Annotated in this window: 71 protein-coding genes and 1 other annotated feature (1 of these 72 only partly in view); of the genes, 24 read left to right on the forward strand and 47 right to left on the reverse strand. The window is 68.0% G+C overall.

The features are described 5' to 3' along the window. From treA to SCA01S_RS06710, 14 genes are all read right to left on the reverse strand, one after another. Nucleotides 1–176: the beginning of an alpha,alpha-trehalase TreA gene (gene treA, locus SCA01S_RS06645; RefSeq protein ID WP_062784166.1), read on the reverse strand. 1,372 nt of this gene lie to the left of the window's left edge; 176 of the gene's 1,548 nt are visible here — the first part of the coding sequence; it begins with the start codon at nucleotides 174–176; the stop codon falls past the left edge of the window. Continuing rightward, entirely contained in the window at nucleotides 173–1,648 is a 1,476-nt protein-coding gene (locus SCA01S_RS06650; protein ID WP_062784168.1) for a tryptophan halogenase family protein, read from the reverse strand. Before SCA01S_RS06650 ends, treA begins: the two co-directional genes overlap by 4 nt. Then, complete coding sequence (locus SCA01S_RS06655; RefSeq protein ID WP_062784170.1) at nucleotides 1,645–3,663, reverse strand: amino acid adenylation domain-containing protein; 2,019 nt, start codon at nucleotides 3,661–3,663, stop codon at nucleotides 1,645–1,647. The genes SCA01S_RS06650 and SCA01S_RS06655 overlap by 4 nt, the downstream gene beginning before the upstream one ends. A gap of 192 nt (nucleotides 3,664–3,855) precedes the next feature. Further along, the gene (locus SCA01S_RS06660) at nucleotides 3,856–6,690 is read right to left on the reverse strand and encodes a TonB-dependent receptor (protein WP_157088871.1); all 2,835 of its coding nucleotides are present in this window, start codon (nucleotides 6,688–6,690) and stop codon (nucleotides 3,856–3,858) included. A 141-nt stretch (nucleotides 6,691–6,831) separates the two neighbouring features. Then, entirely contained in the window at nucleotides 6,832–7,815 is a 984-nt protein-coding gene (locus tag SCA01S_RS06665; protein ID WP_062784174.1) for a FecR family protein, read from the reverse strand. After that, nucleotides 7,812–8,444, reverse strand: coding sequence for an RNA polymerase sigma factor (locus SCA01S_RS06670; RefSeq protein ID WP_245652473.1), 633 nt, complete (start codon nucleotides 8,442–8,444; stop codon nucleotides 7,812–7,814). The genes SCA01S_RS06665 and SCA01S_RS06670 overlap by 4 nt, the downstream gene beginning before the upstream one ends. Nucleotides 8,445–8,473: 29 nt before the next feature. Next, nucleotides 8,474–10,207, reverse strand: coding sequence for an FAD/NAD(P)-binding protein (locus tag SCA01S_RS06675; protein WP_084390820.1), 1,734 nt, complete (start codon nucleotides 10,205–10,207; stop codon nucleotides 8,474–8,476). 74 nt (nucleotides 10,208–10,281) lie between these two features. Beyond that, nucleotides 10,282–10,878, reverse strand: a complete 597-nt coding sequence (pnuC, locus tag SCA01S_RS06680) for a nicotinamide riboside transporter PnuC (RefSeq protein ID WP_062784178.1) — start codon at nucleotides 10,876–10,878, stop codon at nucleotides 10,282–10,284. Further along, on the reverse strand, nucleotides 10,875–11,984 hold the full coding sequence (locus SCA01S_RS06685; RefSeq protein WP_062784180.1) for a phosphotransferase enzyme family protein: 1,110 nt from the start codon (nucleotides 11,982–11,984) through the stop codon (nucleotides 10,875–10,877). Before SCA01S_RS06685 ends, pnuC begins: the two co-directional genes overlap by 4 nt. Nucleotides 11,985–12,010: 26 nt before the next feature. Further along, a complete protein-coding gene (locus tag SCA01S_RS06690; protein ID WP_245652474.1) occupies nucleotides 12,011–14,347 on the reverse strand; it encodes a TonB-dependent receptor in 2,337 nt (778 codons plus the stop codon). Between the two features lie 101 nt (nucleotides 14,348–14,448). Continuing rightward, a complete protein-coding gene (gene arsB / locus SCA01S_RS06695) occupies nucleotides 14,449–15,477 on the reverse strand; it encodes an ACR3 family arsenite efflux transporter (protein WP_062784182.1) in 1,029 nt (342 codons plus the stop codon). A 3-nt stretch (nucleotides 15,478–15,480) separates the two neighbouring features. Beyond that, entirely contained in the window at nucleotides 15,481–15,909 is a 429-nt protein-coding gene (gene arsC / locus SCA01S_RS06700; RefSeq protein ID WP_022677753.1) for an arsenate reductase (glutaredoxin), read from the reverse strand. A 13-nt stretch (nucleotides 15,910–15,922) separates the two neighbouring features. Beyond that, on the reverse strand, nucleotides 15,923–16,255 hold the full coding sequence (locus SCA01S_RS06705) for an ArsR/SmtB family transcription factor (protein ID WP_022677752.1): 333 nt from the start codon (nucleotides 16,253–16,255) through the stop codon (nucleotides 15,923–15,925). 46 nt (nucleotides 16,256–16,301) lie between these two features. Further along, a complete protein-coding gene (locus SCA01S_RS06710) occupies nucleotides 16,302–17,771 on the reverse strand; it encodes a SulP family inorganic anion transporter (RefSeq protein WP_062784184.1) in 1,470 nt (489 codons plus the stop codon). A gap of 107 nt (nucleotides 17,772–17,878) precedes the next feature. Next, nucleotides 17,879–17,934, reverse strand: a sequence feature (sul1 is cis-regulatory element that is thought to sense ions involved in sulfur or methionine metabolism; They are found in Alphaproteobacteria). Between the two features lie 197 nt (nucleotides 17,935–18,131). Between SCA01S_RS06710 and nfsB the strand changes: the two genes are divergently transcribed. Both nfsB and SCA01S_RS06720 read left to right on the forward strand, forming a co-directional pair. Continuing rightward, nucleotides 18,132–18,788 (forward strand): oxygen-insensitive NAD(P)H nitroreductase, encoded by a 657-nt coding sequence (gene nfsB, locus SCA01S_RS06715; RefSeq protein WP_281191319.1) that lies wholly within the window; start codon nucleotides 18,132–18,134, stop codon nucleotides 18,786–18,788. A 106-nt stretch (nucleotides 18,789–18,894) separates the two neighbouring features. Further along, on the forward strand, nucleotides 18,895–21,912 hold the full coding sequence (locus SCA01S_RS06720; protein ID WP_062784188.1) for a sensor histidine kinase: 3,018 nt from the start codon (nucleotides 18,895–18,897) through the stop codon (nucleotides 21,910–21,912). Here the strand turns inward: SCA01S_RS06720 and pip are convergent. Both pip and SCA01S_RS06730 read right to left on the reverse strand, forming a co-directional pair. Continuing rightward, a complete protein-coding gene (gene pip, locus SCA01S_RS06725; protein ID WP_062784190.1) occupies nucleotides 21,900–22,844 on the reverse strand; it encodes a prolyl aminopeptidase in 945 nt (314 codons plus the stop codon). The two genes, SCA01S_RS06720 and pip, sit on opposite strands and share 13 nt — an antisense overlap. Nucleotides 22,845–22,874: 30 nt before the next feature. Continuing rightward, nucleotides 22,875–24,137 carry a spinster family MFS transporter gene (locus SCA01S_RS06730; protein ID WP_062784192.1) on the reverse strand — a complete coding sequence of 421 codons (1,263 nt, stop codon included), beginning with the start codon at nucleotides 24,135–24,137 and terminating at the stop codon, nucleotides 22,875–22,877. A gap of 109 nt (nucleotides 24,138–24,246) precedes the next feature. Here SCA01S_RS06730 and SCA01S_RS06735 point away from each other — a divergent pair, with 109 nt between their 5' ends. The 4 genes from SCA01S_RS06735 (at nucleotide 24,247) to SCA01S_RS06750 (ending at nucleotide 28,396) form a co-directional block, all read left to right on the forward strand. Further along, nucleotides 24,247–24,942 carry a TetR/AcrR family transcriptional regulator gene (locus SCA01S_RS06735; protein WP_084390822.1) on the forward strand — a complete coding sequence of 232 codons (696 nt, stop codon included), beginning with the start codon at nucleotides 24,247–24,249 and terminating at the stop codon, nucleotides 24,940–24,942. After that, nucleotides 24,939–25,805, forward strand: a complete 867-nt coding sequence (locus tag SCA01S_RS06740) for an alpha/beta fold hydrolase (protein ID WP_062784196.1) — start codon at nucleotides 24,939–24,941, stop codon at nucleotides 25,803–25,805. The genes SCA01S_RS06735 and SCA01S_RS06740 overlap by 4 nt, the downstream gene beginning before the upstream one ends. 84 nt (nucleotides 25,806–25,889) lie before the next feature. Beyond that, the gene (locus SCA01S_RS06745; protein WP_062784198.1) at nucleotides 25,890–27,137 is read left to right on the forward strand and encodes an MFS transporter; all 1,248 of its coding nucleotides are present in this window, start codon (nucleotides 25,890–25,892) and stop codon (nucleotides 27,135–27,137) included. A gap of 8 nt (nucleotides 27,138–27,145) precedes the next feature. Next, entirely contained in the window at nucleotides 27,146–28,396 is a 1,251-nt protein-coding gene (locus SCA01S_RS06750; RefSeq protein ID WP_062784318.1) for an arsenic transporter, read from the forward strand. Nucleotide 28,397: 1 nt separating this feature from the next. Here the strand turns inward: SCA01S_RS06750 and SCA01S_RS06755 are convergent, their stop codons facing one another. From SCA01S_RS06755 to SCA01S_RS06770, 4 genes are all read right to left on the reverse strand, one after another. Beyond that, nucleotides 28,398–29,396 carry an alpha/beta hydrolase gene (locus tag SCA01S_RS06755; protein WP_062784200.1) on the reverse strand — a complete coding sequence of 333 codons (999 nt, stop codon included), beginning with the start codon at nucleotides 29,394–29,396 and terminating at the stop codon, nucleotides 28,398–28,400. 34 nt (nucleotides 29,397–29,430) lie between these two features. Continuing rightward, nucleotides 29,431–31,794 (reverse strand): TonB-dependent receptor, encoded by a 2,364-nt coding sequence (locus tag SCA01S_RS06760; protein WP_062784202.1) that lies wholly within the window; start codon nucleotides 31,792–31,794, stop codon nucleotides 29,431–29,433. 205 nt (nucleotides 31,795–31,999) lie between these two features. Continuing rightward, a complete protein-coding gene (locus tag SCA01S_RS06765; protein WP_062784204.1) occupies nucleotides 32,000–32,989 on the reverse strand; it encodes a LacI family DNA-binding transcriptional regulator in 990 nt (329 codons plus the stop codon). Nucleotides 32,990–33,079: 90 nt separating this feature from the next. Further along, complete coding sequence (locus tag SCA01S_RS06770; RefSeq protein ID WP_245652475.1) at nucleotides 33,080–34,183, reverse strand: alpha/beta hydrolase; 1,104 nt, start codon at nucleotides 34,181–34,183, stop codon at nucleotides 33,080–33,082. Between the two features lie 107 nt (nucleotides 34,184–34,290). Here SCA01S_RS06770 and SCA01S_RS06775 point away from each other — a divergent pair, with 107 nt between their 5' ends. Further along, complete coding sequence (locus SCA01S_RS06775) at nucleotides 34,291–34,815, forward strand: DUF3237 domain-containing protein (protein ID WP_062784206.1); 525 nt, start codon at nucleotides 34,291–34,293, stop codon at nucleotides 34,813–34,815. Here the strand turns inward: SCA01S_RS06775 and SCA01S_RS06780 are convergent, their stop codons facing one another. The 6 genes from SCA01S_RS06780 to SCA01S_RS06805 all read right to left on the reverse strand — a co-directional run bounded on the left by SCA01S_RS06780 (nucleotide 34,816) and on the right by SCA01S_RS06805 (nucleotide 43,911). Further along, on the reverse strand, nucleotides 34,816–36,543 hold the full coding sequence (locus SCA01S_RS06780) for a tannase/feruloyl esterase family alpha/beta hydrolase (RefSeq protein ID WP_218016391.1): 1,728 nt from the start codon (nucleotides 36,541–36,543) through the stop codon (nucleotides 34,816–34,818). It lies immediately after the preceding gene. Between the two features lie 94 nt (nucleotides 36,544–36,637). Next, nucleotides 36,638–38,497, reverse strand: a complete 1,860-nt coding sequence (locus SCA01S_RS06785) for an aspartyl protease family protein (RefSeq protein ID WP_157088872.1) — start codon at nucleotides 38,495–38,497, stop codon at nucleotides 36,638–36,640. A 143-nt stretch (nucleotides 38,498–38,640) separates the two neighbouring features. Next, a complete protein-coding gene (locus tag SCA01S_RS06790) occupies nucleotides 38,641–39,177 on the reverse strand; it encodes a hypothetical protein (RefSeq protein WP_062784208.1) in 537 nt (178 codons plus the stop codon). Between the two features lie 147 nt (nucleotides 39,178–39,324). Next, complete coding sequence (locus SCA01S_RS06795) at nucleotides 39,325–42,378, reverse strand: TonB-dependent receptor domain-containing protein (RefSeq protein ID WP_167542867.1); 3,054 nt, start codon at nucleotides 42,376–42,378, stop codon at nucleotides 39,325–39,327. Continuing rightward, on the reverse strand, nucleotides 42,359–43,309 hold the full coding sequence (locus tag SCA01S_RS06800; RefSeq protein ID WP_062784212.1) for a FecR family protein: 951 nt from the start codon (nucleotides 43,307–43,309) through the stop codon (nucleotides 42,359–42,361). Before SCA01S_RS06800 ends, SCA01S_RS06795 begins: the two co-directional genes overlap by 20 nt. Further along, nucleotides 43,306–43,911, reverse strand: a complete 606-nt coding sequence (locus SCA01S_RS06805) for an RNA polymerase sigma factor (RefSeq protein ID WP_062784214.1) — start codon at nucleotides 43,909–43,911, stop codon at nucleotides 43,306–43,308. Before SCA01S_RS06805 ends, SCA01S_RS06800 begins: the two co-directional genes overlap by 4 nt. Nucleotides 43,912–44,131: 220 nt before the next feature. Here SCA01S_RS06805 and SCA01S_RS06810 point away from each other — a divergent pair, with 220 nt between their 5' ends. The 4 genes from SCA01S_RS06810 (at nucleotide 44,132) to SCA01S_RS06825 (ending at nucleotide 48,966) form a co-directional block, all read left to right on the forward strand. Further along, on the forward strand, nucleotides 44,132–46,954 hold the full coding sequence (locus tag SCA01S_RS06810; protein ID WP_062784216.1) for a TonB-dependent receptor: 2,823 nt from the start codon (nucleotides 44,132–44,134) through the stop codon (nucleotides 46,952–46,954). Between the two features lie 148 nt (nucleotides 46,955–47,102). Continuing rightward, entirely contained in the window at nucleotides 47,103–48,353 is a 1,251-nt protein-coding gene (locus SCA01S_RS06815) for a histidine-type phosphatase (protein WP_062784218.1), read from the forward strand. A gap of 78 nt (nucleotides 48,354–48,431) precedes the next feature. Further along, entirely contained in the window at nucleotides 48,432–48,638 is a 207-nt protein-coding gene (locus SCA01S_RS06820; protein WP_028658256.1) for a hypervirulence associated TUDOR domain-containing protein, read from the forward strand. Nucleotides 48,639–48,642: 4 nt separating this feature from the next. Continuing rightward, complete coding sequence (locus tag SCA01S_RS06825; RefSeq protein ID WP_062784220.1) at nucleotides 48,643–48,966, forward strand: hypothetical protein; 324 nt, start codon at nucleotides 48,643–48,645, stop codon at nucleotides 48,964–48,966. On the opposite strand, the gene SCA01S_RS06830 is transcribed toward SCA01S_RS06825, so the two are convergent. Genes SCA01S_RS06830 through SCA01S_RS06845 form a run of 4 tightly spaced genes read right to left on the reverse strand, consistent with a single transcriptional unit; the run spans nucleotide 48,963 to nucleotide 54,015 of the window. Continuing rightward, nucleotides 48,963–49,376: a hypothetical protein gene (locus SCA01S_RS06830; protein WP_233253881.1), complete on the reverse strand. Its 414-nt coding sequence runs from the start codon at nucleotides 49,374–49,376 to the stop codon at nucleotides 48,963–48,965. The genes SCA01S_RS06825 and SCA01S_RS06830 overlap by 4 nt on opposite strands. Before the next feature lie 6 nt (nucleotides 49,377–49,382). Continuing rightward, nucleotides 49,383–50,300, reverse strand: a complete 918-nt coding sequence (gene iolE, locus SCA01S_RS06835; protein WP_062784224.1) for a myo-inosose-2 dehydratase — start codon at nucleotides 50,298–50,300, stop codon at nucleotides 49,383–49,385. Next, nucleotides 50,297–52,120, reverse strand: a complete 1,824-nt coding sequence (iolD, locus tag SCA01S_RS06840; RefSeq protein ID WP_062784226.1) for a 3D-(3,5/4)-trihydroxycyclohexane-1,2-dione acylhydrolase (decyclizing) — start codon at nucleotides 52,118–52,120, stop codon at nucleotides 50,297–50,299. The genes iolE and iolD overlap by 4 nt, the downstream gene beginning before the upstream one ends. Further along, nucleotides 52,111–54,015 carry a bifunctional 5-dehydro-2-deoxygluconokinase/5-dehydro-2-deoxyphosphogluconate aldolase gene (locus tag SCA01S_RS06845; protein ID WP_062784228.1) on the reverse strand — a complete coding sequence of 635 codons (1,905 nt, stop codon included), beginning with the start codon at nucleotides 54,013–54,015 and terminating at the stop codon, nucleotides 52,111–52,113. Before SCA01S_RS06845 ends, iolD begins: the two co-directional genes overlap by 10 nt. A 157-nt stretch (nucleotides 54,016–54,172) precedes the next feature. Between SCA01S_RS06845 and iolG the strand changes: the two genes are divergently transcribed. Next, nucleotides 54,173–55,156 carry an inositol 2-dehydrogenase gene (gene iolG, locus SCA01S_RS06850; RefSeq protein ID WP_062784326.1) on the forward strand — a complete coding sequence of 328 codons (984 nt, stop codon included), beginning with the start codon at nucleotides 54,173–54,175 and terminating at the stop codon, nucleotides 55,154–55,156. Between the two features lie 12 nt (nucleotides 55,157–55,168). On the opposite strand, the gene SCA01S_RS06855 is transcribed toward iolG, so the two are convergent. The 3 genes from SCA01S_RS06855 to SCA01S_RS06865 form a co-directional block, all read right to left on the reverse strand. Further along, entirely contained in the window at nucleotides 55,169–57,520 is a 2,352-nt protein-coding gene (locus tag SCA01S_RS06855) for a GH92 family glycosyl hydrolase (protein ID WP_218016392.1), read from the reverse strand. Nucleotides 57,521–57,612: 92 nt separating this feature from the next. After that, a complete protein-coding gene (locus SCA01S_RS06860) occupies nucleotides 57,613–60,426 on the reverse strand; it encodes a TonB-dependent receptor (RefSeq protein ID WP_167542868.1) in 2,814 nt (937 codons plus the stop codon). Between the two features lie 156 nt (nucleotides 60,427–60,582). Beyond that, complete coding sequence (locus SCA01S_RS06865) at nucleotides 60,583–61,503, reverse strand: MurR/RpiR family transcriptional regulator (protein WP_054131448.1); 921 nt, start codon at nucleotides 61,501–61,503, stop codon at nucleotides 60,583–60,585. A gap of 114 nt (nucleotides 61,504–61,617) precedes the next feature. Between SCA01S_RS06865 and SCA01S_RS06870 the strand changes: the two genes are divergently transcribed. From SCA01S_RS06870 to SCA01S_RS06890, 5 genes are all read left to right on the forward strand, one after another. Beyond that, the gene (locus tag SCA01S_RS06870) at nucleotides 61,618–63,003 is read left to right on the forward strand and encodes an APC family permease (protein WP_084390824.1); all 1,386 of its coding nucleotides are present in this window, start codon (nucleotides 61,618–61,620) and stop codon (nucleotides 63,001–63,003) included. Then, nucleotides 63,000–63,935, forward strand: a complete 936-nt coding sequence (locus SCA01S_RS06875; protein ID WP_022675485.1) for a carbohydrate kinase family protein — start codon at nucleotides 63,000–63,002, stop codon at nucleotides 63,933–63,935. Before SCA01S_RS06870 ends, SCA01S_RS06875 begins: the two co-directional genes overlap by 4 nt. Beyond that, nucleotides 63,907–65,298 carry a family 4 glycosyl hydrolase gene (locus SCA01S_RS06880; RefSeq protein ID WP_062784236.1) on the forward strand — a complete coding sequence of 464 codons (1,392 nt, stop codon included), beginning with the start codon at nucleotides 63,907–63,909 and terminating at the stop codon, nucleotides 65,296–65,298. The genes SCA01S_RS06875 and SCA01S_RS06880 overlap by 29 nt, the downstream gene beginning before the upstream one ends. Before the next feature lie 3 nt (nucleotides 65,299–65,301). After that, nucleotides 65,302–68,199, forward strand: a complete 2,898-nt coding sequence (locus SCA01S_RS06885; protein ID WP_062784238.1) for a glycoside hydrolase family 2 TIM barrel-domain containing protein — start codon at nucleotides 65,302–65,304, stop codon at nucleotides 68,197–68,199. A 96-nt stretch (nucleotides 68,200–68,295) separates the two neighbouring features. Next, nucleotides 68,296–69,690 (forward strand): FAD/NAD(P)-binding protein, encoded by a 1,395-nt coding sequence (locus tag SCA01S_RS06890; RefSeq protein ID WP_062784240.1) that lies wholly within the window; start codon nucleotides 68,296–68,298, stop codon nucleotides 69,688–69,690. Nucleotides 69,691–69,696: 6 nt separating this feature from the next. Here SCA01S_RS06890 and SCA01S_RS06895 read toward each other — a convergent pair whose 3' ends face one another. Genes SCA01S_RS06895 through SCA01S_RS06915 form a run of 5 tightly spaced genes read right to left on the reverse strand, consistent with a single transcriptional unit; the run spans nucleotide 69,697 to nucleotide 73,648 of the window. Further along, on the reverse strand, nucleotides 69,697–70,506 hold the full coding sequence (locus SCA01S_RS06895) for a copper resistance protein B (protein ID WP_062784242.1): 810 nt from the start codon (nucleotides 70,504–70,506) through the stop codon (nucleotides 69,697–69,699). After that, nucleotides 70,503–72,287, reverse strand: a complete 1,785-nt coding sequence (locus SCA01S_RS06900) for a copper resistance system multicopper oxidase (RefSeq protein ID WP_245652476.1) — start codon at nucleotides 72,285–72,287, stop codon at nucleotides 70,503–70,505. The genes SCA01S_RS06895 and SCA01S_RS06900 overlap by 4 nt, the downstream gene beginning before the upstream one ends. Before the next feature lie 4 nt (nucleotides 72,288–72,291). Further along, nucleotides 72,292–72,870: an RNA polymerase sigma factor gene (locus SCA01S_RS06905; RefSeq protein ID WP_062784246.1), complete on the reverse strand. Its 579-nt coding sequence runs from the start codon at nucleotides 72,868–72,870 to the stop codon at nucleotides 72,292–72,294. A gap of 14 nt (nucleotides 72,871–72,884) precedes the next feature. After that, nucleotides 72,885–73,343 (reverse strand): periplasmic heavy metal sensor, encoded by a 459-nt coding sequence (locus SCA01S_RS06910; protein WP_062784248.1) that lies wholly within the window; start codon nucleotides 73,341–73,343, stop codon nucleotides 72,885–72,887. Next, nucleotides 73,343–73,648 carry a hypothetical protein gene (locus tag SCA01S_RS06915; RefSeq protein ID WP_062784250.1) on the reverse strand — a complete coding sequence of 102 codons (306 nt, stop codon included), beginning with the start codon at nucleotides 73,646–73,648 and terminating at the stop codon, nucleotides 73,343–73,345. Before SCA01S_RS06915 ends, SCA01S_RS06910 begins: the two co-directional genes overlap by 1 nt. Before the next feature lie 232 nt (nucleotides 73,649–73,880). Between SCA01S_RS06915 and SCA01S_RS06920 the strand changes: the two genes are divergently transcribed. Beyond that, nucleotides 73,881–74,186, forward strand: coding sequence for a copper resistance protein CopC (locus tag SCA01S_RS06920; protein ID WP_245652477.1), 306 nt, complete (start codon nucleotides 73,881–73,883; stop codon nucleotides 74,184–74,186). 346 nt (nucleotides 74,187–74,532) lie between these two features. Here SCA01S_RS06920 and SCA01S_RS22115 read toward each other — a convergent pair whose 3' ends face one another. The 5 genes from SCA01S_RS22115 to SCA01S_RS06940 all read right to left on the reverse strand — a co-directional run bounded on the left by SCA01S_RS22115 (nucleotide 74,533) and on the right by SCA01S_RS06940 (nucleotide 80,560). Continuing rightward, on the reverse strand, nucleotides 74,533–74,724 hold the full coding sequence (locus tag SCA01S_RS22115) for a hypothetical protein (protein ID WP_157088875.1): 192 nt from the start codon (nucleotides 74,722–74,724) through the stop codon (nucleotides 74,533–74,535). Between the two features lie 551 nt (nucleotides 74,725–75,275). Beyond that, on the reverse strand, nucleotides 75,276–76,535 hold the full coding sequence (locus tag SCA01S_RS06925; RefSeq protein WP_062784252.1) for a replication initiator protein A: 1,260 nt from the start codon (nucleotides 76,533–76,535) through the stop codon (nucleotides 75,276–75,278). A 283-nt stretch (nucleotides 76,536–76,818) separates the two neighbouring features. Then, nucleotides 76,819–77,997 carry a ParB/RepB/Spo0J family partition protein gene (locus SCA01S_RS06930; RefSeq protein ID WP_062784254.1) on the reverse strand — a complete coding sequence of 393 codons (1,179 nt, stop codon included), beginning with the start codon at nucleotides 77,995–77,997 and terminating at the stop codon, nucleotides 76,819–76,821. Between the two features lie 64 nt (nucleotides 77,998–78,061). Continuing rightward, nucleotides 78,062–79,264: an AAA family ATPase gene (locus SCA01S_RS06935; RefSeq protein WP_028658115.1), complete on the reverse strand. Its 1,203-nt coding sequence runs from the start codon at nucleotides 79,262–79,264 to the stop codon at nucleotides 78,062–78,064. 288 nt (nucleotides 79,265–79,552) lie between these two features. Further along, complete coding sequence (locus tag SCA01S_RS06940) at nucleotides 79,553–80,560, reverse strand: MBL fold metallo-hydrolase (RefSeq protein WP_062784256.1); 1,008 nt, start codon at nucleotides 80,558–80,560, stop codon at nucleotides 79,553–79,555. A gap of 265 nt (nucleotides 80,561–80,825) precedes the next feature. On the opposite strand from SCA01S_RS06940, the gene SCA01S_RS06945 reads away from it, so the two are divergent. Together SCA01S_RS06945 and SCA01S_RS06950 are read left to right on the forward strand one after the other, a co-directional pair. Continuing rightward, nucleotides 80,826–81,524 carry a polyamine aminopropyltransferase gene (locus SCA01S_RS06945; RefSeq protein WP_062784330.1) on the forward strand — a complete coding sequence of 233 codons (699 nt, stop codon included), beginning with the start codon at nucleotides 80,826–80,828 and terminating at the stop codon, nucleotides 81,522–81,524. 145 nt (nucleotides 81,525–81,669) lie between these two features. Beyond that, nucleotides 81,670–83,823, forward strand: a complete 2,154-nt coding sequence (locus SCA01S_RS06950; protein ID WP_084390826.1) for a response regulator — start codon at nucleotides 81,670–81,672, stop codon at nucleotides 83,821–83,823. Between the two features lie 161 nt (nucleotides 83,824–83,984). On the opposite strand, the gene SCA01S_RS06955 is transcribed toward SCA01S_RS06950, so the two are convergent. Continuing rightward, nucleotides 83,985–84,623: a response regulator gene (locus SCA01S_RS06955; RefSeq protein ID WP_062784258.1), complete on the reverse strand. Its 639-nt coding sequence runs from the start codon at nucleotides 84,621–84,623 to the stop codon at nucleotides 83,985–83,987. Then, nucleotides 84,620–86,284 (reverse strand): sensor histidine kinase, encoded by a 1,665-nt coding sequence (locus SCA01S_RS06960; protein ID WP_167542869.1) that lies wholly within the window; start codon nucleotides 86,282–86,284, stop codon nucleotides 84,620–84,622. The genes SCA01S_RS06955 and SCA01S_RS06960 overlap by 4 nt, the downstream gene beginning before the upstream one ends. 179 nt (nucleotides 86,285–86,463) lie before the next feature. On the opposite strand from SCA01S_RS06960, the gene SCA01S_RS06965 reads away from it, so the two are divergent. From SCA01S_RS06965 to SCA01S_RS06975, 3 genes are all read left to right on the forward strand, one after another. Further along, entirely contained in the window at nucleotides 86,464–88,890 is a 2,427-nt protein-coding gene (locus SCA01S_RS06965; RefSeq protein WP_062784334.1) for a TonB-dependent receptor, read from the forward strand. Between the two features lie 153 nt (nucleotides 88,891–89,043). Further along, a complete protein-coding gene (locus tag SCA01S_RS06970) occupies nucleotides 89,044–89,388 on the forward strand; it encodes an ArsR/SmtB family transcription factor (RefSeq protein WP_062784262.1) in 345 nt (114 codons plus the stop codon). 86 nt (nucleotides 89,389–89,474) lie between these two features. After that, complete coding sequence (locus SCA01S_RS06975) at nucleotides 89,475–89,903, forward strand: hypothetical protein (RefSeq protein ID WP_062784264.1); 429 nt, start codon at nucleotides 89,475–89,477, stop codon at nucleotides 89,901–89,903. Nucleotides 89,904–89,905: 2 nt separating this feature from the next. Here SCA01S_RS06975 and SCA01S_RS06980 read toward each other — a convergent pair whose 3' ends face one another. Then, nucleotides 89,906–91,477 (reverse strand): ATP-binding cassette domain-containing protein, encoded by a 1,572-nt coding sequence (locus SCA01S_RS06980; protein WP_062784266.1) that lies wholly within the window; start codon nucleotides 91,475–91,477, stop codon nucleotides 89,906–89,908. After that, entirely contained in the window at nucleotides 91,474–93,051 is a 1,578-nt protein-coding gene (locus SCA01S_RS06985) for an ATP-binding cassette domain-containing protein (protein WP_062784336.1), read from the reverse strand. Before SCA01S_RS06985 ends, SCA01S_RS06980 begins: the two co-directional genes overlap by 4 nt. Before the next feature lie 349 nt (nucleotides 93,052–93,400). Between SCA01S_RS06985 and SCA01S_RS06990 the strand changes: the two genes are divergently transcribed. Next, nucleotides 93,401–93,872 (forward strand): cytochrome ubiquinol oxidase subunit I (locus SCA01S_RS06990; protein WP_174544785.1); only part of this gene is annotated, 472 nt, incomplete at its 3' end.

The following is a 93,872-nucleotide window of genomic DNA, read 5'->3' on the forward strand; positions in this document are numbered from 1 at the left end:
GGTGCCTCGCGCGGGGTGGCATCGGCAAAGGTCTTGCTGTCGGGATAGAGCCGCGCTGCCTGCACCGCTTCGAACAGCGGACCGAACAATACCTGCGGCGGGGGCTGTGGCGAAGGTGCCGCCTGCCCCATCGTGGCCAGTGCTACCAGCGCGAGCGCGAGGGGGCGCAGCCTCATGCCCGGCCCGCCTGCAATTGGGCGAGGCTCTTGGCCACCGCCGCTTTTACGGCATCGAGGTGGCGCAGGTTTTCCGTTTCGCTCATGCTGTCGAGCATCGGATTATGATCGCCCGCGCGCAAGCCCTGCCCGGTCATGACGGCAAACCAGCTGGCATCGCGGAACAGTTCCTCGCCGCGCAGCATCAGGCGCCCGCTCGATGTGAACTGCTCCACCTTGTAGGCCAGGCTTTCGGGCAGGGCCGTCGCCTGGCAGTGCTGCCACAGCGGCTCGTTGCGGCCTTGGGTGAAGTGATAGTGCAGCACGAGAAAATCGCGCACGTCTTCCATTTCCTGGGCAAACACGCGGTTGTATTGTTCGGCCAGCAGCGGCGCGCAGTCCTGGCGCGGAAACAGCGACAGCAGCTTGCCGATCCCGGTCTGGATCAGGTGGATGCTGGTCGATTCCAGGGGTTCGAGGAACCCGCTGGCCAGGCCGATCGCCACGACATTGCCGATCCAGGCGCGGCGGCGGCGGCCAGGGGTAAAGCGGATCAGGCGCGGATCGGCCGTGGGCGTGCCGATCGCGGCGACCAGGCTGTCGCGCGCCGCGTCGGCCGTTTCGAACCGGCTGGAAAAGACATAGCCATTGCCCACGCGGTGTTGCAGCGGAATGCGCCAGCGCCAGCCGGCCACCGCCGCCGTGGCGGTGGTGAACAGCGGCGCGGCCGGATCGGCGGCGGTGGGCGCGGCCCAGGCGCTGTCGCACGGCAGCCAGTGCGACCAGTCTTCAAACCCAGCCGCCATCTGCCCTTCGATCAGCAGGCCACTGAGGCCCGAGCAATCGATGAACAGGTCTGCCGCCACGCGCTCCCCCCGCTCGGTGGTGAGCGCGCGGATAAAGCCGGTCTCGCCATCGCGGTCGATCGCCATCACGCGGCCCTCGTGACGGCGCACGCCGCGCTGTTCGGCCATGCGCCGCAGGAACGCGGCATAGAGGCCGGCATCAAAGTGATAGGCATGGCCCAGCGTCGAGAGCAGCGAGCGCGGATCGCCGCTGCCCCGCGCAAAGACACCGGCCCGCGCCAGTTGCGTGGTCAGCGAAAGCTGCTCGATCTCAACCGCGTGCCCGCCGTTCCACGCGCGGATCAGGCGGTGCGGCAGCATCTGCGCGTCACCCGGCAGGCCATAGGTGCCGAACGGATGGAAATAGGCGCTGCCATCGCCCTGCCAGCCGCGAAATTCGATGCCCAGCTTCCAGGTGGCGCCGGTTGCCTGCATGAACGCCGCTTCGTCCAGGCCGATCAGCTGGTTGAACCAGTGGATCGTCGGGATCGTCGCTTCGCCCACGCCGATCGTACCGATTGCATCGGATTCGATCAGGGCAATGGCCACGCCTTGCGGCGCCAGCGCCTTGGACAGGGCCGCCGCTGTCATCCACCCGGCGGTGCCGCCACCCAGGATGGCGATCGAGGCGATCGGCGCGCCGCTCATCGCGGGCCGCAGCCCGTCATGCCCGGCGCGGGGCGCTTGAGCGCGAGATAGACCGTGCTCCACAGCTGCGCGGCATTGGATTCATCGGCATCGCCGCCGCGCGCGCCAAAGGCCTCCACCTTGTAGCGCCCGCCCGTCACGCTCCATGACCACAGCTCGGAACTCTGCACCGCGCGGCTGGCATCGATCGCCTGCCACAGGGCGCCTTGCGCCCCGCGCACCTTGGCGCAGACCGCGCCGGGCAGATCGGTGCGCGCGGCCTGGCGCGCCAGGCCCGCTGCTGCCAGCGCCTGGTGCCACGACCACACCACCGTGCCGTGATAGGCATTGCGGCCAAAGCGCGCCTGCAACGGCGCCGGGGCCAGCGCCGGATCGGCCACGACCATGCCCGCCCCGGTCATCAGCCCGGCGGGAAAGGGCCGCGCCATGGTATCGGCGGCCAGGGCCACCTGATCGGCATCGGGCTTGCCCATCAACAGGGCAAAGCCTTCATCGGAATGGATGATCGGCACTGGCTGCCCGGCGGCATCGAGCGCAATGGCGTGATAGCGCAGCGGGGCATTGCCCAGCGCGGCCAGCGCGGGGGCCGCCGGCACGCCTTCCTGCCGGGCATAGGCATCGACCTGCACGCGCGCCGTGGCGGCATCCACGCTTTGCAGGAACAGGCGTGGGGCTTCATCGTGCCACACCTGCGCCATGTGCCCCACGCGCGCCAGCATCGCGCGATCATCCGGCGTGGCATAGGGATCGAGCAATCCGGCCTGGGCCATGGCCGCCGCCGCATCGAGCGCGGCCGGCACCAGCACGGCATTCACGTCATAGGGATAACGCCCGCCGCCCAGGCCATCGTTGCTGTCACGCCATTCGCCCGCATCCATGCCGGGTTTGAGCGCGATGAGGTTTTGCCAGCGCGGATCGCGGGCAAAGGCATCGGCCGCCTGCACCAAGTGGCGCAGGTTGCGCATCAACGCCGCGCCCAGCGCGGTATCGCCATCGCGCTCGGCCAGGAACGCGGCGGCCCGCGCCTGGCCGCGTGGATCGTCCACCATGTAAGCGCGCGCCACCGGCGCCAGCAGAAACGCGCTGTCGATCATCGCATAGTTGTAGGTGGGCGCATCGCTTGCGCCCTGCCCGGCGGCAAGATGATCGAGCACGGCAAATTCGCCGATATCTTCCTCGTGCGCGACATTGCCATCGGCCGACAGGCGGGTGAGCACCGAGCGCAGGCCGGTTTCCACCGCAGGGGGCGTCAACACCGGCATGAGCAGCCGCACCGACATCAGCGTATCCCGTCCGAAATAGGTGTTGAACCGCCACGAACCGGCCAGGAATTTCTCATGATAGCTCAGGAATTGCAACGCGCGCCGCGCCGCTGGATCGGCGGCGGCCTGCGGGGTGAGCAGGGTTGGCGCGGTATAGGGCGTGAGCGCGGGATCGCCGCTCAACGCCGTGATCGCCAGGGTGATGCGCCCATCCGGCCCGGCCAGGATCGCGCCATCGGCCACGCGGCCATGGGTTACGGTCAGTGCCAGGCGATAGCCGGCATGCCCATCGAGCCGGTCCCGCTGCCACACCACGCTGTTGCCATCCACGCGCGGCGCCACCAGCACTTGCGCCGGCGCCTTGCCCAGCGCCTGGTAATCGCGCAGCACGCGCACGCTCGACAGCACCGCCTGCTTGAGATCGAGCCGGGGCGTGGTGATCTGTGCAGCCAGGCGCACCCCGCGCAAGGGACGGCCTTGCGCGTCGGCTTCGTGCACCGGCACCGGCGGCGTGGCCAACGTCCAGCGCGCCGGCTGGGCAAGCTTGCTGAACCACAGCCCGGTGCCGCTGTTGCCCGCGGGAAACGCCACGATCAGGCGCGGATCGCTGCCCGACCGCAGCACGACATGCGCCGCGACATCGCCTGCTTGCACGAAGGAATTGAGATTGAGCCCCTCCTCCACCACCGGCGCGGGTGCCGCCCCGGTGAGCAGCAGCAGGGCAAGCGGGGCCAGCACGCGGGTGGGGATCATGGGGTGTCCTTTGAATAGCACAGCAATCGTTCCTCCCATCGTCACCCCGGGCTCGACCCGGGGTCCCGCTTTTTCTTGCTGCGTCACGCCAAGCTCCAAGAAGCGGGACCCCGGATCAAGTCCGGGGTGACGAAGGAGAAGATAGGGTGTGCCGGGGGCCATGGGAGGGCAGCCCCCGGCACGAGGGGGGCTTCAGAACCGGTAGGTCAATGAGGCCAGAGCGTTGCGCCCGGCAATCGCGCGGCCATAGAAATAGCCGTTGACGATCGTCTGCGTCTGGCCTTGGCGCGGGTTGCCTTCGGTAAAGCCCTTGGCGTTGGTCAGGTTGTCGATGCTCACCGCCAGGTTGAGCTGGTCGGTCAGGTTGAGGTTGATGCCGATCGTGAACACGCTGTAGCTGGGCAGCGCCACGCCATTGCCGGCGTCGGCAAAGATCTTGCCCACGTATTTCCAGCGGCCATAGATTTCACCCAGCCCATGGGGCAGCGTGAACGATGGCGTCACCGTCAGCAGCTTCTTGGGCGTGCGTTCGGGCGTGTTGCCTTCGTATTGCGGCTGCGCCGCGCCATCAAAGCGCAGGTTCACCAGGCGCGGCACCTGATACACCCCGGTGGCGGTGATGCTGAAGAACCGCGTCGGCCGCAATTCGGCGTCAAGCTGCACGCCGTTGGTGGTGTTGTCGGCCAGGGCATTGACGGCATTGGCCGGATCGGCCGGATCGATGAACTGGTACGACTGGTTCTTGAACAAGGTGCGGAAGCCGACGATCGAGGCCGACAGGATCGACGTGCGCAGGCGCACCCCGCCTTCGTAAAGCGTCAGGTCGGTCGGGCCATGGGCGCCGCCGGTGTCGGCCCCGTTGGTCTGGAAGCCCTTGGCCCCGCGCAGATAGAGCGAGACATTCGACGTCAGCTCGTAGTTGATCCCGGCGGTATAGGCCCAGTCGCCAAAGCTGGCGGCGACATGGGTATAAGTGCCGTCAAACGTGCTGCCCACGTCGCGCGCCAGGCCGGGCGTGCCGGCCGGCACTGCTTCGTTGACCATAGCGGTGTTGCCGATGTTGGCGGAAATGTGCTGATGCTCATACCGCGCGCCAAAGTCGATGTGCAGCTTGTCGTTGACGGTCAATTCGTCGTTGAAATAGCCCGACAGGCTTTCGACGTGGCTGTTATAGATGCCCTGGCCCCAGTTGCCGTAGCTGAGCATGCCGTTGTTGGTCAGTTGGCCCAGCACCTGGCCGCCCTGGTCCAGCGCCACCACGTCATAGATATGCGAATTGTCGCGCACGTCGTTGATCAGGGTGGCCACGGCCGATTGGTCGTTGCGCTGGCGCACGTCGTAATACATGCCGCCCACGGTCAGCGAGTTCTGGATCGCGTCACCGCGCGCGTCCCAGGTCACGCCGAAATTGCTGCCGAAATCCTTGGTGGCCAGCGTCTGGTGGTTGAGCACGGTCTGCTGCAACAGGCCATTGCCGTTGAGCGCGTTGAGCGTGCCGGTATCCGAGGCGGCGATCACGTTGCCGGTCAGCGTATCGCGAATGCCGAACTGCGTGGTGCCCGGAAACGCCGCCGCGCCGGCCGCCAGGGTGCTGGCAATGGGCGAGGTGCCCGGCGTCAGATAGTTTACCGCCGAGGCGAGGCCCGCCGTGCCCGAGCCGCTGCCCGGGAAGATGCCGTTGAAATCATACTTGCCATCAAGATAGCGCGCACGGGCAAACAGCTTCACGCCATCGGCCACCGGCTTTTCCATATCGATGCGATAGGTCCACGAGGTGGTGTGGATGCCATCCTCGCCGCTGAATGTGCGCAGGCGATTGCCCGTGGCCGAAGCATCGGGCACCGCGATCGAACGGAACGCCTGGCCCAGCACGTTGTCATAGCGCAGGTCGGTGCCCGGCACGCTGCCGATCTTGCCCGAGGCATCGACGGCAAACGGCATGTCGGCGTAATAGGGATCGTGCTCGTCCCGGCGCTGCAGCGTCAGGCGCACAAAGCCATCGTCGTCGAACCGCTTCTCGATCTGGCCCTTCACCTGATAGCTGTTGTAGCGGAACGGCGAATGGCGCTGGCCGCGCTGGCTCCAGTAATAGCCGCTCAGGCTGTAGGCCAGGCCATCGCTGATCGGGCCCGAAAGGTAAGCGTCGGCACGGAAATCGGAATAGGTCGTGCCGGTGGCGCGCACCGCGCCGCCCAGCTTGTCGAAATTGAGCTTGCGCGAGATGAAGTTGATCGTAGCTCCCGCGCCATTGGGGGCCAGCACGCCCGAGGTGCCGCCTTCGACCGCTTCCATGCGATCGACCGACAGATCCTGCTGGAAATAGAAATCCGCGCCGCCGCCGCCATAGAGGATCGGCAGACCATCCTGCTCCAGCGTGATGAACGTCTGCCCGCCGCCGCGCAGGCCGCGCACCGAATAGTTGTTGGAAGCAGGGCCGGCCGTCGCCTCGACAAAGATGCCGGGCACGAGTTCGAGCGTTTCGGCGGTGGAACGCGGCGCCTTGCGCTGCAGTTCGGCCGCATTGGCCAGCGTCACGTTGCTGGATGAGTTGAACTGCGTACGCCGGCCCGAGGTGCTGCCGGTGACCACGATGACATCGGCGGGCGAGGCTTCGACCGGCGCGGGTGCTTCGGCTGCGGTGGGGGCTGGCGCGGGATCGATCGTCTGCGCGGCAGCAGGCGTGGTCATCGGGCGCGGTTCGGGGCGCAGGCGTGGCTGCTGGCCGGACATCCGCGCATCGGGCATGCCCGCATCGGCCAAGACCGCCGTGCGCCCATCGAACGAAACCAGGCGCATGTGGCTCGACGCGGCCAAACGGCGCAGGCCATCGGCCACGGTATAGCGGCCCTTGAGTGGGGCGATGCGGCGGCCCTGCGTGGCCGTGCCCGGCGCCAGGATCTGGATGCCCGCCTGATGGGCAAAGATCACGATGGCGTCCTTGGCCGGCTGGCCGGGAACGTCGAACTGGCGCACCTGTTCATCCGCCTGGGCCGGCGCGGCGGCGATCACCGCCGTGGCGGCGAGCATGGATGACGAAATGCAGAAGCGATGGATCGATCGCAAGGTATCCTCCCCTGAAGGTTTGTCACGCCTTTGCGGCGTTCGGCCCTACAGATGACTGGCCAACGATTTTCCGTCGGCTCGGTCCCAAAAAAATTTCGAATGTATCTATTTCAGGATGCGGATCACGCCGTCGCCGCGTTCCACCCGCCCGCCGACCATCGCCGCGCAGGCCTGGGCAAAGCCATCCATGTCATTGGTCTGGAACGAGCCGACCACGCGCCGGTCGGCCAGTGCCGGGTCCACTTCCAGGCGATCTTCGTGATAGGCGTTGAACCGCTGCGCGGCCTGGGCCAGCGTTACATCATCCAGCACGATCTGCCCTTCGCGCCAGGCCAGTTCCTGCTGCGCGGCATCGGGCGCGATCGCGCTGACCGCCAGGCCCACGCCATCATCGAGCCGCGCGCGCTGCCCGGCCTTGACCAGTTGCGGCTCGCCGCCTTCGCTCCACACTTTCACCGTGCCTTCGGTCACCACCACATCCACGCCAACGCCAGCGCGGCGGACGTTGAACGCAGTGCCCACCGCCTGGACCCGCACGCGGCCGGCGGTGACGGTAAAGGGCCGGTCGGGCGCCTTGGCCACCTGGAACCACGCCTCGCCCTGCGCCAGGTCCACGTCGCGGCGGCGGCGGGTGAACGACACACTCAATTCGCTGCCGCTGTTGACCACGGCCATCGAGCCATCGGCCAGCGGCACACGGCGCATTTCGCCGATGCGGGTGCGGATGCCCGAACCCTGCGGCCACAGTGCCAGCGCGCCCGCGCCGATCAGGCCGCCGGCCACGCCAACCCCGGCCAGCGCCATGGCCTGGCGGCGCGTAGTGCGCCAACCAGGGGCGGGAACTTCTTCCTCTGCTGCAACAGCACTATCATCGCCGCTACCATCACCGCACCCCAGCGCGCGGCAGCGATCGAGCAGGGCCATGCCCGCCTGCGCGCGCAGCAGTGCGCCGCGATGGCGCGGGTCGGCCGCCAGCCAGGCATCGAGCGCGGCGGCTTCCTGCGCGTCGAGTTCGCGATCGAGCGCGGCGGCCCACTGGCAGGCCTGGGCATCGATCGGGTTGGTGACGGGGTCTTCGTGGTCGATCATGGCCGGTCTCCCTGCCGCGCGGGGCGGGCAAACAGCGGGCGCCGCCGCCGGCGCGTGGGCATTTCGGCGCGTTCGCCCTCGGTCAACTGATCCAGCACACGGCGCAGGCCGCGCGCCACTTCGTTTTCGACCACGTTCTCGCTCAGGCCCAGCGACGCAGCGATTTCGCGCTGGGGCAGGCCATCGATCTTGCGCATGCGCACGATACGGCGGCTGCGTTCGGGCAGCGCATCGATCAGGCGCTCCACGCGCTCAAGCGCCATGCGCCCGGCCACGATCCGCTCGGGACTGCATTCCTCGTCCACCGCCCCCTGTTCCAGCACCGCCAGGCCGCTGGCCGCCTCGATCCGCACCACGCGTTCGCGGCGCACCTGTTCCAGCACGATATTGCGCGCGATGCGAAAGAAATAGCGGCGCGGATCATCGATATGGTCGACGCTGGAAAGCCCGGCCAGCCGGCAATAGGATTCCTGGATCACGTCATCGACGTCGATCGCCGGAAAGGCCGTGCGCAGCCACGTGCGCAGCGCGCGCTCATGCGGCAGCACATGGCGGCTGACCCAGCCGATCAGGAACGAAGACATTGCAGGCATCACCACACCGATGCACCGCGCAGGCGTTTCCGTCATCCTACCGCCAAAAATATTTTCGCGATGCGTCAGGCCGTTGGCCGCGCCACCATCAACACGTCGGTGCCCTGATAGATCGGATCGGTGCGATCGAGCCAGGCCAGCGCGGCATGGATATCATCACGCCCGCGCGCGCTGGCCTCGGCCCGGCGGCCCAGTGCCGCGACGCAAGCACGCGCCATGGCCGCGCTTTCGGTCAAGCCCTGGATGAACGGATGGCGATGCAGCAGGAACGGCAGCGACAGCACATGCACGCGCGACAGCGCCGGATCTTCCGGATCGAGTACATGGCCCTGGGCCGGCGCCAGCCCTTCATGCCAGTGGCGGTCTTCGGCCAGGGCCTGCGCGCAGATGTGCAGGCGCAGCGTGGGAAAGGGAAAGTCTTCCAAGCCCAGCGGCGCCTGGCCGCGCGCGTCGATCACTTCGTCAAACCGCTCGACCGCGTCGGCGGCGCCGATCGTCCAGCCACCATCGGCCGCGCGCGCCATGCTGGCATCGCGGCCGATCCGCTGCACGGTCAGCACGCCGGCTTCGTGCAGCGCCAGCAGGCGCGCCACCGACAGGTGCGGCACGGCGGCGTAATTATCAACAAACACGCGTTTCAGCCCACGCGAAAAACGCGCCAGATCAGCCTCGCTCAAGTCGGGCACGATCGTGGCAAAGGCTTCGTGCATGCGCAGGATGGCGTGGCGCCAGGCGATCGTCTGCGCGCGGGCATGGCTGTCGCGCGCCTGGGCCAGGTTGGCGCGGGCATGGACAAAGGGATCGCTGCCCATGCGCGCGGCAAAATGGCGCGTGGCAAAGCTGTCAGCGTCGCACGTCGGCAAGTCGATCGTGCGGGCATAGTCGGGGTCTGCCTCAGCCAGTTCGCGGGCGAACAGGGCAAACGTACGGTCAAGATCGCCATCGGCGCCGTGCACGGTGGCGGCCAGCGCGGCGGGCGTGCAGTGGCGCAGCGGCGGCGCCTGTTCCGGCACCCAGAAATCAGCCTCGGGCAGCAGGCCATGGCGCGACAGGAACGTCACGGCAAAGGGCTGCTCCATCGCATAGCGCAGCGTGCCATCAGCGCGTTCGTGGAATTGCCCGTGGCGCACGGCCAATTCCACCGCCGCGTCGATCGCGCTTAGCGAACTGCCGATCACGGCCACGCGCCGCCCGCACGCGGTGCGGGCGCTCGCCCCGGCCAGCCGCGTGCCGACATCGGGCTTGCCATAGCCGCTGGCCACGATCACCGCGTCGAAATCGGCGGCATGCTGCTGGCCCCGCTGGGTCCAGATCACCCGCGCGCCATCGGGGCGGGCGACGATATCCTGCACTTCGGCATGGCAATACAGCTCTGCCTGACACGGGCCGGCCTCGGGCGCCATCAGGCGGCCCAGCTGGTCGGCATAATAGGCGCCCAGCGCCATGCGCGGGAAAAACGCGCGCGGATCGTGCGCCATCCCGGCCACGCCCAGCGCGGCCTGGCGCCGCGCAGTTTGCCGCATGGCCCAGGCATTGAGCGTTTCACCCACCGGCGGCAGTTCAAAGCCGGCGATATTGGCCAGCAGATGCGCGCCATTGTTGCGCGCATTGAACGGAATGCCCTGCCCCGGTTGGCCGCCCGCCTCCAGCAGCGTGACGCGGCAGGCCGGCCCCTGGCGCTGCAACGCATCCAGCGCATAAACGGCTGTCGGCCCGGCACCGACAATGGCGATGGAAGGGAGGCTGGAAGACGCGGGAAATGGGCCGGATGACGACGGCGCGCAAGGCAGGGGTTGCATGATAGGCGATGAACGGCACGGCCGCCCGATCCGTTCCGCACTGCCCTACGAAATCGTGCTTTCCTTGATATGGGTTACGAGATTGCCATCTCGCCGGGCACGGCGCCCCGCCGCCATTGCCGCCAGCCCAGCACCGCCAGCACCACCAGCGCGGCATAGAGCCCGGCGGTAAGCCACAGACCCTTGAACACGAACATGCCGACATAGACGAGATCGGCCGCGATCCACAAAAGCCAGTTTTCGGCATGGCGCCGCGCTGCCCAGAATTGCGCGACCAGGCTGAAGCTCGACAGCGCGGCATCGATCCACGGCAGCGCGGCATCGGTATAGTGGCTGGTAAACCAGCCGATCGCCACCGCGCCCAGCGCGCCGCAGCCCAGCCCGGCCAGCAGCGCCAGCGGGCGCAGCGGCACCACGTCCACCGCGCCGCTCGCCCCGACGGTCAGCGCGCCAGGACGCCGGCTGCGCGCCCAGGCCACCCAGCCATAGATCATCGCCAGGCCAAACAGCGCCTGCAGCACCATGTCGGCATAGAGCTTCACATCGAGGAACAGCTTGAAATAGAGCCCGCAGGCCAGGATGTTGACCGGCCAGCACACCATCATCCGCCGCGCGGTCAGCCATATCCCCAGCAAGCTGACGGCCACGGCCACCAGTTCCAGCGCGCTCATGCTTGATCCTCTTGCGCAATTGCGGAGAGCAGGGCCTGCCCCTCTGCCCCGGCGAACCACGCGGCATGGCCGATGAAATAGCCCTGCCAGGCCAGCGCGGCATCGCCCGGGCGCTGCACCTGCCCGGCGAAATAGTCCACCTCGGCCAGCGCGAATTCGACATGGGCCAGGGGCAAGAGCCGCGCCAGCAGTGCGCGATCGGCCTGGTCGAGCGGCGCTTCCAAGGCATAGCCCGCCACAAGCGCGCGGGCCTGCGCCATTTCGGCAAGGGGTGCGGTCCCCTCCCCCAGTTCCAGCCAGCGCACCACGCTGCGTTCCAGCGCGATCGCCAGGTCGAGCAGGGCAAAGCCGCGATCTGCCAGCCCGAAATCGAGCACGGCAGCCACCGCGCCGCCGCTCGTCCAGGTCAGGTTCGAGGGGTGCCAGTCGTTGTGTGTCCACAGCGTGGGCCGGGTGCGCAGCGCGCTGGCCACGCCGGGCGCATCATGCAGCGCCAGCACGCCGGCCAGTTCATCCTGCCAAGCGCGCCCTGCCACCCAGCCGACCAAGGCCGGCCGCGCGGTGACATAGGCGCGCGCGGCGGCTTGCGGATCAGCGCTGCCCAGGATCGTCGCGCTGCTCACCAGTGGCTCGGCCGGGCGCGCCGGGGCGGCATGATCGGCGGCGGCGCGGTGCAGGCGGGCCAGCGCAGCACCGGCGGCATGGGCCTGGCGGTCATTGAGAAACGGCGTCCACGAGGGCCGATCGCGATAGAGATCGTCGCCCGGCGCCAGGGGATGGGCTTCCCACACCCACTCACCCGCCGGCAGCACGGTGTGCCCGGCGGCATCGGCCAGCGGGCGCAGCACCGGCTGCCCGCGATCGGCCAGATGGCGCATGAAGGCATGCTCTGCGCCCAGGCCCGCCACGCTGCGCATGGCGCGGTGATGCCGCTTGAGGAACACCGTGCCATGCTCGGTCTGCGCCAGCGCGGCGGCCGAGAACGGGCGCGGGCTGTGCCATTCCAGGCGTCGCAGTTCACCCCCTTGCGGCAGGCGGGCCAGCACCTGCGCCGCTTCAGCCAGGGTGATCGGCGGCCAGGCCGGCGTCTCCAGCGCCGTGCCCATGCCGTGCACGCGGTGTTCGGCCCCGCTCAAAACTGCCGCGCCAGGGTGACCATGAAGGCCCGCCCGCTGCCGATGTAATAGCTGGGCGCCGCGCCCGCGATCAGCGTGCCGCCGGTGCCGATGGTGTCGCGCGCGGCCGGCGTCACCGCCTGCACGCCCGACAGCACATGGGGATTGGTCACGTTGATGGCGTTGAGACGCAGATCGGTGCGCTTGCCGTCGAGCCAGGCGGCCAGGTGTACGCCGATCGACAGGTCGAGCGTGGCATAGCCGGGAATGCGCTCGTCGTTCATGAACGTTGCGAACTGCGGCCCGAGATATTTCATCGCGAAACTGCCGAACAGGTGCGTATCGTCATAGGTGCCGCCCAGCGCAAACTGCCAGGCCGGGCTCGATACCGCGACCTTACCCGCCGTGGGCAGGAAATCGCCACCCGCCGGCAGGTTGTCCTTGATCCGCGCGCGCAGCCACTCGCCCGAGGCATAGAGGCTCATCCCCGCGAGAGGGCGCCAATCGACTTCGGCATCGACGCCCCAGCTTTCCTGCCGCCCGGCATTGAGCGTGGTGTTGACCATTGCGCCGTTGACGTTGGCCATCGTCGCCACCAGGCGGTTGCGGAAGGCATAGTGAAACCCGGTGGCCGAGGCGGACAGATTGCGCCCCTGCCAGCGCCAGCCCAGCTCCTGCGCCAGCGAATATTCGTTCTTCAGCGCGGTGGTGCCGTAGGTGGCAATGCCGCCATAGCCATCATAGGTATCGTAGAGCGTGTATTCGTCGGGCGCGCGGAAGTTGGTGGTAATATTGGCAAAGACCTGCTGCCGATCGGTCAGCCGCACATGCAGCGCTGCGCGCGGCAGCGCGGCAAAGCTATCGAAATGCAGGCGGCCCTGGTTGCCGGGCAGATTGTTGCGCCCGGCGTGGAGCAGGTCCACTCCCTTGAAGCCCAGGTCCAGCGTCACGCGCGGCGACAGGGCCACGCTGTCGGCCAGGAAGAACGCCTTGGCCACGGTGATCGTCTTGGTATCGCCGATCGAGAACAGCCGTCCATCGGCGGTGCGCACGGCGTGTTCGTCGCGCGCCCAGCCATCGACCGGATCGCCATTGGCGCCCAGCGGGGTAAAGCTTTCCACCACGCGGTCGCTGCCATAGTCGATCCACAGCCCGGCCGTCAGCGTGTGGGCGCCGCGCGCCAGGGTCAGCCGCGCGATCTGCCCGGCGCGCATCTGTTCGCCCAGCCAGTTGCCCAGCACGTTGACCGTGCCGCCATTTTCCAGGCCAGCGAGCTTGAGCGGCGCGTCAAGCGCCTGGGTGCCCAGATAAGTACCGGGGTAATAGCCATCGGGCCCGAGCGAGGCGCCATAGGGCGAGTTGCCATAGCCGAACTGGAGATAGCTGGTGGTATCGAGCGTCAGCCCCGTGCCCAGCACCAGATGCACCGGCGCTGCGAAATAGAGGTTGCGGAACGGCTGGCGATAGAGCCGCCAATAGTTGAGATCGCCCTCGCCATAGCTGGCCGACAGGTTGAACCCGCGCCCCTGCGCCTGCCAATCGGCCAGCGTCGGGCTGAGATAGGTGGAATTGCTGGCGTCGTTATAGGAAACCGACAGGCTGGCGGTGTTGCCATTGCCCCATTCGCCGGCGATCTTGGCGTCGATGTGCTGGCGCTTGTCCACGCCCGGCCCGCGCCAGTTGTCGGCGCTGTTGTTGGAATAGGACAGGAACGCGCGCACCGGCGCCTGGCCCAGGTTGCCGCTGTCCACACGCACGAACACGCGGCGTTCGTTGAACGAGCCGAGCGAGGCATCGGCCATCACGCCGAAATCGCGGTGCGGCGCGTCCAAGCTCAAGGCCAGCAACCCGCCCACGGCATTGATCACCGGCGCGGCGATATCGGCCGAGCCCTGGCTCAATTCCACCCGCGCCACATTCTCAGGATCGGCAAACTGCGCCGGATAGGCAAAGTAATAGCCGATGTCGTTCTGCGGCGCGCCTTCCATGGTCACGCCGATGGCATCCTGGCCCAACCCGCGCAGGGTAAGGCTGGACGAGGTGGACAGGCCGAACGGATCGGTGCCGGCGACATTGGCGCCGGGCAGGATGTTGACCAGCTGGAACGCGTTGAACGTGGCGGCCTGCTTTTCGATGAACGCCGCGCCGATCGTGCTGACCGCCTTGGGCGCGTCGGTATCGGGCAGCAGCCCTTCGGGATCGGGATGGCCGATGACGCGGATCGGGCGGGTGCCGTCAGCCGCGCCGGCATCATTGGCCGCAGCGGCATGGGCAGCGACGGCGGCCGTTCCCGCCATCATCGCCAGCGCCATGGCCGCGCCCCGCATGGCCCGCTTGCGCGTCGTGCCGATCATCCCTGTTACACTTTCTTCTGCCTGCAAAGGGGGCGCGCCTACACCCTTATGCGCGGCGGCGAAAGCATGGCCTTTTGGCGGGGGCAAGTTTGCCGCAGGGTTCAGGCCGGCGCCTGTTCGTACCAGCCGCGCGTGACCTTTACCCCGTGCACGATCGACAGCATCACCGGCACTTCCACCAGCACGCCCACCACCGTGGCCAGCGCCGCACCCGATTGCAGCCCGAACAGGGAAATCGCGGCCGCCACTGCCAGTTCGAAAAAGTTTGACGCACCGATCAGCGCCGCCGGCGCCGCCACGCACCAGGCCACCCCCAGGCGGCGCGACAGCCAATAGGCCAGCGCGGCATTGCCATAGACCTGGATCAGGATCGGCACGGCCAACAGCGCGATCACCACCGGCTGCGCCACGATCGCCCGGCCCTGGAAGCCGAACAGCAGCACCAGCATGGCCAGCAACGCGACCAGCGAAACCGGGCCAAGCGCGGCCAGCAGCCTGCCGAGCGCCGGCTGTCCGCCGCGCGCCAGCACAGCCCGTCGCAACACTTGCGCGGCAATCACCGGCACCACGATATAGAGCACGACCGACAGCAGGAGCGTGGCCCAGGGCACCTGCACCGCCGCCACGCCCAGCAGCAGGCCGACCAGCGGCGCGAACAGGAACACCATGATCACGTCGTTGAGCGCCACTTGCGACAGCGTATAGGTCGGCTCCCCATCGCAGAGGTTGGACCACACGAACACCATCGCCGTGCACGGCGCGGCCGCCAGCAGGATCAGCCCGGCGATATAGGATGGCCCCTGCCCGGCCGGCAGCAGCGGCGCGAACAGCCAGCCGATGAACAGCGTGCCCAGCAGCGCCATCGAAAACGGCTTGACCGCCCAGTTGATCAGCAGGGTTACACCCACCCCTTTCCAGTGCTGGCGCACCGCACCCAACGCCGCGAAATCGATCTTGAGCAGCATCGGCACGATCATCAACCAGATCAGCCCTGCCACCACCAGGTTGACCTGTGCCAGCTGCGCGGCGGCAATCGCGGCAAACAGCCCGGGCAAGACCTGGCCCAGCGCCACGCCGGCCACGATGCACAGTGCCACCCACAGCGAGAGATAGCGTTCGAACGTGCCCATGGTTCAGATCACCCGCTGCCCGGCAGCATCGACCACAACCTCGCCATCTTCCTTGGCAAAGGCGCCCAGCTGCGCATGGGGCAGCAGGTCCAGCACCGCTTCGGACGGGCGGCACAGCTTGACCCCCAGCGGCGAAACTACCAGCGGGCGGTTGATAAGGATGGGATGGGCCATCATCGCATCGATCAGGGCGCTGTCATTCAGCGCGGGATTGTCGAGGCCCAGTTCGGCATAGGGCGTGCCCTTTGCACGCAACAGTTCGCGCGGCGTGATGCCGGCGCGGACGATCAGCTGCGCCAGCAGATCGCGCGCCGGCGGCGTCTTGAGGTATTCGACCACGTGCGGCTCGATCCCGGCATTGCGGATCAGCGCCAGCGTATTGCGCGAGGTGCCGCATTCCGGGTTGTGGTAGATGACGATGTCGACGCTCACGCCGCAGATCCTTTCAGCAACAGGGGGATAGCGCGGCGACCAGCGGCGCGCACAGCGCGGCATTGCCCGCGCAGCAATCGGTGACCAGGAACAGCATCACGGCGCGCAGGCCATCAAGGTCTGCCCGATAGACGATCGTGCGCCCTTGCCGTTGTGACTGCACCAGCCCGGCGCGGGCGAGGATGCCCAGATGCGCCGACATGGTGTTTTGCGGCACGCCGAGCAGGCGGGCGATTTCGCCCGCTGCCAGCCCGGCCGGCTCGTGCCGCACCAGCACGCGAAACACGTCCAGCCGCGTGCCCTGCGCCAAGGCACCCAGCGCCGCTATGGCCGAATCACTATCCATATATCCAGATTAATGGATATGTTTCGCGTTGACCAGTCCCGGTGCGCTAGGAAATCGCCGGCGCCAGGCGATCGACCAGGATGGCGCTGGCCTGGTTCAGCCCGATCAGTTCCACCGCGATGCCATGATGGCGCATCTTGGAAACCACGTCTTCCAGCGCGCCCACGGCGGTGACGTCCCACAAGTGGCTGGCGGTCAGGTCGATCCGCACGCGCCTGGCATCATCGCGCAGGTCAAACCGGTCGGCAAAGATATCCGCGCTGGCAAAGAACACCTGGCCCGTCACGACATAGGTGCGGGTATCGCTGGCCGCGTCATAGCTGTCGCGCACTTCCATCATCCGCGTCACCTTGAAGGCAAAGAACACCCCGCTCAACAGCACGCCCACGGCAACACCGGCGGCAAGATCGTGGGTGGCCACGGTCACCAGCACGGTGGCGACCATGACCACGCCCGAAACCTTGGGATGGCGCGCCAGATCGCGGATCGAGCCCCACGAAAACGTGCTGATCGACACCATGATCATGATCGCCACCAGGGCCGCGACCGGCACTTGCGCCACCCACGGGCGCAGCGGCACCATCACGACGAGCAGGAACACCCCGGCAACCAGCGTGGACAGCCGCCCGCGGCCACCATAGCGCACATTGCCCACCGTCTGGCCGATCATGCCGCACCCGGCAATGCCGCCAAACAGCCCGGCGGCAAGATTGGCCAGGCCCAGGCCGGTGCACTCGCGCGCCTTGCTGCTCGATGTTTCAGTCAGATCATCGACCACGCTGGCGGTCATCATCGATTCGAGCAGGCCCACCGCCGCCACCGCCAGGGCATAGGGCATGACGATGCGCAGCGTTTCCCACGCCATCGGCACGCCGGGCCAGGTCAGCGAGGGCAGAGTGGCAGGCAGGCGGCCGAGGTCGGCCACGGTGTGGACCGGCATGGGAAACGCCATGCTGATCGCGGTCAAGGCCACGATGCAGATCAGCGGCGAGGGGATCGCCGTGGTGATGCGCGGCGCCAGATAGATGATCGCCAGGCCAGCCGCGATGAGGGCATAAGTATGCCACGTCACATCGAGCATCTGCGGCACCTGCGCCGAAAAGATCAGGATGGCGAGCGCGTTGACAAAGCCTGTCCGCACCGAACGCGAAACGAAGCGCATCAGCACGTCGAGCTTGAGCAGCCCGAACACGATCTGGAAAACGCCGGCGAGCAGCGTGGCGGCCAGCAGATAGGGCAGGCCGTGGGCATGCACCAACGCTGCTGCAACCAGCGCGACAGAGCCTGCCGCGCCCGAAATCATCGCAGGGCGCCCACCGGCAAAGGCAATGACGATGCCGATCACGAACGAGGCGAACAGCCCCACTTCCGGGTCGATCCCGGCGACGAAGGAAAAGGCGATAACCTCTGGAATAAGCGCAAAGGTGCCGACCATGCCGGCAAGGATGTCGCGCCGGGCGCTGGTGGCGCTGTCCCACCATTCGGCGCGATAGCGCGCAAAACTGCTGTTGTTCATGCTGTAAAAAACCGAGGAGGTCGCAACGGGCGATCAGGCGGCCGATCTGGCGGGCAGCAGGGGCTGCCAACGGCCGGCCACAGGGCTGAAAGCGCCCCGGCGACAAGCATTGTCCGGCGGATTGGCGGCCGGAATAGCCACCCGGGGTTGCACCGGGTCCATGCGATTGGCGCCTCCCTATCGCCGCGCGGCGCCCAGGGCAATGCCCTGCGTGCAGAGAAAAAATCATGGCCCGATCTGATCGGGCCTGCCCCAAAGGCCATGGAATATGCCGTGGGCAATACCCATAACGCGGGCTGACACCCCGCCGGGCGCCCGCTGCCCGGCTGCCCAGCCCCAGGAGAATTTCCCCTGTCCGACATTCTTGCTACCGCCCGCCGTCGCCACACGGCCAAGGCCTATGACCCCACGCGCCGCATCAGCGACGCTGATATCGAAACGCTGGAAAACCTGCTGCGCTTCAGCCCGTCGAGCACCAATCTCCAGCCCTGGCACTTCATCGTGGCCGGCACGGACGAAGGCAAGGAACGCGTGGCCAAGGCCGCGCAGGAACGCTTTGCCTTCAATGCCAAGGCCATCCGCGATGCCTCGCACGTGGTGGTCTTTGCCAGCCTGATCGATGCCAGCGCCGAACACATCGCCCGCATTACCGCCCAGGAAGAGGCTGATGGCCGCTTTGCCGCCGATCCCGAAGGGATGAAGGCGCGCGCCAATGGCGGGCGCATCACCTTTTCGGGCATCCACAAGTTCGACACGCGCGACCAGCAGCACTGGCTGGACAAGCAGGTCTATCTCAATCTCGGGCAGTTCCTGCTGGGCGCGGCCACGCTGGGCATCGATGCCACGCCGATGGAAGGGATCGACACGCGCCTGCTCGACGCTGAATTCGGCCTGCGGGACAAGGGCTTCACCAGCCTGTTCGTGGTCGCGCTGGGCTATGCCGACAAGGATGCCGATTACAACGGCCGCCTGCCCAAGTCGCGCCTGCCGATCGAAACGATCATCACCCGCGTCTGAGTGAGCGGGCGGTAAAAGCCTGCGCGCTGGGGCAAGCCCCGGCGCGCAGGCTTTTACACACACCCTTGCGCAAGCGCCCGCGATTGCCGATGGACGGCGACCGGGCATGACACACACGCAAGGCAAACTTTTCCCCCTCTGGCGCGGCGGCGCCGTGGTGCTGTTCGCGCTCTGCGGCCTGGCAGGCCTGGCGGCGTCCGGCGCGGGCGCCCCGCCAGTGACGGTCCAGCCCCACGCGGCCCAGCAGCCCGCACCGCCACCCGCACCACCGCCGGCCTGGCAGCATCGCAGCTGGACCGCGCGCGATCATGCCCCGCGCTTTGTGCAATCCCTGGCGCAAGACCGGGATGGCTTCCTGTGGGTGGGCAGCGTCGAAGGGCTGTTCCGCTTCGATGGCACCACGTTCGAGGCGGTGCCGCCGCCGCCCGGCCATCCCCGCGCCGCCACCGCCGTCAGCGCACTGGCCGCCGCGCCCGATGGCAGCATCTGGCTGGGCTATGCCGGGCGCGGCGGCGTGGCGGTCTATCGCGACGGGCGCCTGCACGATGCCGGCCGCCCCGGCGATGCCGCCGAAATCACCAGCATCACGATCGGCCCGGATGGCGAGCCGTGGATCGCGGTGGGCGATGGCGAGCACGCGGTCTATCGCCACACCGCCGCCGGTTGGCAGGCGATGATCGCCCCCACGTTCGACACCAACGAGGCCGAACCGCAGTTGCTTTCGCGCCAGGGGGATATGTGGTTCGTCACCTGGGGCGGGCAGCCGTTCCGCTGGCCGATTGGGCCTGGCCCGTTTCGCCCCATGGCGGTGCCGCTCACCGTGTCGGGCGGCGGCGCCATGATGCAGACGCCCGACGATGCGCTCTATCTGATCGATTCCCACGGTCTGCGCCGCGTGCCGGATCGCGGCGCCGCCGCTCGGCTTGTCGTGCCGGGCACCGCGCTGCCATCGGCCAACTTCTATCGCGCCGTAGCCGATCCGTTCGGGCGGATCTGGGCCACCACCGCGATTTCGGGCCTGGTGGCGATCTGGCCGCGCAGTGGCGCGGTGGAGCGGATCGGCGAAGAGCAGGGCCTGACCTCTGATCGCGCATCTCCGATCCTGGCTGATCGCGATGGCAATGTCTGGGTGGGGACAGAGCGCGGGCTTGACCGGTTTTCTCCCTCACCGCTGCGCGTGCTGCCGAATATGGCGCCGCGCGGCGGCAGCGGTCTCCTGGCCACGGCCCAGGGTGGCCGTGTCTATCTTGCCAACGATGCGGCGGTATACCAGATCGATCCCGGCCAGGCGCCGCGCGCGCTGGCCCAGGTGCCACCGTGGGTCATGGGCCTGTGTGCGGGCGCCAATGGCGATGTCTGGGCGATCAGCCCGGATCATGCCCAGGTGGTGGCCGGGCCGCACCGTGGCCAGACGCTTCCCCTGCCCCGGCACGTGCTGGAAGTGAAGGATTGCGCCGCCGATGCCAGTGGCGCGCTGTGGCTTTCGCCCAGCGGCCTGGGGTTGTTGCACCAGGTGGGGGCACGGCTGGAACCGGTGGCGCTCGACCCCCGGCTCGGCCAGCCGCAAAGCCTGGCCTTCGACCGGCAGGGGCGCCTGGTCATGATCCTCGATCGGCGCACCATCGCCCGGCTCGATCATGGCGCGCTCAGCACCTGGGATGGCAGCAAGATCGGGTTCGAGCGGCCCGGCACGCTCAGCGTGCGCGCTGACGATGTGCTGATAGGCGGCACCACCGGCCTGCTGCGCCTGGATGACAAGGGCGTGCAGATCCTCGACGCGCGCGATCATCCCTGGCTGTTCGATACGCGCGGGGTGGTGTCCACCGCCGCTGGCCAGACCTGGCTGATCGGCTATCACGGCCTGTCGCGGGTCAGCACCGCCGCGCTCACCCAAGCCTTTGCCAACCCGATGCGGCCGATCCCGCACGTCACGTTTGATGATGACGATCGCCGCATTGCCCTGCCCCAATCCGGTTCGGGCGAACAGATCGTGCGCGATGGGCAGGATCGCGTCTTTGCCCTCACCCGCCAAGGCGTGCTTGAAGCATTGCCCTGGGCCAATCCCCTGCCCGAAACCCGCTTTTCGCTGTTCGTACGCGCGCTGGGCGCCAATGGCCACGAATGGCCAGCGCGGCCGGGCCTGGCGCTGCCGGTGGGGACGACGCAGGTGACCATCCGCTATGGCGTACTCGATCTCGCCACCCCGGCGCAGCGGCGCTTTCGCGTGCGGCTTGGCGGGCTGGACGATGGCTGGGTGGCCAATGGCACCGCGCAAGACATCTCCTATGCCAACCTGGCGCCCGGCACCTATCGCTTTGACGTGCAGACCACCGACCGCGAGGGCGCCTGGCAGCCGCAGGGCGCCGCGCTGATCTTCACCATTCGCGCGGCATTCTGGCAGACCACCTGGTTTCGCCTCGCCGTCGCCGCGCTGGTGCTGTTCGTGGCCCAGGCGCTCTATCGCCAGCGCACCCGCGTGCTGATCGCGCGCGCCAAGGCCAAGCGCGAGGGGCAGATCGCCGAGCGCGAGCGCATCGCGCGCGAATTGCACGATACCCTGCTGCAAGGGGTGCAGGGCCTGATCCTGCGGTTTCAGGCCGTGGCCGCGCGCGGCGCACTCGATCGCACCACGCGGGCCGAACTCGATGCCGCGCTCGAACGCGGCGATGACGTGGTTGCCGCCGCGCGCGACCGCGTGATCGACTTGCGCTCCCCGGCGCCCGATGCCGTCGATCTGGCGCGCGCGCTGGCGCCGCTATGCAGCGATGGCCATGTGCCGCCCGTGATCCTGCGCTGCAGTGGCAAGCCGCGCACGGTGGCGATCGCCGTGGCCGAGGAGTGCGTGGCGATCGCCCACGAAGCGGTGGCCAATGCCCGCCGCCATGCCCAGGCCCAGACCATAACCATCGCCCTGCATCACGGCCGCCGCATGCTCACCCTGCGGATCAGCGATGATGGCGTCGGCTTTACCGGCGCGATGCAAGGCGCGGCGGGCCATTTCGGCTTGGTCGGCATGCGTGAACGCGCCGCCACGCTGGGCGCGCGGATCGAAATCCGCAACGGCGCCACCGGCGGCGTGGTGGTGCAGTTGCAGGTGCCCGGCCGCCGCGCCTATCGCGCGTAGCGATCGGTGGCGCGGATCAGCTGATCGAGAATACCCGGTTCGGAAAAGGCGTGGCCCGCCCCTTCAACCAGGTGAAACTCCGCCTCGGGCCAGGCCTGGTGCAGCGCCCAGGCATAGTGCGCCGGGCACGGCATGTCATAACGGCCATGCACGATCGTGGCGGGGATATGGCGCAGCCGCTCTGCCCCGGCGAGCAGTTGCCCCGGCTCCAGCCAGCAGCCATGCGTGAAATAGTGGGTTTGGATGCGGGCAAAGGCCAGGGCGAAATGGCCATCATCGTGCTGCGCGCTGTTGGCCGCATCGGGCAGCAGGGTGATCGTCTCGCCTTCATAGAGGCTCCACGCCCGCGCGGCGGCAATGCGCTCTTCCATCGGCCCGCTGGTCAGGCGGCGGTAATAGGCGCCCAGCATGTCGCCGCGTTCCGCAGGCGGGATCGGCGCGACAAAGCGGGCATACTTTTCCGGGAACATCTGCGACACGCCGAACTGATAGAACCAGTCCAGCTCTGCCTGCGAACACAGATAGATGCCGCGCAACACCATCGCGCTGACGCGGTCGACATGCGCCTGGGCATAGGCGAGCGCCAGGGTGGAGCCCCACGAGCCTCCGAACACCAGCCACTGCTGCGCGCCGACCATCTCGCGCAGCCGCTCGATATCGGCCACCAGGTGCCAGGTGGTGTTCGCCTCAAGCCCGGCATGGGGAGTGGAGCGGCCACAGCCGCGCTGGTCGAACAGCAGCACGTCATAGCGCGCCGGGTCGAACAGGCGCCGGTGGGTGGGCGAGATGCCACCGCCCGGCCCGCCATGCAGGAACACCGCCGGCGTCGCGCCGGGCGTGCCGCAGCGTTCATAGGCGATGACATGCCCCTCGCCGGTATCGAGCGTGCCGGTTTCATAGGGTTCGATCGGGGGATAGAGCGTGCGCAACATCGGCCTATGTTGCGCCGTGGCGCGGCAAAATCAATCCACCCATTCCCGCGCCAGATGGCGCGCGCCTGCCAGCATCAGCACGGCCGCGAGCAGGTAGAAGCCCAGGCCGATCTGGATCGCCTGGCGAAGCGCATCGTTGCCGAAATGCGGCGTGAGCAGGTCAGACAGCTTGCCGATGGTCAGCGACCCCAGGCCCACGCCGATCAGGTTGTTGATCAGCAGGAACGCGGCAGAGGCCGTAGCGCGCATCGGTGCGGGCACCAGGTGCTGCACCGCGGTCAGGATCGGGCCGAGCCAGATATAGACCAGCGCCTGGGGCAACAGGAACAGCCAGAACGCCAGCGCGGCGCTGCCGGCATGGAGCCCGGCGACGAACAGCGGCACCCCGGCCAGGAACGCCAGCGCGGGCACACGGGCATAGGCGGCGCGGCTGCGCGTGCCCAGCCAATCGGCCAGCACGCCCCCGGCCATCACCCCGGCAGAGCCGCCCACCAGCAGCAGCAGGCCAAAGAACTGCGAGGTTTCGACCAGGCCCAGGGCAAACGAGCGGCGCATCAGCGAAGGCAGCCAGAACGCCAGGCCATAGCCCATCATCGAACACGATGCCGCGCCCAGCGCCAGCAGCCAGAAACTGCGCTTGCGCGCCAGGATCGCCAGAACCGCGCGCATCGCCGGCGCTTCCCCCGCTTGCGGACGGCGCGGATCGCGCACGGCCCAGGCAAACAGCGGGGTGAATGCCAGGCCGGCCAGGCCCACCGCCAGGAACGCCGCGCGCCAGTTCACCGCCGCCGCGACATAGCCACCCAAGAGGATGCCCGCTGCCGATCCCAGCGGGATGCCCAGCGAATAGATCGCCAGTGCGCGTGCCCGCCGCTGCGGCGGAAAGGTATCGGAAATCAGCGCATAGGATGGCGCTACGCCGCCGGCCTCGCCCACCCCCACCCCCAGCCGGCAGGCAAACATCGCCCAAAAGCCCGAAACCATGCCGCACAGCGCGGTAAACGCGCTCCACACCGCCAGCGAGGCCGCAATCACCCGCGTGCGCCCGCGCCGATCGGCCAGCCAGGCCAGCGGCAGACCCATGGTGGAATAGAGCAGGGCAAAGGCAAAGCCGCCCAGCGCGCCGAGCTGGGTGTCGCTCAGGCCCAGATCGGCCTTGATCGGCCCGGCGAGAATGCCCAGGATCTGCCGATCGATGAAATTGAACGTATAGACCACCAGCAGCATCGCCAGCACGAACGCCGGGCGGCGCAGCAAGGGCAAGCTATCGTGCGATTCTGGCGCAGGTGGCATTCGTCTCTCCCATTGAGCGCGGCGTGGACTTGGCTGTACCTTGCGCTGCCGGCCGGTTCCGGCATACTAGTGAAAAATGAATCACTCTTCAAATTAGAACTGGCTGCTCATGGCTGAAACCCGGACTTCTCCCGCGCCTTCCTCCGCCACGGCGGCACCGCAGCCCGATGCCGCGGCGGCAGCACCAGCGCCCCGCCCGTCCAAGGTGCCCAAGACCGAGCGCGGCCGGCGTACGCTGCGCGCGCTGCTCAATGCGGCGGCCGAAGAGTTTGGCGAAAAGGGCTTTCACGATGCCGCGATCAGCCAGATCACCGCGCGCGCCGGCGTCGCCACCGGCAGCTTCTACGTCTATTTTGACAGCAAGGAAGCGATCTTCCAGGCGCTGGTGCGCGATCTTTCGGGGCAGGTGAAGGATTTCGTCGGCCCCAGCATTGCCGCCGCGCCCAACCAGCTTGCCGCCGAAAGCGCCGGCCAGCTCGCCTATCTGAACTTCGTGCGCCAGCACAAGGAGATCTACCGGATCATCGATGAATCCGAATTCGTCGATCCGGCCGCCTATCGCGAGCACTACACCAATTCGGCCGCGCGCATCGCCGCCCGGCTCGAAGCAGCCGCCCAGCGCGGCGAGATCAGCGCAGGCGACAGCGAAGTGCGCGCCTGGGCGATCATGGGCATGAACGTGTTCCTCGGCCTGCGCTTTGGCGTGTGGGGCGATGAGGCCCCCGAAGCCGTGGTGCAGGAGGCCGGACGCCTGCTCGCCCATGGCCTGTCATCGCCAAGTGCCAGCGGGGAGGAACGCGCGTGACGGGTTCTGCGCCGTTCGCCCTGCGCCAGTGGACATCGCCCGATGGGCTGGCGCTGTCGGGCCGGGATTATGCCGCAGCGCCCGGCCCGGCGCGGCTGCCGGTGGTGTGCCTGCACGGCCTGACGCGCAATTCCCGCGATTTCGAGGCACTCGCCCCGTGGCTCGCCGCGCGGGGGCGCCGGGTGCTGGCGCTCGACATGCGCGGGCGCGGGCTTTCAGCGCGCGATCCGGCGCAGCGCTATGACGTGGACACATATGTGGCCGATGTCTGCGCCCTGCTCGATGGCTTGGGGCTTGCCCGCGCGGTGTTTATCGGCACGTCGATGGGCGGGCTGATCACGGTGGCCCTCGCCACCCACGCCCCCGCCCGCGTCGCGGCCGCCGTCATCAACGATATCGGCCCGGAACTGTCCCCGCGCGGCCTCGCGCGCATTGCCGGCTATGTCGGCAAGGGTGGCGCTATCGCCACGTGGGACGATGCGGCCAAGGCCTGCGCCACGCTCAACGCCGATGTCTTTCCCCACTATCGCGCGGCAGACTGGCTGGCCATGGCCCGCCGCCTGTTCCGCGAGGATGGCAGCGCGATCGTGGCGGATTACGATCCGGCCATCGCCCAGGCCTTTGGCAAGATCGTGGCCGATCCCGATCCCTGGGGCAAATGGCATGCCTTTGCCCAGGATCGCCCGGTCCTGGTGCTGCGCGGCACGGCCACCGATCTGCTGGATGAAGCCGTGGCCCAGGCCATGGTTGCCGGCAAGCCGCAGGCCCGGCTCGCCGCCATTGCCGGCATCGGCCACGCCCCGATGATGGACGAGCCAGACAGCCTCGCCGCGCTGGAAGCCTTTTTCGCCACCCTGCCCTAAGCCGCACCCCATGCCCCCATTGCCAGGGAAACATCCCGCCACGGCAGAGTTCACCAGCCAAAGCGGGTTCAAAGGGTTAAGGGCGTGGGCGCAGCAGCAACGGACAATGCCGATCGGCGGCGCGCAACCCGCGCCCTGCAGGCGCTCAATTTCTTCATGGCTGATATGCAGGCCGGCATCGGCCCGTTCCTCGGCGTGTTCCTGCAGCAGCGCGGCTGGCAGACGGGGCCGATCGGCACGGTGATGACCGCCGGCGGCATTGCCGGCATGGCCATGACCGTGCCGGCCGGCGCCTTTATCGATCACACCGCGCACAAGCGCTGGGTGGTGGTGATCACCGGCATCTGCACCGTGCTTGCCTCGTTCCTGCTCTTGTGGTCGCAGGCGTTCCTGGTTGTCGCCGGCAGCCAGGTCGCCACCGCGATTGCCGGCGCGGCGATCGGCCCGGCCGTGGCGGGGATTACCCTGGGCGTAGTACGGCAACGCGGCTTCAACGCGCAGAACGGCCGCAACCAGGCGTGGAACCATGCCGGCAATCTGGTCGGCGCCGGGCTGTCCGGCTGGCTTGGCTGGCGCTTTGGCATGCCGGCGATCTTCTTTCTGGCGGCAGCGTTCGGCGTCCTGGCGATCACCGCCGTGCTCTCGATCCCCGAACGCGCGATCGATCACCGCGCCGCGCGCGGGCTGGAACCGGAACACCAGGCCACCGCCAATGGCCAGGCCGAGGGCTTTCGTGAACTGCTGTCGAACAAGCCGCTGCTGATCCTCGCCGCCGCGCTCGCCTGCTTTCACCTCGGCAACGGGGCGATGCTGCCGCTTTATGGCATGGCGGTGGTGGGCATGGGCAAGGGCGATCCGGCCATGTTCACCGCCACCACGGTGATGGTGGCCCAGGCGGTGATGATCGTGGCCAGCCTCGCGGCGATGAAGCTGGCGCATCAGCGCGGCTATTGGCTGGTACTGCTGGTGTCGTTCGCGGCGCTGCCACTGCGCGGGCTGCTTGCCGGCGCCTTTATCGAACACTGGGGCGTGTGGCCGGTCCAGGCGCTCGACGGCATTGGCGCGGGCCTGCAGAGCGTGGCGGTGCCGGGCCTGATCGCCTGCCTGCTCGATGGCACGGGCCGCGTCAACGTGGGTCAGGGCGCGGTGATGACCGTGCAGGGCGTGGGCGCCAGCCTCTCTCCCGCGATCGGCGGCTGGCTGGCACAGATGCTGGGCTATCACGCCACGTTCTTCATTCTCGGCGGCTTTGCCCTCGCCAGCCTGGCGCTGTGGATAGGCTTTGCCGGCACACTGCGCCCGGCTTGCGCGGCCGGCGCGGGCCGGCCATGACGGCGTCGATGCCAACTGCAACCGGCGCCATCTGGGCGATAGCCAGCCTTGCCACTGCCGGCGTGATCGCGCGCCCGATGCGCTGGCCCGAATGGATCTGGGCCGCCAGCGGCGCCGCGCTGCTGGTACTGACCGGACTGATGCCCCTGCCCGCCGCCGGCGCCGCCGTGGCCAAGGGGCTCGACGTTTACCTGTTCCTGACCGGCATGATGCTGCTGAGCGAGGCGGCGCGCCAGCACGGCGTGTTTGACTGGGTGGCGGCGGCCGCCGTCAACCACGCCGGCGGATCGCGCGCGCGGCTGTTCACGCTGGTCTATGCCACTGGCGCGGTGGTCACCGTGTTCCTGTCCAACGATGCCACCGCCGTGGTGCTGACCCCGGCGGTCTTTGCCGTGGCGCGCAAGGCGCGGGCAGAGCCTTTGCCGCTGCTGTTTGCCTGCGCGCTGATCGCCAATGCCGCCAGCTTCGTGCTACCCATCTCCAACCCCGCCAACCTCGTGCTCTATGGCGGGCACATGCCGCCGCTGGGGCCTTGGCTGGCGGCCTTTGCCCTGCCCTCGCTGGCCGCGATCGGCGCCACCTATGCCGTGCTGCGCTGGTATTTCCGCCGCGATCTGGCCGGCACTTGCGCTGCCGTGGTGGAGCGGCCCGCCCTGTCGCGCGCGGGCAAGGCGGCGGTGCTGGCCATTGTGCTGACCGCCGGCGTGCTGCTCGCCGCCTCGGCGCTCGATCGCCCGCTGGGCCTGCCAACGGCCGTGGCGGGCCTCGCCTGCGCCATCGGCGTATCGCTGTTCGCGCGGCAATCGCCGTTGGGCCTGGCGCGCCACGTGTCCTGGGGCGTGCTGCCGCTGGTGGCGGGCCTGTTCGTGGTGGTAGAGGCGGTGGACCGCACCGGCGCGATCGGCGCCTTGGCGCGGATGCTGTCGCAGGCCACGGCCCAGCCGGCAACGACGGCGCTGGCCGCCGGCACGGTGCTGGCGTTTGTGTGCAACATCATGAACAACCTGCCCGCCGGGCTGGTCGCGGCCGGTACGGTGGCGCTGGCGCATCCGCCGCGCGTGGTCGTCGATGCCCTGCTGATCGGCGTCGATCTTGGGCCCAACCTGTCGATCACCGGCTCGCTCGCCACGATCCTGTGGCTGCAGGTGATCCGGCGCGAAGGCGAAGACGTGGGCTTTGCCACGTTTTTCAAGCTGGGCCTGATCGCGATGCCGCCTGCCCTCGCCCTCGCGCTGCTGTGCCGGGTGTTCCTGGCCTAGCTTAGCCCAGTTGGCGGTCCAGCCAGCTTGCGGCCAGGTTTGTCCACTGCCCGGCCGGCGCGTTGGCCGGGCCAGTGCCAAAGCCGTGGCCGCCTTCTTCAAAGAAATGCGCCTCCACCGGGCGGTGGGCGGCCTGCATCGCTTCGATGAACAGCGTGCTGTTTTGCCATGGCACGGCCGGATCATCGAACGAATGCGCCAGCATCACCGGCGGCGTCTGCGCGCCAACATGGCGCGCCGGCGATCGCCGCGCGATCAGCGCCGCATCGGGATGATCGCCCAGCAAGCGGCTGCACGAATACGCGTGGGTATAGGGCGGCTCCATCGCGATCACCGGATAGACCAGCACGCCGCAGGCCGGCCGTGCATCCAGACGATCGATCGCATCGCCCGGCGCGAACAAGGCCTCGTCATACCCGGTCAGCAGCGAGGCGGCGAGATGGCCACCAGCGGAAAAGCCGATCGCCGCCACCTGCGCCGGATCAAACCCGTGTGTGCCGGCCAAGGCGCGGATCTGCCGCATCGCGCGCTGGGCATCGGCCAGCGGCACATCGGCGCGCGGGGTCCAGCCTTCGCCGGGCAGGCGATAGACCAGCACGAACACGGTATAGCCCAGCGCGGTAAACCGCGCGGCCACGTCCACCCCTTCGTTGCGCACCGAAACGAAGGTATAGGCGCCGCCCGGAATGACCAGCAGCGCGCGGCCATTGCCGTGTTGCGGACGGAACACGCGCAGTTCCGGCGCGGCCACGTCGGTCACGAACGTGGCGGCCAGATCGGCCGCGCGCGCCACCGGGTGAAAGGTTCCACCCGGCGCCACGCGCCCCTGCCACAGCGGCACGGCCTCTGCCACCTGCCACGCCGGCGGCAGGGCGCTCGCCCCGATCGGGGTTTGCAGCGGCGCGCGCGCATGGCCCGCCGCGGCATCGGCAAACGAACCGGCCATCATGGCGCCCCCCAACAGGCCCAGCATGCCCCGCCGGTTGATTGCATGGTCCATCGCCCTTCCCTTCGCACGTTCGCGCTTTCCAGCGTCAATACTTGAAGCCGATGCGAATGCCATAGGTGCGCGGCGGCGCATAGCTTGCCGTGGTCGAACTCCACACCGGCGTCACCAGCGTGGGAATGCGGCGATCTTCCAGATTGTTGACGAACAGGTTGACATAGGCGTGGCCGCTGGCCTCGTCGAACTGCAGGTTGAGGTCGGTCTTGGTATAGCCATCGATCAGGCCCTGCGCGATGTTCTGCGCCGTGGCATAGCTGTGGGTCTGGTAATAGAAATCCACCGCCGGCGTGATCTTGGCGCCAGAGGCAAATGTGAACGTGTGGCCATAGCTGGCGCGCGCGCTGAACGTCGGGGCATTGGGCAGGCGCTTGCCGGTGTTGTCGGTCGTGGCGGCATTGATTGGCGCATAGCCCAGGAGCGGCGCAAAGATGTTGTACATCGTATCGGCATAGAGCAGCCCATCGGGCGTATTGGCAAAGCTGCGGAACTTGGCGTCCATCAGCGAGATATAGCCCGAGAAGCGATCGGCCGAGGTGGGCCGGAACGTGGTTTCCAGCTCCAGCCCGCGAATGCGCGCCTTGGCGGCATTGGTCGTCACCGCGATCGGCCCCTGCACCGGATCGACGATGATCGTCGAAACCTGCAGGTCGCGATAGTCCATCTGATAGGCGGTAAGGCCCACGAACAGGCGGTTGTTGAGCAGGTTGGCGCGCAGGCCCGCTTCATAGTTGGTCACGGTTTCAGGCGCATACTGGCGGAACGCAGCGGGGTTGGTGCTGGCCTGCAGGCCACCGCCGCGATAGCCGGTCGATACCGAGGCATAGCCGATCACGTCAGGCGTGATGTCGGCATCGAAGCCGACTTTCCAGTTCACCTTGCTGAACTTGGCCGCCGGGCGGTTGCTGTCATCGGTATAGGCGAGGGCAAAGGTCGGGCAGGTGGTGGAGCTGATATTGGCGCGCGTCACCGTGTCGCCCTGGCAGACCAATTGCTGCTCGCGCGAAAACACCTTGTCCCAGGTCGAACGCAGGCCCAGGTTGATGCGCAGGCCCGATACCGGCTTGAGCGTCGCCTGGCCGAACAGCGCCTTGGAACGGCTGCCCGTGCCCGAATAGGTGTTGACCACGTCCACCGCGCTGATCGTGGAAATCTGGTTGCCGGTGCCGGCCACCTTGGCGCCAAAGATGTTGTACACGCTGTTGAACGGTGCCGGCGCGGTGTTGCCGGCGTGCAGCAGGCGCTGGCCCGAGGGCTGCTTGTCTTCCGAGATATAGGCGCCGGCAACCAGCTTGATCGGCCCGCTTTCATAGTTCACGTCCAGTTCGTGCGACCAGGTCTGCATGCGCTGGTTGATGTATTCCTGCGAGAATACGCCGCTGGTTGCGGTCACGCCGTTGTTCTTGAGTTCGGAATAGCCAGCCAGCCAGGTCAGGCTAAGCGCGCCCGATGCGCGCCACACCATCTTCGAGCGCACGTCATAGCTTTTGACCGCCTGGCGATTGTTGGTCACCAGATCGAGGCCGGGATTGACCGCATCGCTCGGCACGATCACGCCCTGGCCAAACGTGCCAGCCTTGAGATCGGCATTGGGGTAATAGGTGTAGTTGCGCAGATAGACCGCCGGCACGGTGCTGTTGTTCTCGCCATAGGCGCCCGAAACGCGCCAGCTCAGGTTGGGCGTGATATCCCACTTGGCAGTGACGCGCACGGCCGAGAGATCGGTCTTGTCAAAGCGGTCGGTCTTGAACTGCGGGCCATAGCCGTCGTTGATCTGATGGAAGGCGGCAATGCGGATGCCGAACGTATCGGCAATCGGCAGGTCGATCGCGGCCTGGGCGCGGATATCGTTGAAGCGGCCATACTGCACGCTGGCGCTGCCACCCAGGTTGCGCCCCGGATCAGCGGTATTGATGTTGACGACGCCGGCCGTGGCATTGCGGCCATAGACCGTGCCCTGCGGCCCGCGCAGCACTTCGATCGAGGCCACGTCGAACACCGCCATGGTCAGCGCGGCGGAAAACGGATTGTAGATGCCGTCGATCTGCGTGGCGACGGTGGAATAGCCGCTGAAGCCGTTGTTGCTGCCGATGCCGCGAATGGCAAAGCCGTTCTGCGACAGCTTGAGCGAAGGCACCGTGGTGGCCAGCTGTTCGCCGGTGGTCAGCCCCTGGCGATCGAGCAGGCCCTGCGCGACGACGCTGACGGCGATCGGCGCCTTGCTGATGCGCTCGCTGCTCTTTTGCGCGGTAACGACGATTTCGGCGGGCGGCGTATCGGCCACTGCCTCGGGCGCGGCCTGCGGGGCGGCTTCCTGCGCCAAGGCGGTGGTGGGCGCCGTCAGGGCCAAAGCCAGGATGCCGGCCGAGCCGAGCAGGATGGTGCGATGGATCATGTGTCTCTCTCCCTGGTTGGATCGGCGCTGCACCGGCCGGGCCGGCGCGTGGTCGTCCGCGATTCGACGCTACGCCTACGCCATCATTTTCGTTTGCGCAATCGATTGCGCATCGATGCGCAAAAATTGCTCTGGCCGCCTTGGCGGGTGTCTCACGCTGTCACGTTGGCCGTCGTCAGGTGGGCTGTCGTCAGGTGGCTTGCGCTCAGGTTGACTGGCGCACCAGCAGGCGCGGCTCGATCCGCACCGAGGGCGCGTCTTCGCCGGCAATGCGCCGCATCAACAGATCGACCATGATCCGCGCCCCTTCGCGCAAGTGCTGGTCGATCGTGGTGAGCGCGGGCACGAGATGCCCGGCGATCGGCAGCCCGTCATAGCCGATCACCTTGATCGTGCCCGGCACGTCACAGCCCATTTCGGCCAGCGCCTTGAGCATGCTGGCGGCCGTCACGTCGGCGCCGGCAACGATGCCGTCGGGCATGCTGTCGAGCGCGCCCAGGTGCTTGGCCAGATCGCGATAGGCGGCATCGGGCTCGAAGTGCGAGGGCAGTTCCACCGGCGGCGGCAGGCCGGCAGCGGCCAGCGCGGCGCGCACCCCGGCCAGGCGCTCGCCAAATTCCACCCCCAGCCCCGGCCCGGCAAAAGCCAGCAGGCGGCACCCCCGCGCGATCAGGTGTTCGGCCGCCATCTGCCCGCCGCGGAAATTGTCCGATCCCACCGCGCAATGGCGCTGCCCTGGCATCTGCCCGCCCCACACCACCATCGGGCGATAGCGGCGGGCCATGCTTTCGATCACATGGTATTGATCCGATTGGCCGATCACCAGAATGCCATCGACCCGGCCGGTGCCGATATAGCGATCCAGCCAGCGCTCATCATCGGGCAGCACGCGCGAGAGTAGCAGGTCATAGCCATGCTCGACCAGGGCATCGGCGAGGAAGCCGATCATCGTGTTGAAGAACGGGTCAGACAGGTGCTGCAACGCATCGTGGCCCATTGGCACCACCACGCCCACCGTCATTGTGCGCTGGGTGCGCAGGTTGCGGGCGATTGCGTTGGGCTGATAGCCCAGCTTTTCCGCCAGGGCGACGATCCGGCTGGTGGTCTCTTCGCTGACCCGGCCCGTCCCGCTCAGCGCGCGGGATGCGGTTGCGGTGGAAACCCCTGCCAGTTCAGCAAATTGCTTGAGATTCATGTGGTCCGTTTCATCGTATCGCCGCTGCCGCCGGCACCATGGCGCGGCGGCTATCCCACGGCAAGGCCATGCCTGTGCCCAGGCGGGCGCCTATCCCGCCGGCTGGCCAAACGCGCGGCGCAAGGCCGCCAGCCGCGCCGCGATCAACCGGCGCGAGGGCGATGCATCGGGCACCACGCGGTCAAACCCGTGATAGGCGCCGGGGATCACCAGCAGTTCGGTCGGCACGCCGGCATCGGTCAGGCGCCGGGCATAAGTGATGTCTTCATCCACGAACAGATCGATCCCGCCCACCGCGATGAACGCCGGCGCCAGGCCGGCCAGGCGCGCGCAGCGGGCCGGCACCCCGGCCGCCGGCACCGCACGCGATCCCGGCGTGGCGCCCAGGAAACTCTCCCAGCCAAAGCGATTGGCCTGCGCGTCCCAGCCCAGCTTGCCGATGCCCGGAGGCGGCATCACCGTGCTGCCGGTGCGATCATCGAGCATGGGATAGGTCAGCACCTGCAAGACCAGCGGCACCTCGCCCCGGTCGCGCGCCTGCATCGCCAGCAGGGCGGCATGGCCGCCGCCGGCGCTTTCGCCCATCACCGCCAGCCGCCGCCGATCGACGCCCAGCGCCTCGGCCTGGTCATGCAGCCAGCGCAGCCCGGCATAGGTTTCCGCCACCGACCGGGTAAACCGTGCCTCGGGCGCCAGGGTGTATTCCACCGAGACGATCACGCAATCGAGCGCGTGGGCAAAATCCTGCAGATAGCCGCGTTCGGCCAGCGCGGAACCGGCGACGAAACCGCCGCCATGGGTGTGCAGGATCGCCGGGCGCGGGCCACCGCTGGCCCGGCTGCCGGCCCCGCTACTGGCATTGATCACCTGCACCGTTACGTCGGGAATGCCTGGACCCACCGCGATCTTGCGCGCTTCCACCGGCACATCGGGGCGTAGCGGCCCGGCCATCGCCGCCCCGCCCCCCCGCAGGATCGGCAGCCGCGCGGTGGTCAACGGGGAAAGCTTGGCCCCCATGGCCAGGACAGTGGCTGCGCCCGCGCGCAGTTCGGGATCGACGCCGGCCAGTGGATCGGCGGCAGCTGCGCTGGCAAAGTCCAGCCCGCCGATGCCCAGGCTGCTCAGGCCCATTCCACCCAGGCCAACCCCCAGCGCCACGCCACCCCGGCGCAAGACCGACCGTCTGTTGATCATCACCTTCTCCCTCGCCGTCGCAGCCATGCCATCTTGCATAAGGCGGCTATTTGCACAATCGTTTACTCAAACGCGCAACAGCGCCATCCTGAAAGGCTCACCACCCGATGTTCGCAGCCTTGTTACCACGCCTTGCCGCCCCGGCGCTGGCCCTTCTCGCCGCGCTACCCGCCGTGGCCCATGCCGATGCGCCCATGGCACCGCCCCCCGTGCTGGAGCCCGCATTCCGCGCCCATGTCCTGTTGGGGGAAAGCCTTGACGTGGGCCAGACGCCGCGCGGCGGGCGCAGCCTGGTGCGCATAACCGGGGGCACGGTCGATGGGCCCATGCTGCACGGCGTGGTGCTGCCTGGCGGGTGGGACTGGCAGTTGCACGGCGCGGGCGGCTGCATCGAACTGCATGCCGACTATATGCTCAAGGCCGCTGATGGGGCCGTGATCAACGTCGTCAACCACGCCAAGGCCTGCCCCGGCCCCCACGGCGAAAAGCCACAGATGGTGGGCATGCCGATGTTCGAGGCGCCGCTCGGCCCGCAAGGCTGGCTCAATAGCGGCGCCTATGTCGCCACGGTCACCGGCGGCAATGACCCGGCCCACCCGGCTGTCGACATCGCCGTCTACAAGGTGCGCTGATCAGCGGCGGGCGGTCTTGGGTGGCATGGCGCAGGCCGTCACGCCGCCCTTGGTCTTGGCCACCAGCGGATAGCGGCACAGCGGCCGCTCCCGCCCGGGCCAGGGCGTGGCCGGGCCGGCCTTGGCCGCCAGCGCTTCGGGCGCCTTACCCTGCTCCACCCAATCGACCAGCGCGCGCAACGCGTCATAGCGATCGGTGGCCGGGCCACCGGCGCAATGCGCCATGCCCGGCACCGGAAACACGCGGGCATAGCTGGCCGCACGCCCGCCACTGTGGCGATCGAGCGCGCGCCACCAGCCCAGCGTATCGTTGAGCGAAAAGACCGGATCTGAGCCGCCATGCGGCACGATCAAGCGGCCGCCGCGCGCCTGGAAGCGATCGAGATCGGGCACATGGGCGCCCACGTCCTGCCAGGCAGAGCGCGGCCAGCCCGGCGCAGTGGCGGTCACCGCCGCGGCATCGCGCGCCGGATCAAACGCCAGTTGCGCCGCCAGGATGGCATCGGGGGCCAGCGGCACATTGCCCGGCGGCGTGGCAAACAGCACCACGCGCGATGGCCCGCCCAGCACAACGTTGAGCGCCGGCACGCGCCCATCGGGGCTGCCGGTCATCCAGATGCGCCAGCCTGGATCGAACCAGCCGGCGTCCCAGCCAAAGCCGGGATAGATCTGCCGCCCGGCGCCATCGCGCACCCCGTCGTGAATCTGCTCCAGCGCGGTGACCTGGGCCGGGCTCAGGCCGGCGGCGCGCAATTGCGGCACGACCAGCGCGCTGGTGCAGCGCGCGCCATCGGCGACGATACCATCCTTGGCACCGTCCAGCCCGTCGCACGCCGCCAGGATCGCCTGGCGTACGCGCGTTCCGTCTTCCACCGAAAAGGCGCGGGCAAGGTTTGCCACGCTGGGCGCGTCGCCGCGCGCGGCCAGCACGCCGCCCATCGCCTTGGTATTCCACGCCTCTGCCAGGGCGGCGCGCGGCAGGGCAAAGCCCGGCGCCGCAGCGACGATGCCGTTGTAGAGATCGGGCTCCTGCTGGGCCAGGACCATGCCTTCCTGCCCGCCCTTGGAACAGCCATAGAAATAGCTGAAGCGCGGATTGCGCCCGTAATAGGCCGCAACCAGCGCCTTGGCCGCCAGGGTTACCGGGCGCAGCGAAGCGCCGCCGTAATCGGCGCGGGCCTGGGGATCATGGGCAAAGGCCACCATGCCGCCGCGCGCGGGATCGGTGTTGGTGGCATTGTCATGCCCTGAATCCTGCGCCAGCACGGCAAAACCCTGGGCAAGCGCCGGCGCCTGGTCCATGCTGACCTTGCCGATCGCATCGCCCACGGTGCCGTTGGTGCCGCCCCCGCCCTGCATCAGGAAGCGCCCGTTCCAATCGCTCGGCAGGCGCAGGCGGAAGCGGATGGCATAGGCCTGGCCATCGACACCACGGCGTTCGTGCATCACGCCTTCGACCTCGCAATGGGCTGGCAGCACGGCCTGGGTGGGCGGCGCGTCGGGTTGGCCCACCAGCGGCACGGCATAGCCGGCCGGGCGCCAGGTTGCCGCAACGATCCGCGTGCCAGCCTCGGGCCAGGCAACATGGCCCGCCTGCGTCAGCGCGGCGCAGCTATCACTGCCCAGTGGCGCCGGCGCAGCCGCGGCGGCATGGGCCAGCGGGGTGAACGCGAAAACCGACATGCCGGCCAGCAAGCCGCCAAGACAACGCAGGGACACGCGCATCATTACCTCTTCCCGCCCGATCGGGGCCTTGTCATATCGTAATGACACATAGCAGTTGATCGGGCCTTTGCAACGCAGTGGCCGCGCCTGTGGCGTCTTATTCGTCCTCGTCCTCTGCCTCGTCCGCGTCACCCGCAGGCGGCTTGGCCGGCGCGGCATGCGGCGCTGGCGGGGCGATCAGGCCATAGGCCCTGTAGCGCCGGTCGATGCGCGGCGCGATGGCGCGGGCGGCGGCCAGATCGGCCGCGCCGCCGGTGGCATCGCCGCTGGCATCGCGTGCCAGCCCGCGCACGAACAGCGCCGCGGCCAGGCGCGGGTTGCTTGCCAGCGCAGTTGTTTCGTCGGCAATGGCGGCGGCATAGGCCTTGCGCCGGTATTGCACCAGGGCGCGGGTATCGAGCATGGCCGGCTGCGGCCCGGCCTTCTTGATCGCCAGATCACTGTCCTTGAGCGCGCGATCGAGATCGGCATTGGCCAAGGCGCGGTTCCAGCTGCGCGCGTTGAGCAGGCTGGGATAGACCGAATCGTCGCGGTGCAGCGCCACCACTGCATCGATCAGTGCCAGCCCGCGATCGGCCGCGCCCAGCCGCTCATAGAGATTGACCACCTGCATCACGTCGAGCGATCCGGGCGGCAGATGCGCCGCCGCCGCATCGGTATCGGCGCGCGCGCCGGCGCGGTCCCCGGTGGCCAGCCGCAATTGTGCGCGCCGGGTCAGGAGGCGGTGATCCTCGGGCCGCATGGCCAGCCCGGCATCAAGATCCTGTCGCGCCAGATCGAGCTTGCCGCTGCGCAGATAGGCATTGGCGCGATGCTCCAGCAGATCGGCCCGCGTCGGCGCCAGGCGCAGCGCCTCGGAAAAATCGGCAACCGCGCCGGCAGTATCGCCGCGATCCATCCGGCCAGAAGCGCGCCCGGCAAATTCGTCCGCCGTCTTGGGATCGGCCGTGGTTTCGGCCTTGCCCATGTTTTCCGCGCGGGTTTCCAGCCGCCCGATTTCGCCATCGGTCGTCGCGGAAAAGATCGGCCCGCCGTTGTAAGTCAGAAACATCAGCCTTTGCGCGCGCGACACTATAATGTGGTGCGACAGCAGAAAGTCGACGCCCAGGATCATGTCGCTCGACCGGTCATCGTCGGCATCGTCGATCACCCGGATCGGGCTGTTGCGGATTTCCTCGCCCCCGATCGAGATGGTTTTGGTGCGCACGATCCAGCTTTCCCGCCGCTTCATGCCGATGCCGCCCATGCGCATCGAATTGACCACATCGGGCGCAGACATATCTATGCCAGCGCGCTCGGCCGCCCGGCGGCCCAGCAGAGTGGTGGGCGCCCCGGTATCGAGCAGGGCGTGCATCGACTGGCCGTTGATCATCACTTCGACGATGATGTGATAATCATGCTCGTCGGTCGGGCGGAACACGCGCGCCTCGCCCACCGACATGCCCTTGCCCCAATAGGCCAGGCTGATCCCGTCGCAGCCGCGCTCCTGGAACAGGTTGACCACGCCCTTGGCAAGATCGAACTCGGTGGTCTGCACGCCCAGCAGGTTGGCGCCGAGGAAGCCATTGCCGGCATCGCTGCCGCCCACCAGGAACTGCACGTTGTGCAGCGTGACGCCCACGATGCCAAAATCACGCACTTGCGCCAGTTCGGGCGTCACCGTGCCGCCGATTCCGGTCATGTAGAACCCCATCGGTAGCGGCTCGGTCCGCAGGCCCAGTTCCACCGCGCGGGCCTTGGGCATGAAGTTGAAGAACGCCCCGCTATCGAGCCAGACGCGCGTGTCCTTGCCGTTGACGGTTACCGGCACGCTGGCGCGGGCGTTTTCCATCACCACCGGCAGCTTGGCGATCAGGCCCACCTTGCACTTGTTCGCGCCCTCGGCATGGGCACCGGGCGCGGCCAGGCCAGACACGGCAACCCACAGCCCTAAGCTGGTCAACAACACCCGATTCATGGTGGCATGCCCCTTGTCCAAGCGACACGCCGTTTGATCACGAATCCCGGCAAGCGGCCAGAGGCAAATAGCGCCGAATCAACTGTTTTTCCGGTTGGATCGAAGCGCGCCCGGCCCGCCCTGGGGCAGGCCGGGCCACCGCATTACGCCCCCGGGGCAGCCGCCTTGGTCGCGGCATCCAGTTCGGCTGCGGTCATCGAGATGAACAGGCCATCCGCACCCAGGCCAAACGCCGTCTTGGGCAAAGCGACCGCACCGGCGCTGCGCGCCACGATCACCTGGTCGCCCTTTACTTCCTTGATCGTGCCGATCGCGCCGCCGGCCTTGCCTTTCACCGGTGCACCGGCAACCATTGCCGCTTCCACGGCCGCGCTCGCCTTCTGGTTGGCGGCGGCCACCTGCTCGTCGATCTGGGCCTTGGTCATGGCGATGATCGGACCGTTAGGCCCAGTGCCGATGGCGCTTTTGGGCAACGTCGCCTTGTTGGTCCCGGTATCGACCACCACGGCATCGCCGGTCATGCTCACGATCTTGCCCACTTCGCCGCCCTGCGGATCGAAGATGGTGCCACCCACGGCCACGGTTGCCGCAGCGTTTGCAGCTGGTGCGGTCTGGGCCTGGGCCAGCGCCGGAACACTGGCCACGGCTGCTGCCGCCACCAGGAAATGGAAAACCTTCACGTGTCGAACTCCCATCTTGCCATAGAGTTAGCGCTTGGCCAGGCAAACCCGGCCTGGTCTCGCAACCGGCCATCACCCGATGTGGTTCCCAAGATCGTGCCGATAATCTTTTTCCTGAAAAGAAAACCGACGCAAATTCGCGTCGTTTCAGAAGCCCGCCGACCAGGTCAAGAGCAGTTGCCGCCCACCCAGGATCGTCTGCGGCACGGCGTCGCTATAGCGGCCGATCGTGGCGCGATAGGCGGTATCATCCAGCGCGTTGCGCAGCGCCAGGCGCAGCGTCTGCCGGCCCCAGTGCCGCGCCATGGCCAGGTCAACCTGGCGCGACGGGCGCACCCAGGTATCGAGCGCGCTGCCCGATAGCGGCGCGGTGCCGGCAAAGGTCGGCACGTCGATCCCGTATTCCTGGATGTAGGCGCCGGTCAGCCGGCAGGCGGCATCGGCAGACCAGAGGCCGTCATCATAATGCAGCCGCAGCAAGAGGTTGCTGGCGGGGGCATATTGCGTGCGCTCCACCCGGTCGAGCGCGGGATTATTGAGGTGCACCGCGCTGTGCAGCAGCGTGAGATCAGCCGCCACGGCCAGATGGCGCAACACGCCAGCCACCAGGTCCAGCGGCACGGCCATGCTCGCCTCCAGCCCCAGAATCGTCGCGGTGCCGCCGTTTTCTGGGCGGATCAGGCGGATCGCGCGGTATTCCATCACGCTGGCCGGATTGTTGAGATCGTTGCCGGTATCATTGAGATAGCGCGCCAGGTGCTTGGCAAAGCCGCCCAACGCCAGGTGCAGCCCGCCCGGCCCCTGCCAGGCCACGCCCAGATCGGCATTGGTGCCGCGCACCGATTTGAGATCGGGGTTGGACAGCTGGATTTCGGTCACCCCCTGGCTGTCGCGCGTGGCGCTGCCACCGCCGGTAAGCTGATAGGGCGATGGCCGCGTCAGGCTGGTCCACAGCGCTGCATCGAACGTCCATTGCCGATCGGGCCGCCAGTGCAGCGTGGCGCTGGGCAAGAGCGCGGCATAGTGGGCCGACAGGTGGTTCCAGCCATAGGCCACGCCATCGGCCGGCACACCATCGTTGCCCGCCAGCCAATAGCGCCCGCTCACGCCAGACCATTCGCCGCGCAGGCCCAGCGACAGGTCAAGCGCGCCCTCCCCCGCATCGCCCTCCCCCGCATCGTCATCCCCGCCCAGGTGCCGCGTCACCATGGCATAAGCGGCCAGGCGGTCTTCGTGCAGAGCATAGGCATTGGCGTTGCTGTCATCGATCGTGCGCGGCTGCACGCTGGCCCGGCCGATCGCACGCAACAGCGCGGCATCGGCAATGGTCGGGATGGCATAATCATAGACCCCGCGCAGCACCGGCCCGATCTGCCCATCGACCAGCCCGCTGTTGCCCAGCGTGGTGCCGGCGGGCAGCGTATCGGCATAGAGGAAATGCGCGGTCTCCCGGCTGCGCCATGATCGCAGCGCCAGGCCGCCAATCTCGGCCTGCCAGCCCGGCGCGGGGCTGGCCTGCACGCGCCAGTCCCCGCCCAGGCGGTGGTCCTGGCTCGTCTCGCTTTCGCGCTCCCCCTGGTTGTGCACCGGAAAGGCGAGTGGATTGGCGACCAGCGCGGCATTGGCCGGGGCGAGCTTGAGCACGGGAAAGCCGCGCACATCCGCCACGTTGACCCCGCCGGAAAGCCGCGTGGTATCCGCGTCCCAGAACGAAATCTCGATATGGTCGGGCCGGTCGGTGCGGCCCAGCGCGGCAAACACGCGGGCCTGCGCCTTGGTCGCGCCAGCGTCCCACGCCAGCGCCGCCTGGGCCATGCCCAGCCGGTCGCGCTCGGGATTGGTTTCGAACCAATAGTGCGCATCGGCGCGAATGCTCTGGGTGCGCAGCAGGCCATCGGCGGTGGCGGTCTGGGCAAAGAAACCGGCGGCGCGGCCGCCCTGCACGCTCACCTGGTAGACATCCTGCGCAATCGCGCGGCTTGCCCACATCGCACTCGCCGTCAGCGTCAGCCGGTCGCTCGCCCGCCAGCCCAGCGACAGGAACGCGGTCTCTTCGTGCGCGGTGCCACGCGTCACTTGCGCGTTGACCGAGGCGAGCAGCAGATTGGCCGCCGGGTCCAGCCCCGGCGCGCTGTTGCCCTGCGCATCGGTCAGGGCATAGGCCAGGTTGCCAGATTGATAGGTCTGCTCCACGCTGGCGAAATGGCGCCGGCTCAGCGCCGCACTGGCCACGAGCGCCAGCCGCCCATCGGGCGATTGCCAGCCGAACCCGGCATTGGCGCCCCAGGTGCCGGCATTCTGGCCAAAGCGCCAGGCCTGGTCATCGGCCCCCGCGGTCAGGCCCAGGCGCAGGCCCTGCGCGCGCGGCGCGAACGGCGCCAGGTGATCGATATCGAGCGTGCCGGCAATCGCTTCCCCCGCCAGCCGGGCATCGAGCACGCGGTGCACCTGCAGGCCCAGATCGGGCGCCAGGGCCATCAGCCCCAGTTGCGTGCCCCGGCTATAGGGCAGGCTTTGCGGTATCTCGATGCCGTCGATCCGCGTTTCGACATAGGCACCGGGCAGCCCGCGCATCGCCACGAAATCGCCCGTGGCGCGGCCCGCGTGGTCCACCCGGCCCATGGCCCCTTCCAGCGAGGTCGCCAGCGTGATGATGCCGGGCAGGCGGCCCAGCGCCTCGGCGATGGTGCGATCGGGCAAGCGGCGGATCTGCGCGCTGGCCAGGGCATCGGGCGTGTCTTCGGCCGCGCCGTCGCGCCAGGCCCGCGCCGCCAGCGAGGCTTCCACCACGATGGCGGTGCGATCCTCGATCATGGGCAGGGGCAGCGGTGCCACGGCCTGGCGGCGCGGTGCTGCGCGCAGGGACGCGGGCGGGCGCCGCCGCGGGGCAAGCCGCACCGCGCCGCCGGCCAGCCGCGTGGCCACCAGGCCATTGCTGCGCGCCAGGATGGACAAGGCCTGGTCAAACGTGGCGGCGCGCACGGGTGGCGCTTGCGCCCCGGCCACGTCGGCAGCGGCAAATAGGATGTTGCGCCCGGTCTGCCGCGCCAGCGCCAGCAAGGCCTGGCCCAGCGGCATGGCCGGCAGCACGATGCGCGTGGGCGCGTCGACGGGCTGCGCCGTCGCGGCCATGGCCGGAACGGGCGCGGGCACAAGGCACACCGCGCCCAGCAAAGCGGCGCTAGCGGCGGAAAACCTCATACCCACGCTCGGTTCGGCGCCACGCCACAGGGTAGAGCGCGCCAACGGCATCGAGGAACTGCGCCACATCGCCAAGGCGATAGGTGCCATAGACGCGCAGATCGCCCATCGCGGGATCGCGCAGCGCGATCGGCACGCCGCTCAATTGCGAGAACCGCGCCATCACCGCCGCCAACGGCAGATCCTGCGCCACCAGCCGCCCGTCGCGCCAGGCCAGCGCGGCATCGGCATCGATCGCAGCGATCGTGGCAGTATCGCCGGCCAGCGACACCTGCTGCCCGGGATGAGGCGTGGCGATCAAGGCACCGCTGCGGCTGTCTTCGATATCGATCGCGCCGCGCGCCAGGATCACCGCCGTTTGCCCGGCGCGCCGCGCCACGGAAAACAGCGTGCCGCGATCGACCACGCGCACGTCGCCGGCCGTCACGGCAAAGGGCCGCCGCTCGTGCTTCACGTCAAACGTGCCTTCGCCATCAAGCGCAACCGACCGGCCCAGCAGGGTGGCGCGCATCGTCACCGCGCTGCCCGGCGTCAGCCACACCCGGCTGCCATCGGCCAGGGCAAAGCTGGCCATGCGATCAGCCGGCGCTGCCAGATGCTGCTCGTGCACGGTCAAGGTCCAGGCGGCCACGGCAGCCAGCCCGGCGCAGGCCGCGCCCAGCAGTGGCCCCACCACGCGCCAGCGCCCCGCACCGCGCGCGGCGGCGGGTTCAGCCAGGCGCGCGCGCGGGCGCAGGCCACGGCTTGCGGCAGCACGCGGTGTCTCGCGCCAGGCGCGCTCGACCAGGTCCATCGCCGCGACATGCTCGGGCCGCTCGCGCAACCAGGCGCGAAAGGCCCGGCGGTCTTCCTCGCTGCCATTGCGGGCGCGTTCCATCCAGCGCGCGGCCTCGGCCAGGATCGGGCTGTCGTGCAGGTTGGGCGCCGTCATCGCGCGGCTCTCCCGCCGCTGCCCCTGCCGCTACCCTCGCCAAGCGCCAGGCGCCCGGCCATGCGCGCCAGCGTGCGCTCCACATGGTGCGAAACCGCCTTGGGCGTAATGCCCAGCCGTTGCGCGGCTTCCTTGTGGCTCAACCCTTCCACCCGCACCAGCAGGAACGCATCGCGCGCCACAGGCCCGATCGCCTCGAGCGCATCGCCCAGCAGCGCCAGTTCCTGGCGGCCAGAGGCAATGCGTTCGGGCGCCAGGGCGCCATCGTCGACGATATGCTCGTCCAGCGTGGTATGGTGTTCGGACAAGCGGGCAGCCTTCCTGCGGTAACGGTCGATCAACAGGTTTGACGCAACCCGGCGCAGAAATCCCCGAATATTGGCAACAGGATCGGCTTCCGGCGTCGAAAGCACGCGCAGATAGACGTCCTGGACCATGTCGTCCAGGTCCTGCCCATCGCTCATGCGCCGTTTGAGATAGGCGCGCAGCGCGGCCATCTCGCCGGCACTGGTGGCCGCCTCCAGCTCTTCGGCACGGCACGATGCCGCCCCCTGCGGCAGCTCTGGTGGCGGCGCATGACTATCCCCGTCGATGCTCCGCATGGTCGACCCCGTTCTTGCCATCATTGCCCCCCGGCGGCACCCGGCCAAAACGCGCGGGATTGATCCCCTGGGGCACATGGCCGGGCGCCCTAGGCGGCAGGTGTGACAGCGCCGTGACAATCGCGCCATCAAATTTTTTCGGGGAATCGTGGGGCGGCGCTGCGTCCTTTCCAGCAGACCCGCCCGCCGTGGCTGGTCGTGTTTCCTAAAGGGGGAAAACATGCCCGTTTCGTATCTGCGCCCGGCCCTGCTCGCCAGCGCGCTGCACACCATGATCGTTCCCGCGCTGGCGCAACAGGCGCCGCTGCCCGCGCCCGATGCCACCACCGATTCCGCTGGCGATTCCGCGGCCCCGGCCGATGCCGAACGCGCCATCGTGGTGATCGGCACGCGCAAGCAGGCCGCCGATATCCAGTTCCAGTCTTCCCACCCGATCTCGGTTCTGTCGGAAGAAGACCTGCGCCACACCGCCGTGCACAACGTGGCCGAGGCGCTGGGCCTGCTGCCCGGCGTCAACGTGGTCAACACCGGCTCGTCGTTCATCGGCGGCGTCGATGGCGCCTCGCGCGGGGAAGGCATGTATGTCGCCATCCGTGGCCTCAATTCCGAATACAACGTCAACCTGATCAATGGCGTCAACGTCGCCCAGGGCCAGCCCTACAGCCGCGGCGTGCAGCTGACCCTGCTGCCGCCCACGGGCCTCAACACGATCGTGCTCAACAAGGCCTCGCGCGCCGACATGGATGGCGATGCCATCGGCGGCACGGTGGACTTCCGCACGCCTTCGGCGTTCGACTATTCCGATCGCCTGCACGGCAGCGTGACGGCCTCGGGCCGCCTCGAAACCCGCGCGCGCACCTATGGCGACAGCGGCCTGGGCGGCGGTCTGGCGGCGGAAATCTCGTCGCGCTTTGGCCCGGGCCACACCATGGGCATCTACGTCAGCGGCTATTACGACAAGCGCACCTATACCAACAGCGAGATCCGCGGCGCGCAATCGGCGCACGACGATGGCAGCTGGGGCTATCTCAACGCGTCGGACAGCAAGGGCACCAGCTATCCCGGCCTCGATCCGCAGCGCAATGCCGCGCTCACCGGCTTTGACGCCGGCGTATCGAGCGGCAAGACCCGCCGCTTTGGCGGCAATGCCTCGCTCGACTGGCGCCCTGACGATACCACCCGCGTCTATCTGCGCGGCACTTATGCCAAGGCGCTGACCGAGCAGGATTCCACCCTGGCGCAGTTCAACGGCGGCACCAAGGCGTGGATTCTCTCGCCCGGCACCGATCGCTATGTCCTGACCGTGCCTTCGGTTTCGGTGCGCAACTACTTTGAAACCAACCCCGAAACCGCGATCCTGGCGACGGCCGCGTTCGGCGGGGAAAAGCAGCTTGGCGACTGGAAGATCGCGCCCGAGGTGTTCTACAGCGAAGGCCACAACAACCGCCCCAATCATATCGAGGCGTCGGCCCGCATCAACCAGTCCGACAAGTACACCAGCGGATCGAAGATCCCGCTCGGTGGCCAGTCGGTCGGCTATTCCGACAACTATCCGGTCGCGCTCTATAACCAGGCGATCTTCAACGCGTTCGACAATTCGGCCAGCGTCCTGCCCGCCCGCCGCGCCGGCCAGTTGACCGAGCAGTTCAGCGGCCAGCGCAAGTGGGGCGGACGCCTCGATATCAGCCGCGATTTCACCGATGGCGGCCTGCTGCAGAGCATCGCCTTTGGCGCCAAGCTGCAAAGCAGCAAGCGCAACGTGACCAGCCGCGACTGGACGACCGACTATGTCGCCAACTATGTCGGCCACGCCGTCACCTGGGGGCAGCTGGGCCTGACCAACGGCACGTATGCCCACACCTATCCGGGCCTTTATGACTGGTCGCTGCCACGCTTCAACAAGACGGCGCTGTTCAACCTGTTCAACAAGTACCAGTTCGCCAACGAAGCCGATGGATCGAGCTACAACAGCTTCGACACCTGCGGTTCGCTCTATGTGAACAACTTCAACTGCGGCACGCTGTCGGGCCGTGAAACCGTGGCGGCGGCCTATGCCACGGCCACGCTCAAGGCCGGCAACCTGGAAATCATTCCGGGCCTGCGCTTTGAACACACCACGATCAACAACACCTATTGGGTCATGGCCTATAGCGGCGGCGTGGAACAGCCTGGCGCCTTTGCCAGCAACCGCACCACCTACAACGAACTGCTGCCCAGCCTGTTTGCCAACTGGCGGCCCAGCAGCACGCTGGTGGCGCGTGGCGACGTGTGGTTCTCCTATACCCGCCCGCCGTTCTTCCAGCTTGGCGGCAGCTCCACCGCGCGCACCGGTGACGATGGCAAGACCACGATCGTGCAGGGAAATCCCAACCTCAAGCCGATCCGCGCGATCAACGTCGACGGCTCGGTCGAATGGAACTTTGCTCCCTCGGGCCACGTCATGCTGGGCGGCTATTACAAGCGGCTGACCAACTATCTCTATGACAGCGGCACCACCCTGCTCAACACCGCCACCAACGACGGCACCAACCAGACGTTCATCACCCGTCCGCTTAACGGCGGCAGCGGCAATGTCTATGGCCTGGAATTCCAGGTACAGAAAACCTTTGTCGAACTGCCCGGCGCGCTGCGTGGCTTTGGGATCGGTGCCAACCTCACCCGGCAGTGGACCAAGGTGGACATCGGCAACGGCGTGATGCGCAATATCCAGAACGCCCCTGATGTCATGGGCCAGGCGCGGGTGTTCTATGCGCTCGGCGGCTTCTCGATCGACGCCATCTACAACTACACCGGCGCCTATCTGGAATCCTACAACTACCTGGGCCAGCCCACGGGTTGGGACGATCGCTGGGTGCGCCCGGTCAAGCGGGTTGACCTGCACGCCGGCTATGACTTCGGCAATGGCCTCAAGGCCGATGTCTCGGTGGCCAACCTGTTCAACAACTACACCTACTGGGCCCACATCGGGCGCCACTCGCTGGCCATTTCCGACATCGTCAATTCCGGCACCACGGCGCTGGCCAGCGTCAAGTACTCGTTCTGATCGCCTGATCCCCCGGGTCGTCCCTCACTGACCCGATCGCAAACTGGGGCGGCGGCGCGTTTATCGCGGCCGCTGCCCCTCTTTTTGCCGCGTCGCTTCTGTTTCACATTTGCCCCCGTTTCACATTTGCCAAGTAAGGCTGCCCGCCATGCTCGCTCGTGCCCGCTTCACCCCCCGCCTTGCGCTATGCCTGCTCGCCGCGCTGATCCCGGCCGTGGCGATCGCCCGCCCGGCGCCAGACAAGACTCCGCGCTATCGTGTCGATCGCGTCGTGCTGCTCATCCGCCACGGCATCCGCGCCCCGCTCGATGGCGAAGCGGCCGCTGCGCCGCTGGCTGACCAACCCTTTCCCCACTGGGATACCCCGCCCAGCCAGCTTACCCCGCACGGCGCCCAGGCGCTCGGCCGCCTTGCCGATTACGAGCGCGCGCGCCTGGTGCGCCAGGGACTGTTGCCCGCCGGGGGCTGCCCGCAAGCCGGCAGCATTGCGATCTGGACCAACAGCAAATCGCGCACCATCGCCAGCGGCCAGGCCCTCGCCCAGGGCCTCGCGCCCGGTTGCCCGCTGGCTGTCGATCACCTGCCCGAAGGCCAGGCCGATCCGCTGTTCGACGCGCTCGATACGCCGGCCGTGCCGTTCGATGCGCGCGCCGCTGCTGCCAGCATCAACGCCGAACTCGACAATGGCCGCGCGCTGATGGTCGGCATGGGCCCGGCCGTCGCCACGATCGAACGCGTGCTGGGCTGCCGCGCGCCCTGCCCGATTTCCACCCAGCCCAACCGCATCGCCCCTTCGGCCGATGGCAAGGGGTTGAGCCTGGCTGGCCCGATCGATCTCGCCTCGGGCACGGCGCAGGTGTTCCTGCTGCAATACACCGAAGGCATGCCGCTCAGCCAGGTCGGCTGGGGCCGGGCCAGCGCGGCCGACATCGCCACGATGTCTCCGCTCCACGCCCGGCTGTTCGATGTCTTTGCCCGCTCCGCCTATATGGCGCCGCGCGTTGGCGGGTTGATCGCGCGCAGGATCGCCGCCACGCTGACGGCACCGCAAGCCCCGGCGTTCAGCGTCCTCGTCGGCCATGACAATACCATCGCGGCGGTTACCGCGCTGATCGGCACCGGCTTTACCCTGCCCGGCTATGGCCGCAACGATCCCCCGATCGGCGCGGGCCTGCTGTTCGAACGCCTGGTCGATACGCGCACCGGCCGCCAGTTGCTGCGCCTGTCCTATCTGGCGCAAACGCCCGATCAGGCGCGGCGCCTGCTGCCTTTGCCGCAAGCGGGCGCCGGCGCGCCGCTGCATCCGCTCTCGCTTGGCCGCTGTGGCACCGCGTGCACGCCGGCAGGCTTTGCGCAGTTGATCGCCCGGCAAACCCGGGTGCTCGACCAGGCGAAATAGCCCCCTGCCCCAAGGGCCATACGGAACTGTCCTTCGCGATGGTGGGTTCCTTTACCGCATACGGAAGAGGAACCCACGATGGCCGAAACCCTGCGCAAGGGCGCGAAAGTCAAATGGCACAGCAGCGGCGGCACCGCCCACGGCAAGGTCGTGCGCAAGGTGACCAAGCCGATGAAGATCAAGGATCACAAGGTCGCCGCCTCGCCCGATGATCCGCAGATCCTGGTGGAAACCGCAAGCGGCGCCCGCGCCGCGCACAAGCCCGCAGCGCTGGAAAAGGAATAGCGCCATGGCCGGGCAGACCTTTACCCCCACGCTCAAGATGGCGGCCAATGCCAGGCGCGGATTGCGCCTGCGCGAAAAGTTTGGCCGCGGCGGCACGGATGTGGGCGTGCGCCGCGCGCACCAGCTGGCCGAGCGCCGCGATGTGAGCGAGGCTGACGTGAAAGCCATGGCCAGCTATTTCGCCCGCCACAAGGTGGACAAGCAGGGCGCGGCGCACCAGTGGAACAGCAACAGCGATCCCTCTGCCGGGTTTATCGCCTGGCTGCTGTGGGGAGGAGACGCCGGGCGCACCTGGGCGGAGGCCAAGCGCGCCAAGCTGGCGGATTAGGAATTGCTGCGCAGATAGCTGCTCGCCGCCTGGGCATCCTGCACGTCATAGGCGAACCACGTGCTCTGCGCGTGGTCAAACACCTGCACCACGCCATCGCCCACGCGCGCCTCGAAATGAGCGCCGCTGGCCCGATCGAAACCGCGCACCTGTTCGCCGTCGATGGTGAACGACACGAAGGCCTTGCTGCCCTCGTCGTGGATTTCGGGCAGCGTGCCAGCAAAAGCCACATTGCGTTCGCCGTCAAAGCCCTGGACCTGGTCGCCGCGCCGTTCTGCCGCCACGCGCAGATCGCGGCCGGCGGCATGGTCAAACAGCCCGGCCACCGTCTTGCCGGTGGTGGAGGCAAAGGCGACGGCGGCGATCATGGCGCGGGTATCGGGGTTCATGCCCGCCGATGTCGCATGCATGGCGGCCTACTTCAACCCCTGCGCCCCCACCCCCGCCGCTGCCCCCGCCGACAGCCACAACGTGCGCAGATGGGCCAGACCAGCGCGGGCATAGGCGGCCGGGGGCGCCAGCGCGGGGTCTTGTTCCGCCTCGATCACCATCCACCCGGCATAGTCGATCGCGGCGAGCGCCGCGCAAACCGCGGCAAAATCCACCGCACCATCGCCCGGCACGGTAAACATGCCGGCGATCACGCCATCGAGGAACGAGGCGCCCTGGCCGATCGTCTCGGCCGCCACCGCCGGGCGCACGTCCTTGGCGTGAACATGCACCACGCGGGCGGGATGATCGCGGATCAAGGCGAGCACATCGATACCGCCCAGCCGCGCATGGCCGGTATCGATCACCAGGCCCACGCTCTCGTCCGTGGCATCGATCAGCCGTGCCAGATCCTGGGCATCCTCCACCACGGTGCCGAGGTGATAGTGATAGGCCAGGCGCAGGCCGCGATCGGCGAGCCGCGCTGCCACGTCGTTCAGCATGGCGCCAAACGCCGGCCATTCGCCAGGCGCCAGGCGCGGCCGCTGGCGCAGCGGCGTATGGCGCTGGCCGTGCACCGCGCCGCTGGTTTCCGCCAGGATGAACACGTCGCAGCCACACGCCGCCAGCAGCGTGCCTTGCGCCTCGATCGCCGCGCTTTCCCCCGCCAGGCCATGGGCAAGCAGGCCGCTGCCGTGCCACGCCCCGGCCAGCGCCAGCCCGGCCTGGTCCAGCCTGGCGGCCAGCCCCGCCGGTTCGGCCGGAAAAATCCCGCCCCGCTCGATCCCGGCAAAGCCGATTGCCGCCGCATCGCTCAGGATCGTATCGAGCGTGGTGCCCGCACCCAGGCTGGGCAGGTCATCATTGACCCAGCCAATCGGGCTGACGCCCCAGCGCACGGTCATGGCCGCTGCTCCAGCGCTGCGTCATAGTCCGCGCGGGCGGCCTTCACCGCCTCACGCGTGGAAATTTCCGGCACAGCCACGTCCCACCAGGCGCCGCCCAGATCGCGCCCGCCATCGGGATCGGTCTCGATCACCAGCACGGTCGGCCGATCGGCGGTGCGCGGGGCCGCCAGTGCCGCTTCCAGCGCGGCGCAATCGGCCACCTTGTGCGCCACCGCGCCCAGCGCGCGGGCATGGGCAACGAAATCGATCGCCGGCTGCCCGGCCTCGCGCAGTGTGGCGAACGAGGCATTGCCGGTGCGCCCCTGCAGGCGGTGGATGCAGCCAAAGCCCCGGTTGTCGAGCAGCACCACGGTAAACGCCACGCCCAGCGCCGCTGCGCTCGCCAGTTCGGAATTGAGCATCAAATAGCTGCCATCGCCGACCATCACCACCACATCGGCGGTGCGATCGGCCAGCGCGATGCCCAGCCCGCCGGCCAGCTCGAAACCCATGCAGGAAAAGCCATATTCCACGTGATAGCGCCCCGGCGCCGGGCACGGCCAGAAGCGGTGCAGATCGCCGGGCAAGGCGCCGGCCGCCGCCACGATCGTGGCATCGGGCCGGGCGCGCTGCACCGCGCCGATCACCGCCACGTCATCGGGCAGCGTGCCCGCCGGCACCGGCCAATCGCGCGCGTCCTTGGCCGCCTGATGCCATTGCGCCGCCCAGGCTGCGGTCTGCTGCGCCCAGGCGGCCGGCACGGTCCACCCCTCCAGCGCGTGGGCCAGCGCATCCACCACCACGCCGGCATCGCCCAGCACCGGCTGCGCGCCATGCTTGGCACAATCGTGCAGCGCCACGTTGACCTGGAACAGTTGCGCATCGGCTGCGAACAGGCGGCGCGATCCCGTGGTGAAATCCTGCAACCGCGTGCCCAGCGCCACGATCACATCGGCCGCGCGCGCCGCCGCGTTGGCTGCGTCGGTGCCGGTCACCCCGATCGCGCCCAGCGCGCCGGGCGCGGCATCGCGCAGCGCGCCCTTGCCCGCCTGGGTTTCGGCCACGGGCAGCCCGGCCTGCGCGGCCAGCGCCGCCAGCGCCGGTGCCGCCCCGGCATAGTGCACCCCGCCCCCGGCGATCACCAGCGGCCGCCGCGCCCCGCGCAGCGCCGCCACCAAAGCAGCCAGTTCGCGCGCATCGGGCGCTGGTCGGCGGATAAGCCACAGGCGCGGCGCCAGGAAATCGGCCGGCCAGTCGATCGCCTCGGCCTGCACATCCTGGCACAGCGCCAGCGTCACCGGGCCACACGCGGCCGGATCGGTCAGTACCGCCATGGCGCGGGGCAACGCGTCGATCAGCTGCTCGGGCCGGGTGATCCGATCGAACAGGCGCGAGACCGGGCGCAGGCAATCGTTGGCCGAGACCGTGGCATCGGCAAAATGCTCGACCTGTTGCAACACCGGATCGGGCCGGCGCGAGGCATAGACATCACCCGGCAAGAGCAGCACGGGCAGGCGGTTGACATGGGCCAGCGCCGCCGCCGTCACCAGATTGGTTGCCCCCGGCCCGATCGAGGTGGTGCACACCATTGCCCGCCGCCGGGCATGGGCACGGGCAAAGCCGATCGCCGCATGGGCCATGCCCTGCTCGCTATGCGCGCGATAGGTGGGCAGGCGCGCCGGGTCTGCCTGCGCCAATGCCTCGCCCAGCGCCGCCACGTTGCCATGGCCGAAAATCGCCCAGACGCCGCCGAAAAACGGCACGCGCCCGCCATCTGCGCCCACCACGTCCTGCCCGGCGAGCCATTGCACCAGAGCCTGGCCGGCGGTCAGGCGCAAGGGGCCAGCGCCTTGGCCCGCGCCCGGCGCCAGGTGGCGACCATGGCGGCAAAGTTCTCGGTCAAACGCACCAGTGCGGTTTCATCATCGATCATGCCGGTAAACCATTCCTGCGCCACGTCTTGCCAGATCGCCCGCCCCACGGCAAAGCCCTTTACCACGCGGCGCGGCGCGGCCGCGGCAAAGCTGGCGGCCAGGTGCGCCTGGCTGCTTTCCGCGCCCAAGACCACCACGCCCCGGCACCACGGATCAGCCTGCGCAATCACCGCCTCGATCGCTGTCCAGGCGGCCGGGTCATCAGTCGCTTCCAGCTTCCACCAATCGGGATAGATGCCCAGGGCATAGACATGGGCCATGACCCGCGCCACCGTATCGTGATGCACCGGGCCATAGGGCGCGGCGATGATTTCCAGCAGCAGTTCGTGACCGGTGCTGCGCGTGGCATCGAACAGGCGCGCCAGCTGGGCATCCTGCTCGGCGCGCAGATCGGCCGGATCATCAGGGTGATAGCGCAGGTTGCATTTCACCGCATGCGGGCGCGGCCAGGATCGCAGCGTGATCGCCACATCAGCCCCGCCCTCGAACCGCAAGGGGCGCGAGCCGGAAATCTCGATCGGCCGCCCGATCCAATAGGGCGCATCGGCGGCCTGGGCCAGCGCCCGCGCGCCAAACCGGCCATCGAGCAGCAATCCGCAGGCACGATCGCCGGCTGCGGTGCGCTCCATCGCCATGCCGGCCAGATCCTTGAACGTCGCCACGCGCGCCGCATCGCCGCCACCGCTTGCGATCAGGGTTTCGAACAAGCCGCGATGGTCGATCGCCAGGATGGTCAGCGCCTCGTCCGCCGGGGCGCGGGTGGTGGCCCAGTGCACCTGTTCCAGGCTGGCCGGGCTGCGCGCGCCCTGGCCCGCCATGAATGCATCGAGTTCGGGCCAGGTCGGCATCGCCGGGGCACAGCCATGGCGCGCCACCACGATCGCGCCACAGGCATTGCCCCAGGCCGCCGCCCGCGCCATCGGCTCCCCCCGCAGCCAGCCGCGCAGGAACCCGGCCATGAAGCCATCGCCCGCGCCCAGCACATTGGTCTCTGGCACCGCGAACGCCGGCGCCACCAGGCCCTCGTCCAGCTCGCCCGGAATCACCCCTTCGAACACGACACAGCCCTTTGCCCCGCGCTTGACCACCACCGGCGCGTCGGTCAGCGTGCGGATCGAGCGCAGCGCATCGAGTGTGTTGGTCGATCCGCCCAGGATGTGGATTTCCTCTTCGGTGCCCACCACCAGGTCGACCAGGTCGAGCACGCCTTGCAGGGTGGCAGTCACGCTGTGGCTGGGCACAAAGCGATCCTCGCCACAGTCGCGCGGCGCCAGATCCCACAGCACCGGGCGATAATCCACGTCGAGCACCACGCGCCCACCCTGGGCGCGCATCAGGTGCGCGGCGCGGCGGCTTGCCGCGGCAGTCTGCGGCGTGGAAAAATGCGTGCCGGACAGCAGCACCGCTCCGGCCTGGGCGATCAGCGCGGCGTCAATGTCAGCCTCGCACAGCGCCATGTCGGCGCAATCCTGGCGATAGAAGATCAGCGGATAGGTGCCGTTTTCGCGAATGCCCAGCAGGACCAGCGCCGTCAGCCGCGCCGGATCGCTGCGCACGCCGCGCGTGTCCACCCCTTCGCGCACCAGTTCCTCGCGGATGAAGCGGCCCATGTGATCGCCGCCTACGCGGGTGATCAGCCCGGCGCGCAGACCCAGCCGCGCCATGCCGATCGCGGTGTTGGTCGGGCTGCCCCCCACATACTTGGCAAAGCTGGCCATGTCTTCCAGCCGGCCGCCCACCTGCTCGCCATAGAGATCAACCCCGGCGCGGCCGATCGCAATGACATCGAGTGGCTTCATGGACGGCGCCGTTTCCCTGGCTGGTAAAGGTTGCCCCCGCTATGCCGCCAAGCGCGCGCTCTGGCCAGTGCCGCTCTTGTGCCGGCGCGCCAGTTTCGGCACAGACGCGCCTGAACACGCCGAAGGAACCGCCACGCCAAAGGAACCGCCAGGCCTGATGCACACAATCGCTCTGCTGGGCGCCGGGCGCATCGGCGCCGTCCATGCCGCGCATATCGCCCGCCATCCCGGCCTGCGCCTGGCCGTGGTCGCCGATATCGATCCCGCCGCCGCCCAGGCCCTGGCCGATCGCCACGGCGCGCTGGCGCTGTCACCCGAACAGGCGCTCGATCATCCGGGCCTTGCCGGCACGGTGATCGCCAGCCCCACCGCGCTGCATGCGCCGCAAACGCTCGATGCTGCCGCGCGCGGCTTGGCGGTCTTGTGCGAAAAGCCGCTCGCGCTCGATCCGGCCGTGGCGCAGGCGGCGCTGGCGCGGCTCGACGCGCTGGGCGCGCGGGTACTGATGGGCTTCAACCGCCGCCACGATCCCGATTTTGCCGCGCTACAGGCCGCGCTGGCCCAGGGCGCGATCGGCGGCATCGAAACGCTGCACATCATCAGCCACGATCCCGCCCCGCCGCCACCGGCCTATGTCGCCACCTCGGGCGGGATCTTCCACGACATGGTGATCCACGATTTCGACATGGCGCGCTGGCTCCTGGGCGAAGAACCGGTGGAGGTGATGGCCGCCACGGCCTGCCTGATCGATCCCGCGATCGGCGCTGTGGGAGACGCCGATACCGCCAAGACCATCCTGCGCACCGCCAGCGGGCGCATGGCGATGATCAGTTCCAGCCGCCGCAGCGGCTATGGCTATGACCAGCGGATCGAGGCATTCGGCGCGCGCGGCGCGCTGCGCGTGGGCAACGTGCCGCACAGCCGGGTGGAACACTGGGGGCCGGCGGGCGCCGCCGCCGCGCCGTTCATGGATTTCTTCCTCGATCGCTATGCCGCCGCCTTTGCCGAGCAGATCGCCCACTTTGCCCAGGTGATCGACGGCGCCGCGCCGCTGGTCAGCGCGGCCGACGGGCTGCGCGCGCTGCTGCTGGCCCAGGGCGCACAGGCATCGGCGCGCAGCGGCGCGTTCGTCCGCGTCTGATCGACGGGGGCGTCAGCCCAGCACGTTGCGCGGCGGGCGTGTTTCGGGCGCATGGCCAAAGGCGGGGTTGGGCCGGGTATCCATCTCGAACACCAGGTGCCCGCCGCGCGCCAGTTCGGCGTGGCTGATCCAGCTGCGGTTCCACACCTGGCCGTTCCAGCGCACCTGCCGCACATAGACCGCCGCCGCGCTGTTGCCCGGCGCCTCGATCACCAGCCGCCCGCCGGGCACAGCCAGTTCCGCCCGGTTGAACAGCGGTGAGCCAAACACCCACACCCCGCTGACCGGATCGACCGGATAGATCCCCAGCGCGCTCAGCACGAACCACGCGCTCATCTGCCCGCAATCCTCGTTGCCCGCCAGCCCATCGGGCGCGGCGCGATACATGCTGGTCAACAGGCTGCGCACCCGCGCCTGGGTTTTCCACGGAGAGCCTGACCAGGCATAGAGATAGGCCACGTGGTGCGATGGCTCGTTGCCATGGGCATATTGCCCGACCAGACCAGAGACATCGGGCGGCGCATCGGCCGGCAGCGTGCTGTCGGCGGCAAACAGCGCATCCAGCTTGGCCTCGAACGCGGCGTCCCCGCCCATCAGGTCGATCAGGCCCTGCGGATCGTGCTGCGCCATGAACGTGGCCTGCCAGGCATTGCATTCGGTAAAATCGCGCCAGTGGTTGGTATCGTGGCCCAGCGCGCGCGGATCGAACGGCGTGGCCCAAGCACCATTGGCCAGGCGCGGACGGACAAAGCCGGTGTCCTTGTCAAACAGATTGCGCCAGTTGCGCGACCGCGCGCGCAGCGCTGTGGCATCCTCATGCGCGCCCGCCGCCGTGGCGATCGCGGCCATGGCCCAATCGTCATAGGCATATTCCAGCGTCTTGCTGGCCGCCTCGCGCACGGTATCTGCCGGGATATAGCCCAGCCGGCGATAGGGTTCCAGGCCGCTGTCCTCCCGCTCGAACGCCAGGTGGCGCAGCGCCGGCCACAGCGTGGCCAGGTCCAGCCCGCTGGCGCCCTTGTTGAGCGCATCGGCCATCACCGCCACCGAATGCCAGGCGATCATGCAATGCGTCTCGATCCCCTGCAGCGGCCACACCGGCGGGCCGAACGGGCTTTCCAGCGTCATCCGCGCCAGGTTGCGGGCAAAGGCGGCATTGCGCGGCGCATCGACCAGGCTGAGCAGCGGATGCAGCGCGCGATAGGTATCCCACAGCGAATAGGTGCTATAGTTCGCCTCGCCGGCCGGCAGCGTGCGCACCGCGCTGTCCATCGCGCGATAACGCCCGTCGACATCGCAAAACAGGTTGGGCGCTGCCGCCGCGTGGTAGAGCGCGGTGGCCATGATCTTGCGCTGATCAGGCGTGCCACCCGATACCTGCACCGCGCCCAGCCGGCCGGCCCAGGCCGCCCGCGCCGCGCCGCGCACGGCGGCAAAATCCCAGCCCGGCACTTCGGCATCGAGCGCGGCCAGCGCGCCTGCCACGTCCACGCCCGATAGCCCGACCTTGACCAGGACCGGCGCCTGCGCGGCATCGGGCAGCATCACGGCGGCTTTCAGGTTTGCCCCGGCCACCTGCGTGGCGCCCTCTGGCAGCGGCGCGTCGTTGCTGAAAAAGCGCACTTGCGCCGCCGGGCGCGACAGGCGCAGCGCGAAATGGATCTGCCGCCCATCGGCCCACTGGTGCACGCGGCGGCTGCCGGTGATAAGGTCGGGCGCGGCCAGGTGCAGGCTCGCCTCGGTCACCTTGGTCGGGCCCGATGGATCATCGGCAATGCTCGCCTCGTCCGGCTCGTCCCGCGCGCCGTGGGCCAGGTCGATCAGCAGGTGCCCCGCCTGGGCAAAGTGGTAGCGGTGCAGCCCCACCCGCGCTGTCGCGGTCAATTCCACGCCGATGCCGCTCTCGCGCAAGTGCACCGCGTAATAGCCCGGCTCGACCGTCTCGTCGGCATGGTCAAAGCGCTGGCGATAGCTGCCCTGCGGCTTGGCCCGCGTGCCGGGAGACAGCACCACCGGCCCGGTGCGCGGCACCACCAGCACGTCCATCAGGTCACCCACGCCCGTGCCGCTCAGGTGGTTGTGGGAAAAACCCAGCAGCGTCGTATCGTCATGGTGATAGCCCGAACAGGCGTCCCACCGCGCGTTGTCGGTATCCGGGCCCAGTTGGACCATGCCGAACGGCACCGTGGCCGCCGGCGTCACATGGCCATGGCCGCCCGTGCCGATCATCGGATCGACCAGCGCCAGCGCCGCATCGGGCGCGGCTTGCGAGAGCGCAGCGGCCTTTTGCGCGATCCCGCTGGCCAGCGTTCCGGCCAGGCCAGCCGATCCCTTGAGCATGTCGCGACGCGTGGGCTTCATCATCTTCTCCTGCCGCCGGGGCAGAAAAGGGGCCGGGCAGCCCCCTTCTGCCCGGCCCCTTCCCCGAAATACCGCCCGCAGGCGGGAAGGAATGATCAGAACTTCATCGTCGCCGTCACCAGCGAGGTGGTTCCCGAATTGACGATGTCGGAAATCGCCAGGCTGTGCTGTCCGATGTGCGACCAATAGCTGGGCGTGTTGAACAGGTTGGCGATCGACAGGTCCAGCTTGAACATGCGGCTGAAGGTATAGCCGGCATGCACGTCCACGCGGCTCACCGGGCGCACCCACACGTCATCCCACGTCGCATTCTTGCCCAGCGTGTCGTAGATCGAGACATAATCGCCGGCATAGCTGTAGTTCACGTCGAGCGAGACCGGGCCCTTTTCGAAAAAGACCTGGCCATTGGCCATGACTTCGGGCGCGTTCTGGATGCGGTCCATGCGCGTGCCGTCGCCCAGCACGTCAACCCGCGTCCACTGCCGGGTAAAGTTCACCGCCACGCCCAGGCCGGAAAGCAGGCCGGGCAGCGCCGAAAACTTCTGCCGGGCCTGCAGTTCGATGCCATAGACATGGCCGGAACCGCCGTTCTGCGGCTGGAAGGTCACCGTGCCGGTGGTGACGCCGGCATTGCTGCCGGTCACGATCCCGGCGCTGCTGCCGTTGTCATAGATATAGTGCGCCAGGTGCTTGTAGAACCCGGCCAGCATCACGTGGCCGCCGCCCGGAATGGTCCATTCGCCCGAAGCATCAAGGTTGATCGCGCGGATCGCCTTGAGGTTGGGATTGCCCTGAGTGATGGTGGTCACCCCGCCCGACACGCTGGTCGAGGCGCCGCCACCCAGTTGCAGGAACGGCGGACGGACATAGCTGGTCCAGGCCGAGGCGCGATAGACCGCCCCGCCATTGTCGCGATAGGTGAAGGCGATGCTGGGCAGCACCGCATCGAACTTGGCCTTGTTCGAACCGAACGCGCCGGTCGCGGTGTTGCCATCGGTGGTCGGCGTCACCCAGAACACGTTCTTGATGTCGGTGTGCTCGTAGCGCACGCCGGGCACGATCTCCAGGTTGCCATACTGCAGCTGGCCCATGACATAGCCGGCCCAGACCGTCTCGTTGGCCTTTTGCGTGTTGCAGTTATAGCTGTTGATCGGGTTCGATCCGCAGGTATCGATCGTCGCGTCGGTCGCGCCGCCCAGCTGGTTGAACAGCGAGAAGACCTTGCCCTGGTCGATCACCGGCACCTGCCAGGTATAGCGCTTGGGCCAGACCGCCGGATAGATCTGCCTGATCACGCCCAGATCGCCCAGCGTCGCGGCATTGCCATAACCGGGCACGGTGTAATCGCGGTTGGTGATTTCGCGGTGGCTGGTTTCCACGCGGAAGCCGGCCTTCAGGAACGTAAGATGGCCGCCATCGAAATCGAGCTTGAGGTCGATCTTGCCGCCGCCCTTGCGCTGGAAGCTGGTCTGCGGGGTATATTCCGGCGGGCCGCCATTGGCGGGCATGCCGCTGATATTGTTGAGCTGGCTGCGCACGGTGGCGGGCAGCAGCGGCACGGGATAGCCATTGTCATAGCCGAACAGGGTCGAGCCACCATAGGCCACCGGGGCATAGCGCCCGGCCACTTCGATGTGGTTGGGCCGCGCGTTGCTGCCCCAGCTGTAGAACAGGCTGGGCGACACGGTCAGCTTGCCGGCATGCTTGTCCATGCCCAGCTGCACAGTGCCGAGCGTGGCGATCGCCGGGTTGGTTTCATACCAGAACCGCGCCTGAACCGCGCCGATCACCGGGGCATAGGTGCCGTTGCCCAGCGCCGTGCCGCTCGACCCGTCCTGCTTGTTGACCCCCACGATCTGGGTCAGCTGGCTGTTCTGGTCGGTCTTGGCGCGGGCATAGCTGGCGCGCAGGTAGATCGAGGTATCTTCATCGGGGCGCCAGTCGAACGTGCCGTTGCCGCCAAAGCGTTCGGTATAGCCACTCGACAGGCCAAAGTTGGCCGCCGTCTGGATCAGGTTGGCGGCCGGATCGAGGCCGGGCGCGCTGTTGCCGGCGGCATCCTGCACGGCAAAGTCATAGCCGTTGTCGCAGCAGCCCGATTCCTGCACGCCGCCCACCAGGCTGTTGGCAAAGTGGCGGATATCGTAAAAGCCGCTGACATAGACGCCGAACTGGTGATCCGCGCCGAACTTGCGCGAATAATCGGCCCCCGCGTTCCAGCCCAGGCCATTCTGGCCATAGGCGCGCGCCCGGCTTTCCACGCGGCCGCCGATCGTTACCGACCCGCGCGAATCCGCTGCATAGTCGAACGCCGAAGGGGTGCGGAAATCGATCGTGCCGCCAATCGCATCGCCCAGCATGTCGGGCTGCGAGGTCTTGTTGACGATGATCGTCTGCAGGCCCGAAGGGGGCAGCAGGCTGAGTTGCACGCCACGGCTATAGGGATTGCCCTGCGCCACCGACACGCCGTTGATCAGGTTGATGTTGTATTCGGAATTGAGGCCACGCACCGAAACGAACATGCCCTCCCCGCGGGAGGCGCCGTCGACGCCGCCGGCAAAGGCCGAACCGGTGTTCATCACGTTGATGCCCGGCACCGTGCCCAGCGCTTCGGCCACGTTGTGCACGGCCGTGTGCTCAAGATCCTGGGCGGAAATGACATTGACCGTGTTGGCCGAACGCATCTGCAGGGTGGCCGCCTGATAGCGGTTGCCCACCACCACGATGCCGGCGGCCAGATCCGCCTCGCTGCCGGTGGGGGTGCCCGCCGTCGCATCGGCCAGTGGCGCTGCCGATGCCGGCGCCGTGGCGGGAAGGGTTTGGGCGGTGGCCGGCGTTTGTGCCGCCAGGGCCAGCATCATGGTCGATCCGCTAAGCAGCAGACGCGACCGACAGAGCAATCCGATCATTTCACAAACCCCCATATCCCTCTCGCCACGTTTCGGGCGTTGAGCGTATGGAATGGTATTGCCCGTCTTCTGTCAATATGATTTTTCTGTTTCTAATATTTTTGATATAAAAATTTCAGAATTGCGACGGTCGCGCCACAGCAGGCCATCGCTTTGTCACGAGGCATCGCCCCCGCTGCCAGGTGCCCCTGCGGCCACGCTGCGCTGTTGGTCATAGGCCAGCCCCACCACCAGCGCCTGCGCCAGGCACAGCGAGGATGACAGCGAGCGAAAGCCGCGCACTTCGGATTCGCGCACCAGCAGGGTCTGCGCCGCGCGCTTGGCTATCGGGCTCAACAGGCTGTCGGAAATCGCCAGGACTTTGGCCCCGGCGGCGCAGGCCGCTTCCACCGCCGAAACCGTTTCCGGGGCATAGGAGTGATAGCTGATCGCGATCAGCACATCGTCCGGCCCTATCGCGCGCAATTGCTGCGCCGCCAGGCCGCCCACGCCATCGACCAGCATCGTCGGCTTGCCCGCTTGCGGCACGGCATAGGCCAGATAGGCCGCCACCGGAAAGGCGCGGCGCATGCCGACCACGTGCACCACCCGTGCCGCCGCGATCAGCGCCACGGCATTGGCCAGCCCTTCGCGCCCCACCATCGCCCGCGTGTTCTGCAGGGCCATGATGTCGCCCTCGGCAAACTCGTCGATCAGCGCGCCGATGCCGCCGGCCGAAACCGAATCCTCCACCGCCGCGCCAAACTGGTGCACCCGCTCGCTATAGCCCAGCGCGCTGTTCTGCGCGATCAGGCTGTCACGCAGCAGGCGCTGCATCGGCCCTGCCCCGGTAAAGCCCAGCGCCTTGGCAAAGCGCACGATCGCCGATGGCTGCGTGCCCGAACGCTCGGCCAGTTCGTTGAGCGTGAGTAGCGCCATATCTTCGGGATGATCGAGGACATAGCGGCCGACCTGCTGCAACACCTTGGTCATGCCGTCGTAACGCGCCAGGATCATGTCACGCAGCGCGTCGGCGCTGCCAGGCAGGCCATCGCCGTCTGCCGCAGCATCGGGGGCATTGTCTTGCGAGGCGGTCATCGCTGTCTCCACTGTCCTGGCCGGTATATGCCAGTGGATCGGCGATGCAACATTTCATCATGGAATAAAATTTTCATATTGACGTAATCATGGCATTTCCTGATTAATATGACGATGAGCACGGCACCCATCACCGCTATCGGCACGCCGCCCGCAGGGCGCGCGCGCATGACGTTTGCCGGCGCGCTGTCGGCCAACATGCTCAACATGATCGGCGTCGGCCCGTTCATCACCATTCCGCTGGCGCTGGCTGCCATGGGCGGGCCACAGGCCTTGCTGGGCTGGCTGCTCGGCGCCGTATTGTGCCTGTGCGATGGCTTTGTCTGGGCCGAACTCGGCTCGGCCCTGCCACGCTCGGGCGGGTCGTTCCATTACTTGCGCGAGGCGTTCGGCCCGCAGGGCCTGGGGCGCCTGTTCGGCTTTCTCTACCTGTGGCAGACGCTGCTGATAGGCCCGATGTCGATCGCCTCGGGCACGGTGGGCATGGCCCATTATCTCACCTGGCTTGAGCCGGGCCTGTCGCCCTGGACGCTGGCGGCGATCGCCGCCACGGTCTGCCTCGTCAACCTCGGGCTGTTGTGGCGCGATATCCGCGCGATCGGCGTGCTCTCGGTCGCCACCAGCGTGATCGTCATCGGCTCGTGCCTGTGGATCATCGCCTCGGGCGCGGTGCATTTCGATGCCGCACGCGCCTTTTCGTTTCCACCCCACGCCTTTGCCATCAACGGCGGGTTCTGGATGGGCCTGGGCGCGGCCACGCTGATCGGCGTCTATGATTATGGTGGCTACAACACGATCTGCATGCTCGGCGATGAAGTGGTCGAGCCGCGCCGCAACATCCCGCGCGCCGTGCTGCTGTCGATCCCGCTCGTCGCGCTGCTCTATATCGGGCTGAACCTGGCGATCCTGGGCGTGCTGCCCTGGCAGCAGGCGATGCATTCGCAGGCCGTGGTGGCCGATTTCATGGCCGCGATCTATGGCCCCACCGGTGGCCGCATCGTCACTGTGCTGATCCTCATCGCCAGCTGGGCCTCGGCGCTGATGAACCTGCTCGGCGCCTCGCGCGTGCCGTTTGCCGCCGCGCGCGCCGGTGATTTCCTCGCCGTGTTCGCCCGCACCAATGCGCGTGGCGATGTGCCGGCGGTTTCACTGCTGTTCATGGGCCTGGCCTCGGCCCTCGCCTGCCTGGTCTCGCTCGATACGCTGATCGCGGTGATGATCGTGGTGCAGACGATGTTCCAATATACCGCGCAATGCATCGCCGTGGTCCTGCTGCGCCGGCAGAACCCGCAGGCCGCGCCCGGCCAGTTCCGCATGCCGCTCTATCCGCTGCCGGTGATCATCACCCTGGCGGGCTGGGCCTATATCGTCACCACCGCGCGCCCGCTGCATATCCTCGCCGGGGTGGCGATGATCGCCGTGGGCAGCGCGCTGTTCCTCGCCATGGCGCGCCGCACGCGCCAATGGCCATTTTCCTTGCACAAGGCTTCCCGCCCATGACCGTCCGCTTCGATGTCGCCGTGGTTGGCGAAATCTATGTCGATCACATCTTCAGCGGCTTTCCCGCCTGGCCCCTGCCTGGCGAGGAAGTGACCACCGATGCCTATACCCGTGAAATGGGTGGCGGCACTATCGCCACCGCCTGTGGCCTTGCCCGGCTTGGCCGCAAGGTGGGGGTGGTCGGCCTGATCGGCGCGGATGATCGCGCCTGGTTCGAGCAGCGCCTCGCCGGCTATGGCGTGGCCTTCGACGGCATCCGCATCGGCGATGGCTTTACCGGCACGACGATCTCGATCTCCACGCCGCAGGATCGCTCGTTCTTCACCCACATCGGCGTCAATTCCGCCGTCGGCGCGCTCGCCATGGGCGATGGGCTGGCCACGCTTTGCGCCGCATCGCACGTCCACTTCGCCATGCCGGTGCCGCACACCGTGGCGCAGGTCGTGCTGCCGCTGCTCGCCGCGCGCGGGATCACTACCTCACTCGACATGGGCTATCAGCCCGAATGGCTGGCCAGCCCGGTCAACCGCCCGACGATCACCCAGGTCGATTACCTGATGCCCAACGAGAAAGAGGCCGAGCTGCTGTTCGGCAGCACCGACGTTGGCACCTATTTCGATCACGCCGCGCGCATTGGCATCCGCAACCCGCTGCTCAAGCTGGGCGCGCGCGGTGCCGCCGCGCTCGACAATGGCGAGATCGTCCACGTGCGCCCGCCGGTGGTGCAGGCGGTCGATGCCACGGGCGCGGGCGATGCCTTCGATGCCGGTTTCATTGATGCGCTGCTCGATGCCGCGCCCTTGCGCCGCCGTCTCGAACGCGGCTGCATCACCGGCGCCCTTTCCACCCGCAAGCCGGGGGCGCTTGGCGGCATCCCCGACGCACAGGAGCTTTGGACTGTTCATGACCGCAACTATGCCCTCCACGACTGATCGCAAGCTGACCCTGATCGGCGGCGGCGGTGTCCGCACGCCGCTGGTCACGTTTGGCGTCAACGATGCCGCCCAGGCGCTGGGCGCGCGCGAACTGGTGCTGTGGGACCCCGATGCCGATCGCCTGGCGATCATGGCCGCGCTGGGCCGCGCCATTGTGCGCGCCGAAGGCGGCGATCTGATCGTGCGCGAGGCCACCAGCATCGAAGACGCGATCGAGGGTTCCTCGTTCGTGATGAACTCGATCCGCGTCGGCGGCATTGCCGGCCGCGCCGCCGATGAACGCACCGCGATCGAGCATGGCTTTCCCGGCCAGGAAACCACTGGCCCGGCGGGCGCCGCCATGGCGCTGCGCACCGTGCCCATCGCGATCGAGCAGGCCCGCCTGGTCCAGCGCCACGCGCCCGACGCGTGGATCGTCAACTTCACCAATCCGGCCGGCCTCATCACCCAGGCGATCGCCAACCACACCGATACCAAGATCGTCGGCATCTGCGATACGCCCACCGAACTGTTCCACAACATCGCCCATGCGCTCGGCGCCACGCTGGCTGATGTGGAATGCGATTATGTCGGCCTCAACCACCTGGGCTGGGTGCGCGGCATCCGCCTGCATGGCGAGGACGTGTTCGACCGCGTGCTGGCCGAAGATGCCGTGCTCGACCAGCTCTATTCCGCCCCGGTGTTCGACAAGGCGATGATCCGCGCGCTGCGCCTGATCCCCACCGAATACCTGTTCTTCTATTACGAGCGCCGCCGCGCGCTGGCCAACCAGCAGCGCCACGGCTCCAGCCGTGGCGCCGAAGTGGAAGCGCTCAACGTCACGCTGATCGAAACGCTGCGCGATCGTCTGGGCGCAGACGATGGGCCGGGCGCGATTGCCGCCTATGCCGCCTATCTCAACCGCCGCTCCGGCTCCTACATGAAGCTGGAGGCCGAAGGCGGCTCCGCCTTCGATCCCGAGGCGACGTTCCACATCGATCCATTCCGCGTGGCCAGCGGCTATCACCGCATCGCGATCGATGTGATGAGCGCGCTGACGGGCGCCAAGCCCGCCACCATCGTGGTCAACACGCGCAACCACGGCGCGCTGCCCAACCTGCCGGCCGGCGATATCGTCGAAACCAGCAGCCGGATCGATGCCAACAGCATCACCCCGCTGCCCATCGCGCCGCTGCCCGATGTGGCACTCGGCCTGGTTCACGGCATCAAGGCCTATGAACGCGCCGCGATCGATGCGGCGCTGACCGGCGAACGGCCCACGGCACGCAAGGCCCTGCTGATCCATCCCGCGATCGGCGAATGGGACCCCACCGGCGCCCTGCTGCACGATCTGCTCGATCCCACCTGCCAGCACTGTTGAGTGATGCTGTCGGCAAGCCGGCGCACGATCCTGGCCAGCACGGCGGCAATGGCTGCCGCGCTGGCCCGATCCCCGATCGTTGCCCAGGCGCTTGCCGCCCCGGCGGCGGGGGCGCCTCCACAGCCTGACAGTCCCCGCCGCCGGTTATCGCTTGAGGCAGACTGGCGCTTTCACGCCGGCGACATTCCCTTTGCCCCGCTGCTCGATCACGAGGCGGCCTATGCCCATGCCAAGGCGGGCAATGCCACAGGCGGCGCGGCGGAGGATTGCGACGATGGCGATTGGGCCATGGTCACCCTGCCGCACGATTTCGCGCTGGGCCAGGCACCCGATCCGGCGGCCAATCCCGACCAGGCCTATCGCCCGCGTGGCATTGCCTGGTATCGGCGCGGCGTCCTGCTCGATCCCGCCTGGCGCGAGGGCGCGCTCGATCTGGTGTTCGATGGCATCGCCACCAACGCCACGGTGTGGATCAACGGCACGCTAGCCGCGCGCCATTTCGGCGGTTACACCCCTCTGGTCATAGACCTTTTGCCCTTCGCCCGCTTTGGTGAAGAGCCCAACACCATCGCTGTGCGGGTTGACGCGCAAGACAGCGAAGGCTGGTGGTACGAAGGCGCCGGCCTCTATCGCCACGTCTGGATCGAACGCCGCGCGCCCGTGCACATCGTGCGCCACGGCCTCGTCGCGCGGCCCCACCCGCTGGGCCAGGGCGATAATGCGGCAACGTCCGGCGATTGGGCCGTTCCGCTCACGCTCGATCTGGCCAATTCCGGCGCGGCCGATGCCGCCATTACCGTTGCCGCGCGCCTCACGGCGCCCGATGGCACGGCCGTGGCCGCTGCGCAGGCCGCGCTCACTCTGCCCGCGCAAGGCCAGGCGCAGGCCGCGCTCACCCTTGCAGTGCCGCGCCCCAGGCTGTGGTCGCCGGCCGATCCCGCGCTCTATCGCCTGGAGGCGCGCGTGCTGGCCAATGGCGTGCTGGCCGATCAGGAAAGCGGCGCGCTGGGCCTGCGCACCGTGCGGTTCGATGCGGATCGCGGCATGCTGCTCAACGGCGAGCCATGCCCGATCAAGGGGGTCTGCGCGCATCAGGATCACGCCGGCGTCGGCGTTGCCGTGCCCGACAGCCTGTGGGACTATCGCCTGCGCCGCATTCGCGAGATGGGCGGCAATGCGCTGCGCACCGCGCACCATGCCCCCGCGCCCGAACTGCTCGAAGCGGCAGATCGTCTTGGCGTGATGATCCTGGCGGAAAACCGCACGCTGTCGGCCGCGCCCGATACGCTCGATGCCCTGGCCGCGCTGGTGCGCCTGGGCCGCAACCATGCCAGCGTCATCGCCTGGTCCTTGTGCAACGAGGAATCGATCCAGGCCAGCGGCATCGGCGTGGCCATGGTCACGCGGATGAAGGCGCTGGTCCGCACGCTCGATCCCACCCGCGCGGTCACGGCCGCGCTCAACGGCGCGATGGAGGCAGAGCCCAACATTGCCGACATGCTCGATGTGGTTGGCTTCAACTATGGTCGTGGCAGCATCGATGCCTATCACGCCGCGCATCCCACCCGTCCCTTGCTCAGCAGCGAAGACACCTCTGCCCTGATGACGCGCGGCGCGGCGACGGGCGATGCCGCGCGGCACGTGATCGCCGATGATGACATGACCGCCGTCCCCTGGGGCCAGACCAACAGCGCCGCCTGGGCCTTCATCGCCCAGCGCCCCTGGCTGGCCGGTGGCTTCCTGTGGACCGGCTTTGATTATCGCGGCGAGGCAACCCCGTTTGGCTGGCCCAGCACATCCAGCTTTTTCGGCGCGATGGACCTGTGCGGCTTTGCCAAAAGCGGGTTTCACATCCGCCACGCGCTGTGGAGCGCCACGCCGGTCATCGCGATCTGGCCGCACTGGACCTTTCCCGGCAGCGAGGGCCGCGCCGTGCCGATCCTGGTCGCTAGCAATGCTGATCTCGTGTCGCTGCACCTTGGTGGCCAAGAGATTGCCCGCGCGCCGGTGCGCGATGGCGTCGCGCGGTTCACCCCGGTCTATGCTCCGGGCCGCCTGCTTGCCCAGGGCTGGCGCGACGGGCGCGTGGTCGCCAGCGCCACCTGCGTCACCGCCGGCGCGCCGGTGGCGCTGCGCCTGGTGCCCGATCGCCTGCGGATCAGGGCCGAACGCCGCGATGCCGTGCCCGTCACGGTCATGGCGGTCGACGACGCCGGGCAGTCCGTGCCCGTGGCGCAACATGGCTTTGCCCTGCACGTCGAGGGCGGGCAGATCCTCGGCCTCGGCAATGGCGACCCCAACCTCGCCCTGCCCGAAACCCCGGCTGCCGATGGCCGCAGCGGGGCCATGGCGCTGTTCAACGGGCTCGCCCAGGCGATTGTCTGCGCCGATGGCAGCGGCCCGCTCCACCTGGTCGCCACCGCAGCCGGTCTCGCCCCGGCGCGCTGCGTCCTGCGCGTCGATCCCGCCACGGTTGCCGCGCTGCCGGCCGTGCCGCCGGCGCAACCGCTCACCGAATGGCGCCAGGCACCGGCCAGCGCGCAACGCCCGGTGCCTGGCCAGCGCCTCGGCGATGGTGACATGAACTCCTGGGCCTGGACCAAGCCGGGCGCCACCCAGCCCACTGACCCTGCCGCGCCCTGGGTGCTGCTGCACCTGGCTTTCACCCCGCGCCGCGCCGTGGCAGCCAAGGGTGGCACCGTGCGCTTTGCCAGTGTCGTCGGCCGCGCCGAAATCTGGCTCGACGGCGTGCGCGTCGCGCTCAAGGCCGATCCCGCTCCGGCGCCGCTGGCCATCCCCCTGCCCCCAGGCAGTGGCGAACGCCTGCTCGATGTGCTGTTCGATAACCGCGTCACGCCCGGTCGTTGCGGCCTGGCCGGCATGGTTAGCCTCGGCGCATAGGCCGCACCATGCCCCGCCCTGGCCACCGTTCATAGAATGGCTATTGACCGTTAAGGAAAAACTTGCGAGCCTAATATCAACTTGAAAGGTTGATTTATGGCGAATCCGTTTCCGTTCCATGACTTGGCGCGGCCTGCCAGCCATGATGACTTGCCCGTGGCGATCATCGGCGGCGGGTTCAGCGGCACCTTGCTGGCCATCCACCTCGCCCGGCGCGGGGTGCGGGTGGTCATTGTCGAGCGTGATCCCCAGGCGCTGGCCCATGGCCTTGCCTATGGCGCCTGCGGGCCGCAGCACCTGCTCAACGTGCGCGCCGGCAACATGAGTGCGTTTCCCGACGATCCCACCCATTTCCTGCGCTGGCTGGGCCACGGCGAAACCGACGCGGCCAACCGCTTTGCCACCCGCGCCAGCTATGGCGCCTATATCGCCAGCCTGCTGGCCAGCGCGCGCGCCGCCATGCCCGATCGCATCACGATCGCGATTGCCAGCGCGCATGGCGTCACCCCGCTGCCCGATGGCACGCTCCAGGTCGCGCTGGATCAGGGCGCGCCGCTCCTCCATGCCCGCGCCGTGGTCCTGGCCCAGGGCAACCTGCCACCCCAGCGCCACCACGCGCTGGCCGCCATGGCCCCGCCCCAGGCCCTGCCCGATCCCTGGGCGCCCGGCGCGCTCGATGCCATCGCGCCCGATGCCCGCGTGCTGCTGCTGGGCACCGGCCTTACCGCGATCGACGTGATCCAGTCGCTCGAGGCGCGCGGCCATCGCGGACCGATCGTCGCGCTGTCGCGGCGCGGCCTGGTGCCGCGCGCCCACGCCGCCAGCGGCCCGGCCATTTCGCCCCAGCCGATGCCCGCCGCGCGCGGCAGCGCATTGCTGCGGCACATTCGCGCCCGCGCCCGCGCCGTGGGCTGGCACCATGCCATCGATGAACTGCGCCCCCACACCCATGCCCTGTGGCAGGCGCACGATGGCGTGGCTCAAGCGCGCTTCCTGCGCCACGCCCGGCCGTGGTGGGATGTGCACCGCCATCGCATGGCCCCGGCCATTGCCCAGCGGATCGAGACACTGGCCGCCGCCGGGCGCCTGCTGGTCGTGGCCGGCAGCCTGCAACAGGTCGTGCCCGATGGCGATGATGGCCTGCTCGCGCAATGGCGCGCCCGCGGCAGCGATGCCGTGGCCACGCTCGCGGTCGATCACGTCGTGGTCTGCACCGGCCCTGGCGGCGATCCGGCGCAAAGCCGCGATCCCCTGCTGCGCAGCCTGCTGGCCGCCGGCCTGGCGCGGCCCTGCCCGCTGCATCTCGGCCTTGATGTCGATGATCACTGGCGCCTGCGCGATGCGCGCGGCCGTGCTGCGCTGCCCATCCATGCCATGGGCGCGCTGTCCAAGGGCCTCAACTGGGAAATGGTCGCCGTGCCCGATATCCGCCTCCAGGCACAGCGCCTGGCCGATCACCTGGTCGCGGCGCAACCCGCTGTCGCCGCCTGATCGCCCTCACCACCACAAGCGCACTCCGGCCAGCGCGCGCACGGCGCTGGCGCGCTCTCCCACCGAACGCGCCGCGCGCGCGCTGCCGCCCAGGCTGCGTTCCCAACCCAGACCCACATAGGGCGCAAAATTGCGCTTGATTTCATAGCGCATGCGCAGCCCGCTCTCGATGCGGTTGATCCCCGCGCCCTCGCCCAGATCGGGCATGCCTTGCGCCGCCCAATCCATTTCCACGCGCGGCTGCAACACCAGGCGCTGGGTAATGCGCTGGTCATAGCTGGCCTCGGCCCGGCCGGTCAGCTCGCCCCGCGTCGACAGGAAAACCGATGCTTCCACGTCGAACCAATAGGGCGCCAGCCCTTCGATCGTCAGCGCGGCATGGGTGCGCCGCTGGCCCGTACCCAGCACGCCCCGGTCCAGATCCTGCCGCACCCCGGCGCGCAGGTTGAACCACGGGTCCAGCGCGTGCAGCCAGCCTGCCTGCACTTCGGCGCGGTCCACCCGCCCGGCAAAGGCCCCTTCCCCGCGCGATTCCAGCGCCAGGCGGTCGCTGTCCCCGCCCCACCAGCCCTTGGCTTCCCAGGCATAATCGCCCCCACCCCGCGCTTCCAACTGGTCGATCATCACCTGGCTCACCGCCATGCCGCCGTTCTCGTGCACCAGGGCCGCCCGCGCGCGCGCCATCGCCTGCGGATCGAACAGGGCATCGGCGGCATGGTCGCTCGGCAGCGGCGGCGCAGCAGCATCCTGCGCCCGCGCCACGCCGGCGCCGCCCAACACGACAGCCAGCGCGATGGCCAGACCGCGCCGGCTCATGCCGCCTGCTCGCGCACAGTCACCACGCGAAACATGCCGGCATGCATATGCAGCAGCATGTGGCAGTGAAACGCCCAATCGCCCAAAGCATCGGCGGTCAGGTCGAAACTCGCCTTGCCACCGGGCAGCACGTTGACGGTGTGCTTGCGCGGCGCCGCCTCCCCCGCACCGTTCACCAAGTCAAAGAAATGGCCATGGATATGAATGGGATGGGGCATCATCGTGTCGTTGATCAGCGTCACTCGCACCCGCTCCCCAGCGCGAAACGCCAGCGGCGCCGGGTTTTCGCTCAGCTTCACCCCGTCGAACGACCACATGTAGCGTTCCATGTTGGCCGTCAGGTGCACGTCCAGGTTGCGCGTCGGCGGCGCCTGCGGGCGCGGCACGGCAGCCTTGAGATCGGCATAGGTCAGCACGCGATGGTCCACGTCTTCCAGCCCGGTGGGCCGGTCCGCCAGGCGATCGGCCGGCGCGGCAGACAGCGTCGCCACCCCCGGCCCCAGGCGCATGCCCGGCGGCGCCAGGGACTTGTCCCGCATCTTCATCCCGCCATGGCCGCCGTGCATGGTATGCCCGCCCTGCCCCGGCGCCGGCGTCGGTGCCGAAAGGTCCAGCGTGCCGGCGGCCATGTCCATCCCGGTCATGTCCATCGCCCCCATGCCCATGTCGCGCATGGTCAACAGCGGCCGCGCGCGCAGCGGCGGGATCGGCGCTGCCGTGCCCGCAGGCGCGCCCAGCGGTGCCAGCGTCGCCCGGCACTGCCCCGATCGGTCGATCGCTTCAGCAATGATCGCAATGGGTTGCGCGGATTTTGGCTGCACCATCACGTCATAGGTTTCGGCAATACCGATCTGCAATTCATCGGTGTCTACCGGCACCACGTCCTGCCCGTCGGCCGCGACCACGCGCATCGGCACGCCCGGCAACCGCAGGTTGAAATTGGTCATCGCCGCCGCATTGATCACGCGCAGCCGCACAGCCTCGCCCGGCACAAACGCCCCGGTCCAGTTCCCCGCGCTGTCGTGCCCGTTGATGCAATAGGTATAGGTCGATCCCGTCACATCGGCGATGTCGGTCGGGTCCATGCGCATGCGGCCCCAGTCCAGCCTTTCGCCCAAGGGCTGGTCGCGGCCGGCCAGCAACCCCGCCAGGGTCTGCTGCTGCCGGTTGTAAAACCCGCCCTGCTGTTTCAACCGCTTGAGCAGCACGTGCGGGTGCACGTCGGTCCAATCGTGCAGCATGATCACATGCTCGCGCGCCGCAGGAATGGCTGGCACCGCCGGATCGATCACGATCGGGCCGAACAGGCCCATCGCCTCCTGCATGCCGCTGTGGCCATGATACCAATAGGTTCCGGCCTGGCGCACGGTAAACACGTGGTCAAAGCTCTGCCCCGGGGCAATGCCGGGATAGCTGATGCCTGGCACGCCATCGAACTGGAACGGCACCAGCAGGCCGTGCCAGTGGATCGAGGTATCCTCGCCCAGGCGGTTGTGCACGCGCAGGCACACCTGCTGCCCTTCGCGCAGGCGGATCATCGGGCCCGGCGTGGTGCCGTTGACAGTGATCGCATGGCCGCTGCGCCCGCCTACGCGCACCGTGGCGTGGTCGATCACCAGTTCGATCAGATCACCCGACAGCGCGGTCGCCGGCGCGCCCATCGCCGCCTCGGCCATGCCCGGCATCATGCCAGCCATGGCGGTGCGCGCGCGTGCCAGATCGGGCAAAACACCGCCCAGCCCGGCTCCAGCCAGTCCCGCCAAAATCGTGCGCCGATCCACTCTATCAGTCCTTTTCACCAAGCTGTTGAGCAAGCTTCTTTCTTGCGCGGTAAACTCTTGTTTCAATTGTCTTTTCGCTAACATCCAACATCATGGCAACCTCGCGCTGCGGCATCCCTTCCACGCCATGCAGCACGATCGCCTCGCGCAGCGGTTGCGGTAGAGTATCGATCGCCCGCGTCATGCGTGCCAGATCGGCACGCCCTGCCGCTTCGCGCTCTGGCCCTGGTGCGCTGTCCGGCACGTGCTCTACGGCGGCCTCGCCCTGCCCGCGCCAGCCCAGAAACAGCCGCCGCACCGCCTGCCGCCGCCGCCAGTCGCGCCCCTTGTTCAGGGCAATGCGCGCCAGCCACGCCGCCAGCGGCCGCGCCGGATCATAGCGGCGCAGCGCGGCAAAGGCGGCGATGAACGTATCCTGCGTCACGTCGAGCGCGGCATCGGCCTGTCCGGTCTGCGCCCAGGCCACGCGATGCACCACGGCGCGGTGACGCGCCATGAGCTGGCGATAGGCCTGCTCGTCGCCCACCAGCGCGGCGCGCACCAGGGCGGCATCATCGGCCTGGTCCAGAAGATCATCACGCACCGCCGCGCGGCCGCTCAGGGCCGCTGCGAAGCGCTGGGCGCAGGGGATTGCATCAGGGCCGCCACCATCGCCTGGTCGAACCGCGCCTGCTGATCGGGGCGCAGCAGCGCGCGCATGGCAAACAGGTGCTGCAGGGTTTCCTTCTGCAACATGCCCATGGCCGCATGCGAGCGATCTACCGCCGCGGCCACGCGCGGGCCATAGCCGCGCTCGGCAACGATCGCCTGGGCCAGATCGCGGTTATCCTGCGCCATCTGCGCGCCATAACGGGCCTGCGCGGCGGCATAATCGGCCTCCAGGCGCGCCATGGCCTGTTCCTGCCCGGCATCGAGCGCCAGATCGCGGTGGATCAGCGTGTGAAAGGCGTTTTCCGCGGGCTGTGCGGGCTTAAACAGCATGCGCCCCACCCCCACCCCTGCCAGGGCAGCTGCAAAGGCCAGCAGGGCCACAAACACCATCTGGCGGGCGCCCATCACCCCGCCCCCATCAGCACGACCGAGGGCGCCTGTGCGGGCAAGGCCAGCGGGCTCACCAGCCTGGCCGGCTCATGGCGCGTGTCAAAGGCATGCCAGGGCTGGTGGGCCACTCCGCCCGCCAGTCCCACCACCAGCGCCAGCGCCCCGGTCCAGGCCAGTTGCCGCCGTGCCTGCGCGCGCGCCTGGTGACGGTGCAGCCCGCCGATCACCGCCTGTTCCAGCGCCGCCCAATCCGCCACGCCGTCTACCCGCATGGCCGCTGCATGGCGCAGCCCGGCCAGCCCTTCCTCCACACTGCCCATCGCCCGTGCTTCTCCTGTCCTTGCCCTGCCTGCCCCCTCATACGCACCGGCGTGGCTTGTCCCTCATCCCGTCGCCACATTTTTTGCACATCGGCCAAGGGGTGACGATCAGCGCTGCGTATCAGAAGGCAGCCCCGTTTCGAAAGGATCGTCGATGTTCATGCGCCATGCTGCCCTCCCCCTTGCGCTTGCCGCGCTCTGCGCTGCGGCCCCTGTTCTTGCCCAACCGGTATTGACCGCCGCCAGTCCCTCGGCTGATGCGGTGGTCAGCGCGCCAACGGTCATCACGCTGTCCTTTACCGAGGCGGTGGCCGTGCCGCCCTCCTCGCTTGCTCTGGTGATGACCGCAATGCCCGGCATGGCAAACCACCAACCGATGAAGGTCACCGGCTTTGCCACCGCCCTTGCTGACCAGGGCAAGACTCTCAAGGTTACCCTCCCCCGCGCCCTGCCGGCCGGCACCTATCGCCTGACCTGGCATGCCGGCTCCAGCACGGGCGAAAGTGCCGATGGCAGCTACAGTTTCACGGTGAAATAGGAAACTGGCGCAAAGGCCTCTTCAAGCCGCTGAAAAACATGAGATTTCCTACTTCGGCCGGTTTTGCTCCCTTTTCGCGCAAAGCCGGCCGAAATACGTTTGCGGCTCGGCGCGGCTCAAATTCAGGCTATCGTTCTAAAAAGAATGGATAATTCTGATAGCGCCCAGTTCCGGCTCGGCACGCGCGTCTATCGCTGACCGTATGAATGCGTTCAGTCCGTGGGCTTACGCAGGTTTGATCGACATGCGGTGGAGCCTTGCGCCCTTCCCCCATTTCAACTCGTCAAAAGACACTTCTAGCGGGTTAGATCCTGTTTAGAGTCGTTAGACAAGTTAAGCGGCGCGCTCACTCGCGCGAATCGCCAGAGTTTCGCGATTCGCCTGCAATGCGCAGTTCCTGATAGATCGACGTTCCGTTCCCGATGGATCGAAGCATCGTTCCCAAAGGATCGATCCCCCGTTCCCGATGGATCGAAAGGCCGTTCCTAAAGGATCGAAACACGCGTTTTGCTGTTCCCGAAGGGTCGATCTTTGCCATCAGGCGGGCGGTAACCGCGGCGGATTGAATTTCTTTTCGGGAACGCAGTGCTTTGAACGTTCAATCGCTGTGGATGATTTCACTGTTGTGACGAGGGGACGATCGGCGCACGACAATTCGCGAACGACGATTGCGTGCAACAGCACGCGACACGTTCTTTCGAGAACGGCATCGGGGCATTGGCGACTTTTGCGAATGCCGCGAACCGCACTTGCATCGCTGTCATGCTGTGTTGATGGCTTATCCCGCGCGTCGCTAAAGACGAACCGCGCGAAGGCAGAAAGCTGGACCCCCGATCAAGTCCGGGGTGACGCAGGTGGTGACATAGGGGGTAGGCGTTGCCTTGGTACTGCTACCCTCCCCTCCCCGCCCCTTCCCTGTCATCAAGCGTCTGCCGGCAACCATACAGATCGCTGCGACTCAGGCCGACGCACCTGCAGGCTTACCCGAGACTGGATTAGCGTCGTTCGTGATGGTGGAGGTAAAGTGCGATCGTAGTGGCGCGCTGAGGCCCGCTCCGTGCGCATGAGGCACGGAGCGGGCGGCGCTGGTCAGCGCAGGGTGTGGCGGTGCTTTTCGTGGTGGCGCTTGGCCCAACCGATGAAGGCGCGCTGCCAGTCGGCCGGGGTGCGCGCGGGGTCGGCCGAAACCCAGCGTTCGAACTCGGCATGGAGCGCCTGGAAATCCCAGCCCGGGCAGGTCTCGCGCAAGTGCGCCAAGGTTTCATCGGTCATGAAACCGCGCGTGGCGGCGTGGCTGAGGCCGGCAATGGTCGAGCGGATCAGGCTGCGTGCGTCGACGATCACGGGCGCTGGCGCGGACGGCGCTACATGATCCGCATTGCGCGATGCCGGCTTGGCTGGCGCAGTGTGGGCCACGGGCGGAGCTGCCGGCGCAGGTGCGGGTGAAGGCGCGGCAGTGGCTGCGGGCAGGGGGGCAGGGCGTTTCCCCGGGGAAACGACTTCGGCGCCGTCCTTGCCGTCCACGCGGCGCATGCGCAGCAGCGGCTCGCCGGTCTTGCCCGGTTCAACGCTCAGCGCATAGCCGGGGAGGGCGTCCTTTTCCGCCAGCTTGAGAATCTCGAACTTGAAACGGCGATATTCGCCTTCTGCCCCGGATTTCTCAAACAGCGTGGGCATGGCAATGGCAAAGCCTTCCTCGCCCGCGCCACCGGCATGCTTGCGCGCCACTTTGTAGAGCCAGCGCTCGCGTCCGCCGGTGATGTTGAAATAGGCGCGATCGATCGCCAGGACGCCGCCCTGCATCATCACGCCTTCCCAGAACCAATTGGACAGCTCCAGCGTCATGCCTTTGGAGCGTTCGGTGCGCTCGTCCACCAGTTGGGTCCAGCCATCGAGCCACGAGAAGGTGGCTTCACGGCGGTTTTCGGCGCGGATGTTGGTCTTGATCGTGGTGGCAACCAGGCGATCGAGCGCCTGGCCAAGCAATTCGTAGGCGCGGCCCGTGGTGGGGCGGCCGATCGCGCGCAGCAGGTCATAAGGCATGATGGTGAGCTTGCGCGGCACATCGTTGACCCCGCGCCGTACCATGTCAGCCAGAACGCTGGCGCAATAGATCAGGATATCCGCGTCCCAGATCGTGGCCATGCCATAGTCGGGGTTACCCGAGACATGGACCCACAGCTTGCCATCGGGGCTGGTGTAATCGATCGGCTTGGTGCGCTTGGTCTTGGCCAGCGAGAAGAACGGCCGCTCCATCATCTCGCGCTGATCGCGCAAGGGCATGTCGGCCACGTAGGGCAGGAACACGTCAAAGCGTTCGCTGCTGACGGAAGGTTTGCTGCGAGTCATGCGATGCCGGAGTAACGGGAGGAGGGAAGGGCGGGTGACAACACCGCCAAATGGTACTGGCGTGGGCCAGCCCGGGGCAAGATGCGGTGGCGATGAAACGTGTGGAGGGCGGCGCTCACGAACTCCGACGCGCCGTGCACTGGCGGCGAAGGGAACGCGTCACGCGATGTTCGGGGGAGAACACATGCGCCAGCGAACGGCACGCCGCGCGCGCCGTTCGCCAGGGGAGGGGAGTGCCAGGGAGGGGGCGGTGTTTCCCCGGGGAAACGGGGAAACGATGGCCTCACCGCTGCATGCCCTTGCCTTGGGCTTCGAGCGCTTCGAGCGCGGCGCGCACTCCTTCGATCAGGTCTTCGGTGGTGGCGCCGGTGCCGTTGTGCAGTTTGAGCGTCACGCCCTGGCGCCCGGCCGACAGCACCGACACGGCGCGGCGGCCGCTCATCGGCGCGTCCCAGCTGAACAGCGGGCCCGATGGGCTGTTGCCGGCCGTGGGCGCAGCCAGCAGGCGCTTGAGCACCTCGGGCGAGGGCACCGTCGGCCGGCCAGTGCTGCGGGCGGCGTCCTGCTCCCGCGCAAGTTGTCGCGCTTCCTTGAGGATGGCGACCTGGGCGTTCTTGTCATCCAGGGCCTGCGCGAGGGCATAGCCGGGCTTGAGCTGGACATCGGCGGGGGAGGCAAAGGCGGCGACAATGGCATCGGGGATCGTTGCGACGCGCAGCATCTTTGATAGCCAACCCTTTGAAAGTTTTAGCCTTTCTGCCATCCGCGTGAGATGGTTGCCGTAATGGTCCTTGAGCGCGAGGGCATAGTTGCGCGCGCGTTCCAGGTCAGACACGTCCTTGCGTGCACGGTTTTCCAGATCGGCGAGGCGGAAGGCCGCTTCGTCATCGAGCTGGGCCACCTGCGCCAGAAACTGGAACTGCGGATAGGAATTGGCGCGCAGCCAGGCGATCGACCAATGGCGCCGCGTGCCGGCGATGACCTCGTAATCATAGGCCGGATCGTTTTCGATGCGGCGCACCACGGCGGGCACCTTCTGGCCGCCTTCGGCGATGATCGAATCGATCAGTTCGCGGCACGATTCCTCGCTCAGGTGGGCATAGGATCGGGCATTGCCGGCCCACACCCGCACCCGCGCGGGATCGAGCAGCAATTGCGTGACCTGGCGCACTTCGCCGCTGGCGACGCGGGCCAGCGCGCTTTCGCGGTTGAGCAGCGTGGTGCCGCGCAACGGGCCAAGGCCTGGCGCGGCCGGGCGCGGTGGGGAGGCTGGGGCAGGGGACACAGGCGGCGTGGGGGCAGGCTTAGCCTGCGCACCCGGCACGGGCGCTGGTTCGTCCGCCACGCCCGAGGGACGCGGCGCGGGCGTGTTGTCGATCACCACCGGCGCAGGGGTGGTGTCTGGCGTTTCTTCGTCTTCCGCCAGCAGCGCGGCGAGGTAATCGGATTGCTTGCGCGCCATGGCTTAGAACCTTGCGAAGGGCGGGAACGAGGGGAGGGAGGCGGCGCAGCGGCGGGCGGCGTGATCAGGCATGAAGTACATCCTCTTCCCGCGCCGGGGCAACGCGACCCCAGCCCGCGCGCACCAGCTGTTCGAGCTGGCCCAGCGCTTCGTCGAGGTTGGCCCGGCAGCGCTTGTGCGTCTTGGCCGTGCCGATCGGCTTTTCCAGTTCGTAGATCGTCATCATGCGCAGGGCGGCGTGGCTGATTTCCGCGCTTTCCAGGATGGGAACGGGCAGGAGCGCCGGCCCAAAGGTCTGCTCCATGATCGTGCGCACCATGGCGTGGCTGGGATCGTTGCCGTCAAACTTGGAACAGATCAGGCGAACAAACTGATAATCCACGGCAATTCCCGCTTCAACCAGCTGCGCGATAACCTGGTCCATCATCGAGAGGAACTGCACGGTGGAGCAGAAATCGGGCGTGGTGGCCGCCAGCGGCACGAGCAGGGCATTGGCCGCCTGCATCACCGCGAGCGAGATCGTGCCGAGCGCGGGCGGCGGATCTAGGATCACCACGTCATAATCGCGGGCCAGATCGAGCAGCCCCTGCTTGAGCTTGCGAAACCGCGCGGCGAGCACCGACTGGCCATCGGCGCCGGCCGCGGCGAGTTCGTATTCCACGTCGAACAGTTCAAGGTTCGAGGGGATCAGATCGACATTGGGCCAGGGCGTGCGCTTGACCGCATAGAGCAGATCGGCCTGGGTCGGGTCGATCGACAGATAGGGGTAGAGCGTTTCCTCGCGCGTGATGTTGAAATGCGGGTTGAAGCCGAACAGCGTGGTGGTGGTCGCCTGGCTGTCGCAATCGACCACCAGCACGCGATAGCCCTGCACCGCGAAATAGTGGGCGAGGTGAGTGGTCACGGTGGACTTGCCCACGCCGCCCTTGAAATTCTGCACCGCGATCATCGCCGGCACGTCGTGCGGCCCGCGCGTGGGCATGGCGCCCAGCACTTCGCGCATGTGGAGCATTTCCTGCACGCCATAGCCAATGCGCCGGCCATTGTCGCCCGACGGCGGGGGCGGCAGGCGCCCATCGTCCTCGGCCATGCGGATGCGGTTGGTGGAACAGCCCATCAGCTGCGCGGCTTCGGCAATGCCAAAGCGCACGTTGAGTCCCTTGCGGCTTTCGGGCAGAAAGGCCTTGCGCCGCAGGCGCTCGATCATTCGTTCGCCGGCCTGGGCCAGATCGCCGATTTGCCCCACGATTGCACTGCTATCAGCCATCATTCGCCCGTTTGAAGCTGTTGATGGGTATGCATAGCAAATTTCATTCAATTGAGCAACGCGTGGCTTGGCAATCTCTCGCGCGCGCAAAAAGACCGCAGCATGCATCCCTTGACCGGCTTGGGCGCCGTTCGGCATGCTTTTGCGATATCCATTTATCTATCTGATATTAAGAGCTATTTATGAAAATCGAACGGATGCGCCGGCGCTCGCTCGTTCAGGCAAGCTTTTGGCGAACGGTCGAATTTGCCGGCCCGGAGGCGCATCGGCGGGGCGCCTGGGCGAGAATCACGGCAGCGGCCCGCGTGGCGGAATGTCGATCGCGTCACCGGGATGGAGCGCGCGAAACCGGCCCGGTGCCACGCCTTGCGCGGCCAGCGCGGCATCGAGCTGGCGCAGGGGATCATGGCGCGGTTCGTCGGTCAGCTTGAACGTGCCCCAATGGATGCCGAGCGCCCATTGCGCGTCGAGATCGTGCATGATCTGCACCGCTTCGGCCGGATTGGTATGCTGCGCCGCCATGAACCACCGCGGATCATAGGCGCCGATCGGCAGCAGCGCGCAATCGACCGGGCCAAACTGCTGGCGTAGCTGGCGAAAGATCGCGCCCGTGCCATAGCCGGTATCGCCCGCGAAATAGATCGTGCGCCCCGATGCCTGGATCATGAACCCGCCCCACAGCGCCATGCGGCGATCGCGTGGCGAGCGGGAGGACCAGTGCAGCGCCGGCACGAGATGCGCCAGGGCCTGCCCGGCGGCATCGAGCGGGTGGGCTTGCTCCCAATCGAGCGGCGCCAGGCGTGCGTGGCGGATGTGGCGGCGCACGATGCGATCGTTGCCCAGCGGCGTGATGATCAGCGGCGCGTGGGCGCGGTGCAGGGCCTTAAGCGTGGCCAGGTCGAGATGATCATAATGGTTGTGCGAGAGCAGCACGGCATGGATCGGTGGCAGATCGGCCAGGGCAACGCCGGGCGCGGTAACGCGGCGCGGGCCGGCAAAGCTGACCGGACTGGCGCGCGGTGACCACACCGGATCGGTCAGGATGTTGAGCCCGTCGACCTGGATCAGCACCGTGGCATGGCCAATCATGGTCACGCGCAGGCCGGCGACGGCCATTTCGGGATGGGCCGGCACCACCGGCACATGGCGCGGCCAAGCATGGCGCGGCGCGCTGCGCCGCCAGCGCAGCACATCGCCCAGGCTGCGGTCGGTTTCCGGCTCGCCGGCCAGGTTGTGGAAGCGCAGCCCATCGAAATGATCGCTGACCGGGCCATGATAATAGGGATTGCGCGGCATGAAGCCCTTTCGCGGCGGGGAAACCGGCGGAGTTGGACAAGGGACCTGGCAATTGGGAACGGCCTGCCGCGATTTCCAGGGGCGGGCGCCCGATTGCCATTACCCGGCATTGCAATGCAGGGCCAAGTCGGTATGGACTGGCATTGCGTCGGTGCCGTGCCTTGTTTCTTGCGGGGTGGCATTTCCCCCCTCATGCTCGCCCCGGTGGATGGCTGCGTGCTGCCACTCGCCCCGGGCCGGGTCGTTGCCGCGATTGGAATATTTCTTGGTCCAGACCACGCTTGCCCCGGTGCGGGACGAGACGATCCGCCTTATCGACAAGGCGCGCCTGCCCGATGGCGGCGAACTGCTTCTGCTGCAGAGCGGCGACAGCTTTTCGATCGAGCTCGATGATGAAGAGCTGATGGGCAATACCGACCATGTTTCAGAAGAGGCGCTAGCGCTGATGACGGCGCAGCGCCTGGGCCGCCACGATGCCGCGGTGCTGATCGGCGGGCTGGGCATGGGCTTTACCCTGGGCGCCGCGCTCGATGCCTGGGGCCCCAAGGCGCGCATCCAGGTGGCCGAACTGGTGCCCGAAATCCTGACGTGGGCGCGCGGGCCGCTGGCTCACGTCATGGCCGGCAAGCTGGATGATCCGCGTGTGAGCGTGACGCTGGGCGATGTGCACGACGTGATCGCGCAAGGGCGCGGCGCCTATGATGCGATCCTGCTCGACGTCGACAATGGCCCCGATGGCTTTGTGCAGAAGCAGAACGACCGGCTCTATGCCGCGCCGGGCCTGACCGCGGCCTATGCGGCGTTGCGCCCCGGCGGCATCCTGGCGATCTGGTCGGCCGATCCCGATGGGCAGTTCACGCGTGTGCTGTGCGACACCGGGTTTGACGTGGAAGTAGAGTTCGTCCCGGCCTATGAAGGCGCCAAGGAAGACGAGCACTGCCTGTGGTTCTGCCGCCGCGATTGACGAAAGCGCGCCCGGCCTGATCCAGCTGCCGGATTAAATTCCTTCTTTCCGAAAGGTTGGGCACGTTTCCGCCAGCGGTGCGTTGCGCTGGCGGGGGCCTATCTTGCCCTTGTCGTGACCAACACCAGGCAAGCAGGGAAACACCGTGAATCAACCGGCACTCGAGACTCTTTCCCGCGCGGAACTGGAGGCAGAAGTGCTGCGGTTGCGGCAGGCCGGCGTGGTGTCGGGCGATGCCGCCGATGCCGCCGATGCCCACCGCCAGGCGCTGTTCGAGGCGATCGACGACGGCTTTTGCATCATCGAGTTCTTTGATGGCCCGCATGGCCCGATGAGCGACTATCGTCATATCGAGGCCAACAGCGGCTACGAGCGCCATACCGGCATTGCCGGCATTGTCGGCAAGACGCTGCGCGATATTGCCCCGGCCGAGGCCGATGGCTGGCTGGCGCTTTATGGCGAGGTGCTGCGCAGCGGCGAGCCGGTGCGGTTTGAGCGCGAGTTCGTGACCGCCGAGCGCTTTATCGAAGTATCGGCGCGGCGCGTCGGGCCGGCCTGCAATCGCCAGGTTTCCGTGCTGTTCCGCGATATTACCGCGCGCAAGGCGCAGGAGGCGGCGCTGCGGCGGAGCGAGGCACTGGCGCGCGATAACGTGCAGCGGGTGCAACTGGCGCTTGCCGCTGGCGCGATCATCGGCACCTGGATGTGGGACATCCCCACCGGGCAGGTGGCCGTGGACGAAGGCTTTGCCGGCGTATTCGGCTTGCCGCCCAGCGCTGACCCGGTGAGCTATACTATCGATCGCCTGCTCGAGGCCGTGCACCCCGATGACAAGCCCGGTGTCGATGCCGCGATTGCCGCATGCCTGGCCGATCTGGGGCACTATCGCCACCAATACCGCGTCAGGGGCCACGAGGGCCGCTATGCCTGGGTCGAGGCGGTGGGCCGGGTGGAAGCTGATGCGCAGGGCCAGGCCCGGCGTTTTCCCGGCGTGCTGCTCGATCTGGAGGCGCGCCGCGCGGTGGAGGCCGAGCGCGACCGCGTGACCGACGAATTGCGCCGCCTGACCGATACGCTGGAGCAGCGCGTGGCCGATCGCACCGCGGAACTGATGCACGCCGAGGAACAGCTGCGCCAGGCCCAGAAGATGGAAGCGGTGGGGCAGCTGACGGGCGGCTTGGCGCACGATTTCAACAATCTGCTGGCGGGCATTTCCGGCTCCCTGGAAATGATCGGCACGCGCCTCGCCCAAGGCCGCTTTGCCGAGGTGGAAAAGTATCTGGCCATGGCCCAGGCGGCCGGGCGCCGTGCCGCTGCACTGACCCATCGCCTGCTGGCCTTTTCGCGGCGCCAGACGCTCGATCCCCGGCCGACCGACATCAACGACCTGATCAACGGCATGGCCGATCTGGTGCGGCGCACGGTGGGGCCGGCGATTGCGGTGGAATGCGTCGGGGCGGCGGGGCTGTGGACCGCGCTGGTCGATGCCAGCCAGCTGGAAAACGCGCTGCTCAACCTGTGCCTCAATGCCCGCGACGCCATGCCCGATGGCGGCCGCATCACGATCGAGACGGCCAACCGCTGGTTCGATGCGCGCAGCGCCGATGCCCATGAAATTCCGCCGGGCCAGTATCTCTCGCTTTGCGTCTCTGACACTGGCGTGGGCATGTCGGCCGATGTCATCGCCAAGGCGTTCGATCCGTTCTTCACCACCAAGCCGCTGGGGCAGGGCACGGGGCTGGGCCTGTCGATGATCTATGGCTTTGCCAAGCAATCGGGCGGCCACGCGCGGATTTATTCGGAGGAAGGTAGCGGCACCACGGTGTGCATCTACTTGCCGCGCTATTACGGCGCGGAACAGGCGCAGGGCGAGCTGAGCGGGCACTTCATGTCGGCCGCCGATCTTGCGCCGGCGCCTGGCCAGGGCACCGTGCTGGTGGTGGACGACGAGCCGCTGGTGCGCATGCTGGTGGTGACCGCGCTGGAAGACATGGGCCATCATGTGCTGGAAGCCGAAGACGGCGCGCAGGGGCTCAAGATCCTGCAATCGGATGCGCCGATCGACATGCTGGTGACCGACGTGGGCCTGCCCGGCGGCATGAACGGCCGCCAGATGGTCGACGCCGCGCGCAGCCACCGGCCCGCCACGCCGGTGCTGTTCATTACCGGCTATGCCGAGAACGCGATCATCGGCAGTGGCCATCTGGAGCCGGGGATGCAGATCCTGACCAAGCCCTTTGCCGTGGGCGATCTGGAACAGCGCGTGCGCACGATGCTGACTGGGCGTGAGGACGGCTGAGGCGTGGGCGGGTGTTATCAAGCGGGACCCCGGATCAAGTCCGGGGTGACGATAAGTTTTTACGTTACCTATATTTTCTCGTCACCCCGGACTTGATCCGGGGTCCCGCTTTTTACTTGTGCAAAACGCCAGAACTTCAGCATTTGCCCACGCGCGCCAGATCACGGGCGCGGGTGGGCGCCGGTCTTGACCAGCAGCGCCAGTTCGGTGCGGTTGGCCACGCCCAGGCGGTCATAGAGGCGGTGGAGGTTGATCTTTACCGTGCCTTCGGTCACGCCCAGGCTATCGGCGATGTCGCGGTTGCGCAGGCCGGCGGCGACGCCCTCGGCAATCTGGCGGTCGCGATCGGACAAGGCGGCCATGGCGTCTTCGCCCGTGGCCGCAGGGCGCGTGGCGGCGGCAAAGGCGCGCTCCATCAGGTCCATGGCAATGGCGCGCTCTCCGGCCATGACGGCGGTGATTGCTGCTTGCAGTGCGCCGGGCGGGGCATGCTTGAGGACGATGGCATTGACCCCGCGTTGCACTGCCGCCACCAGGCTGGCATCGTCGAGTTCGGCCGCCAGGATCAGCACGGGCAAGGCGTCGCCGGCATCGCGCAGCGCGGAGAGAACGCCCACGCCATCGGGCGCGGGCATGCGCAGATCGACGATCGCCAGATCGGGCCGGGTCTGGGCAATGGCGGCAAGCGCGGCCGCGCCATCACCGACCGAGGCGACGATCTCGTGCCCCAGGCGGCCCAGCACCTGTTCCAGCCCGGCGCGCAGGAAGGCGTGATCGTCGGCAACGAGAATGCGGGTCATGACAGGTCCAGCGGCAGGGTGAAAAGCAAGCAAGTGCGGCCGGCACGCGTTTCCAGCGCAAATGAACCGCCCAGCGCGGCGGCGCGCGTGGCGAGCGAGGCGGGTAGGGCATGGGGCGACGGCCCGGCAAAACCCTTGCCATCATCGCCGATCGCCAGGCACAGCGCGCCATAGCGTTCGGCCAGATCGATGGTGATGCTGCGCGCCTGGCCATGGCGCACGGCATTGGCCACGCCCTCGCGCACCAGGTGCTGGCATTCATAGACCAGCGCGGTGGATACCGGCAGCGGGGCGGGCGCTGGCGTGGGCGAGATGGCCACGTGCCAGTGGCGCGCAAGCTGAAGGGCGAGTGCGGCGATTTCGGCATGGATATCGCGCTGGCCGGGCAGGATCTGCCCGTGCCGCAACTGCGCGATGATCGCGCGCACGTGGTCCTGCTCGCCCGCGATGCTCTCGCAGATTTCGGCAATGGCGTGGCTTGCGGGCGTGGCCGGGTTTTCCCCCTGGTCCAGCCGCAGTGCTTCCAGGCGAAAGCGCGCGCCGGCCAGCGTCTGCACCACGCTGTCGTGCAGGTCGGTGGCGATCTGGCCGCGCAGGCGGGCCATGGCCACTTCGCGGGCGAGGGCGCGGGCTTCCTCGTCGTCCAGCGCGGCGGCCACTTCGCGGGCGAGGGCCTGGGCGAGGAACAGGTCATCGGCATTGAGGCCGGGCATGCCATAGAGCACGAGCTGCCCGCGCCCGGTGCGCCCGGACAGCGGGATCGAGAGGCCTTCGTCTTCCGGGCCGGCCATCACCAGGGCGGGCCACTCGGGGTGGCTGCGCGCCACCAGGCGGCCTGATGCGGTAAGGCACAAGGCCCGCCCGCGCGTGCGATCGAACAGCATCGGCGTGGCCTGCGGCGGGGGCAGGGGTGGGATGGCGGCAGGCCGCGCCGCGCCGCCGGCGGCATGGACGCGGGGATGTGGTTCTGCCGTGGCGGCCCAGGCCAGGAGGCCACCCTGCGCCTGGCACAGGCCCATGGCATAGGCCAGGACCTGGGCCGGCAGCACGGCGTCGTCGCCCGCGTTCCCAGGCAGCGAATCCGCCGGGTCATGGCGCGGCAGGGCGGGGCGCTGCCGCCCCTGGACGAACCAGGCGAGCAGCAGCGACAGCACGCCCAGCGTACTCAGCCGTCGCAGGAACTTGGTGGTATCGATCGGCACGCCGGCCCAATCGACCGCCAGCCCGGCCACGAGAAAACACAGCGCCAGCCCCACGGCTGCCAGCATGGCGTTGCGCCGGCTCCAGCGCGCCAGCGAGGTGAGCGTGAGGAACGCGTAGAACGTCATGAACGCGCTGAAGAAATCGAAGGTCACCGCCTCGGTTGCGGCGAGCCCGATCAGCATGGTCAGCGCATCGATGAAAAAGGCCAAGCCGCCGAGGCGAAATTCGAACCACCAGCTGCGCCAGGCGATGGCCAGCATGACCAGGGCAAAGACCAGATAGCCTTCGAACAGGAACGCCGGTTGCGTGCCGCCGAGCACGGCATGGGGCGGCGCGATCCACAGCCACAGCGTGAACAGGCACGCGATCAACGCCCGAATCGCGGCCAGGAACAGCCCGGAGCGCGAGCGCACGCCGGCGGCATTCATGCCATGGTGTGGTGATGTGGCCCCGGTCATGGCGGCCTCCATGCCACGATCGCTGCGCGGTTCAAAGCCGGTGGTCGGGGCGCGGCGTGAATGTGATGGTCTGTCACACAAGTGCAATTATCGATGGGTACTGGCCCCGTAACGAAAGATACAGACTCGTTGCGGAGGAGTGCACAGTGACTTACCCCAAGGCCGCCCTGGCCTCGTCGATGATGGTGCTTGCCTGGCTCAACGCCGGTGTGGCGCATGCTGCCGAAGCACCGGCCGCTGCGCCCGCAGCCGCTGAAGCCGCGCCCGATGCATCGGCCAGCGCCGATAGCGGTTCGCGCCTCTCTGAAATCGTGGTCACCGCAACCAAGCGCGAGACCAACCTGCAAAAGACCCCGGTGGCGATCTCGGTGGTGAGCGACCAGCTCATCAAGGACCGCCACGTGCAGAGCCTGATCGACCTCGCCGATGGCGGCGTACCGTCCTTGCGCGTCGCCACGTTCGAAGCGCGCCAGTCGGCGCTGACCGTGGGCATTCGCGGCATCGTGCCGTTCGACCAGAACCAGACCGCGCGCGACACTGGCGTTGGCGTCTATATCGACGGCGTCTATCTCGCCCGCTCGCAGGGCCTCAACGCCGCGCTGTTCGACGTGCAGCGCATCGAAGTGCTGAAAGGCCCGCAGGGCACGCTGTTTGGCCGCAACACCGAAGGCGGCGCGGTCAGCATCGTGACCAAGGACCCGACCGGCCAGTTCGACGGCCGCTTTGCCGCGGGCGTGGGCAATTTCGGCAGCCACAGCGTGGAAGGCCACCTGGACCTGCCGGAATTCAACAACATCGCCATCAAGATCGACGGCGTGCAGCAGCATCAGGACCCCACAGTGAAGAACCCGCTGGCGGGCCAGGCCGGCTGGAACCAGTATGATCGCACCGGTGGGCGCATCTCGGCCAAGTGGACGCCGATGCCCGGTTTTTCGGCCGTGGTTTCCTATGACAAGGCCAAGGACGAAAACACCCCGAACTACAGCCAGCTGATCAACTACAACCCGCAGGGGCGCACGGTTGGCCAGTACATCCAGAACCCCAATGGCAACGGCAAGTATATCCTGGTGGCGCCCGGCACCAGCACGGCCTGCTCTGCCTGCATCGCGCCGCTTTCGTCGCTGATGACGCCCACCGGTGACAACCGGGTCAAGGTGGCGCCGATCGGCGTGCCGCAGCAGCCCAGCGTCGATCGCACGCAAGGCACCTCGCTGCACCTCAACTATGACGTGGCGCCGCACATGCAGCTGCGCTCGATCACGGCATGGCGCACGGTTTCGACCGAGCAGTGGGACAACTCGGGCGGCGCCGCGCGCACGATCTTTGCCCCCAACACCGGCTTCTCGCGCTACAGCCTCTCGTACCTCAACCAGCGCCAGTTCAGCCAGGAGCTTCAGCTCGTCGGCAGCCTGCCGCAGGTGGATTACGTGCTGGGCGCCTATTACTTCAACGAACGCGCCCAGGAACAGGCATCGACGCCCTCGTCCAACACCTGGAACGTCGATGGCACCGGCTATACCATCAACAGCGAAACCGTGGTTGGCCCCGTCACTTCGTCCAACCAGGGCTGGGCGATCGGGCAGCAGTTCCTGCAGCGCGCCAGCCAGGCCTTTGCCAAGAGCTATGCCGCGTTTGGCCAGGCGACGTTCACTCCCGATGCGCTGGGCGACAAGCTGCACCTGACCGTGGGCGGCCGCTATACCCACGACAAGCGCGATGGCACGCTCTATCTCGTGCAGGGCGCGGCGACCAACTATCAGTTCCACGAAAGCGTCAGCCGGTTCGATCCGCTGATCGTGGCGGCCTACGACCTGACCGATAACATCCACGCCTATGCCAAGTATTCGACCGGCTATCGCGCCGGTGGCGCCAACGACCGTTCGCAGACCTTTGCGTCGTTCGGTCCCGAAGCGGTCAAGGCCTATGAAATCGGCACCAAGATGGACCTGATGGACCACCGCGTGCGCCTGAACCTGGCCGGCTATATGATGGACCGCACCGGCACCCAGACCGATTTCGACAACGTCGATACGCGGCCCTATCTCGACAATGGCCTGCCCAACCCGACGTTCAACCTCCACACCGAGGAAACCCGCAACGCGCCGGGCACCTCGCGCATTCGCGGCGTGGAAGCCGACCTGACGGTGCAGGCAGCCGAGGGCCTGACGCTGAGCGCCTCTTACGCCTATACCTATACCCACGTTCCGGCGACGGCGAACCCGTTCCTCAACAACCAGCTCTATCAGGTCTATGTGGTCTATACGCCGGCCAACGCGGCGTCGGGCGCGATCGACTATGCCCTGCCGGTCAATGCCAATGGCAGCGAACTGCGCGTGCACCTCGATGCCAACTATGCCGATCCGCAGTACAGCTTCCAGAACGAATCGGTGAAGACCGACTCCAGCTTCGTGGTCAACGGCCGCATCGCGCTGGCCTCGGTGCCGCTCAATGGCAGCGCCAAGGCGACGTTCTCGGCCTGGAGCCGCAACCTGTTCAACACCACCTACATCTATCGCCGTTCGGGCGCCAACGATGCGGTGCTGGGCGATTATGGCAACTTCAACCCGCCCCGCACCTTTGGCGGCGAGATCGCCATCAGCTTCTGATCACAACGAAATTCCGAGCCCTCACTGGGCGGGCAGTTCCACCGTGGACTGCCCGCTTTTTTTTGCCCGTTTTCCAGCCCGTTTGGGCAGAATCGCGCCAAATTCCGGCGGTGTCTTGCCGTGCGGGCGGTTTGCCCTATTTCGGGAGGTGCGATGAAACCGACCGATCTTTCCCAGCTCAAGGCCAATGCCGCGCACATGGCCGGCCGTCTCAAGGTGATGAGCCATCCCGAGCGGCTGCTGATGCTGTGCCGGATGGATGAGGGCGAGGTGAGCGTGACCGAACTGGTGGCGCTGACCGGGCTGTCGCAATCGGGCGTATCGCAGCACCTGGCGCTGCTGCGCGGCGAAGACGTCGTCGCCGTGCGCAGCGAGGCGCAGGTGCGCTGGTACAGCCTGAAGGACCCGGTGGTTTCGGGCCTGATCCACGCGATGTGCGTGATGTGCGAAGCTGGCGCGATCAGCCAGCAACATTCTGCCCAGCAACATTCTGAATGAGAGACGACAGCCAGTTCAAGTTTGCGGCAGCGGCCGCGTCATAGCGTGTCTTCCGGGACGACAAGACCCGAGGTGGGAGACACAAGATGAAGACCATTCGCATTGCCGCCATCATGGCCGCCGCGCTGACCATTGGCGGCACGGCCGCGCAAACCGCCCAGGCCCAGGCCTGGGGCGGATATAACCAGGGCTATGGGGGGCAGGGCTATGGCGGCGGCTATTACGGCGGCGGTGGCGACTGGCAGGGCCGCCGCATGGCCTTCATCTGTTCGGGCCAGCGCGCCCATGGGCTGGAAGCGCGCCTGCGCCACGAGGTGGACGAAGGCGATATCGATCCGCGCCAGGCCGGCCGCATCCACGATGCGATCGACGATCTCGAAGGGCGCCAGCGCAATGAATGCGGCGAGGGTGACTGGCGCTCGGTCAACCGCATCGCCATGCGCTATGACCGCATCGAAGGCTGGATCAACGCCTCGGCCCATCAAGGCGGCGGCTGGGGCGGGCGTGGCTGGTAAGGTCAGCCGAGCGCAATGGCCTGTTGCGCCAGGCTGGCCATCGCCGGGCGATGGCTGACCAGCAGCAGGCCGGTGCCGGTCTGATCCAGCCAGGCGGCCAGGCGCTGGTGCAGCAGCGCCTCGGTCGCCAGGTCCAGCCCCTCGCTCGGCTCGTCGAGCACGAGCCAGGGGCGGCCTGACAGCAGCGCCCGCGCCAGGGCAATGCGCCGGCGCTGCCCGCCCGACAGGCGCGCACCATCGCCGCCCAGCCACTGGTCAAGGCCGTGGGGCAGGGCGGCCAAGACGTCATCGGCGCAGGCCACGTGCAGGGCTGCTTCCATGGCCGCGCGATCGATGCCGGGCCGCGCCAGGGCGAGATTATCGGCCACGGTGCCGGCAATCAGCGGCGCTGACTGGGGCATCAGCGCAATGGCGGGGCGCACCGCCGCCAGGCCCAGGTCGCGCGGATCGTATCCGTCGATCGCCAGCGCCTGTGGCGCATCATCGCGCAGGCCAGCCAGCGTTTCGACCAGCCGCGTCTTGCCCGCGCCCGATGGCCCGGCGATCAGCACCCGCGCGCCGGGGGCCAGGGTGGTGCCGGCAATGGTCAGCGCGGGCCGCGCCGCCAGCACTGGCGCGGGCTGCGCCGTGGCCAGGGTGGCGCCGGCCTGTTCCAGGCGTTCCTGCGCCAGGCGGGTATCGGGCGCGTTGGCATCGTGCGCGGCAACCGCGCTCCACGGCTCCAGCGCGGCCATGGCCGCCAGGAGGGCGAGGGCCAGCAGCGGCGCGGTGCCTTGCGCCACCAGCACGATCGCCGCCAGCGTCACCGCCGCGATCAGCGCCTGCACGGCGGCAAGCCAGGCTTCGGCCTGGGCCACGGCATGGTGGGCGCGGCATTGCGCAGTGGCGCGCTCGTGCAGCGCCTCGGCCAGGGCGGGGGCCAGGCCATAGACGGCGATATCGATCGCCGGTGCGGCCATTTCGGCATAATCGGCGGCCAGTGCGGCATGGGCGCGGGCGCGCTCGGCCTGGCGCGCGGGCAACAGGCGCGTGGCCATCGCCGGGCCGGCTACGCGCATGGCTGCCAGGCCCGCGGCCAGCACGATCAGCGCCGCCACGCCCAGCGCCAGCGCGCAGGCCAACGCGACGATTGCGGCCGCCCACGCCCCTACGCGGGAGACACGGCGGATCGCGGCGTCTTCCAGCAGATCGACATCGCGGCCAAAGCGCGCCGCCATTTCCCCGCTGCGCCCGGCCTCGCGCCCGGAAAGCGCCGCCTGTGCAATGCGGGCAAACAGGCCGGCGCGCACTTCTGCCAGGGCAAATAGCGCGGCGCGGTGGCCCAGCATGCGTTCGCCATAGCGGCTGGCAGTGCGGCCGATCGCGGCGGCGCGAATGCCCGCGCTGGGCAAAAGATAGTTGAACCCGGTGACCGCCGCTGGCCCGCCCAAACCCGCCAGCGCCGCGCCCGCCAGGAACCAGCCAGCCGTGGCGAGCAGGCCCACCCCGGCGAGCGCCGCCACGATCGCGCAGGCCATCGCCGCGCGCAACACCCTGCGCTGGCGGGCGAGCGGCGCTTGCAGCAGGGCGATCATGCCGCGTTCCTGGCAGCGGGCGCGTCAACCGCGCAGCAGGTCTGTGCCAGGGCGGCCAGATCGGCATCGTGGGTGGCGGCCACCACCAGTCGGTCTTGCGCGCAGCGGGCGAGAATGGCGCGCACCGCCGCCGCGCTGGCGGGGTCAAGATCGGCGGTGGGTTCGTCCAGCAGCAGGATCGGCCGGCCCGACAGGATCGCGCGGGCGAGGCCAATGCGCCGCCGCTCTCCGCCGGAAAGCCCGGCACCGCGATGATCGATAGCCATGGCAAGGCCTCCGCGCCGCGCCAGCATCGGGCCCAGGCCAAGCTGCGTCAGCAGGTCGACCAATGCGGCATCATCGCGTTGCGCGCCGGGCTGCGCCAGGTGCAGGTTGCTCGCCAGGGTGCCAGGCAGCAGTGATACCGCCTGCCCGGCCCAGCCGATCAGGGCATTGGCCGCGTCGCCAGGCCAGGGTGCCCCGTCTGCCACTATCTGCCCTTCGGCCAGCGGAGCCTGCCCGATTAAGGCGAGCAAGAGCGAGGATTTGCCGCTGCCGGTGGCGCCGGTCACGGCATGAAGGCCAGGGCCACGCCAATCCCAGGTGAGCGGGCCGATCCGCGTGCCATCGGGATAGGCGATCACCACACCCGCGCCGTGCAGGTGGCGCGGCGTTGCCGTTGCCGGTTGCGCTGGCCGTTCCACGATCGGCGCGGCATGGGCCAGCGCCTGGTCGATCGCCGCTAATGCGGCCTCGCCGGTCTGCTTGTCGTGATAGGCGGCCGCCAGGCGCCGCATGCCAAGGTAGAATTCGGGCGCCAGCGCCAGGGTATAGAACGCCCGCGCCAGGGTGAGATGCTCGGGCGCGGGAAACGGCAGCAGGCCGAGCAGGGCAAAGCCGCAATAGACCGCGACCAGCGCCACGCAGAGCGCCGCGAAGAATTCGAGAATGGCGTTGGAGGCAAAGGCCACTGCCAGCACGCCCATCGTGCGCCGCGCCACATCCTGCGTCGCCATGGCCAGTTGCCGACCGATGCGCTCTTCCGCGCCGGATGCCAGGATCAGCGGCAGATGGGCGATGCGATCGACGAACAGGCCCGAGGCACGCTCCAGCGCGCGATGCTGCGCCTGCGCGCGGCGTGCCGCCATGCCCCCGGCCAGAATCAGCCCGAACACGAAGGGCACCAGCGTGGCCAGCATGATGGCGGCCGAAACCCAGCTGGCCGGCGCGACGGCCAGGGCGATCAGCAGCGGCCCCAGCGCGCTGGCCCCGCGCAACGGCAGGAACCGCGCGACCAGCCCTTCGGTGCGATCGACGGTATCGACCGCCAGGTGCACGTCTTCACCCACCAGCGCCGCGCGCGCGGTGCGGCTGGGCAGTAGCGCCGGCCACAGCCGCTGGCGCAGGCCGTCTTGGAACCGCGTCGCAGCGGCCTGCCCGGTCAGCCGCGCGCGGGCCAGCGCCAGGGCGCGCCAGGCGCCACCCGCGAGCAGCAGTGTGGCGGCCGGCCAGGCCGGCAGCGCGCCATCGGCGCGCGACGCCACCGCCCAGGCCAGGCCCGCGGCCAGGGGAATCGCGCCGGCGCTTTCCGCCATCCACCAGGCGGTGGGGCGCAGGCTGCGCGGAGGGCGGGTCGCCGGGCGGGAATCGCGGGCAGGTGCGGCCTTGTGAGACAATCTGTCCATCTTCTTATAACAGGAAATCGTGATATAAACGGTAATCGATTCGAGGAAACCCGCGTTTCACCCGGTTTTCCTTTTCGTAATCGGCGTTTGCGCCAATTAAACCGGCGCTGGATTGATCGCCGTCAAAATGCTGCGGCGCAGCGGGGGCTAAGGGCGGTGGCGTGCCCCTGTCGCGCTTTTGGCAGGGCTTCTCCCGATCGTGTGGCCTGCCGCCGATCGGCAGGGCCCGACGGGGAGCCATAGCAGAGGGAACGCGGCCATGGACATGGCAGTCATCGAATTATCCCGCCTTCAGTTCGCGCTGACGGCCATGTACCATTTCCTGTTCGTGCCATTGACGCTTGGCCTGTCGTTCATGCTGGTGATCATGGAGAGCATCTATGTGATCACCAAGCGGCCGATCTGGCGCATCATCACGCGCTTCTGGGGCAAGCTGTTCGGCATCAACTTTGTCCTGGGCGTGGCCACCGGCCTGACCATGGAATTCGAGTTCGGCACCAACTGGGCCTATTATGCCCACTATGTCGGCGATATCTTCGGCGCGCCGCTGGCGATCGAAGGGCTGATGGCCTTCTTCCTCGAAGCGACCATGGTGGGGGTGATGTTCTTCGGCTGGGACCGCCTCAGCCGGCGCCAGCATCTGGCGGTCACGTTCATGGTGGCGCTGGGCACCAATCTTTCGGCGCTGTGGATCCTGATCGCCAATGGCTGGATGCAGAACCCGGTGGGGG

Source organism: Novosphingobium capsulatum NBRC 12533, assembly GCF_001598375.1.
GTDB classification, from domain to species: Bacteria; Pseudomonadota; Alphaproteobacteria; order Sphingomonadales; family Sphingomonadaceae; genus Novosphingobium; species Novosphingobium capsulatum.

Excerpts from the sequence above, each read along its gene's own strand:
- SCA01S_RS06975 (WP_062784264.1), top strand. The coding sequence starts at position 89,475 with ATGAAGACCATTCGCATTGCCGCCATCATGGCCGCCGCGCTGACCATT.
- SCA01S_RS06720 (WP_062784188.1), top strand. The coding sequence starts at position 18,895 with ATGACACACACGCAAGGCAAACTTTTCCCCCTCTGGCGCGGCGGCGCC.
- SCA01S_RS06775 (WP_062784206.1), top strand. The coding sequence starts at position 34,291 with ATGTTCGCAGCCTTGTTACCACGCCTTGCCGCCCCGGCGCTGGCCCTT.
- SCA01S_RS06955 (WP_062784258.1), bottom strand. The coding sequence starts at position 84,623 with ATGACCCGCATTCTCGTTGCCGACGATCACGCCTTCCTGCGCGCCGGG.
- SCA01S_RS06795 (WP_167542867.1), bottom strand. The coding sequence starts at position 42,378 with ATGAGGTTTTCCGCCGCTAGCGCCGCTTTGCTGGGCGCGGTGTGCCTT.
- pip (WP_062784190.1), bottom strand. The coding sequence starts at position 22,844 with ATGTTGCGCACGCTCTATCCCCCGATCGAACCCTATGAAACCGGCACG.
- SCA01S_RS06980 (WP_062784266.1), bottom strand. The coding sequence starts at position 91,477 with ATGATCGCCCTGCTGCAAGCGCCGCTCGCCCGCCAGCGCAGGGTGTTG.
- SCA01S_RS06785 (WP_157088872.1), bottom strand. The coding sequence starts at position 38,497 with ATGAATCGGGTGTTGTTGACCAGCTTAGGGCTGTGGGTTGCCGTGTCT.
- SCA01S_RS06690 (WP_245652474.1), bottom strand. The coding sequence starts at position 14,347 with ATGATCGGCACGACGCGCAAGCGGGCCATGCGGGGCGCGGCCATGGCG.
- SCA01S_RS06930 (WP_062784254.1), bottom strand. The coding sequence starts at position 77,997 with ATGGCGCGCAAGCAATCCGATTACCTCGCCGCGCTGCTGGCGGAAGAC.
- SCA01S_RS06800 (WP_062784212.1), bottom strand. The coding sequence starts at position 43,309 with ATGACGGCGCCCAACCTGCACGACAGCCCGATCCTGGCCGAGGCCGCG.
- iolE (WP_062784224.1), bottom strand. The coding sequence starts at position 50,300 with ATGACCGTGCGCTGGGGCGTCAGCCCGATTGGCTGGGTCAATGATGAC.
- SCA01S_RS06830 (WP_233253881.1), bottom strand. The coding sequence starts at position 49,376 with ATGCATGCGACATCGGCGGGCATGAACCCCGATACCCGCGCCATGATC.
- SCA01S_RS06960 (WP_167542869.1), bottom strand. The coding sequence starts at position 86,284 with ATGACCGGGGCCACATCACCACACCATGGCATGAATGCCGCCGGCGTG.
- SCA01S_RS06825 (WP_062784220.1), top strand. The coding sequence starts at position 48,643 with ATGGCCGGGCAGACCTTTACCCCCACGCTCAAGATGGCGGCCAATGCC.
- arsB (WP_062784182.1), bottom strand. The coding sequence starts at position 15,477 with ATGGGCACGTTCGAACGCTATCTCTCGCTGTGGGTGGCACTGTGCATC.
- SCA01S_RS06925 (WP_062784252.1), bottom strand. The coding sequence starts at position 76,535 with ATGACTCGCAGCAAACCTTCCGTCAGCAGCGAACGCTTTGACGTGTTC.
- SCA01S_RS06935 (WP_028658115.1), bottom strand. The coding sequence starts at position 79,264 with ATGGCTGATAGCAGTGCAATCGTGGGGCAAATCGGCGATCTGGCCCAG.
- pnuC (WP_062784178.1), bottom strand. The coding sequence starts at position 10,878 with ATGAGCGCGCTGGAACTGGTGGCCGTGGCCGTCAGCTTGCTGGGGATA.
- SCA01S_RS06765 (WP_062784204.1), bottom strand. The coding sequence starts at position 32,989 with ATGAATCTCAAGCAATTTGCTGAACTGGCAGGGGTTTCCACCGCAACC.
- SCA01S_RS06755 (WP_062784200.1), bottom strand. The coding sequence starts at position 29,396 with ATGGACCATGCAATCAACCGGCGGGGCATGCTGGGCCTGTTGGGGGGC.
- SCA01S_RS06855 (WP_218016392.1), bottom strand. The coding sequence starts at position 57,520 with ATGATGAAGCCCACGCGTCGCGACATGCTCAAGGGATCGGCTGGCCTG.
- SCA01S_RS06820 (WP_028658256.1), top strand. The coding sequence starts at position 48,432 with ATGGCCGAAACCCTGCGCAAGGGCGCGAAAGTCAAATGGCACAGCAGC.
- SCA01S_RS06845 (WP_062784228.1), bottom strand. The coding sequence starts at position 54,015 with ATGAAGCCACTCGATGTCATTGCGATCGGCCGCGCCGGGGTTGATCTC.
- SCA01S_RS06780 (WP_218016391.1), bottom strand. The coding sequence starts at position 36,543 with ATGATGCGCGTGTCCCTGCGTTGTCTTGGCGGCTTGCTGGCCGGCATG.
- iolG (WP_062784326.1), top strand. The coding sequence starts at position 54,173 with ATGCACACAATCGCTCTGCTGGGCGCCGGGCGCATCGGCGCCGTCCAT.
- SCA01S_RS06685 (WP_062784180.1), bottom strand. The coding sequence starts at position 11,984 with ATGGGCACGGCGCTGGAGACGCCGGCCTGGCCGCCGATCACCCTGGCT.
- SCA01S_RS06885 (WP_062784238.1), top strand. The coding sequence starts at position 65,302 with ATGCTGTCGGCAAGCCGGCGCACGATCCTGGCCAGCACGGCGGCAATG.
- SCA01S_RS06810 (WP_062784216.1), top strand. The coding sequence starts at position 44,132 with ATGCCCGTTTCGTATCTGCGCCCGGCCCTGCTCGCCAGCGCGCTGCAC.
- SCA01S_RS06860 (WP_167542868.1), bottom strand. The coding sequence starts at position 60,426 with ATGATCGGATTGCTCTGTCGGTCGCGTCTGCTGCTTAGCGGATCGACC.
- SCA01S_RS06965 (WP_062784334.1), top strand. The coding sequence starts at position 86,464 with ATGATGGTGCTTGCCTGGCTCAACGCCGGTGTGGCGCATGCTGCCGAA.
- SCA01S_RS06735 (WP_084390822.1), top strand. The coding sequence starts at position 24,247 with ATGGCTGAAACCCGGACTTCTCCCGCGCCTTCCTCCGCCACGGCGGCA.
- SCA01S_RS22115 (WP_157088875.1), bottom strand. The coding sequence starts at position 74,724 with ATGGCAAAGATCGACCCTTCGGGAACAGCAAAACGCGTGTTTCGATCC.
- SCA01S_RS06970 (WP_062784262.1), top strand. The coding sequence starts at position 89,044 with ATGAAACCGACCGATCTTTCCCAGCTCAAGGCCAATGCCGCGCACATG.
- SCA01S_RS06665 (WP_062784174.1), bottom strand. The coding sequence starts at position 7,815 with ATGATCGACCACGAAGACCCCGTCACCAACCCGATCGATGCCCAGGCC.
- SCA01S_RS06760 (WP_062784202.1), bottom strand. The coding sequence starts at position 31,794 with ATGATCCATCGCACCATCCTGCTCGGCTCGGCCGGCATCCTGGCTTTG.
- SCA01S_RS06870 (WP_084390824.1), top strand. The coding sequence starts at position 61,618 with ATGAGCACGGCACCCATCACCGCTATCGGCACGCCGCCCGCAGGGCGC.
- SCA01S_RS06805 (WP_062784214.1), bottom strand. The coding sequence starts at position 43,911 with ATGCGGAGCATCGACGGGGATAGTCATGCGCCGCCACCAGAGCTGCCG.
- SCA01S_RS06770 (WP_245652475.1), bottom strand. The coding sequence starts at position 34,183 with ATGATCAACAGACGGTCGGTCTTGCGCCGGGGTGGCGTGGCGCTGGGG.
- SCA01S_RS06705 (WP_022677752.1), bottom strand. The coding sequence starts at position 16,255 with ATGGATAGTGATTCGGCCATAGCGGCGCTGGGTGCCTTGGCGCAGGGC.
- SCA01S_RS06660 (WP_157088871.1), bottom strand. The coding sequence starts at position 6,690 with ATGCTCGCCGCCACGGCGGTGATCGCCGCCGCGCCGGCCCAGGCGGAT.
- SCA01S_RS06670 (WP_245652473.1), bottom strand. The coding sequence starts at position 8,444 with ATGACGGAAACGCCTGCGCGGTGCATCGGTGTGGTGATGCCTGCAATG.
- SCA01S_RS06655 (WP_062784170.1), bottom strand. The coding sequence starts at position 3,663 with ATGATCCCCACCCGCGTGCTGGCCCCGCTTGCCCTGCTGCTGCTCACC.
- SCA01S_RS06730 (WP_062784192.1), bottom strand. The coding sequence starts at position 24,137 with ATGCCACCTGCGCCAGAATCGCACGATAGCTTGCCCTTGCTGCGCCGC.
- SCA01S_RS06895 (WP_062784242.1), bottom strand. The coding sequence starts at position 70,506 with ATGAGCCGGCGCGGTCTGGCCATCGCGCTGGCTGTCGTGTTGGGCGGC.
- SCA01S_RS06910 (WP_062784248.1), bottom strand. The coding sequence starts at position 73,343 with ATGGGCGCCCGCCAGATGGTGTTTGTGGCCCTGCTGGCCTTTGCAGCT.
- SCA01S_RS06940 (WP_062784256.1), bottom strand. The coding sequence starts at position 80,560 with ATGCCGCGCAATCCCTATTATCATGGCCCGGTCAGCGATCATTTCGAT.
- SCA01S_RS06985 (WP_062784336.1), bottom strand. The coding sequence starts at position 93,051 with ATGGCGGAAAGCGCCGGCGCGATTCCCCTGGCCGCGGGCCTGGCCTGG.
- SCA01S_RS06675 (WP_084390820.1), bottom strand. The coding sequence starts at position 10,207 with ATGCAACCCCTGCCTTGCGCGCCGTCGTCATCCGGCCCATTTCCCGCG.
- SCA01S_RS06815 (WP_062784218.1), top strand. The coding sequence starts at position 47,103 with ATGCTCGCTCGTGCCCGCTTCACCCCCCGCCTTGCGCTATGCCTGCTC.
- SCA01S_RS06750 (WP_062784318.1), top strand. The coding sequence starts at position 27,146 with ATGCCAACTGCAACCGGCGCCATCTGGGCGATAGCCAGCCTTGCCACT.
- SCA01S_RS06865 (WP_054131448.1), bottom strand. The coding sequence starts at position 61,503 with ATGACCGCCTCGCAAGACAATGCCCCCGATGCTGCGGCAGACGGCGAT.
- SCA01S_RS06880 (WP_062784236.1), top strand. The coding sequence starts at position 63,907 with ATGACCGCAACTATGCCCTCCACGACTGATCGCAAGCTGACCCTGATC.
- SCA01S_RS06710 (WP_062784184.1), bottom strand. The coding sequence starts at position 17,771 with ATGAACAACAGCAGTTTTGCGCGCTATCGCGCCGAATGGTGGGACAGC.
- SCA01S_RS06890 (WP_062784240.1), top strand. The coding sequence starts at position 68,296 with ATGGCGAATCCGTTTCCGTTCCATGACTTGGCGCGGCCTGCCAGCCAT.
- SCA01S_RS06875 (WP_022675485.1), top strand. The coding sequence starts at position 63,000 with ATGACCGTCCGCTTCGATGTCGCCGTGGTTGGCGAAATCTATGTCGAT.
- SCA01S_RS06915 (WP_062784250.1), bottom strand. The coding sequence starts at position 73,648 with ATGGGCAGTGTGGAGGAAGGGCTGGCCGGGCTGCGCCATGCAGCGGCC.
- SCA01S_RS06650 (WP_062784168.1), bottom strand. The coding sequence starts at position 1,648 with ATGAGCGGCGCGCCGATCGCCTCGATCGCCATCCTGGGTGGCGGCACC.